The organism is Nocardiopsis sp. CC223A (assembly GCF_030766825.1).
GTDB lineage: Bacteria > Actinomycetota > Actinomycetes > Streptosporangiales > Streptosporangiaceae > Nocardiopsis.
This window is the reverse complement of record NZ_JASFDV010000009.1, coordinates 1-114,696: the sequence shown is the minus strand read 5'-3', so window position 1 is coordinate 114,696 and position 114,696 is coordinate 1. Positions and strand designations below refer to the sequence as shown.

Below are 114,696 nucleotides of genomic sequence, written 5' to 3'. Positions count from 1 at the left end.
CGGCTCCTTCCCGGCGATTCCCTCCCGGCGATCCTGCCGGCCCATCAGGGAGAGGTGTACATCACCGTGGTGCGCACCTTCACGCGCGGCCCCGAGGGCGGGGACGGTGCGGACCGCAGCGTCGAGGTGCGGCTCATGGGCGAACCGGGCCGCCAGGCCCTGGGCCGCCAGGCCCTGGGCCGGCTGGACTGACCGGCCCTCCCCTCCCCGGGGAGGGGAGGGGAAGGGAGGGAGAGAGGGATCAGACCGTCCAGCGGTTGGTGATCGGCAGCCGACGGTCCCGGCCCAGGTTGCGGGCGCTGATCTTGGTGCCCGGCGCCGACTGGCGGCGCTTGTACTCGGCCCGGTCCACCAACCGGATCACCCGCCGCACCAGCTCCGGGTCGTACCCGGCGAAGATCAACTCCGCCTCGCCCTTGTCGGTGCCGATGTAGGCGTCCAGCACCGAGTCCAGCAGCGCGTAGTCGGGCAGCGAGTCGGTGTCGAGCTGGTCCGGGCGCAGCTCCGCGCTGGGCGGCTTCTCGATCGAGTTCTCCGGGATCGGCGGGACCGCGCCCTCCCGGACCGCCTCGGCGTTGCGCCACCGGGACAGCTCCCACACCAGTGTCTTCCAGCAGTCCTTGATGGGCGCGAACCCGCCCACCGAGTCGCCGTACAGGGTCGAGTACCCGGTGGCCGCCTCGCTCTTGTTGCCGGTGGCCAGCACCAGGTGGCCCTCCTGGTTGGACAGCGCCATCACCACGGTGCCGCGCACCCGCGCCTGGAGGTTCTCCGCCGACAACCCGTCCAGCGCCGCACCCGCCTTGGCGGTGGCGGCCTCGAATGCCTCCACCACCGGGGCGATCGCGATCGTGCGGGCCGCGAAGCCCTGGCGGCGGGCCAGCTCCTCGGCGTCGGTGATCGAATGGCCGCTGGAGTACTCGCTGGGCAGCAGCACCCCGTGCACGCGGTCGGCGCCGACGGCGTCCACCGCGATGGTGGCGGTGAGCGCGGAGTCGATACCGCCGGAGATCGCCACCAGGACGGAGGCGAAACCGTTCTTGGTGACGTAGTCGCGCAGACCCGTGACCAGGGCGCGGTAGACCTCGCCCACGTCGGAGAGGGGGTCGGGGCGCGGGGTGACCACGTTCTCGTCCGGGGTGTACGGCTCCACGGGGGCGGTCGACACGGTGCGGCGGACGATGGTCAGGCCGTCCACGACCTCGTCGGTGTGCGGGACGGCGTCGGTGCGGGGGCCCGTTCCGGGGTTCCTTCCGGCGTCGTCACCCGCGGGCAGGTCCAGGTCGGCCACCAGCAGCGCTTCGGTGAACTGGGGGGCGCGGGCCACCAGCTCGCCCTCGGCGTCCACCACCAGCGAGTCGCCCTCGAAGACCAGCTCGTCCTGGCCGCCCACCATGTTCACGTACGCCAGCGCCGCACCGACCTCCCGGGCGCGCCGCTGACACAGCTCCAGGCGTACGTCGTCCTTGTGCCGCTCGTACGGGGACCCGTTGAGCGACAGCAGCAGGCCCACCCCGGCCGCGCGGGCCGCCGTGACCGGGCCGCCCTCCTGCCACAGGTCCTCGCACACCGCGATGCCCACGTCCACACCGCGCACCCGCACCACCGGGAAGGTGTCGCCCGGCACGAAGTTGCGGAACTCGTCGAACACCCCGTAGTTCGGCAGGTGGTGCTTGGCGGAGGTGACCACCACCGCCCCCTCGTGCAGGACCGCCACCGCGTTCTGCGGGGCCCCCGCGGGCTGGCCGTACCGGGCCCCCGGCCCCTCCCGGCGCGACAGGAAGCCCACCACCGCCGGCAGGTCCCCCAGCCCCTGCGCCGCCAGCTCCGCGGCCAGGCGGTGCAGGGCCTTGATCGAGGCCGACACGAAGGAGTTGCGCAGGGCCAGGTCCTCCACCGGGTAACCGGTGACCACCATCTCCGGCAGGGCGAGCAGATGCGCCCCCCGGTCCCGGGCCTGCCGCGCGGAGTCCACGACGATCCTCAGATTGCCCTCCAGGTCACCGACCGTCGGGTTGACCTGGGCGAGTGCGATTCTCAGCTGTGCCACGACACGAGCCTAGCCGGAGGGTTCCCGGTCGCGCCCGAGCGGGTAGGCCCCGGGACACACCGCCACCGGCCATAATGCGAGGAAGAAGCGGGACAAGGGGACGAACCGGGCCGCCTACGCGGTGGGCGCGGAAATATCCCGGAAATATGCACACGGCAGACTGGGCCCGGGACACCCGACCAGGGCCGACCGTCATCGAGGAAGGTTGATCGTGAATCGACAGCAGGAATTCGTGCTCCGCACGTTGGAGGAGCGCGACATCCGGTTCGTACGGCTGTGGTTCACCGACGTGCTCGGGTACCTCAAGTCGGTCGCGGTGGCCCCCGCCGAACTCGAAGCGGCCTTCTCCGAGGGCATCGGGTTCGACGGCTCCGCCATCGAGGGCTTCGCCCGCGTGTACGAGGCCGACATGCTGGCCCAGCCCGACCCGGCCACGTTCCAGGTGCTGCCCTGGCGCAACGAACCGCACGGCACCGCGCGCATGTACTGCGACATCCTCATGCCCGACGGCTCGCCGTCCTCCGCCGACCCCCGGCACGTCCTCAAGCGCCAGCTCGGCAAGGCCTCCGACCTCGGGTTCACGTTCTACACGCACCCCGAGATCGAGTTCTACCTGCTCAAGAAGATGCCCGAGCTGGGCGAGCTGCCCGTGCCCAACGACTCCGGCGGCTACTTCGACCACACCCCGCACAACAGCGCGCACGACTTCCGGCGCAACGCCATCAACATGCTCGAAGCCATGGGCATCTCGGTGGAGTTCAGCCACCACGAGGGCGGGCCCGGCCAGCAGGAGATCGACCTGCGGTACGCGGACGCGCTGACCACCGCCGACAACATCATGACCTTCCGGCTCGTGATGAAGGAGGTGGCGATGGAGCAGGACGTGTACGCGACGTTCATGCCCAAGCCCTTCACCCAGTACCCGGGGTCGGGCATGCACACCCACCTGTCGCTGTTCGAGGGCGACCGCAACGCCTTCTACGAGCCCGGCGCCGAATACCAGCTGTCCAAGGTCGGGCGCGGGTTCATCGCAGGCCTGCTCCGGCACGCCGATGAGATCACCGCGGTCACCAACCAGTGGGTGAACTCCTACAAGCGGCTGTGGGACGACCCCGCCGCCTCGGCGGGGATGGGCGGCGAGGCGCCCGCGTACATCTGCTGGGGCCACAACAACCGGTCGGCGCTGGTGCGGGTGCCCATGTACAAGCCGGGCAAGTCCAACTCCAGCCGGATCGAGATCCGGTCCATGGACACGGCCTGCAACCCGTACCTGGCGTACGCGGTGATCCTGGCCGCGGGCCTGAAGGGCATCGAGGAGGGGTACGAGCTGCCCCCGGGCGCCGAGGACGACGTGTGGGCGCTCACCGACTCGGAGCGCCGTGCGCTGGGGATCCGGCCGCTGCCGCAGAGCCTGGACGAGGCGCTGCGCCTGATGGAGAACAGCGAGCTGGTCGCCGAGACGCTCGGGGAGCACGTGTTCGACTTCTTCCTGAGGAACAAGAAGGCGGAGTGGCACGACTACCGCCGCCAGGTGACGCCGTACGAGTTGCAGCGCTACCTGCCCACCCTGTAGGGCTTGCTTGTAGGGCTTGTAGGGCTTGTAGGGCTTGTAGGGCTTGCAGGGGCTGTGGAGCGGGGCGGGTGCCGAGGACGCTCCTTCCACAGCCCTCTGGGGCGGAGGTGGCGGTTCCTCCTCCCTTCACCCCCCTGGGGCGGGGAGGGCGGGCACGGCTGGGGTCACCCCGTCTGTGGTCGGGCTTTCAAGCGAGCGTGGAGCGCTCCTCTGTTCGCAGGCGGACCATTGCCTCCCTTTCCGGGCGGTGCGGGTGTGCACGCTCCGCGCGCACCCGGCTCCGGCAGTCACACCCCCACCACCCGGGACGTGCGCCCAACGATGCCCTCCACAAGCTGCCGGGCGCCGACTGCGGCCGGGGCCGGGCCCACGCGTAGCGCCCCGTCCGTTTCCAAGCGGCTGAGCTTTTGGAAACCTTCACCTCTGTCGCGAAGACCCCCTGGGGCCGGGCACCCCACTGGCGTGACAGGGCCGGGGTCGGGGTTTGCGAGCGGGTGGACAACCCCCCGGGGTGGAGGGCGGCGGTTCTCCCTCCGGGATGGGGCCGAGCACCCCGGGCGGGGGGACAACCCCCTGTAAGGGTTGGTGGTCGGGGGCTCCGGGTGGGGTCACCTGTGGTGGCGGGTGAGGAGGGCGGTGAGGGCGGCGCCGAGGAGGAAGACCAGGGCGAACGGGCCCAGGGTGATGAGCATCAGGCCCAGGCCGATGTTGGCACCGATGGCGGGGGCGGTCGCGATGGCCCACCACAGGCCCCCGAACAGGGCCACCGGCAGCAGGAGGAAGGACGTCAGTCCCCAGGCGAAGGCCGCCCGGCCCGCCCGCAGCTCGCGGATCACCAGCGCCCCGCCGGTCAGGGCGAGCAGCAGGCCGACGACCCCGATGACGGGCACGGACCACTCCGGCAGCGGAGGCGGTGTGATCGCGTAGTCGGCCTCGGACGGTGTGATCCCCCGGTTCCGCGCCTCCTCCGGGGACGTCCGGGCCGCCCACCACACGGCCAGCGCCGTGCCGACCAGTAGGAGGGCGGTGTACAGCGCGAACAGCGGGCGCGTCGGGGTCGTGTTCATGCCTTCGATCATCCCGCCGTCCGTCGGCCGGGCACATGAGTACCCGCACTCGTCCGCAGCAGGGACAGGGTGGGGAGCGGCAGCGCCCCGGTGGCGCCGATCGCGAACCGGGTGTCCGTCACCGCCGCGGGCCCGCCCACAGCGCGGTCAGGGCGGCGGCCACCGGCACGACCCCGGCCGTGTCCGGTCCGGGGACCGGGGGCGGCCTCCCCATCCCTCGCGCTGACACGTCGGAGCGGGCCGAGGGCGTGCCCGGGAACGCGGAGTCCGACGCTGGCACAGGGGTCTTGCGCCGACGGGGCGGACGGCCTTATCTTTCATGTGTAAGAACTTTCTTACATGTATAGGGAAGACATGACACAGCGCGAACCCACCGGTGACGAGCTCGTCGAACTGTTCGCCGCGCTCGCCAACCCGGTGCGCCTGCGGATCATCGCGACGCTCCGGGGCGGCCGCGACTACGTCAGCAACCTCGCGCGCGTCATCGGCGTCAGCCGCCCGCTGCTCCACATGCACCTACAGCGCCTCGAAGCGGCCGGGGTGGTCGTCGGCAGCCTGGAGCTGTCCGACGACGGCAAGGCCATGAAGTACTTCGAGCTCGCCGACCTGGACCTGCACCTCACCCCGGAACTGATCGCCACCGCGGCCGCGAGCCTCACCGGCAAGGAGAACAAGTAATGGACTGGCCCGTCGTGATCCTCATCCTCGGCCTGCTCACGATCGCCACCTTCGTCGGTATCGCGATCGAGGCCAGCCGGCAGGAATCCCGCAAGATCACCGTCGGCGCCGCCCGCGCCGACGAACTCCGGCGTTTGGTGGCCCGCTACGAGGAGCTGGCCGCCACCACCCTCGACGCCCAGCAGCGCACCGCCGCCGACGTCGCCGAGCTGCGCGCCCGCGCCGCCTCGATCGAGCAGATCCTCCGAACGGTGGAATGATGATGTCCGACCTGATGAGAGCAGTCGTACAGGGCACCTACGGCGAGGCCCGCGACGTCCTCGCGTTCGACCAGATCCCCGTGCCCGAACCCCGCGAGGGCGAGGTGCGCGTCCGGGTCCACGCCGCGGCGTTGAACGCCGCCGACGTGTACATCATGCGCGGCGAGCCCATCGCGGGCCGCCTCGCCTTCGGCCTCTCCCGGCCGCGGCAGCGGGTCCGGGGACGGGACCTCGCGGGCGTGGTCGACGCCGTCGGCCCGGGGGTCCGCGACCTCGGACCCGGCGACCGGGTGACCGCCGAGGCCGACGGCGCCCTGGCCGAGTACGCCTGTCTGAAGGAGTCCCTGCCGGTGCGCGTGCCCGACACCGTGTCGCTGCACGACGCCGCCGCCGTCCCGTTGGCCGGGGTGACCGCCCTCCAGGCGGTGCGCATCGGCGGAGTGGAGTCCGGTGACCGCGTGCTCGTCAACGGCGCGGCGGGCGGCGTGGGCTCCTTCGCCGTCCAGCTGGCCGTGGCCGCCGGAGCCGAGGTCACCGGGGTGTGCAGCGCCCGCAACGGCGGGTTCGTACGATCGCTCGGCGCCCGCGCCCTCGACTACGCGGCCGAGGACTTCACCCGCACCGGATCCTACGACGTCGTCATCGACCTGGTCGGGAACCGGACCCTGCGCGAGCTGCGCGGCGCGCTCACCCCCGACGGCACGCTGGTGCTGGCCTCGGGCAACGGAACGCCGGTGATGGGCCCGCTGTGGCGCAACGCCGCCGCGTCCCTGGCCTCGCCGTTCACCCGGCAGCGGCTGCGCTCGTTCCTGGCCCGGGCGAACCGGGAGGATCTCGGGGAACTGCTGGACCGCGTGGGCAAGGGCGACCTGCACGCCCGGGTCGAGCGCACCCACCCGTTCGAGGAGGCCGTCGACGCGCTCGCCCACGTCGCCGGGGGCCACGCCCGCGGCAAGGTCGTGGTCACCCTGCGGGAGGAGTGAGACCCAGTTCCCGGGCCCGCACCCCGGCCGCGTGGCGGTTGCCCACACCCAGCTTGCCCATGAGGTTGGACATGTGCACGCTCACCGTCTTGGCCGAGATGAACAGCTTCTCCCCGATCTCTGTGTTGGTGAGCCCCGCGGCCGCGTGCCTCAGCACCTCGGCCTCGCGGGGCGTCAGCCCCGCCGGAAGGCGCGGCTCCCCGGCCACCGGGCGCAGCGGTTCCACGTACCGCTCGCGCAGCGGGGCGTCGGTGTCCAGCAACCCCACACCCTCTTCCAGCTCACCGAACAGCGCCCGGGCCCGGGCGCCCTCCCCCGCCTCGGCGGCGGCCCGGCAGGTCTCCTCCAGCAGCAGGAACTCCTCGGAGTGGAGTCCCCTGCCGCGCACCATCCCCAATGCCCGTTCCCAGTGCTCCAGGGCCTCGGCGGGTTCGGCCGCCAGGCGCGCCCGCGCTTGGGAGCGCCGCAATTCCCCGTACGGAGTGGTCCACCACGACGACGGACGCAGGAACACCCCGGCCTGCCCGGCCAGCTCTCCCGCCTCCTCCACTCGCCCGGCCCGCCGCAGCGCGCGCACCAGTCCGGCCACCGGCCCCAGCCCGTTCAGCGACGACTGTGTCGGCTGTCCTCCTCGCTCCCGCGCGATCATCCGGTGCGCCGTCTCCAGCGCCGCCACCAGGTCCCCCTCCGCGGTCAGCACCCGCAGTCCCAGCTGGTCCACCGCCGCGTACAGGTGCGCGTCGGTGCCCCGGACCGCCGCGGCCGACCGTTCCCAGTGCTCCCGTGCCCCCGCGATGTCCCGCTGGGCCAACCGGATCTCGGCGAGCACGAACCGACGGGTCCCCTCGTCGAGGCGGCCCCCGGAGAACCCGACCAGCACCTCCTCGGCCTCGCGCATCCTCCCGAGGTCCAGGAGGGCTCCCGCCCTCTCCGTCTCGGGGACGGGCCCGCGGGTCCGGAGGACCCCCAGTTCCGCGCACCGGTCCAGGAGGTCCCGCTCCGCCTGTAGGCACTCGTGCCACTCCAACCGGTACAGGTGGTGGACCGCGATGTTGTTCCGGGCACGTAGTTCGGCGTCGACCATCCCCAGTTCCCGCGCCAGTCCCATCCCCTCGGTGAGCAGGGGAAGCGAGCCGTCCTCGCGCCCCACTTCCAGGGCGCTGCCCAGGGTGATGAGGGCCTCGGCCTCGCTGCGCCGGTCCCCCGCCGCTCGTGCCCGGTCCAGGACCTCCCGGGCGGCCCGCCCGGCCTCCACGTCCCGGCCCACGAGGTAGAGCAGCGCTGCCCTTGCGCCGCTGACCGCGATGTGGTCCGGATGCCCCTGCGGCAGCAGCGCGGACGCCTCGTCCAGTGCCTCCAGGCCCTCGTTCCGGCGGTGCAGCGCCTTGAGCGCCTGGGAGCGCAGCAGCAGGAAGCCGGCGCGGGCGACGGGGTCCGCCTCCGCCGCCGCGCCCTCCTCCGTGTAGCGCAGCGCCTCGTGGGAGGAGCCGCCGGTCTGCACGGCCGCCCGGGCCGCGTCCAGCAGCAGTCGGCCGCGAGTGACGCCCGGCGGGGCGGCCACGGACTCCGGGTCGGGCAGCAGTTCCCACAGCTCCAGCAGTCGCTTCACCGCGACCAGGTGCTCGGGGTGGGCGAACGCGTCCGCAGCGTGCCCGGCGGCCGCCCACAGGGCGGCGAAGGCGCGGGGGTGGTCGTGGACCGCGTCGGCGTGGTGGGCCAGGAGCAGCACCCGCTCAGGTTCGGCCAGGCCCGGCACCCCCGCCTCCAGAGCGGTCACGTACCGGCGGTGGCCGCGCACCCGCTGCCCCGGGAGCAGGTCCCCGCGCACCGCCTCGGCCAGCAGCGCGTGCCCGAACCCGTAGTCCTCCCCCGCCACGCGCAGCACCCGGGCGTCGACGGCGCGGCGGAGCACTCCGTCCAGGTCGTCCTCGGAGAGGTCGGCGGCCACCGCCTCCAGCAGCGCGTGGTGCACGCGGACCCCCGACAGCGCGGCCAGGCCCAGCACCGCGCGGTCGGTGTCGGGTAGGCGGTCGACGGCGCGCAGCAGCAGGTCGCGGGATGTGCCGGGGAGCCCGTCTTCGGGAGCGGACACCAGGGCCTCCACGAACAGGGGGTTGCCGCCGCTGCGCTCGCAGAGCAGGTCCAGGGTGCGGGGGTCGGGGCGGGCGCCACCGCGCAGGGCGGCCGCCTGGGCGGCGACCTCCTCGCGGTCGAAGGGCTCCAGGTCCAGCCGGGTGGCGCGGACCGGGCGCTCCAGGTCGGGCAGGAGGCGGCGCAGGGGATGGGTGCGGTGCAGGTCGTCGGTGCGGACGGTTGCCAGCAGGTGGACCGGGGCAGGGCCGAGGTTGCGCACCAGGAAGAGGAGGAGGTCGCGGGTGGAGGCGTCGGCCCAGTGCAGGTCCTCGATCACCAGGGACAGGCCGCCGGCGTCGGCGGCGGTGTCCTCCAGGTAGGACAGGACGGCCTCGAACAGCCGGGTGCGGTCCTCGTCGGGTGCGGCGGCGCCGAGTTCGGGGAGCAGCCGGGCGAGCGCCCCGGCCCGGGCCGGTGAGGGCGGGATCTCGCGGACCAGATGGCGCAGGGCGGCGGTGAAGGGGGCGAAGGCGACGGTGCCGCCGCTGGTCTCCAGGCAGGCGCCGACCGCCGTGCGGGGCAGGGGCGTGCGCCGCAGGTACTCGTCCAGCAGGCGGGTCTTGCCGACCCCGGCGTCCCCGAGGACCAAGGTGGTCCGCGCGTCCCCGCGGGCGGCGAGGTCCGTTTCGGCCAGCAGGTGTGCCAGGTCGGGTCCGCGTCCGATGAAGGCCGTGGGGGTGGGGGTCATGGCGCCAGTATGCCCGGGGGGTGGGACGACTCGACCTTTACGCCATAGATTACAAATCAGACATAAGGTTCAGGCGAGACCCAGCTCCCGGGCCTTCACCGCCGCCGCGTTGCGGTTGGTCACCCCGAGCTTGCCCATGAGGTTGGACATGTGCACGCTCGCCGTCTTGGCCGAGATGAACAGCTTCTCCCCGATCTCCCGGTTGGTCATCCCCCGGGCCACCAACCGCAGCACCTCCGCCTCCCGCTTCGTCAGCCCCGCCGGGGTCTCCCCCGTCGCCAGGGAGCGCGGCCGGGGCAGGCCGTGCGCGCGGCGGACGCGGTCGGCCAGTTCGGCGAACAGGGTCAGGCCGCTCTCCCGCGCGGCCGCCTCCACCTCGGCCAGACGGTCGGCGGCCAGGTCCGCCGATCCCGCCCGGGCCGCGGCGCGGGCGGCGGCCAGCAGCAGGTACATGCGGTGGAAGCGGTGCTCCCGCAGCTGCGGCAGCAGTCCCTCCAAAGTCCGCGAGGCTTCGGCCGCGTCCCCCGAGGCCTGGGCCCCGGCCTGGTCACGGACCAGACGGTCGACCGGGTGCCGCATGTCCTCGGGCAGCGCGGCGACGGCGGCGCGCAGCTCCGCGGTCAGGTCGGCCGTCTGCTCCCGCCACCCCGGTTCGTCGCGCATCATGTCCACCACCTCGACCACGTAGGCGAGGTTGCCCATGTACAGGTTGTCCAGATGGGGGTTCTCCGGGTCACCGCCGTCCAGGAACCCCCGGGCGATGTCGGCCGCCACGTCGAACCGTCCTTCGACGGCCGCGCGCATCATCTCCGTGAAGCGGACGGGTGTGTACTCCGACGGGGCGCTGCTCTGCTCGGGCAGCAGGCGGCGGAACTCCTCCATCGCGCGCTCCACTCCCGCGGTGTCCTGCCGGTAGAAGGCGAGCTGCTGGATCATCGTCCACGTCCGGGCCCGGACCAGCCGGTCGCCCGCGGCCGGGTCCAGCAGTCGCTCGCCCTCCTCCACCCGCAGTTGGTAGAAGCGACCCAGCCCCATGCTCAGGCGGAACGCCGGGCCCTGGGTGCGCACCAGTCCCAGTTCCTCGGTGCGGGCCAGCCCGCGCCGAGCGGTGTCGTAGGATTCCGCGATCCGCCCCGCCGCCGAGAGGACCCCGGAAAGGTTGATCCACCCCCGCAGCTCGGCCTGTACGTACCCGGTCCCGCGGGCCGCGGCGATGCCCTCATCGATCAGCCGCAGCGCCTCGTCGGGATCCTCCTGAGCGGTCAGGCTGCCCAGGGTGACGAGCGCGTCGGCCTCGCTGCCCCGGTCACCGGTCTCGCGGGCCGTGCGCAGCGCCTTCTCCGCGGAGTGCCGGGCCCGGGTGGGGTGGCCGCGCACCATGAACGTGGACGCCAGCAGCGCACTGGCCGCCGCCCCGTGGGGGTCGCCCCGGTCCATCACCACGAACGCGTCGGCCAGGTCCTCCAGCCCGCCGTCGCTGCCCAGTTCCTTGTAGGCGTAGGCGCGGGCGTAGCGCAGGCCCGCGATGAGCGCGCCGTTCGGCGGGGGTTGCCGGATGCCCGGGTCGTGGTAGCCGGTGACCCCCAACTCCTCCAGGCCCTCGGTGGCGTAGTCCACCGCGCGGCGCAGCGACCCGGCCAGCAGGCACACGGTGGCCGCCAGGCGCAGCACCTCGGCGCGGGGCTCGCCCACCCGCTCGGCGGCGTCGGGGACCAGGTCCCACAGTTCCAGCACGCGTTCGAGCAGGGCCAGCCGCTCGGGGTGGGCGGCCGCCTCGGCGGCGTGCCCGGCGGCGGCCCAGGCGGTGGACAGGGCCAGCGGCTGGTCGCCACCGGCGTACGCGTGGTGGGCCAGTTGCAGGGCGGTCTCGGCCTCCGTCAGCCCGGGCACCCCGCGCTGGAGGGCCTCGGCGTAGCGCCGGTGCACGCGGATGCGCTCCCCGGGCAGCAGGTCGGTGTAGACGGCCTCGGCGAGCAGGGCGTGCCGGAACACGTACCCGTCGGCGGTGGCGCGCAGCACCCGCGCGTCCACGGCCGAACGCAGGGCGGTGTCCAGGGCCTCCTCGCCGATCCCGGCCCGGCGGGCCACCGCCGACAGCAGGGTGTGGTCGATGCGGTCCCCGGAGGCGGCGATCAGCCCGACCGCCCGGCGGGCGTCGTCGGGCAGCCGGTCGACGGCGGCCGACAGCAGTTCGCGGGGGCCGTCGGGCAGCGGGCCGTCCGGCCCGTCCAGGAGCGCCTCCACGAACAGGGGGTTGCCGCCGCTGCGCTCGTGCAGCAGGTCGAGGTCGACGGGCGGGCGGCCGCCCAGGGCGGCGGCCTGGGCGGCGACCTCGTCGCGGCTGAACGGTTCGACGTCCAGGCGCGAGACCCGGGGCAGCCGTTCGATCTGGGGCAGCAGACGGCGCAGCGGGTGGGTGCGGTGCAGGTCGTCGGTGCGCACGGTGGCCACCAGGTGGACCGGGGCCTCCCCCAGGTTGCGCAGCAGGAACACCAGCAGGTCGCGGGTGGAGGCGTCGGCCCAGTGCAGGTCCTCCACGACCGCGAGGAGCCCGCCCGGGCGGGCGCGCTCCTCCAGGCGGGTCAGCACCGACTCGAACAGCCGCGCCCGGCCGGTGTCGTCGGCGCCCTGGACCGGGCCGGCCCCGGGGACCGGCACGGTGCCGCCGTCCCGGGGGTCGCGGGACAGGTCCCGCAGCAGGGCGGTGAAGGGCGCGAAGGGGATGCCGTCACCGCCGAGTTCGAGGCAGCCGCCGACGGCGGTGCGGCCCAGCGGTGTGCGGTCCCGGTACTCGTCGATGAGCCGGGTCTTGCCGATCCCGGCGTCGCCGCAGACCAGCACGGCCCGGGCGCCATCGGCCCGGACGCGGTGCGCGTCCTCGACCAGGGCGGTGAGCTGGCGGTCGCGGCCGATGAACACGGGGCGGGGGGAGTCATCCTGCATCCCGTCACAGTACGGCCTCCCGCAGCGGTACGGACGCACCGCACCCGGGGCCGGGGCCGGGGGCCTGGCGCCCGGGACGGTGTGCGGCCGCCTGTCGTCGGCGAGGGCGTGCCGGGGCGCCGTCCCGGCACGCGGCCGCGCCCCGTCCCCGGGGAAGGGCCGGATCTCAGGACGTGTCCGGCCCGGCCGGCGGATCAGCCCTGGCCGTCGCTCCCGGTCTCGGGCGCGGAGGTGCGGGGTTCGGCCGCGGTGCGGTGGGCCCCCGCCTCGCGCGGCATCCACACCAGCACCACGACCACCCCGGCGAGGCCGCAGCACAGCGACACCAGCGCCGCCGTGTGCAGCCCCGCCAGGAACGCCTCCTTGGCCGGGGCCAGCAGCACCCGCCCCGTCTCGCCCAGGCTGCGGGCCACCGCCAGGGTGGCCTCGATCGACTCGCCCGCCGCGTGCAGTCCCGGACCGCTCAGGTGCGCGGCGGCGCCCTCCTCGGTGGCGGCCACCTCCTCCAGGGTCGGGGTGATGCCCGCCCGGTAGCGGAAGGAGATCACCGCGCCCAGTACCGCGACGCCCATCGCGGTGGCCACCTGGCGGACGGTGTTCTGCATCGCCGAGGCCGCCCCCGCCTTGCCCGGCGGCACCGACGAGACGATCGCGTCGGTGGACGGGGTGAGGACCACCGCCATCGCGCTGGCCTGGGTGAAGAAGAAGATCAGGATGAGCCAGACCGGGGTGTCGGTGTCCAGCAGGGTGAAGAACGCCAGGCTGGCGCAGACGATGAGGATGCCGGTGGCGGCGACCGCGCGCGGCCCGAAGCGGTGGACCAGGTTCGGGCTGAGCGGGGCCAGGACCATCTGCCCGACGGCCGCCGGGAGCACCAGCAGCCCGGCGACGAACGGGGTGAACTCCCGCACGCTCTGCCAGTAGAAGCTCATGAAGAAGATGAGCCCGGACATGCTGAAGAACATCAGCATGATGGTGGCCATGGCGACGCTGAACCGCGGGTTCTTGAAGAACCGCACGTCCAGCGACGGGTTCGCGGTGCGCGACTCGTGGAACAGGAACAGCGCGACGACCGCCAGGCCGCCCAGCAGCGCGCCCCACACGTCGGGGTCGGCCAGGGAGGAGCGCTCGCCCGCGGTGATGATCCCGTAGATGAGCAGCACCAGGCCCGGGATGGACAGCAGCACCCCGAGCACGTCCAGGCGGCCGGGGGCCTCGTCCTTGGACTCCGGGACGAGGAAGTACATCAGCGCCAGGCCCAGCAGCACGAACGGCACGTTGACGAGGAAGATCGACCCCCACCAGAAGTTCTCCAGCAGCAGGCCGCCCGCCGACGGCCCGATCGCCATGGCCAGGCCCACCGACCCCGACCACAGGCCGATGGCGCGGCCGCGCTCCTCCGGCGGGAAGATGTTCGTGATGACCGACAGGGTCTGCGGCATCACCATGGCCGCGCCGAACCCCATCACGGCGCGGGCGGCGATGAGCTGTTCGGGGCTCTGGGAGTAGGCGGACAGCGCCGAGGCGGCGCCGAACACCACCAGGCCCGCGGTGATCATCCGCCGCCGCCCCCACCGGTCGCCCAGGACGCCGAAGGTGAACAGCAGGCCGGCGAAGACCAGGGTGTAGGAGTTGATCGCCCAGGCCAGCTCGGACTGGCTGGCGCCGACCCCGTGCTCGGGGTCGGAGAGGGTGCGCAGTGCGACGTTGAGGATGGTGTTGTCCGCGACGAGCACCAGCAGGCAGATGATGAGGACCGCCAGCCCGCCCCATCGCCGTCGATAAGCCGTCCCAGCGTCCACGCGAGCACCTTCATTCTCCACGAGCCGGTCCGCGCCCCGGGGCCGATACCCCGCCTGACCGGAATCGTCATGGTAGCGGCCGGAGTGGAGGGTTTCGCGACGGACTCCCGATGATCGGACGTGCCGACCGGGTCGCCGACCGTGACGCACGCCCGTCCGAGAGGTGGGGGTACGGGGGAAGTTCCCGGGTCCGGTTCCGGTTGTATCCCGAGGGGAGCGGACGCGCACGGCCGTGCGATGATGCACACACGGCACGCGGGCCGGACCCCTCCCACCGCCGACGGCGGACGGCCCGAGCCCGTTCGCCCCCGGCCCCCGGGGCCGCACATCCGTCGCGTTCGCGCGGCGCACATCTATTTCGTCCACACGTCCGGGGACACCCACGCGGTGCTTCGAGACAACGGAGGAAGACACCATGAGCACCACTGACAAGACCCCTTCCGCCCTCTACGGCGGGGTCACCAACCGGCGCGTCACCATCCGCGACCTGGCCGCCGCCAAGCGGCGCGGCGAGGCATGGCCGATGCTGACCGCCTATGACGCGCTCACCGCGCGGGTGTTCGACGAGGCGGGCATCCCCGTCCTCCTCGTCGGCGACTCGGCGGCCAACGTCGTGTACGGCTACGACACCACCGTCCCGATCTCCGTGGACGAGCTGGTGCCCCTGACCGCCGCGGTGTCCCGCTCCACCAAGCGGGCGCTGGTGGTGGCCGACCTGCCGTTCGGCTCCTACCAGGCCTCCCCCGAGCAGGCCCTGGCGACCGCCTCCCGGTTCATGAAGGAGGGCGGCGCCCAGGCCGTGAAGCTGGAGGGCGGCCACTCCGTCGCCCGGCAGGTGGAACTGCTGGTGTCGGCGGGCATCCCGGTGATGGCGCACCTGGGCCTGACCCCCCAGTCGGTGAACACGCTGGGCGGGTACCGGGTGCAGGGCCGCGGCGAGGCCGCCGCCGGGCTGCTCAAGGACGCCAAGGAGCTGGAGCGGGCGGGCGCGTTCGCGGTCGTGCTGGAGTGCGTGCCCAGCGACCTGGCCGCGCAGGTGACCGAGCAGCTGGACATCCCGACCATCGGCATCGGGGCGGGCAAGGCCACCGACGCCCAGGTGCTGGTGTGGCAGGACATGGCCGGGCTGAGCCCGCGGGTGGCCAAGTTCGTCAAGACCTACGCCAACCTGCACGAGACGCTGCGCGACGCGGCGTCGTCGTTCGCCGACGAGGTGGTCAACGGGGTCTTCCCCGACGCCGAGCACTCGTACGCGAGCTGATCCCTCCGGGGTCGCCTCCTCCACAGGACGCCGGCCGGGGCACCCGCTCCGGTCGGCGTCCGCCGTTCCGGGGCGGTCCGCCGCGCGTGCGCAGCGGATACGGGAACACGGCGGGGCCGCCCGGACGGGCGGCGGCCGAAGCGCACAGGACACCGTCGGCGGGTGGCGGAGGCTCAGGAGACGGATGCCGACCGGGGCACCCGCTCCGGTCGGCGTCCGCCGTTCCGGGGCGGTCCGCCGCGCGTGCGCGGCGGGTGCGGGAGCGCGCAGGACACCGGTGGCGGGTGGCAGGGGCTCGGGAGGCGGACCCCGTTCCGGGCGCGCGGTTCGGGGCGGGAGGGTGTTGGATTCATGTGAGGCGGGCCACGAACCGAACTGTACTCGGGAGTAGAGTCGCCTCATATCCCAGCACCTACGCGGGCCGGGGCACCCGGCCCTTGGGAGGACGCATGCGCATCTCGATGCCGCTCCAGTACTCGGGCGAGCCCAAGGCCGCGGTCGACCAGGTGGTCGAGCTCGAAAAGGCCGGACTGGACACCGTCTGGGTCGCCGAGGCGTACGGCTTCGACGCCGCCACCCTCATGGGCTACATCGCCGCCCGCACCGAGACCGTGAACATCGGCTCGGCGATCCTGCCCCTGTACACCCGGACCCCCACGCTCATCGCGATGACCGCCGCCGGGCTCGACGACCTGTCCGGCGGCCGGGCGATCCTCGGCCTGGGCGCCAGCGGACCGCAGGTCATCGAGGGCTTCCACGGCGTCCCCTACGTCAAGCCGCTGGCCCGCACCCGCGACACCATCGAGATCTGTCGCAAGGTGTGGAAGCGCGAGGAGCGCCTCACCCACGACGGCCCGGTGTTCCAGCTGCCGCTGCCCGCCGAGCGGGGCACCGGCCTGGGCAAGCCGCTCAAGATCATCAACCACCCCGTGCGCTCCGAGATCCCGATCTACGTGGCGTCCCTGGGCATCAAGAACGTGGAGATGACCGCCGAGATCGCCGACGGCTGGCTCCCCCACCTGTTCATTCCCGAGAAGGCCGACACCGTGTGGGGCGGGGCGCTGGCCGCCGGCCGGGAGAAGCGCGACCCGTCGCTGGGCGGGCTGGAGATCGCCGCGGGCGGTCTGCTCGCCATCGGCGAGGGCGAGGACACCAAGAAGCTGCTCGACTTCGTGCGGCCGATGATCGCCCTGTACGTCGGCGGCATGGGCGCCAAGGGCAAGAACTTCTACAACACCGTCGCCCGCCGCTACGGCTACGAGGAGGCGGCCGAGAAGATCCAGGACCTGTACCTGGACGGGAAGAAGGACGAGGCGGCCGCCGCCGTCCCGGAGGAGTTCGTGGAACTCACCAACATGGTCGGCCCCGAGTCGTACGTGCGCGAACGCGTGGAGGCGTTCCGCGCCGCCGGGGTCACCAGCCTCAACGTCATCCCGGTGGGCGACGACCCCGCCGCCCTCATCGAGAAGGTCAAGGGCTGGGTGTCGTAGCCCCGCCGGGCACGGTGCGGGGCCGGGGGGCGTTCCCCGGCCCCGCCGCCGGGTTCACAGGCCGGTGATCCGGATGCCCGCGTGGGTCTTGTAGCGGCGGTTGACCGCGATGAGGTTCGCGGTGAGCGCCTCCACCTGGTGGGCGTTGCGCAGCCGCCCGCCGAACACCCCGCGCACACCCGGGATGCGCTCGGCCAGGGCCCGCACCGTGTCGGTGGCGGCCCGGTCCTCGCCCAGCACCAGCACGTCCAGGTCCACGGTCTCCACCGCGGGGTCCAGCAGGATCACCGCCGACACATGGTGGAACGCGGCGACCACCGTGCTGTCCGGCAGTACGGCGGCGGCCTGCTCCGCGGCGCTGCCCTCGGGCACGTCCAGCGCGAACGGGCCGCGCTTGTCGAAGCCGAGCGGGTTGACGCAGTCCACCACGAGCTTGCCCGCCAGCGGACCGGCCAGGGACTCCAGCAGCTCCTTGTGCCCGTCCCAGGGGACGGCCACGATGACGATGTCGCCCTCGGCCGCGGCGGCGGCGTTGTCCAGGCCGCGGACGTCGATCGCGGTGGACTCGGCACCGACCAGTTCGCCGGCGGCCTTGGCGGCGCGCTCGGCGCTGCGCGACCCCAGGTACACGGTGTGCCCGGCCAGGGCGAACCGGCGGGCCAGCCCGCGCCCCTGGTCGCCCGTCCCGCCCAGCACGGAGATGGTGCGCCCGGTGATGTCGGTGGTCTCAGGTGTGCTCACTTCGGTCATGGGCCGATCCTGCCAGAACCGGGTTCGGAATCCGGTGTGCGCCCCCTCACCACCGGTCCTCCTCGTCCTCGGTCTCCCATTCGCTGTTGCGCTCGGCCGCGATGGTCAGCGCCCGCGCCGCCGTCGCCTCGTCCGGGTAGGGCCCCAGCCGCTCGCGGTTGGGGCAGCCCGCCCCGTGCTCGACGGTGCTGTGCTTGAGGCAGTACCACCAGCCGTCATCCTGTACATCGGCCACCGCGTCCGCCTTTCCTCGTTCCTGGTCGGTCACCTACCCGGGGCGGGGTGTTCCTCACACCCGCACGGCCGCGGCGGGTCGGTGCCACGAACTACAATCCGTGTCCATGACTACTCCGCTGGTTCCCGGGCGCATATCGCCACAACGTTCGGTCCCCTCCCACATCGTCCGCCCCGAGTACGTCGGACGGAAGCACCCCGTGGAAGGCGTCCTGGGCGACGTGCAGACCCCGGAGACCATCGAGCGGATGCGCGTGGCGGGGCGGATCGCCGCGCAGGCGCTGGAGGAGGTCGGCAAGCACATCGTGCCGGGGGTGACCACCGACGAGCTCGACCGGATCGGCCACGAGTTCCTGCTGGACCACGGCGCCTACCCGAGCACGCTGGGGTACAAGGGCTACCCCAAGTCGCTGTGCTCCTCGCTCAACGAGGTCATCTGCCACGGCATCCCCGATGACACGGTGATCTCCGACGGCGACATCGTCAACATCGACATCACCGCCTACAAGGACGGCGTGCACGGCGACACCAACGCCACCTTCCTGGCCGGGGACGTGTCCGAGGAGAACCGCCTGCTGGTGGAGCGCACCCGCGAGGCCACCATGCGCGCCATCAAGGCGTGCCGCCCGGGGCGGCGGATCAACGTGATCGGCCGGGTCATCGAGTCGTACGCCAAGCGGTTCGGCTACGGGGTCGTCCGCGACTTCACCGGGCACGGCGTCGGCCCGGAGTTCCACTCCGGCCTGGTGGTGCCGCACTACGACGACCCGCGCGCGGACACCGTGATGGTGCCCGGGATGACGTTCACGATCGAGCCGATGATCACCCTGGGCGGGGTCGACTACGACATGTGGGACGACGGCTGGACGGCCGTGACGGCCGACCGCAAGTGGACCGCCCAGTTCGAGCACACCCTGGTCATCACCGACACCGGCGCGGAGATCCTCACCCTCCCGTAGAGGGGTCCCCGCCCTCCCGTAGAGGTTCGGACGCTCCCGGAGCCGCCGCGGCCCGGGGGCGTCGTGCGCCGCCGCGGACCCCGGGCGGGCCCCCTGGTCGGCCTCCGTCCCGCCGGGTGTCGGACCGCCCCGGAACGGCCGCGTGTCCGCCTTCGCCCCCACCGTTCGGAGCCCGCATGGCACGGTTCGTCCACCTGGCGGCCGCCCGGAGCGCGGTGCGCTCCGGGTTGCGCGCGGCGCCCGGGCACGGCGGGGAGCGCGGGGTGTACTGCTTCCCGGTGCTGCCCTCCTACACCCTCACCCACCAGTGGCTCCGTGAACTCACCCGGTGGAAGGACACCCGCGTCACGGTCGCCGTGCACCTGCTGCTGCCCGACGACGAACCCGTCCTCGCGGGCCACTACGGCGGCCCCGGGCGGCGGACGACCGCCGCCGGGGCGGTGGGGATCGTCTCCGCGCTGGAGCACCCGCGCGGCTGGGAGGTGTTCGTGCCCCGGGCGGTCACCTCCCGCGAGGTGCGCAGCGTGCGCGCCGTGCGCCCGGGGGTCGGCTGGCGCTACCTGCCCGACGCCCACGGGCGGCCGCCGTGCACCTGCGCGGGCTGCCGGGTGCGCGGCGCGTACGGGTCGCGGCGGCTGCTCGAACGCAGGCCCCACCCGATGGACGGACCCTGGCCGCCGACCCCGACGCGGAGGTGCGCGAGGCCGCCCGCGACGTCCGGGATATCAGGGAGAACCGGTAGATCAGGCCTGTTCCGGCCACATCTGGCGCGGTCAGTGCGGTGGAAGCTAGTGTCGGGCGGGTGAGGATCCTGATCTCCGCGGACATGGAGGGCGCCACCGGCGTCACCTGGCCCGCCGACTGCGAGCCCGGCACCGAGCAGTGGCAGCGCTGCCGCGCGATGTTCACGAGCGACGTCAACGCCGCCGTGGCGGGGCTGTTCGACGGCGGCGCCACCGAGGTCCTGGTCAACGAGGCCCACTCCACCATGCGCAACCTCCTGCTGGAGGAGCTGGACGAGCGCGCCACCATGATCACCGGCCGCCACAAAGAGCTGTCCATGGTGGAGGGCCTCCAGCACGGCGACTGCGACGGCGCCGTGTTCCTGGGCTACCACTGCGGGGCGGGCGAGGAGGGCGTGCTCGCCCACACCTACCTGCCCAACGCCGTCACCGGGGTGTGGCTGGACGGGGAGCCGGCGAGCGAGGGGCGGCTCAACGCCGCCGTGGTCGCCGAGTACGGCACCCCGGTCATCCTGGTCACCGGCGACGACCGCGCCTGCGAGGACGCCGAGACCTACGCGCCGTTCGCCCGCACCGTGGCGGTCAAGGAGTACGTGAGCCGGTACGCGGCCCGCTGCCGCCCGCCCGCGCGCACCGCCGAGGACATCCGGCTGGCCGCGTCGAAGGCGACCCTGCTCGCCGGACGCCTGGACCCCGCGGAGCCCTCGGTCCGGGCCGTGGAGGTCGAGGTGGACGCCGCCCACCTGGCGCAGGCCGCTGCCCTCGTCCCCGGGGTCACCCGGACCGGGGCGCGCCGCGTCCGCTACACCTCGCCGGACGCCTACGAGATGATCCGCTGCTTCAAGACCGTCACCACGATGATCTCCCAGGCGATGGAGAAGGACTACGGCTGACCGGCCGCCGCGCCGTCCCCGCCCCGTACGCCCTCCCGCACCGCAGAACCGCAGAAAGGCCGCGCCGTGGCCCCCACCTCCTCCGCCACCGACACCGCCCGGGCCGGTGAGGACGCCGTCGCCCTCACCCGGGAGCTGATCCGCCGGGACTCCACCAACCGGGGCGGGGGCGAGGGGGACGAGCGGGCCGCCGCCGAGTACGCGGCCGAGGCCCTGACCGACGCCGGGCTCACCCCGGTGTTGCTGGAGTCGAGGCCGCGCCGGGCCAACGTGGTGGCCCGGGTGCCCGGCACCGACCCGAACGCGCCCGCCCTGCTGGTCCACGGCCACCTGGACGTGGTGCCCGCCGACGCCGCCGACTGGACGGTGCCCCCGTTCTCGGGGGAGATCGCCGACTGCCCCGTCACCGGGCTGCCCGCCCTGTGGGGGCGCGGCGCCGTGGACATGAAGAACACCGTCGGCATGGTCGCCGCCGTCGTCCGGGAATGGGCCCGCGCCGGGGTGCGGCCGCGCCGCGACATCGTGCTGGCGTTCGTCGCCGACGAGGAGGACAGCGCCGAGCACGGCGCCGAGTTCCTGGTCCGCGAGCACGCGGGCCTGTTCGAGGGCTGCACCGAGGCGATCGGCGAGGGCGGCGGCGAGACCGTGTACGCCCGCGGCGCCGACGGGCGGACCGTGCGGCTGTACCCGGTGGGGGCCGCCGAGCGGGGCAGTGCCTGGCTGACGCTGCGCGCCGAGGGCACCGCCGGGCACGGGTCGCGTCCGCCCCGGGACAACGCCGTCGCCGCCCTGGCCGAGGCGGTCGTGCGGATCGCCGGGCACCGCTGGCCGCTGCACCCGACCCCGGTGGCGCGGGCCGCCCTGGACGGGATCGCCGCCGCTCTCGGGGTGGCGCGCACCCCCGGGGACGCCGACACGGACGAGGCGGTGGAGGCGCTGCTGGCCCGGCTGGGCACGGCCGCCCCGCTGGTCTCCCCCGCCCTGCGCAACAGCGCCGCGCCCACGATGCTCTCCGCCGGGTACAAGGTCAACGTGGTCCCGGGCGAGGCCACCGCCGGGGTGGACGGCCGGGTGCTGCCGGGGGCCGGGGCGGACTTCGAGCGCACGATGGACGCGCTCACCGGGGACCGGGTGGCGTGGGAGTACGCGCACTCCTCACCGCCGGTGTCCGCTCCGGTGGACTCGCCCGTGTTCGCCGCGCTGCGCGCCGCCCTGCTGGAGCAGGACCCCGGGGCGCACGTGGTACCGGTGTGCCTGTCCGGCGGGACCGACGCCAAGGTGTTCGCGCGCCTGGGGGTCGACTGCTACGGGTTCTCGCCGACCTGGCAGCCGGAGGGGTTGGACTACGCGGGGCTGCTGCACGGGGTGGACGAGCGGGTGCCGTTGGAGGGGCTGCGGTTCGGGGTGCGGACCCTGGACCGCTTCCTGCGGGCCTGAGCGGCCGAGCGTTGTGGGTGGGCGCTCGCCGCGGTGGCGGGCGCCGCGATACCGAGGTCCGTAAGGGGGACGCGTGACGGAACCGATGACGGTGGCCGACCAGGGCGTGGCGGCGGGGGTCCGGCCGCCGCGGCTGCGCAGGGGCGACCGGGTGCGGCTGGTGGCGCCGTGCAGCCCGGTCCCGGAGCCGATGCTGGAGTCGGCCGCCGAGGAGTTGCGCCGCTGGGGGCTGGCCGTGGAGTTCGGGGAGCACGTACGCGACCGGCACCCGGTGCTGCCGTACCTGGCGGGCGAGGACGCCGACCGGGCCGCCGACCTCCAGGAGGCGTGGTGCGACCCGGACGTGGCCGCGGTGTTCTGTGTGCGGGGCGGGGACGGGGCGCACCGGACCCTGGACCTGCTCGACTTCGCGGCGCTGCGGGCGGCCGCTCCCAAGGCGCTCATCGGGTTCAGTGACGTCACGGCGCTGCACGAGGCGTTCGCGGTGGAGTTGGGCGTGGCGACGGTGCACGGGCCGGTGATCGGCACCAAGTACTTCGTGGGCGACCCGGTGGCGCAGGAGGAGCTGCGTGTGACCCTGTTCGAGCCGGAGCGGCGCACGGTGCTGACCTCGTCGGGCGCGCACGCGCTGGTGCCCGGGCGCGCCGAGGGGGTGGTGTTCGGCGGGAACCTGAGCCTGCTCAACGACGGCCTGGGGACGCCGCACAGCCGGGCGTCGGCCGCCGGGGGGATCCTCATGCTGGAGGACGTCGGCGAGGACGTGGCACGGGTCGACCGGATGCTCACCCACCTGCTGCGCACCGGGTGGACGGACGGCCTGGCCGGGGTGGTGCTGGGCACGTGGACCGACTGCCCGCCGGACCCGGGGGTGATCGCCGACCTGATGCGCGACCGCCTCACCCCGCTGGGGATCCCGGTGCTGTGGGGCCTGGAGACGGGGCACTGCGTCGCCCAGCTGACGGTGCCGCTGGGCGTCCCGGCCCTGTTGGACGCCGAGAACGGCACCCTGGAGCTGGCCGTCCCCGGCCTGGCCTGACCGGGCCGGGCCGGGCCGGGCCGGGCCGGGCCGGAGCGTGGTGTCGGCCGGGTTCCGCAGGCGGAGGGAGCGGTGATGGGCACGCGTGCACCGGTGACCGGTATGTCGGGCAACGGCGGGTCGGCGGCGCTGGAGGACCTGGGCGGGCGGGGCCACCGGGGACCCGCCCTGCGCGCCGAGGCCGTCGTCACGGCCTTTGCAGGACCTCGGGGCCGCGCGTCGCGGGACATGCGGACCTCGGGCCGCACCAGGCCGAGGAGGAACACTCGGAGGGACCGCCCGCTCTCCCGCGTCCTCCGGACCAGAACGTCCCGCCTTCTTCCGTGACGCCTTCGATCCGCAACGTGACCATGCACGTGCTTTACGTGCACACCCGACTCGTGTTCCGGATTCCGGGATCGGATACCTATACCGGTGGGACCCGGGGCGGGCGTCTAGACTCGACGGCATGGTGAGAGAGCCGCTGACCGAAACCCAGATCGAACGCGGGCGCCTGCTCGGCGGGCTGCTGCGCGGTGCCCGCGCCGACCGCACCATGGTGGACGTGGCCCGGCAGGCCGGGATCTCCGTGGAGACACTGCGCAAGATCGAGGGCGGGCGCATCCCCACCCCGGCCTTCTTCACCGTCGCCGCCATCGCCGCCGCCCTCGACCTTTCCCTGGACGACCTGCTGCGCCGTGTGGACGACGCCGTTGCGACCTCCGTGAGCGCCTGACCGAAAGACCGAAAGCCCCCTCCCCCTGTCGCCGACGCCCGCCGCCGTGGTCCAATCCGGTAGCCGCCGTCCGCGACCGAAGGAGGAGACCGGTGGAGAGACCGTCCGAAAGCGTGCGCCCCGTGTGGTGGTTGGAACCCGTGAACGCACTGCTCGCCCCGTTCGCGGGGCGGTTCGGGGACGGGGGGTCCTTCGACGCCGCGCTGCGGGCGGCATCCTCCCGCAGCGGCCTGCCCTGGCTCCCCGACGAACCCTTCCTCGCGGACATGAGGTTCCTCCACGAGGCCTGGCAGGCGGTGCCCGACCTCACCCCGGTCGGCCGGTTCGCGCTACAGAGCGAGATCCGGCGGCGGCTGGAGACTCGCCTGCGCATGCTCCACCTGCTCGACGCCCGCCCGGAGGTCGCCGCCGAGCCCGTCGACCGGCCGGTGTTCATCACCGGCCTGCCCCGGACGGGCACCACGTTCGGGCACGGGCTCCTCGCCCGGCACACCCGGGCCCGGGCACCCATGCTGTGGGAGCTGCTGAGCCCGGTGCCCGACACGGGCCGGCCCGGTGAGCGCACGGTGGGCAGGCGCGAGCGCCTGGCCTCGGCGCGGGCACAGATCCGGGGCATGCACGCGATGGCCCCGGGGTTCGGGACCATCCACCCCATGCACCCGCTGGAACCGGAGGAGTGCGTCTTCCTCCTGCCGCACGGCCTGAACAACCACGTCCGCGCCCACGTCCCCGACTACCGCGCGTGGCTGGAGCAGCGTGACGCCACCCCCGACTACGTCTACCTCAAGCAGCAGCTCCAGGCGTTGCAGTGGGGGCGGCCCGCACGGCGCTGGGTGCTCAAGTCCCCGCTGCACCTGCCCAACCTGGACGTCCTGCTGTCGGTCTTCCCCGACGCGGTGGTCGTACTGACCGACCGCGACCCCGCCCGGGCCATGCCGTCCTGGGCGAGCCTGACCGAGGCGGGGATGCGCCTGCACTGCCACGGGGTGGACCCGCACCGGATCGGCCGCGAATGGCTGGACATCTGGGCGGGGGCCGCCGAGCACGCCCGCCGGGTGCGCAGCGGGCACGCCCCCGGACACTTCATCGACCTGCCCTACGACGAGCTGACGTCCGACCCGCTCGGGGCGGCCGAACGCGTCTGGCGGATCCTCGGCGAGGAGTTCGACGCGGCCAGCCGGGACCGCACGCTCGCGTACACGCAGCGGGACCGGCGCAAGAACCCCGGCGGCCACCGGTACGGGCTCGACCGCTACGGCCTCACCGCCCAGGAGGTGCGCGCGGCGTTCGGTCCGGACCCGACCGGATCGGCGGCCGCCCGCGCGGACGGGGCCGGGGTCTGAGGCGTCCCGGCGCAGCGGCCGGCCGTCGTCCACGACACAGCGGGCCGGAGCGGGGCGGACCGCGGGCGTGGGGGTGGCGTTGGCGTGGGTGGTGTGGGGCATCGAGGGCCTTCTGGTGGCCGGGGGTGGATCTCGCGATCCACACCGATACCGAAGGCCCTCTTCGCTTGTGTCGGCCGGGGTGGGTGCTATCAACCTCCATGGCCGGTACGGCTAGGTTGGGACCACACGCCCGTACCGGGCGTGTTCCCGACCCCTCCGGCCGCGCGGGTGGTAGGCACGAGGGGGCCGCGTCGACGAGGACCAGCAGGGGGAAGACATGAGCGAACAGGCGTTGCGGGTGGACGAGGCCGAACTCCGCGGCCTTCTGGACGGCCGGTGGGCCCACGTGCGCGAACGCGCCCGTGACGTTCTCCAGGGAGAGCGGTACGCCCCCGTGTACGGCCTGTCCGTCGAGGAGCACCGCGAGCGCACCCTGAAGCAGTTGCTCGCGCTGGCCGAGACCGACCTGCCCGCGTACGGCTTCCCCGCCTCGGTGGGCGGCGCGGACGACATCGGCGCCTCCGTGGTGGCCTTCGAGATGCTCGTCGCCGACATGTCGCTCATGGTGAAGATGGGCGTGCAGTGGGGCCTGTTCGGCGGGGCGATCCGCGCCCTGGGCACCGAGCGGCACCACACCGAGTACCTGCCCCGGGTCATGTCGGTGGAGCTGCCCGGCTGCTTCGCGATGACCGAGACCGGCCACGGCTCGGACGTGCAGAACCTGCGCACCACGGCCACCTACGACCCGGTCGCCGAAGAGTTCGTGATCGACACCCCCGACGAGTCGGCGCGCAAGGACTACATCGGCAACGCCGCCCGGGACGGTCGCATGGCGGTCGTGTTCGCCCAGCTGCGCGCCGACGGCGGTGAGCACGGGGTGCACGCCCTGCTCGTGCCGATCCGCGACGAGGACGGGAACCCGATGCCCGGGGTGCGGATCCAGGACTGCGGCCCCAAGGCCGGGCTCAACGGGGTGGACAACGGCCGGCTGTGGTTCGACGGCGTGCGGGTGCCCCGGACCAACCTGCTCAACCGGTACGGCACCGTGGCGCCCGACGGCACCTACTCCAGTCCCATCCAGAACCCCGACCGGCGGTTCTTCACCATGCTCGGCACCCTGATCCGCGGCCGCATCAGCGTGGCCGGGGGCGCGGGCAGCGCCGCCAAGGCCGCACTGACCATCGCGCTGCGCTACGCCGACACCCGGCGCCAGTTCACCCGGCCCGGCGGCGACGGCGCACCCGAGCAGGAGGTGCGCATCCTCGACTACCTGGCGCACCAGCGCAAGCTGCTGCCGGCGCTGGCCCGCACCTACGCCCTGCACTTCGCGCAGGAGGAGCTGGTGACACGGCTGCACGAGCTGTCGCGGGCGCCGCGCCGCGACGAGCACGCCCAACGGGAACTGGAGTCCCGGGCGGCCGGGCTGAAGGCCGTCTCCACCTGGCACGCGACCGCCGCCATCCAGACCTGCCGGGAGGCGTGCGGCGGCGCCGGGTACCTGGCGGAGAACCGCATCCCGCAGCTCAAGGCCGACTCCGACATCTTCACGACCTTCGAGGGCGACAACACGGTCCTGCTGCAACAGCTCACCAAGGGTCTGCTGACCAACTTCAAGGACTCGTTCGGCGACCTGGACACGATGGGGCTGGCCCGGTTCATGGCGGGCAAGGTGTTCGAGACGGTGATCGAGCGGACCGCGGCGATCCCGCTGATCGACCGGCTCATCGCGGCCTCCCCCGGGCACGACGACGCCGACCTGTACAACCGCGGCTGGCACCTGGAGCTGTTCGAGGACCGGGAGAAGCACATCATCGAGGGGCTGGCCGGGCGGCTGCGCCGCGCCAAGAAGGACGGCAGTGACGCGTTCGAGGTGTTCAACCGGGCCCAGGACCACGTGCTGGCCGCCGGACGGGCGCACATGGACCGGGTGGTGCTGGAGGCGTTCGTGGCCGGGATCGACCGGTGCGGCGACAAGTCCACGGCCAAGCTGCTCAACCGGGTGTGCGACCTGTACGTGATGTCGGTGATCGAGGAGGACCGCGCCTGGTTCCTGGAGCACGAGCGGCTGTCGACGGCGCGGACCAAGGCGGTGACGCGGGCGGTGGACGACCTGTGCCGGGGGCTGCGGCCGTACGCGGTGCAGCTGGTCGACGCGTTCGGACTGCGCGACGAGTGGCTGGCGGCGCCGATCGCGCTGGGCGCCGAGCACGCGCGGCAGGGCGACGCGGCCCCGGCCCGCGGGTGAGCGGGGGGTGCGGCGCCGGGCACCCGCCGCACCCGTCGGATAGAGTAGTCAAAGTTGATTAGTTTTCCTGTGCTGAACGGGGAGGGTACGGCATGTCGGCCATCCGGTTGCTGGTCCTGGGGGCGGTCCGCCTGCACGGCCGGGCGCACGGCTACCAGGTGCGCAACGACCTGGAGTTCTGGGGTGCCCACGAGTGGTCCAACGCCAAGCCCGGCTCGATCTACCACGCCCTGAAGCAGCTGGCCAAGCAGGGCCTGTTGCGCGCGCACGACACGGCGCCCTCCACCGTGGGCGGGCCGCCCCGCACCGAGTACGAGCTCACCCCGGAGGGCGTCGAGGAGTACTTCTCGCTGCTGCGGCGGGCGCTGTCCTCGCACGACGAGCGGCGGGACATGCTCTCGGCCGGGCTGGGGTTCATGGTGGACCTGCCCCGCCACGAGGTGGTCGAGCTGCTGAGCGTTCGCGAGGAGGGGCTGAAGAACTGGCAGGACTCGGTCAGCACCCACTACGTCCCCGCCGAGTACGCCGACACCATGGGGCACATCGGCGAGATCATGGACATGTGGCTGGCCGTGGGCCGCGCCGAGACGGAGTGGACGCGGCGGCTGATGGAGCGCATCGAGGCGGGCGCGCACTCGTTCGCGGGCGAGGGCGGGAACCCCTTCAAGGGCGTGTTCGCCGAGGACAACCCGGAGCTCATGGCGGCCTGGCGCATCGGCGAGTCCCCGGCCTGACCCGGCGGCGCGGGACCCGGCGCGGGGCCGGGGCGCGGGCGGCCCCGGTGGTCCTCGGGTTCCAGTGGTGGTCGCGACACCCTGGCATTCAGGGAGGTTGCGACCACCATGTCGTTCACCGGGCAGGAACCGGCCCGACTGCGGGAACGCTTCCCGGAACCGGTGACCGAGACCGGCAACGTCACCGAGGCCGCCCGAGAGCTCGACATCAACCGCGACACCGCTCTCCACGAGCACCACGCACACCGACCGCCCCGACACCCCTCAGCGACCCCGACGGCACGCATCCGGGCCACCGACTCCCCGGCGCCGCACCCACATGAGTAGTCAAGTTTGATCAATGGCACGAGCCTAGCCCACCCCCTCCCACTAATCAAGTTTGACCAATGGCGGGAGATGCCCCTCCGGACTTCCATCCGCGCCTGTGACGCACCTAACATGAAGACAATTCACGTTAGGCAGGTGATCCGTGCGCACACCCCCCGCGCCCCCGCCCTCCGAACGCCCCGCCTCCGCCCCCGGAGCACCGGCCCCCGGTACCGCCTCAGACCCGATCCCCGAGGCCCTCGCCGAGCCCACCGCCCCTGTCGGCGCCCTGTGGGTGACCGGCATCAGCCTGGCCAACCTCGGCATGTGGATGGCGTTCTTCGGCCCCCTCCAGGTCCTCCTCCCCGAGCAGGTCGGAGTGATCGTCCCGGAGAGCAAGGAGACCGCCCTGGCCTGGGTCACCGGCGTCGGCGCCCTCATGGCCACGCTCGGCACCCCTCTGGCCGGAGCACTGTCCGACCGCACCGTCGGGCCCCTGGGCCGCCGCCGCCCGTGGGTGCTGCTCGGCGCCGTCCTGGGCGGGATCGGCCTGATCGTCCTGGGCCGCCAGGACACCGTCACGGGAGTACTCGTCGGCTGGTCGCTCGTCCAAGTGGCCCTGTCCCTGCTCAACGCCACCCTGCTCGCCGCCATCCCGGACCGCGTCCCGGTCCGCCAGCGCGGCGCGGTCTCCGGCTGGGTCGGCATCCCCCAGTCCGCGGGTGTGGTGGTCGCCGTGGTGCTGGTGACCGTGGTCGTCACCCGCATCTCCCCGGGCTACACGCTCATCGGCGTGCTCCTCATCGCCTGCGCCCTGCCCTTCGCCCTGCTGTCGCCGGATCCCCCGCTGCCGCGCGGGGCCCGTCCGCCCTGGCGTGAACTCGGCCGCGGTCTCTGGGTGTCGCCGCGCCGCCACCCGGACTTCGCGTGGGCCTGGCTCACCCGGTTCCTCATGCAGACCGGCAACGCCATGTTCACCCTCTACCTGCTGTACTTCCTGCGCGACGGCATCGGCTACGAGGAACTCTTCCCCGGTTCCTCCGCCGCCGACGGCCTGCTCCTGCTGATCCTGGTCTACACGGCCGCGGTGGTGGCGACCACCGTGGTCGCGGGCATGCTCTCCGACCGCTGGGGACGGCGTCGCGGCCCGGTGTGCGTGTCGGGGGTGGTGTGCGCGCTCCCGGCGTTCCTGGTGGCGCTGTTCCCGACCTGGCCGGTGACGATCGCGTCCGCGGTGGTGCTGGGCGTCGGGTTCGGCATCTACCTGTCGGTGGACAACGCCCTGGTCACCGAGGTCCTCCCGGCCGCGGAGGGCCGTGCCAAAGACCTGGGGATCGTGAACATCGCCAGCGCCGGGCCGCAGGTCATCGCCCCGGCGCTGGCCGGTCCGATCGTGGTGTACCTGGGCGGCTACCCGGTCCTGTACACGGTCTGCGGCCTGCTGACCCTGCTGGGCGCCGTCCTGGTGTGGCGCATCAAGGGGGTGGCCTGAGCCCACATCCTCGTCCCTCGAACCCCGCACCCACACGCCCGGCCCCACGCCGCCCCGACCCGCGCCCCTCGGACCCCACACGCCCGATCCCACACCACCACGCACTCTCAGACCCCGCACCCGCACCACCCCGACCCCACACCCCTCAGCACCCACACGCCCGGCCCCACGCCTCCCCGGCCCCACGCCCCTCGGACCCCACACGCCCGATCCCACACCACCACGCACTCTCAGACCCCGTCCCCGCAGCACTCCGGCCCCACGCCCCTCGGACTCCACACGCCCGATCCCGCACCCCCGCGCACTCTCAGACCCCGTCCCCGCAGCACTCCGGCCCCACGCCCCTCGGACTCCACACGCCCGGCCCCGCACCACCACGCAGCACCCGCACACCCGATCCCGCACCACCCCGACCCGTACCGTTTCGACCCCCGTTCCCTCCCGCCCCCGGCCCCGGACCGTCCGGTCGCCGGAAGGGCACCCGCGTACGAAAGGCGGATCCGTATGTCGTCACCGTTCCTGTGGGGTGTGGCCTCGGCCGCGTTCCAGGTGGAGGGCGCCCCGGCCGAGGACGGCCGCGCCCCGTCGATCTGGGACACCTTCGCCGCCCGGCCGGGCGCCGTCCGCGACGGCCACAGCCCGGCCGTGGCCTGCGACCACTACCACCGCTGGCCGCAGGACGTGGACCTGCTCGACCGGCTGGGCGTGAACGCCTACCGCTTCTCGATCGCCTGGCCGCGGGTGGTGCCGCAGGGCACCGGACCGGTGAACAAGGCGGGCCTGGACTTCTACGAGCGGCTGGTCGACGCCCTGCTGGAGCGGGGCATCACCCCGTTCCCGACCCTGTTCCACTGGGACCTGCCCCAGGCCCTACAGGACGCGGGCGGCTGGTCGGCCCGGGACACCGCGCGGGCGTTCGCCGACTACGCGGCGGTGGTCGCCGACCGGTTGGGCGACCGCGTCCCGAGGTGGATCACCCTGAACGAGCCGGTGGTCCACATGGCCTACGGGCACGCGTTCGGCAACCACGCCCCGGGCCTCACCCTGGAGGTCCCCGAACTCCTGACGGTGGCGCACCACTTGCTGCTCGCCCACGGCCTGGCCGCGGCGGAGCTGCGCTCACGCGGGCTGGAGGCGCTGCTCACCAACAACCTGACCCCGGTGCGCGCCCCGCAGGACCCGACCGGGGCCGACCTGGCGGCGGGGGCGGCCTACGACGCCCTGCACAACCGGCTGTTCGCCGACCCGGTGCTGCTGGGCTCCTACCCGGACCTGTCGGCGTTCGGCGCCGCGGAGGTGCCGGGGGTGCACGAAGGGGACCTGGCGGTCATCGCGGGCAGCGCGGACGGCATCGGCGTCAACTACTACAACCCGAGCCTGGTCCTGGCGCCGGACGAGGGTGCGGGGCTGCCGTTCGCACTGGGCGAGATCACGGGGGTGCCCACGACGGCGTTCGGGTGGCCGGTGGTCCCCGAGGGGCTGACCGACACCCTGGTGGGGCTGTCGGAGCGGTACGGCGAGGCGCTGCCGCCGCTGTACGTCACCGAGAACGGCTGCTCGCGCGAGGACACGGTGGCCGACGGCCGGGTGGCCGACCCCGAGCGCATCGCCTACCTGGAGTCGCACATCGCCGCCGTGGACGCGGCCCGAGCACGGGGGACGGACGTGCGCGGCTACTTCGTGTGGACGCTCACCGACAACTTCGAGTGGGCGGAGGGCTACCACCAGCGGTTCGGCCTGGTGCACGTGGACCACGACACCCAGGTCCGCACGCCCAAGGACTCCTTCGCCCGCTACCGCGACATCATCGCCGCCCGCACCGGGGCACCGGGCTCCGCCGCCTGACCGCACCGGCCGCGCCCGGAAGAACACCCGTGCCGGGCGGCCCCGGGGCAGCCCGGCACCGCGGGCCCCGCCCGGGGCGCCGCCGGTGTGCCATCGGGACCGCCGGCACGGATCCCGGCGCCGCCCACCGGGCACCGAAGATCGGGCATCGGACACCGGCACGCGACACCGTCGGCCTACTCGATGACGGCGTCCAGCGGGCCGCTGTCGAACCGCTCGGGGGCCTGCTCGCCGCGTTTGCGGGCGGGCTCCCACCACCACCAGTGCGACTCGGGCACCCAGTCGGGCACCTCCTCGTCGGCGGCGGACACCGCGGTCTCGGCCACCGCCTCCAGGGCGTCGTCGATGCGCACCACGGCCTCCAGGTCCTCCTGGCGCAGGAACTCGCGCCAGGGCACGAACTCCTCGGCGAGGATCTGGAGCATGGACCGGCGCCAGCAGGCGGGCCGGTAGCCCTCGTAGCGGCCGTTCTCCGCCGCGGTCTGGCTGCGCACCACGTACAGGCCGAGCCGGTCGGGGTTGTTGCCGCTGACCAGCAGCTCGGCGAGGGTGGACGTGAACTCGCGGCCCGCGGGCGACTGCCGTGCGGCGCGGTCGGTCGCCCGGTAGAGGTCGAACAGGGCGGCGAAGGCCTCGTCCATGAGCGCGTCCCGGTCCCTGCGGCGCGCGGCGCTCTCAGCGAAGGCGTCCAGCGCACTCCTGGCCAGGGTGGGGATGTCCCTGCCCGCGTCCGCGCTCACCTGTCCACCGCCTTTTCCTGTTGTGAACCTGTTTTCTCGGGGATCGTGTTCTCCCGGGGCCGGGCCGCCGGGGGTCGGCACGTTGGGTGACGACCGGGCTTCCGATGATAATCACCGCTTTCGGGGCACCGCCATCGCGGGCGGCCCGGATACGCGGCCTCATCCGGCCAGGACCGTGTCGAGCATCCCGGCCCACTGGCGCACGATGCGCCTGCGACGTGCGGTGTCGTCGGTGAGGAGGTTGGCCAGCCCCAGTCCGCGGGCCAGGTCGAGGGTGGCCTGGACGGCCTCGCGCACCCCGGGACGGGACTCGTCCGCCCCCAGCAGCTCCACCGCCGCCCGGTGCAACTCGCGCCCCACCTGCTCCTCCATCGGGACGACGCTCTCGCGCAGGGCGGGGTCGCTGGCGGCGGCCGCCCACAGTTGCAGGGCGGCCCGGAAGTCGTCCCCGGTGAAGGCGTCCACGGCCACCTCCACCACGGCCTCGGTGCGCCCGGGCCCCTCGGGGACCTCGGCGAGACGGCGGCGCAGCTCCGCGCCCCGGGCGTCGAGCATGTGCCGCATGACCGCGAGGAACAGGTCCTCGCGGGTCGGGAAGTGGTGCTGTGCCGCCCCCCGGGACACCCCGGCCGCCTCGGCGACCGCTCCGACGGTGGCTCCGGCCACCCCGTGCCCGGCCAGACGGCCCACGGCCGCCTCCAGCAGCCGGGCACGGGTGGCCCGGCTGCGTTCCTGTCTGGGTTCGCGCTCCGCTGCGGTCCCCACCCGTCGCCCCCTCGCTCACCGCTGTGCGGACGCCCGGGCTCCGTGCGCCCGCCCCCGCATCAGTACGGACTCGGCCTGATCAGTACGACTTGGGCAGGCCCAGGGACTGCTGTGCCACGTAGTTGAGGACCATCTCCCGGCTGACCGGGGCGATCCGCGCCAGGCGTGCGCTGGCGATCGCCGATCCCAGCCCGTACTCGCTGGCCAGGCCGTTGCCGCCGAGGGTCTGCACGGCCTGGTCGATGGCCCGCACGCACGCCTCCGCCGCGGCGTACTTGGCCATGTTGGCCGCCTCGCCCGCCCCCGCGTCGTCGCCGGAATCGTAACGGAACGCGGCGTGCTGGGTCATCAGCCGGGCCTGTTCCAGCTCGATCTTGACCTGGGCGAGGGGGTGGGCCAGGCCCTGGTGGGCTCCGATGGGGGTGTCCCGCCACACGGTGCGTTCCTTGGCGTAGGCGACGGCCTTGTCGAGGGCGTGCCGGGCGCTGCCGACGGCCAGGGAGGCGGCCATGATGCGTTCGGGGTTGAGCCCGGCGAACAGTTGCAGGAGCCCGGCATCGGGGTCGCCGACCAGGGCGTCGGCGGGCAGCCGGACGTCGTCGAGGAACAGCTGGTACTGGTGGTCGGGGCTGACCAGGTCCATCTCGATGCGGTGCTTCTCGAACCCGGGGGTGTCGGTGGGCACGACGAACAGGGCGGCGGAGAGCCTGCCGGTGGCCTCGTCCTGGACACGGCCCACCACGAGGACCGCGTCGGCGACGTCCACCCCGGAGATGAAGGTCTTGCGCCCGTTGAGGACCCATTGGTCGCCCTCGCGGCGGCCGGTGGTCGTGATCCGGTGGGAGTTGGACCCGGCGTCGGGTTCGGTGATGGCGAAGGCCATGATGGTCTCGCCGGCGGCGATCCCGGGCAGCCAGCGCTCGCGTTGTCCGGGGGTGCCGAAGCGGGACAGGACGGTGCCGCAGATGGCCGGGGAGACGACCATCATGAGGGTCGGGCACCCGGCGGCGCTGAGCTCCTCCAGGACGGCGGCCAGGTCGCCGATGCCGCCGCCTCCGCCGCCGTACTCCTCGGGGAGGTTGACGCCGAGGTAGCCGAGTTCGCCCGCCGCCTTCCACAGTTCGGTGAGGTAGGCGTCCTCCTTGGCCTTGGCCCGGTAGTACGCGGACCCGTAGTCGGCGGCGAACGCGGAGACCACCGCGCGCAGTTCGACGCGTTCGGGGGGTTCGTTGAAGGTCATGGCCCCGGTCATCTGCTGTCCTGTCCTTCGTAGTCGAGTACGGCGAGGGGTGTTCCGGCGGTGACCCGTCTCCCGGCGGCGACCGGGATCTCCCGGACGGCGCCGGCGGCGGGCGCGGTGATGCGGTGCTCCATCTTCATGGCCTCCATCCGCAGCAGGGTCTGCCCGGCGCGGACCTTCTCCCCCACGGCGACGTCGACGGAGGTGACGGTGCCCGGCATGGGCGCGGGCAGCGCCCCGGGGTCCACCGCGGCCTCGGGTGCGGGGAGGGGGTCGACGGGCGTGAGGGCGACGGACCCGTGCGGGGTGTCGACGTGGATCCGGCCGCCCGCGGTGCGGACCTCGAACGTCCGGACCAGCCCGTCCACCTCCAGCACGGCCCGCCCCGCGGTGCCCGGTCGCCCGGACACGGCCGTCTCCGGGTCGGCCGGTCGCCCGGGAACGGGCGCGCCGCGGAGCGCCCCGTCCGCCTCAGCGACGACCCGTCCCACGGCCACCGAACGGACGCGCACGCCGGGCCGTTCGGGGACGGGGACGCCGCGGACGGCGCGGTGGGCCGCAGTGACCTCGCGCCCGTCATCGGTGGTGTAGCGGCGCAGTTGCGCCCCGGAGGGCAGGTTGCGCCAGTGCGCGGGGATTCCGGCGGGCAGGGGTCCGCTGCCGCGGGAGGCCTCGGCGCGGACCAGTGCGGCGGCGAGGGCGGCGAGTTCCTCGGTGTCGGGGGCGGCCAGCGGGGTGGCCAGCGCGGTGAGGCGGTCCCCGGTGAGGAGACCGGTGTGCAGTTCCCAGGGGCGTTCGGCGGCCTGGGCGAACACCGGGTGGCGCAGGGCTCGCACGAGCAGGTCGCGGTTGGTGGCCACACCGTGGACGCGGGCCCCGGCCAGGGCGGCGGCCAGGCGGCGCAGGGCGTCGCGGCGGTCGCGGCCGTGGGCGACGACCTTGGCGAGCATGGGGTCGAAGTCGGTGCCGACGGTGTCTCCGGCCGCCACCCCGGAGTCGAGGCGCACCCCGGGCCCGGCGGGCCGGTCGAAGCGCGCGGTGGCGGCGGGGACGTCGAACGCGGTGAGCACGCCGGTGCGCGGCCGCCACCCCTGCCGCGGGTCCTCGGCGTAGAGGCGGGCCTCCACGGCGTGGCCGACGGGCGGGGGCGGCCCGTCGGCGGGCAGCGGTTCGCCCTCGGCGATCCGGATCTGCCATTCGACCAGGTCCAGGCCGGTGACGCATTCGGTGACGGGGTGCTCGACCTGGAGCCGGGTGTTCATCTCCAGGAACACGGGCGTGCCGAACGCACGGCCGCCCCCTTCCGCGGGCGGACGGACCGGGACGAGGAACTCCGCGGTCCCGGCGCCGGCGTAGCCGATGGCGCGGGCCAGGACGCGGGCGGCCTCGTGCAGGTCGCGGCGCACGTCCTCGGGCAGTCCGGGGGCGGGGGCCTCCTCGATCACCTTCTGGTGGCGACGCTGCACCGAGCAGTCGCGTTCGCCGACGGCCCACACGGTGCCGTGGGCGTCGGCGAGGATCTGCACCTCGATGTGGCGGCCGCGCTCCACGTACGGCTCGCAGAACACCGCCGGGTCGCCGAACGCGGCGGCGGCCTCGGCGCGGGCGGCGGCCGCCGCGGCGGGCAGGTCGGCGAGGTCGCGGACCACGCGCATGCCCCGGCCGCCGCCTCCCGCGGACGCCTTGACCAGGACGGGCAGGTCCTCGGTGCGCACGTCGGCGGGGTCCAGTGCGGCCGCGACGGGGACCCCGGCGGCACGGGCGGTCTCCTTGGCGCGGGTCTTGGAGCCCATGCCCTCGATGGCGTCGGCGCCGGGTCCCACCCAGGTGAGCCCGGCGGCGGTGACGGCGCGGGCCAGGGCCGGGTTCTCGGACAGGAAGCCGTAGCCGGGGTGGACGGCGTCGGCCCCGGCGGTGCGGGCCGCGGCCACGATCGCGTCGGGGTCGAGATAGGCGTCCACGGGCCCGCCCCCGGCGGGGACCGGTAGGGGGACGGCGGTGTCGGCCTCGGCGACGTGGGCGGCGGTCTCCTCGCCGGGGGCGTGCACGGCGACGGTGCCGATGCCCAGGGTGCGGCAGGTGCGCATGATACGGCGCGCGATCTCGCCGCGGTTGGCGACCAGCAGCGTCTCGACGGGGCGGGGGTGTTCGGGTGGGGTGGTGGTCACGGGTGCCCTCACATTCGGAAGACGCCGAAGCGGTCGGTGCCGCGCACCGGGGCGTTGTGGGCGAAGGACAGGCACAGTCCCAGGACGGTGCGGGTGTCGCGGGGGTCGATGACGCCGTCGTCGTAGACCCTCCCGGACAGGAACAGGGGCAGGGACTCGGCCTCGATCTGCCCCTCGACCATCTGCCGGACCAGGGCGTCCTGCTCCTCGTCGTAGGGCTGCCCCTTGCGGGCCGCGGCCTGGCGGGCGACGATCGACAGCACCTCGGCGAGCTGGCGGGGGCCCATGACGGCGGAGCGGGCGCTGGGCCAGGCGAACAGGAACCTGGGGTCGTAGGCGCGGCCGCACATGCCGTAGTGCCCGGCCCCGTAGGAGGCGCCGACCAGCACCGAGAAGTGGGGGACGGTGCTGTTGGAGACGGCGTTGATCATCATCGAGCCGTGTTTGACGATGCCGCCCTGCTCGTACTCGCGGCCGACCATGTAGCCGGTGGTGTTGTGCAGGAACACCAACGGGGTGTGGGCGCGGTTGGCGAGCTGGATGAACTGGGTGGCCTTGTGGGCCTCGGCGCTGAACAGCACCCCGTTGGCGTTGGCGAGGACGCCGACGGGGTACCCGTGCAGGTCGGCCCAGCCGGTGACGAGTCCGGCGCCGTAGGCGGGCTTGAACTCGTCGAACTCCGAGCCGTCGACGATGCGGGCGATGATCTCCCGGGGGTCGACGGGGACCTTCAGGTCGGGCGGCATGACGCCGACGAGGTCCTCGGCCGGGTACAGCGGTTCGCGGGCGTCCGCCGCGGGGGCGGGCCCGGCCTTGCGGTGGCCCAGCCGGGCGACGATGCGGCGGCCGATGCGCAGTGCGTCGTGCTCGTCCTGGGCGAGGTGGTCGGCCAGGCCGGACACCTCGGCGTGCATGCGGGCGCCGCCCAGCGACTCGTCGTCGCTCTCCTCGCCGGTGGCGGCCCTGACCAGGGGCGGGCCGCCGAGGAACACCTTGGCGCGGTCGCGGACCATGACGACGTGGTCGCTCATGCCGGGGATGTAGGCGCCGCCCGCGGTGGAGTTGCCGAACACCAGGGCGACGGTGGGGACGCCGTCGGCGGACAGCCGGGTGAGGTCGCGGAAGGTGCGCCCGCCGGGGATGAAGATCTCCTTCTGGGAGGGCAGGTCGGCGCCGCCGGACTCCACCAGGCTGATCATCGGCATCCGGTTCTGCGCGGCGATCTCCCCGGCCCGGTGGGACTTCCGCAGGGTCCAGGGGTTGCTGGCGCCGCCGCGGACGGTGGGGTCGTTGGCCACGATGACGCACTCGACCCCCGAGACCACGCCGACGCCGGTGACGAGGCTCGCGCCGACGGTGTACTCGCTGCCCCAGCCCGCCAGCGGTGACAGTTCGAGGAAGGGCGCACCCTCGTCGAGGAGGAGCTCGATGCGCTCCCGGGCGGTGAGCTTGCCGCGGGAGCGGTGGCGTTCGACGTACTTGTCGCCGCCCCCGGCCAGTGCCTTGGCGTGTTCGGCGTCGATCTCGGCGAGCTTGCCGAGCATGGCCGCGCGGGCCTCGGCGAACTCGGCGGATCCGGTGTCGATCCGGCTGCTGAGCACGGTCACGGGCGGGCCTCCCCGGGGGTGCTCGGGCGGTCGGACCCGACCGTTCCACCGCCCTGTGCGTTCCGGAGGTCGGGCTCGGCCGGTGGGGCCTTCTCGGGGCGGACGGTCACGGGCGGGCCGGGGGCGGGCGCGGGGGCGGCCAGGAGGGACACCGGGAGCGGCAGGCGGCGGGCGCGCAGCCACTCGCCCAGGCCCTTGGCCTGCGGGTCGAGGCCTTCGCGGCGGGCGGTGCCGGGGGCGAGCACGCCCTCGATCCAGAAGTTGGCGGCGCGCAGGTGCGGCAGCAGGTGGCGGGTGACCTTGAGGTCGGCGGTCTCGGGGAGCAGCTCGCGCAGCAGGTCGACGGTGAGCCGGTGGGCGAGCCAGCGCCAGCCCCCGTCGTCGCGGGCCCAGACGCCGAGGTTGGCGTCGGCGCCCTTGTCGCCGCTGCGGGCGCCCAGGACCAGTCCCAGCGGGACCTCGCGCACGGGTCCCTCGGGCAGCGGCGGCGGCAGCGGGGGCTCGGGGACCTCTTCCAGCGGCCGGGTGGTCTCCGGGGGGACGATGACCAGGCGGTCGCCGTCGGGCAGGATCGCGGTGTGCTCGACCTCCGCGGCGGGCACGAACGCGTGGCTCGCGATCACCCCGTCGGGGCGGGCGTCGCGCGGCGGGGCGGTGAGGTGGAACCCGGCGTAGCCCGACAGCGCCAGTTCCACGGCGGCGGCCCCGAAGGACCGGCCGACGACCGCGGGGTCGTGGTCGCGGGCGGTGACGCGCAGCCGGGCGGTGGCCGCGTCCTGGGTGTCGCCGTGGGGGTCGGCGGCGGGGACGAACTCGAAGCGCAGTTCCTCGGGGCGGCGCCGGGCCAGGGCGGCACGGAGCTGGCGCTCGGCCAGGGCGGCCTTGTCCCGGGCGTCCAGGCCGGTGATGAGCAGGTCGACCTCGTTGCGGAAGCCGGTGAGGCCGGTGAGTCCCACCTTGAGGTCGGGCGGCGGGGCCTCCCCGCGGACCCCGTACAGGCGCACCCGGTCGGGGCCCTGCTGTTCGAGGCGGACCGTGTCCAGGCGGGTGGTGACGTCGGGGCCGGGGTAGCGGGCTCCGGCGATCTCGTACACCAGCTGGGCGGTGACGGTGCCGGTGGTGACGGCGCCGCCGGTGCCGGGGTGCTTGGTGATGACCGCGGAGCCGTCGGCGTGGATCTCGGCGACCGGGAAGCCGGGCCGGTCCAGGTCGTACCCCTCGCGCAGCAGGTCGTCGGCGAAGGCGTAGTTGCCGCCGGTGGCCTGGGCGCCGCATTCGATCACGTGCCCGGCGGCGGTGGCCCCGGCCAGGGCGTCGAGGTCCTCGCGCGTCCAGCCGAAGTGCGAGATGGCGGGGCCGACGGTGAGGGAGGCGTCGGTGACCCGGCCGGTGACGACGATGTCGGCCCCGGCGTCCAGGCAGGCGGCGATGCCGAACGCGCCCAGGTAGGCGTTGGCGGTGAGGGGCCCGTCCAGGCCCAGTTCCTCGGCGCGGTGCAGCAGGTCGTCGCCGGTGACGTAGGCGATGCGGGGGTCGAAGCCGAGGGATTCGGCGAGTTCGGTGAGCCGGTCGGCCAGGCCCTGGGGGTTGAGGCCGCCGGCGTTGGTGACGACCTTGACGCGGCGCTCCAGGATGAGGGCGAGGCTGTCGTGCATCTGCCGCAGGAAGGTCCTGGCGTAGCCGCGCGCGGGGTCGGCGAGCTGGTCCCGACCGAGGATGGCCATGGTGAGTTCGGCCAGGTAGTCACCGGTGAGGACGTCGACCGGTCCTTCGGTGAGCATCTCGTGGACGGCACTGAGGCGGTCTCCGTAGAAACCGGAGGCGTTGCCGACCCACAGCGAGGGCGTAGCGGTCATGGTGATGAGAGTGACACCGGACACATGAAAAAACAAGCACTCGTGATTGTTTTTCTGCGGATCGCGCCCTTCATCACGATATGGCCGGAACCGGCCACGGAGCGTGGGTTACCACTCTCGGGAAACCGGGGAACGAGCGGATATTTTGTCCGGGTGAGCACCTCCGAGAACACCACTCCCGCCGACGAGGCCCCCGACGACGCCCCCGCGGCGGACGCCCCCGAAGAGAGCGCCCCGGCCGCCGAGGCGGCACGGCCCGCCGACGCCTTCCTGGACGCCGGACGCACGGTGAGCGTGCCGGGCGTCCTGTCGGCCGAGACCTTCGCCCTGGCCTCCCTATTGCTGCTCGCCCCGGCGGTGACCGGCCAGCGCCTGTTCGAGCTCTTCGGCCGGTTCGCGTTCACCGACGTCACCCTGGAGACCGAGGGCCACCTCGCCTCCGTCAACGCCGACCTGCTGGCCTACGGCGGGCTCGGCGTGCTGACCGTGCTGACGGCGTCGCTGTCGCTGGTCCTGGGCCGGGACACGACCCGCCCCTGGGCCCGCTGGCTGTCCTCGGCGACGGTGCTGACCGGGGGCGTGTTCGTGGTCCTGGCCATCGTCACCTACGTCATCGCGGCGGGCCGGATCTGACGGGTTCCCCGAGTCGGGGACTGCTAGGATGCGCAAATCCTGACAAGTAAGGCATAAGCCACATAACGGCAGCCTTCTCCTGTGCTCCGGAGTCCCCCCTTGGCATCCCCCTCCCCGGTGCGCCGTCCCCGGCTCCTCATCGGTGCCTGCGTCGCCGCCGCCCTCGCCGTCATGGCCGCCACCGCCGTCGTCGGCACCGCCCTGACCCGCGGCCCCGCCACCGACTACACCGGTGTCGCCTGGGCGCCCACCGACGGACCGGCCCTGCTGTCCTCCCCGGTGGTCTCGCCCGAGCCGCTGACCTTCGGGTACGTGCTCCCCGAGCCGATCGAGGAGAACGACCCGGCCGTGACCGCCACCGGCGAGGAGGCCGTACCCGTCGGCATCGAACGGGTCGGCGTCGAACTCGCGATCCGGGAGATCAACGCCACGGGCGGGGTCCTCGGGCACCGCCTGCCCGACCCGGTGGCCGGTCGGGAGCCACCGGTCTCGGTGCCCGCCGGACCGGTCGCCGCCGAGGTCGTCGCGCAGGGCGTCCACGTGCTCGTGGGGGGTGGCACCCCGGTCGGCGCCCGGGCGATGCGCCCCGACGTGACCGGGGCGGGCGTCCTCATGTGCTCGGGCGCCGACACCCGCGCGGACGCCGCCGACGACCTGTACTTCAGCGCCTCCCACACCTGGGAGCAGGCGGCCCGCGCCCTGGCCCGCGCCGCCGTCGCCGACGGACACCGTTCGGCCGCCGTCATCGTCGACGAGGGGGACTTCGGCGCCGACATGGCCGCCGCCGTCGAGGACGAACTGCACGCCGCCGGGGTGGAGACGACCACGGAACGGGTTCGGATGGACGTCGAGGGCGGCACCCTCGCGGACCCGCTGCGCGGGCTGTCCGACATCGGCCCCTTCGACACCGACGCGGTGATCCTGGCCGAGGACCTGCCGGGGGTCCACGCCGGCGAGAACGGCCACCTGGACACCCCGGCCGAACGCCTCTACGTCACCGGTCCGGCCATGCCCGGCGAGCGCACCTCGACGTACGCCCATCCGGGGACGGCCGCGTTCCGCGACGCCCTGATCGCGTTCGAGCCCGCGGCGGAGCGGAACGGGGCCGACCCGGCCGCCGCCGCGAGCGCCTTCGACTGCGTCACCGCGACCGCGCTGGCCGCCCAGTCCGCGGGCTCGGTCGAGCCCGCGGACATCGCCGCCCATCTGCCGCGGGTGACCTCCGGCGACCACGCCTGCGGCGGGTACGCGCACTGCCTGGACCTGCTGCTGGAGGGCGAGGACATCGCCTACGTCGGCCCCCGCGGACCGCTGCGCTGGGACGGACCCGGCGCCCCGAGCGTTGTGCCCGTGGGCCTGAGCGGCCCGAACACCACCGGCCCGGGGCCCGTCGTCGGCCTGTCGGACTGACCGCGGCGGCGCCCGCCGCTGCCGGTATCCCCTCACACGCGGAGAACCATGACCACCCCTCCCCCACCCCTGCCCGGAACCCCCGCGCCGTCCGCCCCGCAGGCGCCGGACCGGCGCCCGCTGATCATCGGCGCGGTCGCCCTGACCGTCGTCCTCATGGGCGCCGCCGCGGGTGCGGCCCACTGGCTGCGCACCCCGTCGGTCGGCGACCCCCTGGCGGTCTCCCCCGAGCCCCTGGCCTTCGGCCTGTTCTCCCCCGAGGGCAGCACCGACCCCAAGCAGGAGGCGATCGCCCGCGCCCTGGAGGAGATCAACGCCGTCGGCGGCGTGCTCGGCCACGAGGTGGCCGCCCCGACCGCGTCGGACGACGCCGGGACCCTGCTGGACACGGACCCGGACGTCGTACTGGGCTCCCACGCGATGGGCAGCGAACAGCTGCTCCCGGAGGTGCTCGACGCGGGCACCCTCTACTGCGGCAACGCCGAGCCCTACACCGCGACGCCGGGGTTCGGGGAGGGCCGGTACTTCTCCACGATCCCGGGCCAGGACCAGGTGGTGCGGGCACTGACCCAGGTGATCGCCGAGGACGGCCGCGAGAAGATCGCGGTGGCCTACACCCCGGGCAGCGAGGTGTGGCTGGACACCATCACCGCCGAGGCACGGACCCACGGCATCGAGGTCGTCGGAGTGGACATCCTGCGGGCCCTGGTGGACCCGTCGTCGTTCCAGGGCGCCGGGACCGACGCGGCGAAGCTGCTGGAGGAGGGGGTGGACGCCGTCATCCCCCTGGAACTCACCGCCGAGACCGTCACCGACGCCCTGATGCACCAGGGGCTCCCGGCCGAAGGCGTCTACGTCCCCGGTCTCCCGCTCGTCGCGAATCCGACCGTTCCACTGGACTCTCTCGGCCCGGCCGGGGCGACCGTGGTCCGCCACCACACGGGCGGTGAGCGCTTCCCCGAGATCGACTGGGGTTCCTCCGAGAGCGGGGACATGTCCTACAGCGCACAGTTCGGCGGGGTGACGGCCGCGCTCTACGACTGCGTGAACCTCGTCGCCCTGGCCGCCGAGGCCGCGGGCTCGGTCGAGCCCGCCGAGATCGCCGCCCACCTGCCCGCGGTGAGCGCGGGCGGCCGGGAGTGCACCGGGTACGCGGACTGCCTGGCCCGGGTCCGCGACGGCCAGGACATCGCCTACGTCGGTCCGCGCGGCCCGCTCACCTGGGACGACGGCAACCGCCTGGTGGAGGTGCCGTTCGAGGTCGTGCGCCTGCACGGCGAGGGCGAGCCGGTGGACACCGAGGTCCGCACGTTCTCCCTGGGCTCCTGACCGTCGCGGCGGCCCGCGGCGCAGGGGAGGCCGCCCTCACCGGTGGACCCGTTCCGGTCATGGCGGTCTGGCGCAGCGGAGTCGACTGCCCGGGCCTCGACGCCGCGTACGGCCCCGGCGACCTGCTGGGCGCCTGGCCGCCGTGAGGAGCGGGTGGCGGCCGCGGCGCTCGCCAACGCTCAGCATGCAATGCCCGTGGGGCGGCCACCGGATCCCCGGCGGCCGCCCCACGGCGTGTTCCGTGCGATGACGGATCAGGCGATGCGGTCGATGACGATCGGCCCCGGCTCGAAGACGCCGTCCGGGTCGATGTCGAAGGCGCCCTCCAGGGCGACGGCGCCGCGCTCGAAGCGCTCCGGTTCATCCGCGTGCAGGGTGAACAGCGGTTCGCCCGCGGAGACCGTCTCGCCCGGCTTGGCGTGCAGGGTCACGCCCGCGCCGAACGACACCGCGTCCTCCTTGCGGGCGCGGCCCGCGCCCAGCCGCCAGGCCGCCAGGCCCACCTGGTAGGCGTCCAGGCGGGTGACCACCCCCGAGGCCGGGGCCAGCACCGTGCGGCGCTCGGCCGCCTGCGGCAGCGGGGCGTCCGGGTCGCCGCCCTGGGCGCGGATGAGACGCTTCCAGGACTCCAGGGCGCTGCCGTCCTTGAGGGCCTCCGCCGGGTCCTTGACCCCGTTCTCGCCCGGGGTGAGGCCCGCGGCGGCGAGCATTTCCCGGGCCAGGGCCACGGTCAGCTCCACCACGTCGGCCGGACCGCCGCCGGAGAGCACCTCCACGGACTCGGCGACCTCCAGGGCGTTGCCCACCTGACGCCCCAGCGGCACGGACATGTCCGTGATGAGCGCGACCGTGCGCACCCCGTGGTCGGTGCCGATGTCCACCATGGTGCGGGCCAGTTCGCGGGCCGAGTCGACGTCCTTCATGAACGCCCCCGAGCCCGCCTTGACGTCCAGCACCAGGGCACCGGTGCCCTCGGCGAGCTTCTTGCTCATGATCGACGCGGAGATCAGCGGGATCGACTCCACGGTCCCGGTGACGTCGCGCAGCGCGTACAGCTTGCGGTCGGCCGGAGCCAGCCCCTCGCCGGCCGCGCAGATGACGCCGCCGGTCTCGGCGAGCACGGACCGCATCTCGTCGGTGCTCAGCGACGCCCGCCACCCGAGGACGGACTCCAGCTTGTCCAGGGTGCCGCCGGTGTGGCCCAGGCCCCGGCCGGACAGCTGGGGCACCGCCGCGCCGCAGGCGGCGACGGTGGGGGTGAGCGGCAGGGTGATCTTGTCGCCCACCCCGCCGGTGGAGTGCTTGTCGGTGGTGGGCCGGTCCAGGTCGGAGAAGTCCAGCCGGACGCCGGAGGCCAGCATCGCCTCGGTCCACCGGGACACCTCGGCGCGGTTCATGCCGCGCAGGAAGATCGCCATGGCCAGCGCCGACATCTGCTCCTCGGCGACCGCGCCGCGGGTGTAGGCGTCGATCACCCAGTCGATCTGCTCCGGAGTGAGCTCTCCCCCGTCGCGTTTGGCGCGGATGATCTCGATGACGTCCATGTCATTCCTTCCGGGAGAAAACGGGTCTCCCCGGCCGCCGCCGTGCGGGCGGCGACCGGGGAGAGGGATGGTGCTTGTTCTCTTGGGTCTCAGGCCAGGTTGTGCGGGCCGAACGCCTGCGGCAGGACCCGGTCCATGGTGAGGACCCCCTCGGGGGTGTCCACCAGCAGGTCCGGGCCGCCGTGCTCGTACAGCAGTTGGCGGCAGCGCCCGCAGGGCATGAGGGTCTCCCCCTGCCCGTCCACGCAGGCGAACGCGACCAGGCGGCCGCCGCCGGTGGCGTGCAGCGCGCTGACCAGGCCGCACTCGGCGCACAGCGCCAGCCCGTAGGAGGCGTTCTCCACGTTGCAGCCGCTGACGGTGCGGCCGTCGTCGACCAGCGCCGCCGCGCCCACCGGGTACTGCGAGTACGGCGCGTAGGCGTGGGCCATGGCCTCCCGGGCGGCGGCGCGCAGTGCCTCCCAGTCGATGCCCTCGGCGGCGCTCACGACCGGCTCGCCCGCCACTGCTTGCCGATGCCTGCCGGTGGCCGCAGCCGTTGCGAGGCCAGCGACAGCACCAGCAGCGTCGCGATGTGCGGGCTGTAGGTGGCCAGCTCGCGGGGCAGCGAGTCGGTGGTGAAGTACCAGACCAGCAGCAGCACGGCCGCGATCACACCGGCGATCGCCAGGCCCTTGCGGTCCTGGCGGACCTGCCAGAGGGCGGCCAGCAGCAGGATCACGGCCAGCAGGAGCAGCAGGGCGTGGATCGCCGCGCCGCCGCCGCGGATCTGGAGCGCGTCGGTGTACCCGAACAGCCCGGCGCCCATGGCCAGGCCGCCCGGCCGCCAGTTGCCGAAGATCATCGCGGCCAGACCGATGTAGCCGCGGCCACCGGTCTGCCCCTCCTGGTAGATCTGCGAGGCGACGACGGACAGGAACACCCCGCCCATGCCGGCCAGGCCGCCGGAGATGATGACCGCGATGTACTTGAAGGTGTACACCGGCACGCCCAGGGACTCGGCGGCGTCGGGGTTCTCGCCGACCGACCGCAGCCGCAGGCCGAACGCCGTCTTCCACAGCACCAGGTAGGTCACCGGGATCATCAGGATCGCGATGATGGTGAGCGCCGACATGCGGGTCGTGACGCCGATGACCAGCGACGCCAGGTCGGCGACGACGGGGATGCCGCCGCCCGCCACCGGGCCCAGCGCGTCGGCCACCCCGGGGATGCTCCACACCGGGAACGACGGCGTGGTGGGCGACTGCGAGGCGCCCGCGCCGGGCACGTCGGCGTACACCAGGATCGACAGGTAGCGCATCGCGCCGAGCATGAGGATGTTGATCGCCACACCGGAGACGATGTGGTCCACCGCGAAGGTGACCGTGGCGACGGCGTGCAGCAGGCCGCCCGCCATGCCGGCGAGCACCCCGGCGGCCAGGCCGATCCACGGGTTGTCGGTGGACCAGGCGAAGTACGCGCCGAACCAGGTCCCGAGGATCATCATGCCCTCAAGGCCGATGTTGATGATGCCGGAGCGCTCGGCCCACAGGCCGCCCAGGGCCGCCAGGGCGATGGGCACCGCGAAGGTGATGGTGGTGCGGACGGTGCCCGCGTCGGTGAGCATGTCCTGGCCGGTGATGACCCGCAGGCCCGCCAGGGCCACCACGACCGCACCGAACAGGCTGAGCAGCCGCCACACCGACCGGCCGCCGGAGCGGACCGGGGGCTTGGCCACCGGCTCCATCACGTTGAGTTCCTGGCTCACTTCGCCTCCCCGCCGCGGTCGTTCCCGGGGGTGTCGTCCCCGGTGGCGTCACCGCTGTCGGACGCCGTGCCGGCCGGCACGGTCGCCTCGGCGGGCTCGGCGACGGTGGTGCCGAGCTCCTTGCCGATCTGCTGCTGCTGGTAGCGACGGCCCCAGCGGTGGACGACCTCGTAGACCACGACGACCGTGAGGACGATGGTGGCCTGGGCGATGACGGCGATCTCCTGCGGGATGCCGTCGAAGGGCAGGATGCCCGCCGCCTGGTTGAGGAAGGCCCAGAAGACGGCGGCGAAGGCGATGCCCACCGGGTGGTTGCGGCCCAGCAGCGCGATGGCGATGCCGATGAACCCGATGCCGGTCGGGAAGTCCAGCGCGTAGAAGTGGGAGCTGCCGAGCAGCTGCGGCATGCCCACCAGTCCCGCGACCATGCCCGAGAAGAGCATGGACAGGAACACCATCTTCTTGACGTTGACACCGCTGGCCTCGGCGGCGCTCTGCGACTGGCCGGTGGCCCGCAGCTCGAAGCCGAAGCGGGTGCGGTTGAGCATCACCGCGTAGCCGATGCCCACGGCGATCGCCAGGAACACCAGGCCGAAGATCTCCCGCTCCGAGCCGAGGAACAGGGCCGGGATGCCGGGCACCCAGGAACCCTCCGGCAGCGGCGGCGTGCCGATGTTGTTGGTGCTGATCTCCACCGCGAGGCGGTCGGTGTTCAGCAGGTAGGCGGTGATGCCGGTGGCGATCGCGTTGAGCATGATCGTCGAGATGACCTCGGACACGCCGCGCGTGACCTTGAGGTACCCGGCGATACCGGCCCAGGCCCCGCCCACCGCGACGGCGACGAGGATGATGACGATCTGGCTCAGCACCGGCGGCAGCACCAGCCAGCCGCCGACGGCGGCGGCCATCAGGGCGGCGAGCCGGTACTGGCCGTCGACGCCGATGTTGAACAGCTTCATCTTGAAGCCGATCGCCACGGCGACGGCGGCCAGGTAGTAGGTGGTGCCGTCGTTGATGATCTGCACGAGGCTGTTGGGACGGCTGCCGTACTCGATCATCCGGGCGAAGGTGGCGCCCGGGGCGATCCCGCTGAAGAACAGCACGAGCGCGGTGACGGCGATCGCGATGATCCCGGCGGCGAACACCGCGGCGAAGGACAGCGCGAGCATCGCCGACAGCCGACGGTGCAGCAGGAAGGCGGCGGCCGATCCGACGAGCGCGCCCAGGGCGGCGGCCACCGGCTCGATCAGGGACAGGTCCAGGAACCAGGCCAGCAGCAGGCCGGAGACCACCGACAGCACCAGGGCGGTCGGGACCACCAGGGTGTTGTGCAGGGCGGTGCCCTCCTCCTTGGTGCCGGCGGCGCCGGCCCGTCGCACGTGGGGCATCCGGCGGTCGACCAGGATGACGGCGGCGAACGCCAGGACGACGCCGATGATCAGCGCCGCCCACCACAGCAGCACTGTGTCGAGGGCGACGGTCACGATCGTGCCCAGCAGGGCGATGAGGACCCCCGGGACCAGGGCCGGTGGCATCCCTCCACGGGTGGGCGAGTCACTCATTCCCGCCCCCGTTCCGGTCGGCGGTGTCGTCACCGCTGTCACCTTCTGTGCTGTCGGTGCCGCCGTCACCGTCGAGTCCGGCGCCGGTCATGGCGGAGCCGAGCTGCTCGGGGGTGACGGTGGCGGGATCGGCCTGGGCGACCAGGCGGCCGCGCAGGATGACGTGCAGTGTGTCGGACATGCCGATGAGCTCGTCGAGGTCGGCGGAGATCAGCAGCACCGCGAGCCCCGCCGCGCGCGCCTCGCGCAGCTGCTCCCAGATCGCGGACTGGGCGCCGACGTCCACACCGCGGGTGGGGTGGGCGGCGACGAGGAAGCGGGGGCTCCCGCTCATCTCCCGGCCGATGATGAACTTCTGCTGGTTGCCGCCGGACAGGGCGTCGGCGATGACGTCGATGTTGGGCGTGCGCACGTCGTACTCGGCGACGATGCGCTCGGCGTCGGTGCGCGCCCCGGTCTTGTCGATCCAGGGGCCGCGCACGCTCGGCGGCTTGGTCTGGTGGCCCAGGATGCGGTTCTCCCACAGGGAGGACTCCAGCAGCACGCCGTGGCGGTGCCGGTCCTCGGGGATGTAGCCGACCCCGGCCTCCCGGATCTTCAGGGTGTGCCAGCCGGTGACGTCGTCGGCGCCCAGCCGGATGGCGCCGGAGGCGATCGGGCGCATGCCCATGACGGCCTCGATGAGCTCGGACTGGCCGTTGCCCTCGACGCCGGCGATGCCGACGATCTCGCCCTTGTGGATGTCGAGGGTGACGCCGTCGACGACGGCGCGGCCTTCGGCGGAGCGGACGGTGACCCCGTCCAGGGACAGGACGACCTCGTCGGTGACGGTGGACTCGCGCAGCTCGGGGACGGGCAGCTCACCGCCCACCATGAGCGTGGCCAGCTCCCGCGCGGTGGTGGTGCGCGGGTCGGCCGTGGCCACGGTGGTACCGCGCCGGATCACGGTGATCTCGTCTGCGACGGAGAGCACCTCGTCCAGCTTGTGCGAGATGAAGATGACCGTCAGGCCCTCGCTCTTGAGCTCGCGCAGGTTGTCGAAGAGCTCGTCGACCTCCTGCGGGACCAGGACGGCGGTGGGCTCGTCCAGGATGATGGTGCGCGCGCCGCGGTAGAGGACCTTGAGGATCTCCACGCGCTGGCGGTCGCCGACGCCCAGGTCCTCCATCAGGCGGTCCGGGTCCGCCCCCAGCCCGTACTGCCCGGACAGGCGGAGAATCTCGGCGCGGGCCTTGGAGCCGATGCCGTGCAGGCGCTCGGCGCCCAGCACCACGTTCTCCAGGACGGTGAGGTTGTCGGCGAGCATGAAGTGCTGGTGCACCATGCCGATGCCGTTGCGGATGGCGTCGGAGGGCGAGTTGAACCTCACCTGGACGCCGTTGACGTGGATGGTGCCCTCGTCGGGACGGTGCATCCCGTACAGGGTCTTCATCAGCGTGGACTTGCCCGCACCGTTCTCGCCGACGATGGCGTGCACGGTGCCGGGGGCCACGGAGATGTCGATGTCGTGGTTGGCCACGACCCCGGGAAAACGCTTGGTGATCCCGCGCAGCTCAACGGCGGGGGGCGCCTGGCCCCCATCGCCCGATGGCGTGCTGCTCATCTGTCTCCTTGAGGAATGCGGAGCGGCGCGGGGCCGGTCGCCACCGCCGGACGCCCTCGTCCGCGTAACGACGGCCGGGACGGCGGCCGGAGCGGGGTGCCCCCGTCCGGCGGCCGTCCCAGGCCGTGAGTCACCACGGGTCCTACCCGCGGTTCAGGTGCGCGATCGCGCGTTTACGGCTCGGTCGGGACCTCGATCTCGCCGTCGATGATCTGCTGCTTGATCTCGTCGAGCTCACCCTGGATCGGGCTGATGAGCTCCTCGTTGGAGGTGGTGTAGTCGACACCGCCGCCCGCGAGGTCGAAGCGCTCGATACCGGCGGCGACGTCACCGTCGACGGCGGACTGGATCAGCTCGAACACGGCCACGTCGACCTGCTTGATGGCGGAGGTCAGCACGAACGGCTTCTGGTCGTCCTCGGCGTTCTCGTACTGGTCGCTGTCGACGCCGATGAACAGGAAGTCGTTGGCGACGGCCGCCTCCAGGACGCCGTTGCCCGAGGCGCCGGCGGCGTGGTAGATCACGTCGGCGCCGCGGTCGTACTGGGCCTGGGCCAGCTCGCGGCCGCGGGCCGGGTCGCTGAAGCCGCTGAAGTCCGGCGGCTGGCTGAGGTAGTCGACCTCGACCGTGACGTCCTCGTTCACGTGTGCGACACCGGCCGCGTAGCCCGCCTCGAACTTGTGGATCAGCGGGGTCTCGACGCCGCCGATGAAGCCGACGTGGTCCTCCTCGGTGGTCAGAGCCGCGGCGGCACCGGCCAGGAAGGAGGCCTGCTCCTCGGCGAAGACCAGGCTGGTGACGTTGTCGACGTCCGGGATCTCGGAGTCCACGATCGCGAAGTTGACGTCCGGGTGCTCCGGAGCGACCTCGCGGACGGCGCCGTCGTAGGCGAACCCGACCGCGATGATGACGTCGTAGCCCTCCTCGGCCATGGTGGACAGACGCTCCACCTTGGCGGAGTCGGCCTCGCCGTCGGCGGGCTCGAACTCCTGGGCGTCCACGCCCAGCTCGTTCATCGCCTGCTCCAGGCCGCGGTAGGCCGAGTCGTTGAACGAGCGGTCGCCGCGACCGCCGACGTCGTAGGCGAGGCCGACACGGATCTCGGAGGCCTCCTCGCCGCCACCGGTCTCCTCGCCCGAACCCTCCTGGGCCGCGTTGTCACACGCGGTGAGGGCGAGCACACCGGCCGCCGCGATGGCGGCGAACCTGACAGTGTTGCTGCGCTTCACTTCTTAACTCCCCTTCGCCCTCTCAGCGGCCCGCTTTCAACCGGGGGCCGGGCTGAGTTCTGCGGTCGGACGATATCCGGTAGTGGAAAGTACACCCAACCGGCGCACAGACTTGTTATGAAGGCGAGAGCTGAATGACACGGGTCCTTACTCGGAAGTTACCGATCACACACCGAACACGGACGTCCCATGCTTTGCCCGGGGGTATTATCCGGTCCGCTCGGGGCCCCCACAAGCCACTACTACGCAAGGCCCCCCACCCGGCACACCGGGTCACAACACCACGTGAAACGGTGCCGGTCTAGACCGGCCTGGACTCCGGCGGGTGGTCCCGCCGGAGCCCGGACCGCGCCCCGGGGCCCGGCGTTGGGAGCGGCGGACCGGACCGGGGCGCGACCTCACCCGTCAGGAGGTGAGGAAGTCGAGCACGGCCTGCTTGAAGAGCCGTGAGGAGACCGCGTTGACGTGGTCCCGCCCGGGCACCTCCACGTGGGCCCCGTCGACCGCCGCCGCCAGCTCGGCGGCGCCCGTCGCGATCTCGTCCTTGGCCCCCGTGACCAGCAGTGTCGGCACCGCGACGGGGGGCTCGGCGGAGAACGGCCGGGCGGCCTGGCCGCGGGCGCAGGCGGCCAGTGCGGCCGGGTCGTTGCCCGGCAGCGCGGCGACCGTGCGGAACACCTGGTCGAAGGGGGTCGTGCCCTCTCCGAGGGCGGACAGGTCGGTGCCGTCGAACGCGTTGACCGGGCCGAATCCCCCCAGGACCAGGCGGCGCACCCGCTCGGGCCGGGTGAGCGCCAATTCCCAGGCCAGCCGCGAGCCCATGGAATACCCGACGGCGTCGACCCGCTCCACGCCGAGTTCGTCGAGCAGGGCGACGAGGTCGGAGGTGAAACGTTCGGGCAGATAGGCGGTGTCGTCGGCGGGTTTCCCACTGGCACCGTGGCCGCGCAGGTCCGGTCCGATCACGCGCAGCCCGGCGGCACCCAGCAGCTGCGGCCACCCGGCGGCCTGCCAATTCATGCCGAAGTCCGTCCCGAAACCGTGGAGCAGAAGCACGGGGGCGGCCTCCGCCGGGGACTGCGGATGCAAATCCGCATAGCGCATTGTCACGTCGCCGACGAGATTCGCAGACATGAATCCTCAATCCTTGTGCGGCCGGAGGTATTGGCAGAAGACGGAACGGGACATTTTCAGAGGTTCCGATAAATGCAGGGCGAGGAAATCCGCCCCGTTCGTGGATTCCTCCGAACGGGCCCCGTGGGTGAGCCCGGTCAGTCCGACGGCGGCTTGAGCCGGACGCGGCGGGCGGGGCGGGCCTCCTCGGTGGGGACCCTGCCCACGATGCCCGCCTGCTGCTCCTGGGCCTGGACCGCGAAGGTGACCAGCGGGTCGCCCACGGGCACGACCTGGTCCTCCTGTGCGTGCAGCTCGACGATCCGCCCGGCCTTGGGCGAGGGGATGACCACGGCCGACTTGGTGGTCTCCACCTCCACGAGCGGGGCGTTGCGCTCGACGACGTCGCCGACGGACACCTGCCACTCCAGGACGGTGGCCTCGACGAGGCCCTCCCCGAGGTCGGGGAGGGTGAAGGTGACGTTCTCTTCAGCCATGGTGGTTCTAGTACTCCAGGGTTCTCTGCACCGCGAACAGGATGCGGTCGATCGTCGGCAGGTACTGCGGCTCCAGGGGACCCGCGGGATAGGGGACGTCGAAACCGGTGACGCGCTGCACGGGGGCGGCCAGGTCCCGGAAGCACTGCTCCGTGACCAGGGTCGCCACCTCGGCGCCGAGCCCGGCGGTGAGCGGGGCCTCGTGGACGACCACGGCGCGCTTGGTGCGCGCGACCGAGGCGGCCAGCCCCGCTGCGTCGATGGGCTTGAGCCAGCGCAGGTCCAGGACCTCCAGCTCGACGCCGTCCTCGGCGGCCAGCTCGGCCACCTGGACGCACCTGTGGACCATGGCGCCCCAGGCGATGAGGGTGGCGTGGCGGCCGGGTCGGACGATGCGGCTGGTGCCGATGGGGTCGGTGGGCTCGCTGAGCCGGACCGGGCGGCGGTCCCAGTAGCGGGCCTTGGGCTCCATGTAGACGACCGGGTCGTCGGAGCGCACGGACTGCAACAGGAGGCCGTAGGCGTCGGCCGGGTCGGAGGGCGCCGCGACCTTCAGCCCGGGGGTGTGGGCGAAGAGCGCCTCCAGGCTCTCCCCGTGGTGCTCGGGGGCCTGGATCCCGCCGAAGGAGGGCAGGCGCAGGGTGATCGGCATGGGTGCGGCGCCGCGGGTGCGGTAGTTCATGCGCGCCACCTGGTTGACGATCTGGTCGATGGCCGGATAGGCGAACCCGTCGAACTGGAGCTCGGGCACGGGGCGCCAGCCGTTCATGGCCAGGCCCACCGCCATGCCCATGATCGCCGATTCGGCCAGCGGGGTGTCGAAGACGCGCTGGTCGCCGAACTCCTTCTGGAGGCCGTCGGTGACCCGGAAGACGCCGCCCAGGGCGCCCACGTCCTCGCCGAACACCAGGACGTTCGGGTCCTCGGCCAGGAGGACGCGCAGGGCCCGGTTGATGGCCTGCTGCATGGACAGCTCTTCGAGCACGGGGGTCTCGGCGGCGGCGTCGGTGCGGTCGATGAGTTCCGTCACGGCTGGACCTCTTCCTCCCAGATGCGGCGCTGCCGGGTCAGCTCCTGGGTGGTCTCCCGGAAGACGTGCGTGAACAGTTCCGAGCCGTCGGGCTCGGGAGCGGCGGAGACGCCGTCGCGGATCTCCTCGGCGCGCTGCCTCGCCCGGGCGTCGATCGCGTCGAGCTCTTCATCGGTGGCGTGGCCGGCCCCGATGAGGGCGGCGCGCAGCAGCGCGACCGGGTCGCGGTGCGCCCGCCAGCGGTCGGCCTCGGTCTCGTCGCGGTAGCGGCCGGTGTCGTCGGAGGTGGAGTGGGGCTCCACCCGGTAGGTGAGGGCCTCGATGAGGGTGGGGCCCCCGCCGCGGCGGGCGCGGGCGGCGGCCTCGGTGACGGCGTCGTACACCGCGGCGGCGTCGTTGCCGTCCACCGTCACCCCGGCCATGCCGTAGCCCTGGGCGCGGGCGGCGACGGAGCCGCCGGCGACCTGGCGCTCGTTGGGCACCGACAGGGCCCAGCGGTTGTTCTGGCAGAAGAAGACGACGGGGGCGCCGTAGACCCCGGCGAAGTTCATGGCCTCGTGGACGTCGCCCTCGGAGCTGGCGCCGTCGCCGAAGTAGGCCAGGGCGACGCCCTCGCCGCCGCGCATGCGCTCGCCGACCGCCCAGCCGACGGCGTGCGGGACGGGACCGCCGACGACGGCGTTGATGGCGCCGAAGCGGGATTCCATGACGTCGTAGAGGCCGCCGTGCCACAGGGCCCGGTGGGTGGCCATGTAGCCGACCATCTCGACCCCGTAGGCGAGCGCGGAGGCCATCTCGCGGTAGGTGGGGAAGACGAAGTCGCGCCCCGGGTCCAGCGCGGCCGCGCTGGCGACCTGGGCCGCCTCCTGGCCGCGGACGGACACGTAGGCGGGGAAGACGCCCTGGCGCTGGAGGGCGACGGCCTCGGTGTCGAGGTCGCGTGCGGTCCGCATGTGCGTGTACAGCGCGCGGGTGAGGTCGGGGGGCAGGTGGTCCACGGCGATGGAGTCCCGGCCCGGCGGCTCGTGGGTCGACATGTGCAGCGGCTCCCAACGTGGTCCGCCGCAAGCGCCGGACTCCGGGGTGGTCTGTTGACTGATGAGCCGATTGTCCGGATCATTCGACACTCACGCTAGATAATCTCGAAAACTTGATACAAACGGGAACTAAAAAGCACATATGGTTCGCCATCGTCTAACAAGTGACCCACGCCACCGGCGAAAACGACAGGTGCACCTATACACCACGAATCTGCGCCCATCATCACAGAACGATCGCAGTTGGCCACGACAGGTGCCCCGTTCGACAGTGGAGCGCATACGTTCGGATGCACCCCGGCAGTCCGACCAGGAAAAGGCGGCGCGGCACGACAGAGACGACCGAAAGCGGCCATCACGTGAGAACGTCGGCCACCGCCGCGGAACCCGCGCGCGGGCACCCTCGTTCCGCCGGGAAACCCCCGCACCGATCGCCGCGTCAACCCTGGGTACAGTCGGTTACCCCCGACGCCCCCGTGCGCCGAGGAACGCGAGAACAGGATTCCGCATGGTGAGACCGCCCGCACGCATCCCCTGGTGATCGGGCGCACACGCAGACGGACATCGTCTCGATTCCTGAGATCCCGATGGAAGCAAACAATGTTTACCTGGTAGTCCGTTAGCCCCGGTCGACGACGATGGGAAGGGGCTTGCACTGGAACGAGAAGACACGAGGAGCACCCACATGGCCATGGGCGAGCAGCGCAGGAACGGCCGGCGGCCGGATGCGACCGACCAGACGATCCTCAGCGCGCTCGCCAAGGACGCGCGGACCGGGATCACCGAGATCGCCGCACTGGCCAACGTCTCCCGGGCCACGGCCTACAACCGGATCAAGCGGCTGACCGACGAGGGCGTCATCCGCGGCTACTCCGTGGTGACCGACCACTCCAAGATGGGTCTGGGCGTCACCGCGCTCGTGCTCATCTCCGGAAGCCAGCCGGACTGGCGAGCCAACCGGGAGATCCTCTCCTCATACCCCGAGATCGAATACTGCTGGTACGTGGTCGGCTCGGCGGACATCGTCCTCCTGGTCCGCGTCGCCAACACCAACCAGCTGCGGGACCTGATCCTGACCCGCCTGCAATCGCTCCCCGGTGTGACGTCCACCCAGACGCTCACCGTCATCGACGAGGTCGTGCACCGACCCGTCGTGGAGCCCGGCGACATCGAGTGAAACGGACCCTTATCCCCCCGAACCCCCCACTATCCCTGTACCGCCAGGGCGACCGAGGCCATCAGTTCGGCGAGCAGCGCCGAACCCTGCGCGCGGGTGGCCGCGACCTCGCCCTCCACGTCCATCACGATCTCGGCGTACGCCTTCAGCTTGGGCTCGGTGCCCGAAGGCCGTAGCGTCACACGCCCCCAGGCCCCGCCCTCCAGCCGGAAGCGCAGGGCGTCGGTCGGCGGCAGGCCCGCGTGCCCGGCGGCGAAGTCGTCGATCCCCGTGACCTTCAGGGGACCGAACGCGGTGGGCGGTTCGGCGCGCAGCCGCCGCATCGCGGTGTCGATGAGCGACAGGTCCGACACCCGCACCGAGAGCTGGTCGCTCAGGTGCAGCCCGTACCTACGGGCCTGATCGTCGAGCAGGTCGAGCAGCGTGAGCCCCCGCGCCCTGGCCGCGGCGGCCAGGGCGGCCGCCACCAGCGCCGCGCCGATGCCGTCCTTGTCCGCGACCGGTCGGCCGTCGTCTCCCCCCAGGCAGTAGCCCAGGGCCTCCTCGTAGGCGAAGACCCGCCGGGAGCCGGGAGCACCGGCCCGGGCCAGCCACTTGAACCCGGTGAGGGTCTCCTCGTAGTGCACCCCGCGCTCGCGCGCGATCTTGCCGAGCAGGCTGGAGGAGACGATGGAGGTGGCCACCACCCGGTCGTCCCCGGTGGTGTGGTCGAGCACGTACTCGGCGAGCAGGCCGCCCGCCTCGTTCCCGGTGAGCGGGCCGTGTCCGGGCAGCGCCAGGGCCAGCCGGTCGGCGTCGGGGTCGTTGGCGATCACCAGGTCGGCGCCGACCTCCGCGGCCGCTGCCAGCGCCAGGTCCAGCGCCCCCGGCTCCTCCGGGTTGGGGAAGGCCACCGTCGGGAAGTCGGGATCGGGGTCGAACTGGGCGGCCACCCTCTCGGGGGCGGAGAACCCGGCCCGTTCCAGCGCCTCCACCAGGATCGCGCCGCCCACCCCGTGCATCGCGGTGTAGACCACCGACAGCTCCCTGGGGCCGGCCGGGACCAGCGCGGTGACCGCCCGCAGGTAGCGGTCGACGGCCTCCCGGCCCAGGACCGTCCACTCCGTGCCCAGCGGCAGGGCGGAGAGCGGGCCGACCGCGTCGATGGCCGCGGAGATCTCGGTGTCGGTCGGGGCCACGATCTGCGCCCCGGCGGCGTCGCGGTCCCCGCCCACGTACACCTTGTAGCCGTTGTCCTGGGGCGGGTTGTGGCTGGCGGTGACCATGATCCCGGCGTCGGCGCCCAGGTCCCGGACGGCGAAGGCCAGCACCGGGGTGGGCAGCGGGCCCGGCAGCAGGGAGACCCGGTGCCCGGCCCCGGTGAGGACGGCGGCGCTGTCGCGGGCGAAGTCCGCCGACCGGTGCCGGGCGTCGTAGCCGATGACCACGTGCCCGGCCCCGCCGCGGCCGTGCAGCCAGGCGGCGATCCCGGCGGCGGCGCGCATGACCACGACCCGGTTCATCCGGTTGGGCCCGGCGCCCAGCGCGCCGCGCAGTCCGGCGGTGCCGAACTCCAGCCGCCCGGCGAAGCGGTCGGCCAGGTCCGCGGCGGCCTCGGCGTCCCCGGCGGCCACCCGCTCCAGCAGGGCGGACAGCTCCTCACGGGTGCCGGGGTCGGGGTCGGCCTCCAGCCAGGCGCGGGCACGGGCGACGGTGTCGGTGGTCATTGGCGGGTCCTTCTCCTCCGGGAGGGGCTGCTCGGAATCAGATACGGGCGACGATGTCGGCGAGCAGGCGGCCCACGGCGTCGGCGGCGTCGCGGCCGGCGGCCAGCACCTCCTCGTGGTCGAGGTTGGCGCCCTCCAGCCCGGCGGCGATGTTGGTCACCAGGGACATGCCCAGCACCCGGGCCCCGGCCTCGCGGGCGGCGATGGCCTCCAGCACGGTGGACATGCCGACCAGGTCGGCGCCCATGGCGCGGAGCATGCGGATCTCGGCGGGAGTCTCGAAGTGCGGGCCCGGCATGGCCGCGTACACGCCCTCGGGCAGGCTCGGGTCCACCTCGCGGGCCAGTGTGCGCAGCTCGGCGGAGTAGGTCTCGGTGAGGTCGACGAAGGTCGCCCCGGTGAGCGGCGAACGGGCGGTCATGTTGAGGTGGTCGGCGATGAGCACCGGAGAGCCCACCGAGTAGGTGGCGTTGATGCCGCCCGCGGCGTTGGTGAGGACGATGGTCTTGGCCCCGGCGGCGACGGCGGTGCGCACGTTGTGCACGACGGCGTCGGTGCCGTGCCCCTCGTACAGGTGGGTGCGGCCCAGGAAGGCCAGGACGTTGCGGTCGCCGTCGGCGATGCCGCGCACGGTGCCGCTGTGCCCCGCCACGGCGGGCGGCAGGAAGCCGGGCAGCTCGGCGGTGGGCAGCTCGTCCTTGCCCTCGCCCAGCAGGTCGGCGGCGGGCGCCCAGCCAGAGCCCATGACCAGGGCGATGTCGTAGGCGTCCACCCCGGTGCGCGAGCGCAGGGCGTCGGCGGCCTGCTCGGCGACGGCCTTGGGTCCGGTGGTCACAGCGGGTTCTCCGTTCGTTCGGGCCGCGGGCGCGGCGCGGGGTGCGCCCCGGTGTGCAGGGGGCGCGACATCACGTGTTGCGGGCCCGCGTCACCGGGGACGATGTGCCCGGTCGCGGTGTACCCGGCGGCTTCGTAGGCCCGCCGGGCGGTGTGGTTGCCCTCGTTGACGCACAGCACCACCCGGTCGGCGTGCGGTGCGGCCTCGGTGATCAACCGGTCCAGCAGGGGCGCGGCACAGGAGGCCCGGCCCAGCCCCCGACCCTGCCATTGTGGCGTGACGTAGTAGGCGCGCAGCAGTACGGCGCGCTGGGGGTTCTCGACCATGCCGGGTGTCCGGATCGCCCGGTCCAGCACCCCGAACCCGGCCGCGGCCTCCCGCGCCCGGGCCGCATCGGTCACCGCGCCGACCACGACGGCGAACGGCACCCGGTCGGGATCGGCGTCGGCGGCGGGCAGGGTGGCCACCGGCAGTCCGGTGAACCGGGCCTGCCCGGGGGCCAGCCGGTGGCGCAGCACGGCCGCGCGCAGCAGTGCGGTCTCCTCCGTGTCCCGGTCCAGCCGTACCAGGCGCGGCTGCACGCCGCTCCGGGTCCGCACCGTCTCCGTCGCGTCCTCGACCGCATCGCCCATCGCGGGCTCCTTTCCCCTCAGGGGCGGACATGATCCGCCCCACCTCACACTGGCGTTCGATCCGGGTCCGGCGCAAGCCGGACCCGGCCGCCTGTGGACGAGACGCCCGCGGACGGCCGGGAGGGGCCGCGCGAGGGCACCCGCGGGGCTCCGCAGGTCCGGGGTGAACGCCTTCGGGGAACGGCCGCCGACCGGAGGCCGGCCGTCGAGGGCGGTGCCGGGTGACGGGTGGGAGGGGTGGGGGTCCAAAGGAGTACGGCCTCACACGCCGACGGGGTGCCAGACGGTCTTGGTCTCCAGGAAGGGCGTCATCCGGGAGGTGCCGGGGTCGGGGTCGAGCCAGGCCTCCTCGCCGGCGTCGGCACCCGGCCCGGGGCGTACCACCCGGGTGAGGGTCTGCGCGGCGGCCTCCTCGAAGGCGACCGCGTCCCGGCCGGCCCCGGTCAGGTCCAGGGCGTTGACGTCGGCGTGCGAGGCCAGGTGCGGACCCAGCTCCGGCACCCGCCCGGTGAGCAGGCCGACCACCCCGCCGGGCAGGTCGGAGGTGGCCAGCACCTCGGCCAGGTCCACGGCGGCCAGCGGCGCGGTCTCCGAGGCCACGACCACGGCGGTGTTGCCGGTCGCGATGACCGGGGCGAGGACCGAGGTGAGGCCGAGCAGCGGCGCGTTCTGCGGGGCGAACACCACGACCACACCGGTCGGCTCGGGGGCCGAGTGGTTGTAGTACGGGCCCGAGACGGGGTTGGCCCCGCCCACGACCTGGGCGACCTTGTCGGTCCACCCGGCGTAGTACACCCACCGGTCGATGGCGGCGGAGACGACCTCCTCCGCGCGGGCCCTGCTCAGCCCCTGCGCGGCGACGGCCCGGGCGGCGAACTGGTCCCGCCGCCCCTCCAGCACCTCGGCGACCCGGTAGAGGATCTGGCCCCGGTTGTAGGCGGTGCGCCCGGACCACCCGCCGAACGCCTTGCGCGCGGCGGCGACCGCCTCGCGGGCGTCCTTGCGCGAGGCCAGCGCGGCGTTGGCCAGGTGCGTTCCGTCGTTCGAGGTCACGGGGTAACTCCTGCCCGACTCCGAGCGCGGGAAGGCTCCGCCCAGGTAGAGCTTGTAGATCTTGCGGACCGCCAGGCGGGCGGGCACGGCGGGCGCCTGGGCCGCCCCGGCCGCGCCGCCCTTACCGGCCTTCTTGCCGCCGCGTCGTTCAGCCAACGTAGGCCTCCAATCCGTGCCGTCCGCCCTCGCGGCCGTAGCCCGACTCCTTGTAGCCGCCGAAGGGGCTGGTCGGGTCGAACTTGTTGAACGTGTTGGACCACACGACGCCGGCGCGCAGCCGCTCGGCGGTCCACAGCATGCGCGAGCCCTTCTCGGTCCACACGCCGGCCGACAGCCCGTAGGGGGTGTTGTTGGCCTTGACCACGGCCTCGTCGGGGGTGCGGAAGGTCAGCACCGACAGGACCGGGCCGAAGATCTCCTCCCGGGCCACCCGGTGGGCCTGGGACACGCCGGTGAAGATGGTCGGCGCGAACCAGTAGCCGCTCTCGGGGATGTCGCAGGCGGGCGACCAGCGCTGGGCGCCCTCGGCCTCGCCGGCCTCGGTCAGCTCGCGGATGCGCTCCAGCTGGGCCGCGGAGTTGATGGCGCCGATGTCGGTGTTCTTGTCCAGCGGGTCGCCCAACCGCAGCCTGGCGACGCGCTCCTTGAGGCGGGTCAGCACCTCGTCCGCGACGGACTCCTGCACCAGCAGCCGGGACCCGGCGCAGCACACGTGGCCCTGGTTGAAGAAGATGCCCGAGACGATGCCCTCGACGGCCTGGTCGATGGCGGCGTCCTCGTAGACGATGTTGGCGCCCTTGCCGCCCAGTTCCAGGGTGAGGCGCTTGTCGGTGCCCGCCACGGAGCGGGCGATCTGCCGTCCGACCTCGGTGGACCCGGTGAAGGCGACCTTGTCCACGCCGGGGTGCTCGACCAGGGCGCGGCCGGTGTCGCCCGCGCCGGTGAGGATGTTGACCACGCCCGGGGGCAGGTCGGCCTCCTGGCAGATCTCGGCGAAGACCAGGGCGGTCAGCGGGGTGGTCTCGGCGGGCTTGAGGACGACGGTGTTGCCGGTGGCCAGTGCCGGGGCGATCTTCCACGCCAGCATGAGCAGCGGGAAGTTCCACGGGATGACCTGGGCCGCCACGCCCAGGGGCTTCGGGTCGGGGCCCAGCCCGGCGTGGGCGAGCTTGTCGGCCCAGCCCGCGTAGTAGAAGAAGTGGGCGGCGACCAGCGGCAGGTCGACGTCGCGGGTCTCCTTGATGGGCTTGCCGTTGTCCAGGGATTCCAGCACCGCCAGCTCGCGGGAGCGCTCCTGGACGATGCGGGCGATCCGGAACAGGTACTTGCCCCGTTCGGCGCCGGACATGCGGCCCCACACGGTCTCCTGGGCGCGGCGGGCGGCGGCGACCGCCCGTTCCACGTCCTCGGGACCGGCGACGGCGACCTGCGCGAGCTTGGTCTCGTCGGCGGGGTTGAGGCTGGTCAGGTTCTCGCCGCTCGCGGCGGGGGCGAACTCCCCGTCGATGAACAGCCCGTAGGACTCGCGCAGGGTGACGACGGAGCGGGACTCCGGTGCGGGCGCGTACTCGAAGATCACGGCTAGTCCAGCGTGTAGTAGTCGGGGCCCGGGTAGGTGCCGGTGGTCAGCCTGGTCCGCTGCATGAGCAGGTCGTTGAGCAGGCTGGAGGCACCGATCCGGAACAGGTCCGGGGTGAGCCAGGCGGGTCCGGCGGTCTCGTTGACCAGGACCAGGTTGCGGATGGCGTCCTTGGTGGTGCGGATGCCGCCCGCCGGTTTGACGCCCACGTAGCGGCCGGTCTCGGCGCGGTGGTCGCGCACCGCCTCCAGCATGACGAGGACGACGGGCAGGGTGGCCGCCGGCGAGACCTTGCCGGTGGACGTCTTGATGAAGTCGGCGCCCGCGCGCATCGCCAGGTGCGAGGCGCGGCGCACGTTGTCGTAGGTGACCAGTTCCCCGGTCTCCAGGATGACCTTGAGGTGGGCGCCGCCGCAGGTCTCCTTGACGGCCCCGATCTCCTCGTACACCTTCAGGTAGTCGCCGGACAGGAACGCGCCGCGGTCGATGACCATGTCGATCTCGGTCGCGCCGTCGGCCACCGCGCGGGCGGTGTCGGCGAGCTTGACCTCCAGGGGCGCGCGCCCGGCCGGGAAGGCGGTGGCGACGGAGGCGACGCCGATGCCGGTGCCGCGCAGCGCCTCGACCGCGGTGGACACCATGTCGGGGTAGACGCAGACGGCGCCCACGTGCGGCACGGTGCGGTCGGCGGGGTCGGGCAGCGCGGCCTTGGCGCACAGCGAGCGCACCTTGCCGGGCGTGTCCGCCCCCTCCAGGGTGGTCAGGTCGACCATGGAGATGGCCAGGTCGATCGCCTGGGCCTTGGCGGTGGTCTTGATGGACCTGGTGGACAGGTCCTGGGCGCGGGCGCGGGCGCCGACCTCGTCGACGCCCGGGAGTCCGTGCAGGAACGCCCGGAGCGCGCGGTCGGTCATCGCCTCGGGCGCGGATGCGGTGTGGGACACGGGCACCTACAGCTCGGTCGAACGATGGGACGGGCTCCTCCGCCGGGGTCGGCGGGGGCGGCGCGGGAGGGATCGGCGATCCCTCTCCGGGCCGTCAGGTGGTCACCATAACCCCGGGGGGACGGACCGCCGGTACCCCTCGGCGGCGCACCGCCCAAGGTTGGAGGAGAGTCCAACCGAAGCTTGACCGGGCCATGGTCTTTTCCTCCAATTCCTTGCCGGGAACCCCCGGGAACGGTGCTTCCCGGCATGTCCTCGGTCACAGAAGGGTCGATCGCGGTCTAGACCGGACTGTCCCTCTGCGCCACCGCCGACACCCCGCACGAGGCACACATGAGGCACACATGTGCGTACCCTTTCCCCATGGCGGAGTTCCGGATCAGCAGTGAGGACGAGCAGGTCGACCTGCGCAGATTGGCGACGGCCCTGGCGGAGTCGCAGGGGTGGGCGCGCGAGGACGTCGGCATCTGGGACAACCGGCGCGGGGAGGTCATCGTCACCGTCGATGACGCTCTGCTGCGCCGCCCCGAGCCGGACCTGCGCACCCGCCCCCTGCACACCCCGCGCGACGTGCACCGGGCCTGCGAGCTGATCCACACCCAGGACCCGACGCTGCGCGGTGTGGACTTCGCGTCGCTGCGCACGGAGGCGGCCCGGCTGTTCTCCGCCGGGTGGACCACCGAGGACGTGCTGCACGCGCTGGGCCACCGGCCCGACGGCGAACCGTGGCCGAGCGGCCCCGAGCACCGGGGCACCGACTGGCTGATGACCCGGCTGCGCGCCTGGCGCACCCCGGACGGGGACATCCGCCCCTCCCTCTCCCAGGAGGGCGCCCAGCTGCGGGTGATCGGCAGGGCCGGGCTGCCGGTGGACCTCGGCCTGCCCGAGGACGCCGAATCCGCCCTGGGGCCGGTGGCCAGCCCGGCGGTGGCCCGGTCGGCGGCCGACGACGCCCGCCGGCTCATCCGGCAGAACGCGCGCACCACCTCCGACACGCTGGCCCACCGGGACCGGACCTCGTCCACCATCCGCCGCCCCGGGCAGTGAGGTCATGTCCCGTGGAGTGGTGTGAGGACGACGGTTGTTCGATACGGAAACGAATCGCCGACCGGCGCGTCGCCACCTCTGTGGCTCTGGAGTCGAACGAAGTCACACCACCCGGTGGGACACCATCAGCGGTGATCCGGGATCAGCCCCGGTCGCGCAGGGAGCCGACGAGGCGGACGGTCCCGTCGGCCGCCTCGCCCAGGAGGAACTCGGCGGGGCCGCGGTCGAAGGCCAACCGCCAGAAGGTGGCGAAGAGCAGCGCCCCGAGGATGAACCGCTCGGTCAGCCACGGGGTGTGGAAGTCGTACCCAGCGACCGCGACGAGCATCGCTATCACCACCAGGTGGCCCGTGTAGACGGTCAGCGGCATGCGCCCCACCGAGGCCAGCGGGTACATCACCGGGCGCGCCCGCTCGCACAGCCACATGCACAGGACCAGCACCACCAGGCCCTGGCCCACCGCCTCCAGGATCTCGAAGGTGGTACCGGTGTGCGGGGTGTTGACGGCCAGCCACCACCACGAGTCGGTGGGCACCTGGCCGGAGATCGACTCGGCCTCCTGGTCGACCGCGTAGCGCAGTTCCTCCAGCGCGGCCGGGTCGGTGATCGTCGACAGCGGTGCTCCGGCCAGCTCGGGGGCGCGCAGCTCCATCAGCCGTTCCATGCCGCCCAGCGGCCCCAGGGTCAGCCATGAGCCCAGGTAGCCGCACACCGCGGCGGCGGCGCCGCCGGCGAGCAGGCCCAGGCGCACGGTGTGCGCGGTGAGGTCCAGGCGGCCCACCGCCATCCCCGCGGTCACGAAGGCCATGAAGGTGATCGCCGGGTAGTAGCCGGTGAGGAAGAACTCGGTGAACGAGGTGACCGCCCCGGTGCGCGGTTGGACCGGGAACAGGGTGTCGCGCAGCAGGAACGACAGCGGCGGGCCCACGACGGCCAGTACGCCGGCGACCGTCCACAGCATCCACGAGCGCAGCCTGACCAGGGGCAGGGCGAGCAGGAAGAACCCGCCGTAGTAGGTGAGGATGATGGCGACCGGCACGGCCATCAGGTCCAGGATCAGGCCGAGCAGGGCGATGAGCACCGCGCGGGTGACGATCCGCACCACCGCCCGGAACAGCGGCTCCCCGGCGAGCGGCCGGGTGCGGCCGGTCATCATCGCCAGCGAGACCCCGGCCAGGAAGGCGAAGAGCGCCGACGAGTTGCCGCGCACGATGCCGTGCAGGTCCCAGGCGTAGTCCTCCGGCGAGAGCAGACCCATGGAGTCGACACCGAGGTGGACGATGAACATCCCGAAGACCGCGAGGGCGCGGGCGGCGTCGATGCCGTCGATCCGGGTCTTGGCGGGGGCCGGACCGGAGGCCGGCGCGGCGATGTCGTCTGGTCGCTTCTGTGCCACGCGGGCCAGGCTATGCCCCCGTGGGTAGGGCCACAATCAAGACCGTGGGCCCCGAGATGGCCGGGTCCGGCCATCTTCCGCCGCGAAGGTCCCCTATCGGGGTAAAGGAACCCGGTCGGCCCGAATCCGGCGGTCCGGGTCCCCGGGCCGGTGCCCGGGGACCCGGTCGCTCAGTCGACCAGCGTGCTGAAGTGGTCCAGCGCCTCGGGGTCGGCCAGGGAGTCGCGGCTGGCGACCTTGTCCGGGTTCTGGCCCATGAGGATGCGCTTGACCGGCACTTCCAGGATCTTGCCGGAGAGCGTGCGCGGTACCGCCGGGACGACCCGCACCCGGTCGGGCACATGGCGGGGCGAGCAGTCGGTGCGGATGCGCCGGGCGATCTCCTTGACGAGGGCGTCGTCGAGTTCGGCGCCCTCGCGCAGGACGACGAACAGCTCGATGCGCGAGGAGCCGTCGCTGTGGGGCACGTCCACGACCAGGGCGTCGGTGACGTCCTCCAGGGTCAGGACGGCCCGGTAGATCTCGCTGGTGCCCATGCGGACGCCGCCGCGGTTGATGGTGGAGTCCGAGCGGCCGTAGATGATCGCGGTGCCGCGGTCGGTGATCTCGATCCAGTCCCCGTGCCGCCAGATGCCCGGGTACATGGAGAAGTAGCTGTCGTGCAGGCGCCGGCCGTCCTCGTCCCCCCAGAAGAAGACCGGCATGGACGGGGCCGGGCGGGTGACGACGAGTTCGCCGACCTCGCCGATCAGCTCCTTGCCGTCGGGGTCCCAGGAGGCGACGGCCATGCCCAGGGCGCGGGACTGGATCTCGCCCTCGTACACCGGCAGGGTGGGGGTGCCGCCGACCAGGCAGCTGCACACGTCGGTGCCGCCGCTGGTGGAGAACAGCCACAGGTCGTCGCCGAATTCCTCGTAGACCCAGGCGAACGCCTCGGGGCTGAGGGGGGAACCGGTGGAGCCGATGGCCTTGAGGCGGGACAGGTCGCGGCCGCGGCGGGGGTGGACGCCGTCCTTCATGCAGGAGGAGAGGAAACCGGCGCTGGTGCCGAACACGGTGATCTGTGCCTCGTCGGCCAGGTCCCACAGCGTTCCGAGGTCCGGAGCCGCGGGCGACCCGTCGTACAGGACGATGGACGCCGGGGTCAGCAGCACGCTGACCAGGAAGTTCCACATCATCCAGCCGGTGGTGGTGAACCACAGGACGCGGTCGTGCTCCTGCGCGTTCAGGTGCAGGTGGAGGTTCTTGAGCTGCTCCAGGAGGATGCCGCCGTGCCCCTGGACGATGGCCTTGGGCAGGCCGGTGGTGCCCGAGGAGTAGAGCACCCACAGCGGGTGGTCGAAGGCGACGGGGGTGAACTCCGGCTCGGAACCCGCCCCGGAGGCATCCAGCGCCGACCAGGCCAGGGTGCCCTCGGGCGGCTCGGCGCCCGGGCGGAGGTAGTCGAGCAGGACGGTGTGCTCGACGGTGGGCAGGGCCGTGCGCAGCTCCTCGACGACGGGGCCGCGGTCGAAGTCCTTGCCGCCGTAGCGGTAGCCGTCGACGGCCAGCAGGACCTTGGGCTCGATCTGGGCGAAGCGGTCGATGACGCTGCGCACGCCGAAGTCGGGCGAGCAGGAGGACCAGATCGCGCCGAGGGAGGCGACGGCGTAGAACGCGGCGACGGTCTCGGGCAGGTTGGGCAGGTAGGCGACGACCCGATCGCCGGGGCCCACGCCCAGCTCGCGCAGTCCGGCGGCGATCGCGGCGGTGCGGGCGCGCAGCTCGCCCCAGGTCCACTCGGCCAGGGGGCGCAGCTCGGTGGCGTGGCGGATCGCGACCCGGTCGGGGTCGCGCCCCTCGAACACGTGCCGGGCGTAGTTGAGGGTGGCACCGGGGAACCAGCGGGCGCCGGGCATGGCGTCCTCGGCCAGGACGCCCTCGGCGGGGGTGTCGAAACGGACGCCGTAGTACGCGCGGATCGCGTCCCAGAAACCGTCGACGTCGGTGACCGACCAGCGCCACAGGGCGTCGTAGTCGAAGTCACCGTCGGTGCCGAAGGCCTCGACGCCCTTGTGCTCCTCGGCCCACCGGGCGAACGCGACGATGTTGGACGACGCCACCGTCTCCTCGTCGGGTCGCCAGAGCACACGGGGCACGCTGCTCTCCGTCATTGGCCCGCCTTCCATTCGCGTGGCTGTGTGTTGCTGTGAGGTCCATCTAACAGCACACCATGGCGGAGGTTACCCCCCGGCCTCCCCGGAGGTGCGGCCGGAAGACGGCGGGAAGTCCGCAGGTCACACCGTGTTCACGGAACCTGTGGGAGGTCCACTGCCGGGCGTTCCCGCAGGGTGGGGCGCCACCATTGACAGCTCCCGTCCCAGTGGTGCGGCCGGCCGATAGAACCGGTCATGGGTTCTTTCGGTCGGCCGCGGAGCGGGCCCCGCGGCCCCGGCTCAGCGACCGCGCAGCGCGCGGACCGCCGCCACCGGGGACGCGGCCACCGGGGAGCCCGTGGCGGCCAGCCGCTCGGGCGCCATCAGGCCGGTGGACACCAGGATCGCGTGCGCGCCGGCCGCACGGGCGGCGCGGGCGTCGTCGTCGATGTCGCCGATGAGCACGACCCGGGACGGGTCGATGTCCTGGCCCGACAGGTGGTGCACCAGGTGCTCGGCCTTGGAGTCGATCTCGGTGTCGTACCTGCGGCCGTCGACCCGGGTGAAGTGCGGGGCCAGGCCGCGTTCGGCGACGAGCGGGACCACGTGGTCGTGCGAGGCCATCGACAGCAGCGACTGGGTGCGCCCGGCCCCCGCCCAGTCGAGCAGCACGTCGGGGACGCCCTGCGCCAGCTCGCACGCGGGCAGGTGGCGCAGGTAGTCCTCGTCGTAGAGCTTCTCCAGGCGCTCCCACTCGCCCTCGGCGAGGGGCCGACCCAGCAGTTCCTCGTAGAGGGGGACCAGCGGGCGCCGGAAGACGCCCCGCCAGTGGTCCAGCTCCACCGGGTCGACGCCGTAGGCGGCGCAGACGGCGTTGACCGCGGAGAGGTTGGCGTGGTTGTCGTCCAGGAGGGTGCCGTTCCAGTCCCAGACGATGTGGGTGATGTCGTTCGGATCGAAAGTCAGCTCTGTCATCACCTGCACTTTACGCGGCCTTGACCGGTCGGCACCGGGCACCTCAGGCGGGCGCCCCGGGGCCGACGGCCCCGCCGCCGGCGGCGCGTTCGGCCCGCAGGCGGCGGCTGCGCCGCACCAGCAGCGCGCCCACCGCGGCCAGCACCGGGACCACCAACAGGATGAGGACCGGCAGCAGGATGGCCGCGAGGGAGGTGAGGAAGCTGACGACGTCCTCCAGGAAGGAGACGAAGGGGGCGGCGCAGCCCGCGGTGACCGAGTTCGCGGCCAGCCGGCCCAGGGACTTGAGCAGGTGGAACACCAGGGCGATGACCACTCCGGCGACGACCGGCCCCCAGGAGACGCCGTCCCCGGCCGTCGCGCCGGAGGCGGTGCCGGTGATCTCGGAGAGCTCCACCGCGGAGGCCCCCGCGCCGAAGACGATGCCGCCGGAGGAGGGGCGCACGACGGTCTGGATCATGTCGTTGACGCTGTCCACCGCCGGGAACTTGTCGGCGAGGAACTCGACCGCCAGCAGCACGGTCAGCACGACGAGGGTGACCGGGTGCTCCAGCCAGGTCCAGGAGTCGCCCAGGACCAGCAGGTCGGTGAAGCGGGCGATCAGGCCCACCAGCAGCAGGGGGATGTAGGCGTTGAGCCCGGCAGCGGTGGACAGGCCGATGCCGGTGAGTGCAGTGAGCAAGAGGGGCCCTTCCGGATCCGGGGCGCGGGGCCGGTCCGGGCCGGCGGCCGGCCGCCGGCCCGCGCCGGTTCACCGTGGTTGATGCCGGGCGGGGCCCTGCGGTTGCGGTCGGACGCGGTTCACTGGCGGTAGTTCTCGACCTCCGACACCGGCCGGACCTGCGCATCGTCGGGGTCCTGCCCGAACTCCTCGCGGGCCCGCCGCCTGCGGAGCAGGTCCCAGCACTGGTCGAGGGCCTGCTCGACCTCCTTCATCCGGCCGCGCTCCTCGTCGGACAGGCCGCCGGGCGTGGCGCGCAGGGCGTGCTCCTCGTCCATCAGGCCCCTGATGGTGGACAGGATGTCGTTGTCGGCGCTTCGATCCATGGGCCCATGGTGGTGCGCCCCCGGGGCGAGGGCAAGCCCCCCGCCCCGGGCTTGCCCAGATCAGGACCGACGTTTACGGGCGGCGACCGGATGCGCCGCGGAGCGCGGCACACCCTACGTCCCCGTTCGTCTGGGAAACTCCTTCCAAGGCACCCGGCGGCGGAATGCTCCGCCACGCCGAGCGGTTCAATACCTCAAGGGGGTATTGTTCATGGCAACTGAGCAGGAACGACACGGAAGCGGGACCATGGCTGCGACCCACGGTTACAGCAATGACAAGCAGAGCCACATCAACCGACTCCGCCGCATCGAGGGGCAGATCCGCGGCCTACAGCGCATGGTCGAGGACGACCAGTACTGCATCGACATCCTCACCCAGACCTCCGCCGTGAACAGCGCCCTGCGCTCCTTCGCGCTGGCCATGCTGGACGAGCACCTCAAGCACTGTGTGGCCCACGCCGTCGCCAACGGCGGCGAGGAGGCCGACGCCAAGGTCAAGGAGGCGTCGGAGGCCATCGCCCGGCTGGTCCGCTCCTGACCTCCCCGCCCCCGTGTCGTTCGGGGCGGCGGCCGTGGCGGCCGCCGCCCCTCGCCGTCTCAGCCCTCGCCGTAGCGGGCCCTGAGGTTCTCCAGCAGCCGGGCGCCCTCACGCCCGGCCGACTCCGCGTCGAGGTAGCCCACGGCCTCGTTGGCCACGAAGGACGACGGCCGCCCGTCGTCGGCGAAGCCCATCCGGGACACGTCCCCGCCGATGAGGGCGCGGATGCCCCAGTTGGCCAGGATCCGCGCCCGCGCGTTGGGCGAGGGCACCGCCATCAGGTGGTAGCCGCGGGTGGCGCCCAGCGCCGGGAGCCCCGTCAGCTCCAGGTCCAGCACCCGGGCCAGCGCGTCCCTGCCGCTCAGGTCCACCACCAGGCCCAGGTCCCGGTGCCGGAACTCCCGCAGCGGCCGCCCCAGGATCGAGGCCACCACGTTGTCCGCCGCGGTCACCGCCTGCCTGGTCGCGTACTGGGCCGTGGGCGGGCAGTAGGGCGTATCCCCGGACAGGTTGGGCACCGCCGCGGCGTCGCCCAGGGCGAACACCTCCGGAACGCCCGGTACCCGCAGGTCGGCCTCCACCTCCAGGCGGCCGTGCCGGGTGGGTCTGCCCAGGGTCTCCACCAGCGGGCTGGGGGTCACCCCCGCGGTCCAGATGAGGGTGCGGCAGGGCAGTGCCCGCCCGTCGGTGAGCACCACCTTGTCGGCGGTGACCTCGCGCACCGACACCTTGAGCTTGACCTCGATGCCCAGGTGGCGGAGCAGGTCCAGGGCCTTGCGGCCGAGCCGGTCGCCGAGTTCGGGCAGCACCTTGGGCGCGATGTCCACCAGGTGCCAGCGGATCACCGAGCGCAGCTCCGGGTAGCGCTTGGCGGCCTCCTCGCACAGGCGCATCAGGGACGCGGCGGTCTCCACCCCCGTGTAGCCGCCGCCGACCACGATGAACCGGCAGCGCTCCTCCCGCTCGATCGGGTCCGCGGTGTCGTTGGCCAGTTCCAGCTGGGCGAGCACGTGGTCGCGCAGCAGGACGGCTTCGGCCAGGGTCTTGGCCCCGTAGGCGTGCTCGGTCAGGCCGGGGATGTCGAAGGCCCGGGTGAGGCCGCCGGGGGCCAGCACCAGGCGGTCGTAGCGGACGGGGATCAGCTCGCCGGTGGGGCGGCACACCACGACGACGCGGTCGTCGGTGTCGACCCCGACGGCGTGGCCGGGGACGAGGCGGGTCTCCCGGGTCAGCCGGTGCACCGACATCGCCACCGACTGCGGTGTCAGCAGCCCGGAGGCCACCTGCGGCAGCAGCGGGCTGTAGAGCATGTAGTCGTGGGGGGCGATCAGGGCGATGTCCGCCGCCCCCGGCGGGATACGGCGTTCCAGACGACGCAGGGCGTGGATACCGCCGAACCCCGCGCCGACCACCACGATCCGAGGCCGAGCCATGTGTTGCTCCTTTTCTCCGTGTCGGTCGCCGTCACCGGCGGCCCTACCCGATACGACGGCCGCGTGCAGGGCCGTGCCCGGATGCCCCTGAAACCCCGGAGCCGGGCCGTTCCCACCTCTCGGCGACCTTCTGTCGGCCTTCGCCCCGAACGGGCGAAAGGGGGGCGGACCCGTGGCGGTCCGCCCCCGGTGGGTGCGGGTCAGCCCCCGTTGAGCTCGGCGGCGATGCGCTCGCCGATCCCGGAGTCGATGTCGCGCCAGTACTTCAGGGCCCGGCTGCGCACGTCGTCGTCGGTCACCTGGGACATGTGCCCGGAGACGTTGGACACCAGGCGCTCACGGGCGGCGTCGTCCATGACGTCGCGGATGAGCGCGCGCGGCTGCACGAAGTCGTCGTCCTCGCTGTGGCGGCCGTAGGCCTCGCGCACCAGCTCGGCGGCCTCGACCCGCCACGACGCCTGTTCCTCGCCCTCCTGGCGGACCGCGTCGGGGCCGCCGTAGGAGTTGGGGTGGTAGACGGCGCCGGTGTCGGGCTCGAAGAACCGCATCCGCCCGTCCTTGGCGTAGGAGCGCACCGGCGACTCGGGCCGGTTCGGCGGCAGCTCGTTGTAGTTGACGCCGATCCGGTAGCGGTGCGTGTCCGGGTAGGAGAACAGCCGCCCCAGCAGCATCTTGTCCGGCGAGGGCCCGATGCCCGGGACCAGGTTGGAGGGCTCGAACGCCGCCTGCTCGATGTGGATGAAGTGGTTGGACGGGTTCTCGTTCAGCGTCATCCGACCGACCTCGATCAGCGGGTAGTCGCCGTGCGGCCACACCTTGGTCAGGTCGAACGGGTTGAACCGGTAGGTCGCCGCGTCCTCCAGGGGCATGATCTGCACCTTGAGCGTCCACGACGGGTACTCGCCGCGTTCGATGGCCTCGAACAGGTCGCGGCGGTGCGCGTCGCCGTCCGCCCCGGCCAGCCGGTCGGCCTCGTCCTGGGTGAGGAAGTCGTTGCCCTGATCGGTGAGGAAGTGGTACTTGACCCAGACCCGCTTCCCCTCGGCGTTGATCCACTGGTAGGTGTGCGACGAGAAGCCGTCCATGTGGCGCCAGTTCTTGGGGACGCCCCGGTCGCCCATGAGCCAGGTCACCTGGTGGGCGCTCTCCGGGGACAGCGACCAGAAGTCCCACTGCATGGTGTTGTTCCGCAGCCCGGTCTGCGGATGGCGCTTCTGGGAGCGGATGAAGTCCTGGAACTTCTGCGGGTCGCGGATGAAGAAGACCGGCGTGTTGTTGCCGACCATGTCGTAGTTGCCCTGGCGGGTGTAGAACTTCAGGGCGAAACCGCGCGGGTCGCGCCAGGTGTCGGGGCTGCCCATCTCGCCCGCGACGGTGGAGAACCTCGCCAGCATCCGGGTCTCGCGGCCGGGCTGGAACAGGTCCGCGCTCGTGAACCCGCTGACGTCGTTGGTGACGCGGAACGTGCCGTAGGCCCCGCTGCCCTTGGCGTGCACCACCCTCTCGGGGACGCGCTCCCGGTTGAAGTGCGCCATCTTCTCGATCAGGTACGCGTCGTGCAGCACGATCGGGCCGTCGCGCCCGACGGTCAGCGAGTGCTCGTCGCTGCCGACCGGGATGCCCGCGTTGGTGGTGGTCGCGTTCGGAGATCCGTCGACCATGAAAGGTCTCCCCCTCGTTGATCTCGCGTGCCCCGGGGAGTCCGTACCCCCGGGGAGCCTCAGGCGGCGGCCTACCCGGGGAAGGGTCAAGCTACGGTCAACGGCCGCAGTCGATGGCGGCGGATTCGGCGGTACCGCCCGCGGTGCCGCCCACCGGGGAGTCGGGGGCCGTCAGCGCGGCGGCGCCCATGCCCAGCAGCAGGTCGGCCATGTGCGCGCGGGACAGTTCCCCGCGGCTGTGCGGGGTGGAGTTGAGCAGGCCGAAGACGGCGTGGACCGCCGCCCGCAGCACGGGGGCCGGGGTGTGCGGGCGCATCTGGGAGAGCACGCCGACCCATTCCTCGACGTAGCCGCGCTGGAGGCGGCGGACACGGCGCCGGTCCTCCTCGGTGAGGTGGTGCAGCTCCCGGTCGTGCACGGTGATCAGCGCCGGCTCGTCCAGTGCGAACGCGATGTGCCCGCGCAGCAGTGCGGTCAGCGCCTCCCCGGGGTCGGGGGCGGCGGCGACCAGTTCCCGCCCGCGGCGGGCCAGGCGTTCGCTGACGTCGATGAGGATCGCGCCGAGCAGCGCCTGTTTGCCGGAGAAGTGGCGGTACAGGGCGGGTCCGGTGGTGCCGACGGCCCGGCCGATGTCGTCGATGACCACGCTCCGGTAGCCGCGTTGGGCGAACAGTTCCGCCGCAGCGCCCAGCAGCGCCGTACGGCGGTCGCCCGTCGGTCTGGACCCCATGCCCGCTCCGTTCCCCGCCCCGTCCGGCGGTTCGTCGCACCGAACCGTGGACACCCATGTTAATGGTCACTAACATCACTGATGTTAGTGATCGTTAACACCCCTCCACGAGAGGACAGCATGAGCAGGGCATCCGTACTCGGCTCGGCGGTCGACACCGCCGGTTCCGCGTTCGCCGCCAACGACGCGGCGAACCGCGCCCTCGCCTCGGAGCTGCGCGAGCGGATCGCCACCGCGGCGCTGGGCGGCCCCGAGAAGTCCCGTGCCCGCCACGTCGAACGCGGCAAACTGCTGCCGCGCGACCGCGTCGACCACCTCCTGGACCCGGGCTCCCCGTTCCTGGAGATCGCGCCCCTGGCCGCGTACGGGCTGTACGGGGCCGACGGGCAGGACGCCCCCGGCGCCGGGATGATCGCCGGGGTGGGCCGGGTGGCCGGGCGCCCCACGGTGGTGGTCGCCAACGACGCCACCGTCAAGGGCGGCAGCTACTACCCGATGACCGTCAAGAAGCATTTGCGCGCACAGGAGGTCGCCCTCCAGAACCGGCTGCCGTGCGTGTACCTGGCCGACTCCGGCGGCGCGTTCCTGCCCATGCAGGACGAGGTGTTCCCCGACCGCGAGCACTTCGGGCGGATCTTCTACAACCAGGCCACCATGTCGCGGCTGGGCGTCCCCCAGATCGCGGCGGTGCTCGGCTCCTGCACCGCCGGGGGCGCCTACGTCCCCGCGATGAGCGACGAGGCCGTCATCGTCCGCGAGCAGGGCACCATCTTCCTGGGCGGCCCGCCACTGGTGAAGGCCGCCACCGGCGAGGTCGTCACCGCCGAGGAACTGGGCGGCGGCGACCTGCACTCCCGGGTGTCGGGGGTGACCGACCACCTGGCCGACGACGACGCGCACGCGCTGTCCATCGTGCGGCGCATCGCCGACACGTTCGGCCCGCGGGGCGCGCCCGCCTGGGAGACCCGCGAGCCGCGCCCGCCCGTGCTGGACCCGCAGGAGCTGTACGGGGTGGTGCCCGCCGACACCCGCACCCCCTACGACGTGCGCGAGGTCATCGGCCGCGTCGTCGACGGCAGCGAGTTCACCGAGTTCAAGGCCGAGTACGGGACCACCCTGGTCACCGGGTTCGCGCACGTCCACGGGCACCCGGTGGGGATCATCGCCAACAACGGCATCCTGTTCGCCGAGTCCGCGCTCAAGGGCGCCCACTTCATCGAGCTGTGCGACCGGCGGAGCATCCCGCTGGTGTTCCTACAGAACATCTCCGGGTTCATGGTGGGCCGCGACTACGAGGCCGGGGGCATCGCCAAGCACGGCGCCAAGATGGTCACCGCGGTGGCCTGCGCCCGTGTCCCCAAGTTCACCGTCGTCATCGGCGGCTCGTTCGGGGCGGGCAACTACTCCATGTGCGGCCGGGCGTACTCGCCCCGGTTCCTGTGGATGTGGCCCAACGCCCGCATCTCCGTCATGGGCGGCGAGCAGGCCGCGTCCGTGCTGTCGACCGTGCGCCGCGACCAGATGGGCGCGCGCGGCGAGGAGTGGTCCGCCGAGGCCGAGGAGGAGTTCAAGGCCCCCATCCGGGACCGGTACGAGGAGCAGGGCAGCCCCTACTACTCCACCGCCCGGCTGTGGGACGACGGCGTCATCGACCCCGCCGACACCCGCGACGTGCTCGCCATGGCCCTGTCCGCCGCCCGCCACGCCCCGCTGGAGCCCGTGGGCTACGGCGTCTTCCGGATGTGAGGAACCCTTGACCACGACCGTACTCGTCGCCAACCGGGGCGAGATCGCCCTGCGGGTGATGCGCACCCTGCGCCGGATGGGCCTGGGCGCGGTGGCGGTGCACACCGACGCCGACGCCGGGTCCCCGCACGTGGGGGCCGCCGACCTGGCCGTGCGCGTGCCCTCCTACCTGGACGCCGACGCCATCGTCGCCGCCGCCCTGGAGACCGGGGCGACCCTGGTCCACCCCGGCTACGGCTTCCTGTCGGAGAACGCCGCGTTCGCCCGCGCCTGCGCGGACGCCGACCTGACGTTCATCGGCCCGCCGCCCGCCGCCATCGACGCGATGGGCGACAAGATCCGCGCCAAGGAGACGGTGGCCGCCGCCGGGGTGCCGGTGCTGGGCGGCTTCACCGAGGAGCCCGGGGCTCCGCTGTCCGATGACGCTCTGCTGGAGCGGGCCGCCGCCACCGGCTACCCGCTGCTCATCAAGCCCTCCGCCGGGGGCGGCGGCAAGGGCATGCGCGCCGTCCACTCCCCCGCGCAGCTGCCCGCCGCCGCCGCGGCCGCCCGCCGCGAGGCCCTGGCCGCGTTCGGCGACTCCACCCTGCTGGTGGAGCGCCTGGTGCAGCGGCCCCGGCACATCGAGGTGCAGGTCCTGGCGGACTCCCACGGCACCGTGCTCCACCTGGGCGAGCGCGAGTGCAGCCTGCAACGCCGCCACCAGAAGGTGGTGGAGGAGGCGCCCTCCCCCCTGCTCACCGACAAGCAGCGGGCCGCCATGGGAGAGGCCGCGGTGGCCGCCGCCCGCTCCTGCGGGTACGTGGGCGCGGGCACCGTCGAGTTCATCGCCGAGGCCGGTGGCGACGGCGAGCTGTCGTTCTCGTTCCTGGAGATGAACACCCGGCTCCAGGTGGAGCACCCGGTCACCGAGGAGGTCGTCGCGGTCCGCGGCGAACGCGGCCTGGACCTGGTCGAGCTCCAGGTGCGGGTGGCGCTGGGCGCGCCGCTGCCCTTCGGCCAGGACGACGTGTCCTGGGTCGGGCACGCGGTGGAGGCCCGGATCTACGCCGAGGACGCCGACCGCGGCTTCCTGCCCAGCGGCGGCCCGGTGCTGGCCCTGGCCGAGCCCGCCGGCGAGGGGGTGCGGGTGGACTCGGGCATCGTCGCCGGGAGCGAGGTGACCTCGTCGTTCGACCCCATGCTCGCCAAGGTGATCGTGTGGGGTCCGGACCGGGACGCGGCGCTGCGCCGCGCCGACGACGCCCTGGGCGGGTACCTGCTGCTGGGGTGCGTCACCAACACCGCGTTCCTGCGCCGCCTGCTGCGCCACCCGCGGGTGGCCGCGGGCGACCTGAGCACCGATCTCATCGAGTCCGCCCCGCCCGAGTCCGCCCCCGAGGGCGTGCCCGACGCGGTGTACGCGGCCGTCGCCCTGGACCACATGCTCGATCTGGAGCCGCCGGCGCCCACCGCCGACCGGTTCGCCGTCCCCGACGGGTGGCGGATCGGTGGTGCCGTGTGGACGCCGTGGCGGCTGCGCGCCCCCGGCGGGGAGGCCGTGCTCGTCCGGGTGCGCCGCGCCGGGTCCGGGTTCTCGGTGGCCGTGGGCGAAGCCGGGGCGGTGGACGCCCGCGCCCGCCGCGACGGCGACCGGCTCACCGTGTCCTACGCCGGCCGCACCCGCACCTACCTGCGGGCCGACGACCCCGCCACCGCGCACCGATGGCTGGGCGCCGACGGCTCCGCCTGGACCCTGCACGAGGAGCCCGTCGACGCCGCACTGCGCAGCGACGAGACCGCGGCCGACGGCACCGTGCGCAGCCCGATGCCCGGCACGGTACTCGCCGTGCCGGTCGCCGTCGGCGACACGGTCACCGCGGGTCAGGCGCTGGCCGTCGTCGAGGCCATGAAGATGGAGCACTCCGTCACCTCACCCGTCGACGGCACCGTGGCCACCGTCGCGGTCCGGCCCGGCGCGTCCGTCCCGATGGACGCCGTCCTGGTCGTCGTCGAACCCGCCGGGTCCCCGGACACCCCCGGGCACCCGTCCGCCCCCGCCACCAGCGAGGAGAACCAGTGAACCGCCACCAGCTGTCGACCGAGCACGCCGACCTGCGGGCCTCCGTGGAGGAGTTCGCCCGGACCGAGGTCGCCCCGGTCATCGCCGAACACTACGAGAACGGGACCTTCCCCTACGAGGTCATCGCCAAGATGGGGCGGATGGGCCTGTTCGGCCTGCCGTTCCCCGAGGAGCACGGGGGCATGGGCGGCGACTACTTCGCGCTGTGCCTGGCCCTGGAGGAGCTGGCCCGGGTGGACTCCTCGGTGGCCATCACCCTGGAGGCCGGGGTATCGCTGGGCGCGATGCCGCTGTACCGGTTCGGCACCGAGGAGCAGAAGAAGGCCTACCTGCCGCGGCTGACCTCCGGTGAGGCACTGGGCGCGTTCGGTCTGACCGAGCCCGACGGCGGGTCCGACGCGGGTGCCACCCGCACCACGGCCCGCCTGGAGGACGGGCAGTGGGTGATCAACGGGACCAAGTCGTTCATCACCAACTCCGGGACCGACATCACCGCGCTGGTCACCGTCACCGCCGTCACCGGGCGGCGGGAGGACGGGCGGCCGGAGATCTCGTCCATCCTGGTGCCCGCGGGGACGCCCGGGTTCTCGGTGGGGCAGAAGTACTCCAAGGTCGGGTGGAACGCCTCCGACACCAACGAGCTGGTGTTCGAGGACTGCCGGGTGCCCGAGGCCAACCTGGTGGGCGAGCGCGGCCGGGGGTACGCCCAGTTCCTGCGCATCCTCGACGAGGGGCGCATCGCCATCGCCGCACTGTCGGTGGGCCTGGCCCAGGGCTGTGTGGACGAGAGCGTGCGCTACGCCCACGAGCGCAGTGCGTTCGGGAACACCATCGGCCACTACCAGGCGATCCAGTTCAAGATCGCCGAGATGGAGGCCCGCGCGCACACCGCCCGGCTGGCCTACTACGACGCCGCCTCGCGCATGCTGGCGGGCGAGCCGTTCAAGAAGGAGGCGGCGATCGCCAAGCTGGTGGCCTCCAACGCGGCCATGGACAACGCCCGCGACGCCACGCAGGTGTTCGGCGGGTACGGGTTCATGAACGACTACGCGGTGGGCCGCTTCTACCGGGACGCCAAGATCCTGGAGATCGGCGAGGGCACCAGCGAGGTCCAGAAGATGCTCATCGCCCGCGAGCTGGGCCTTCCCGCCTGATCGAGGGCAAGGAGAGACCCCCGGGAACGGTGTTCTCGGGGGTCTGTTCCGGCCATGTCCCGTTGGGTCGTCCGGGGGTGGGGAAGCGGTCATCGACGGCCCGGCGGACACGTTCCCGGGAGCCGTCCAGAAGATGCCCATCGCCCGCGAGCCGGGCCTCCCGGCCTGACACGGGTGCCGAGGGGCCCGGGCGCGGGACGGCCACGCCCGGGCCGCTCAGGCGAACAGCTCCGCGACGTCGTCCATGGCGATGACGAGGACGCCGACGACCACACCCGTCGCCGCGGCCAGGAACACGCCGGCCGGCTCCGGCGCCGACGGGGACGCGGAGGCGAACGCGCCGATCAGGGCGGCCGTGCCGAGCAGGGCGTTGCGCACCGCGTGGCGCGGCGCGTACACGGCGCCGGTCCGCCCGAAGCAGTGGCAGCGCGCCGACGAACCGCTGCGGAGGGAGGCCAGGATCACCGCCGTGAACACGCACAGCAGGGCGAACGCCCCGGTGAAGGCGAACGGCCCCGCGCCGGGGACCCCCAGCGCGTACCCGGCGAAGGCCGCGACCACCCCGGCCTCGGCGGCGGCGACCGCCCGCGCCGCGGGTACCCGCAGGCGGGGCGGCACCGGCCGCAGCGGTTCCAACGACGCGGCGAAACCCGCGAGGTCGCGGGCCTTGCCGAACGCCGAGACGGCGAAGACCGTCACGAGCAGGGCCGCGGCCGCGGCCCCCAGGTAGTCCACCGGCATCGTCCTCACCCCTCCATGCGGCGCAGCACGGTCCCGACGACCCGGCCGACCGGCACCGGGCCGAACCCCCGCGAGTCGACGCTGCCTTCGGGGTTGTCGCCCAAGACCACCAGGCACCCCTCCGGTACGGTCCCCCGGTGGCCGGGCACCCCCTCGGGCAGCGGGTCCCCGGCCACCGCGACCACCCGTTTGACCAGGTAGTTGCGGCGGCGCCGGTTGCGTTCGTCCCGGAGCACCGGCGTCTGCGGGTCGACCAGGACCACGATCCGCCCCGGTGCGATCACCGTGCCCCGCCTCCTGCGCTCGGCGAGCATCCGGTCCCCCTGGCGCAGCGTCGGCAGCATGCTCTCGCCGGAGACCTCCAGCACGAAGACCCGGTACCGGATCCACAGCAGGGCGCCCAGGGCCGCGGCCGCGCCGCCCAGGACGAGCGCGCCCGCCGACGCCGCCACGGTCAGCACGGCGCCTCCTCTTCCTCCCGGTAGCCCTGCGCCTGCATCGAGAACAGCCGGGCGTACACCCCGTTCTCGGCCATCAGCTCCCCGTGCGTCCCGGACTCGGTGATCCGGCCGCCGTCGAGCACCACGATCCGGTCCGCGTCGCGCAGCGCGCCGAGCCGGTGGGAGACCAGCAGGCTCGTGCGGCCCCGGCGGTGCTCCCGGAGGCGGGTGTGCAGTTCGTACTCCGCCTCCGCGTCCAGGCCGGCGCTGGGCTCGTCCAGGATCAGCAGGTCGCGGTCGGGCCGCAGCAGGGCGCGGGCGATGGCCACGCGCTGCTGTTGGCCGCCGGACAGGTCGACGCCCTGCGCGTTCTCCTCGCCCTGGAAGAAGATCCGGGTGATGAGCGTGTCGTAGCCGCGCGGCAGGGCCGCGACCGCGTCGTGGACGCCCGCCCGGCGGGCCGCCGACTCGATGGCCGGGCGGTCCTCGAAACGGGACAGGTCGCCCAGTCCGATGTTCTCGGCGGCGGTCATGTCGTAGGTCATGTAGTCCTGGAACACGGCTCCGACCCGCTCGCGCAGGACCGCGGGGTCCACTTCGCGCAGGTCGGTGCCGTCCCAGGTGATGGATCCGCGGTCGGGGTCGTAGAACCGGCACAGCAGCTTGACGAGGGTGCTCTTGCCCGACCCGTTGAGCCCGACCAGGCCCAGGGCCGTCCCGGCGGGGACGTCCAGGTCGACCCCGCGCAGCACCCAGGGGTGGTCGGGGGTGTAGCGGAACCACACGTCGCGCAGCTCGATCCGGCCGGTCAGCGGCCCGACCCGCCCCGACGCGGCGGGCAGGTCCGGCCGGATCGCGAGGACCTCGCGGTAGTGGGTGAACAGCAGCAGGCGCTGGTGGGCCTGGGCGAGCAGGGAGATCATCCCGGCCATGCCCTGCTGCACGGCGCCGACGGCGGAGATGTACAGCGCCACGTCGCCCACGGTCCCCATGCCCCGCCCGGCCTGGAGGATCACCCACACGAGCCCCCCGCCGGAGATGAGGGCCGCGAGGAGTCCGGCGGCGACCTGGACGAACATGTCGCGCCGGTCCATCCGCCGGTTCTCGGCGTTGGCGGTGCGGCGCTCGACGAGCATGCGCTCGCGGAGCATGTCGCCCAGGCCGAAGAGGCGGATCTCCTTGGCCGCCTCCGCACTCGACATCAGGTCGCGGTAGAAGAGCTCCCGGCGCTCGACCGGGCCGAGGCGCCAGATCATGGCGGCGCGCCGGCGCGACAGCTCCAGCTGTCCCCACAGCGCGGGCAGCGTTCCGAGCAGCACGACCGCGGCCAGCAGCGGGTGGATCGCCAGCAGCGAGCCGACGAAGCCGAGGATCGTCACGAGTCCGCCCACCAGGCCCAGGACGGCCTGGAGCACCTGGGCCGGGGTCTGTCCCCCGTTGTCGGCGGCCAGCCGCAACCGGTCGAGGAAGGCCGGGTCCTCGAACCGGCTCAGGCCCGGGAGCCGGTTGACGGCGCGGAACAGGCGGTCGTCCGCGTGCAGGCCGACCCTGCGCCCCAGTTCGTCCTCCGCGTACACCTGGAACGCCGTGGTCGCCGCGGTCACGAGCCCCAGGGCGGCGAGCGCGGCCGCCAGCGAGAGCACGGTCGCCAGGGCGGCTCCGACGGCCAGGTCGTTGAGCACCGTGCGCATGAGCCAGGCGGTGGCGACGGGGGTGGCGCCCGCGGTGACGGCCAGGGCCACCAGGGCGATCGCCCACCCGGGGCCCGCCCGCCACACGAGCCGCAGCGCGGGGACCAGTCCGGTGACGACCTCGTGCCATCCGTTGGAACGGGACTTCTCCGTGGTGTCCATGGTTCAGCCGGTCACCGATCCGAGTGCGGCGCCGCCGGTCCGGGGTGCGAACACACTGGTCGCCGTCACGACCCCGTGGGTCACCGTGACGAAGGAGGGGGTGCCCTCGACCTCGAAGAGGCGGGGCAGCGCACCGCCCCAGGGTTCGACCACCACCGGTACGACCGGTTCCAGGAGTCCGACCATCTCCGCCTCCAGGCCGCCCTCCTCGATGACCACGGCCAGGACGCGCGCCTGCGGATTCCGGTCGACGTGCTCCAGGACCAGGGGGAGGCGCTCGCGGCAGGGCGAGCAGTCCGGGGAGAGGACCGCGACCAGGAGCGGTTCGGCGTCCTCCTCGAACACCAGATCCGCACCGAGGGTGGAACGGGCCCGGACGGCGCCGATCCGGGTGCCGACGGACACCGCGGAGGCGGCGACGTCGCCGTCGGCCGACACCCGGTCGCCCAGGAGCTCGGTGTGCTGACGCAGCCTGCGGACGACACCGATCGACAGCAGCAGATTGAGCATTCCCAGCGCACCGACCAGGGCCACTGCAATGGCCATGAAGAACACGAGGCACCTCTCGTTCGGATTCGAATTCCGCGGGGGCGGGGTCGCGACCCCGCCCCCGTCCGACTCATATGAGACGGTCTGCTAGCAGGTGCCGCAGTCAAGCTCGCGGACCTGGGTCTCGCTGGAGCAGGTGCGCTTCTGGTACTGGACCTTGTTGGTCCAGAAGAGGCCGCAGCGGTTGCAGTGCGAGTCCCGCCACGGACCGCACGCAGCGGCCTCGGCGCGCACCTGCGGAACAACGGACTGGAGCATGCGGTCGCTGATCGACGTGATCTTGGTGAGCATGGTGAGGTCCTTTCTCGGTAAGTGCCTGTTCGGCGTTGAACAGCCAACCAGCGACCGGTACACAGGCGGTTCACTCGCGATTCATCGCGCCGGAAAACCGCGTCGCACCCCCGCGAGCAGCACGAACGCGAAAGGAACCGGGTACCGATCGGCCGGGACCGGCCAATCACGGTTAGGTATCTTCACACTGTGTTACCGTGTGCTCGCCACCGGACAATGCCTGGCGCGGGATCGAATAGATCCACGGCATAAGATAAAACGGCACTCCGGTCAAACCTTGATTCATCGCAGTGGCCAGGTTAAGGACGATCAGAGAAGCCATGGATTTCAGACTGCTCGGACCACTCGAAATCGCCGATGATTCCGGGCGGGCGATGCCCGTCAACCGGAAAAAGCACCGGCAACTGCTGGCCGCCCTCCTCATCCGGGCCAACACCGCCGTCCCCCGCGATCAGCTGATCACCGCCCTGTGGGGGGAACGCCCCCCGTCCTCCGCCAGGGGCAACCTCAAGACCTACATCTCCCAGCTCCGCCGCAGGATCGACCGGATCGAGACGGGCGGCGACGGCTACCTCATCCGGGTCCAGGAGCACGAATCGGACTCCCTCTCCTTCAAGGCACTGCTGCGCCGGGGCCTGCGCGCCTGCGGGAACGGGCGGCCCGCCGAGGCCGCACGGCTCCTGGAGGAGGCGCTCGGCCTGTGGCGCGGCGACGTCCTCCAGGACGCGCCGCTGGACGGGGGCATGGCGCTCACCTCCACCCTCCTGGACGAGCAGCGGCTCACCTGCTTCGAACACCTCATGGACATCCACCTCTCCCAGGGACGGCACACGGAGGTCCTCACCCGCCTGCGCCCGGTGATCGGCGCGCATCCGATGCACGAGCGGCTGTGGGGCCTACAGATGACGGCCCTGTACCGGGACGGCCGCTGCGCCGAGGCGCTCGCCGCCTACCGGGCCGTGCGCGAGCACCTGGTCGACGAACTGGGCGTGGACCCGGGCCCGGAACTCCAGCGGCTGCACGGGCGCATCCTGGCCCGCGACCCGGACCTGTCCCGCGTCCGGGACACCCTTCCCACCGGGGCCGGCCGGCCCGCGCGCCCGAGGGCCGACGCCCCGGCGCTCTGACCCGGGCCCCCGCCGCACGGGCGCCGCCCGCCCGCCCGAGCGCGGGCGGCGCCCGTGGCCGGGACCGGCCTCCGTCCTCCCTGCTGCGGCCGCCAGGGGTGACAAGTCTCCACAATCAGCACAGAATGGACTCTGTACGGCCAGTGAGGGTCCCCTGCGTTCCGGACCCGGCAGACCCGGTCCGCCCGCACAGCGGCCCCGCCACGGGTCCACGGCCGCCCGTATCCCCGGCCGGAGGAGTCACCGGATGGAAGGCGCCCTGCCCGTCCTCGCCCTGGTCGTCGTCGTGATGACGGCCGGCGCGGTCGCGGTCTCCGCGCACTTTCGCAAGGAACGTGTCGTCGAACTCCGCAGTTGGGCGCGCGCACAGGGATGGAACTACGCGGAACACCACCCCGCACCGTTGGGCGACGCCGCCCTCCCCCGCCCCCTGGGCGGACGCTCCCCGCGCTTTCGCCACGTCCTGGACGGACGGCACGGCGGGCACCAGGTCACCTTCTTCGAGCACACCCCCCGCCCGACCGCCCGCGGCTCGGACGAGGCCCCGCACACCTACCGGGTGGTGGCCGTGCGCACCCCCGGCACCGACACCGACCTGGAGATCCGCCGCCGCGACGACGCGGCGGCCGACGCCACGACCGACTTCGCACGGGCCTTCCAGGTGTCGGGCGGCGACGGATTCGCCCGCGCCGCCCTGGACCGGGAGACAACGCAGTGGCTGCTCTCCGACCCCCGCTCGCGCTCCTTCCCCGTCCGCTTCACCGGGGAGCACGTGCTCACCTGGGCCGTCATGCGGCTGGACCCGGACCGGGCGCTCACCGCCGCCGACTACCTCATCGATCTCATCGACCGCGTCCCCGCGCAGGCCTGGGGGACGCACACCACCGGCTCCTGACCCGGTCGGACACCGCTCGTGACACCGGAGGAGCGCTAGAATCCGGCTTGCCCCAACGCAGCAAGGAGTGACATCCGTCTTGAGCGACCCCAACTCGACGGCGCGCATCTCGCGCGCGGACCTGTTCCGCGACGACGAGGCCCCCGACCCGAACTCGACGGCCCGGATCTCCCGCGCCGACCTCTTCCGCGACGACGAGGCCCCCGACCCGAACTCGACGGCCCGGATCTCGCGTGCGGACCTGTTCCGCGACGACGAGGCCGCCCAGGCACCCGACCCGAACTCGACCGCGCGGATCTCCCGCGCGGACCTGTTCCGCGACGACGCCTGACGTCACCCGCAACGCACGAGCGCCCGCCCGGTGGACCGGGCGGGCGCTCTTCACTCGGCGCGGGTCAGCGGCGCTCGCGAACGGCCGCGACGATCTCGGCGACCGCCTCGTCCACCGGCACCCCGTTGTTCTGGGAGCCGTCGCGGTAGCGGAAGGAGACCGCGCCCTTGCTGATGTCCTCGTCGCCCGCCAGCAGCATGAAGGGCACCTTCTGCTTCTGGGCGTTGCGGATCTTCTTCTGCATGCGGTCGTCCCCGGCGTCGACCTCCACGCGGATGCCCTGGGCGCGCAGCCGGGCGGCGATCTCCTCCAGGTACGGCACGTGCTCGTCGGCGATCGGGATGCCGACCGCCTGCACCGGGGCCAGCCAGGCCGGGAAGGCGCCCGCGTAGTGCTCCAGCAGGACGGCGAAGAACCGCTCGATGGAGCCGAACAGGGCGCGGTGGATCATCACCGGGCGCTGACGGGAGCCGTCGGCGGCGGTGTACTCCAGGTCGAACCGCTCGGGCAGGTTGAAGTCCACCTGAATGGTCGACATCTGCCAGGTGCGGCCGATGGCGTCCTTGGCCTGGACGGAGATCTTGGGACCGTAGAAGGCGGCGCCGCCCGGGTCCATGACCAGTTCCAGCCCCTGCTTCTGGGCGGCCTGGCGCAGGGTCTCGGTGGCCTCCGCCCAGACCTCGTCGGAGCCGATGGACTTCTCCGGGTCCTTGGTGGACAGCTCCAGGTAGAAGTCGTTGAGCCCGTAGTCGCGCAGCAGGTCCAGCACGAAGGTCAGCAGCGAGTCGAGCTCGTCCGCCATCTGCTCCTTGGTGCAGTAGATGTGCGCGTCGTCCTGGGTGAAGCCGCGGGCCCGGGTGAGGCCGTGCACCACGCCGGACTTCTCGTACCGGTACACGGTGCCGAACTCGAACAGGCGCAGCGGCAGCTCCCGGTAGGAGCGCCCGCGCGCGTCGAAGATCAGGTTGTGCATCGGGCAGTTCATCGGCTTGAGGTAGTAGTCCTGGCCGCCGTCGAGCTGCATGGGGGGGTACATTCCGTCCGCGTACCAGTCCAGGTGCCCCGACTTCTCGAACAGGGCGCCCTTGGTGGCGTGCGGGGTGTAGACGAACTGGTAGCCGCTCTCCTCGTGGCGCCGGCGGGAGTAGTCCTCCATGACCCGGCGGATGATGCCGCCGCGGGGGTGGAAGACCGCCAGGCCCGAGCCGATCTCGTCCGGGATGGAGAACAGGTCCAGCTCGGCGCCGAGCTTGCGGTGGTCGCGCTTCTCGGCCTCCTCCAGGAAGGTCAGGTACGCCTTGAGGGCGTCCTTGCTCTCCCAGGCGGTGCCGTAGATGCGCTGTAGCTGCGGGTTGGTCTCCTTGCCGCGCCAGTAGGCGGCGGCGGTGCGCATCAGCTTGAACGCCGGGACGACCCGGGTGGTGGGCAGGTGCGGGCCCCGGCACAGGTCCTTCCAGCACTGCTCGCCGCTGCGCGGGTCGATGTTGTCGTAGATGGTCAGCTCGCCGGCGCCGACCTCGGCGGAGGCGCCCTCGGCGGCCTCGGCGGCACCGCCCTTGAGGCCGATCAGCTCCAGCTTGTAGGGCTCGGTGGCCAGCTCGGCTCGGGCGTCCTCGTCCGTGACGACCCGGCGGTCGAAGCGCTGCCCCTGCTTGATGATCTGCTGCATCTTCTTCTCGATGCTCTTGAGATCGGCGGGGGTGAAGGGCTCGGCGACGTCGAAGTCGTAGTAGAAGCCGTTCTCGACGGGCGGGCCGATGCCCAGCTTGGCCTCGGGGAACAGCTCCTGGACGGCCTGGGCGAGGATGTGCGCGGTGGAGTGGCGCAGGATCGCCCGCCCCTCCTCGGAGTCGACGGTGATCGGCTCGACGGCGTCGCCCTCGTGCAGCTCGCGGAACAGGTCCCGCGGCTCGCCGTTGACCAGTGCGGCGATGACGGTCCGGCCGTCCGCCTCCAGCGCCTGCCCCGCCGTAGTGGTGGCCGCCACCACACGCGGTGTTCCGGCGATGGTGATGTGCAGCTCGGGCGCGGCGGACACGGTGACTCCTCATAAGACGCGAACAGGTGGTGACGCCGGGCGCCGCGTCCGTTGCGGGCGGCGCCGCGTCTGCGAACGATGCTATCGGCTCCGGGCGGCGACCGCCCCGCACGGAGCACAGGCCGGGAACGGCGTTCCACCTCTTGGTATACGACGTATGCGCAGATGGGTCCGGAGGCCTCTCCGAGCGAATGGGAAGTGTCGGGAACCGACGCGCGGACACGATCGTTCCTCTGGGAGATCGCATGATTCGGACTCGGATGCCACCGCATCCGAGGGTCCGTAACGGGAGGCCCGAGCCGGGACGGTCGTGCAGGCCACCTCGGCGAGGTACCCGCGCACAAGACGAATCTGTCATGAATTGTCAGGTTTTCAGCGCGCCGTCCACAGGTTCGCCGAGGACCATTGATCCCCTTCCCTGGATCGGTGACAATCAGCAGACATCCGACCACCGCCCCCAGTCGACCCGAATGCACCCACTCGCTTCGACCGAATACCGTGAGCGCATGTCACCGAGCCCACCGAACGGACCATCGACCCCGGAGACATCCCCCAGCACGTCCCGCAGCAACCGCCGCGCCCGCGTGTGGCGGCGCACCAGGGCGCGGCTCCGCCTCTTCCGCAGGCGCATGCACACCCACCCGGTGCTCCACCTGCCCTGGCGCATCCTCGTGGGCACGGCGGGCACCGTGATCATCCTCGCCGGCCTGGTGATGATGGTGGCCCCCGGACCCGGCGTCGCGGCGGTCATCCTCGGCCTGGTGGTCCTCAGCACCGAGTTCTCGTGGGCGCGGCGACTGGTGCGCCCGGCCCGGATCTGGTTCCGCCGGGCGGAGCGGTTGGGTCTGCGGATGCGCGCCGAGGCGATGAGGCGCTACCGCGCCCGCCGGGAGCTGCGGCGCAAAAGGCCCACCGGATGACCGCGCCCGGCCGCTGAGCCGAAGGGCCCGCGGGAACCGGAAGGTTCATGTCCCGGCCAAGACCCGGTCCGCCATCCCTGACGGTTCGCTCGGCGGGCCCGGCCCGCGACCCCGACCACAGCCGGTCACCCGGAACCCGACACGCGGGCCCGGATGGTGTCCCGCCGGGCGGTGTGACTTTTCCGGCCCTGTTCCCACGGATGTGCGTCAGCGGCGCCGGGCGGATCGGTGCGCCGCCGCCTCCGGCGGCTTTTCCATCCCGGTCAGCGGGCCGCCGGTACGCGGTGGCCGACCCGAGTCGGCCAACCATCGCGATGACCTGTAAGAACACACCCGAGCGAAAGTCGCGCCACTCCCGGGGACGTGGCCCAGACCCGACCCCGTCATGACGCGGGAACACCCACCACCGACGGCTCCGCCGCCCACGACCCCGACCACAGGGGGTCACCTCGGGGGGTTCGGGGGGTCTCCCCCCGGCAGGAACAACGAAACGACCCTGCTCGCGCGTCCGACGCGCGAGCAGGGTCGTCCCAGAGTGAAGTGGGCGATACAGGACTCGAACCTGTGACCTCATCGGTGTGAACGATGCGCTCTAACCAACTGAGCTAATCGCCCGAGAACCGCGGTGACCCGCCGTTTCGGTGTCCGCCCTGTCGTTCGGACAAGGAAAACTCTAGCGCATCCCGGAGGGTGTTCGCTCCACTTTGAATCCGGCCCTCCGGTACCCCATGTGACCGAGGTCACATTACGCTACCGTCGGGTTCATGGCAGAGTCACCCGTCGGGCGTGCATCCCCACAGTCAGAAGGAGTTCCCGGCCCGGTGGGCACCCGACACGGCCCCTCATAGCGCAGCCTCCGTGACGCGGGCCACCCGACATTGGGAAATCTTTGGTTTCTCCTGGTCATTACAGTGACGAAGGATCGCGGAGCCGCCGAGCGGCGTGCCGTGCCCGCTGGGCGGGCGGCGAGACCTCCGATCCGATCGAAGAAAGTCCCCGTACTCGCGTCATAGTCCACGAGCGACCCCGTTGGAGCGAGTGAGACGGCACCGACCCGCACCGCCGCAGGCGAGGGCCGGATGAGAAAAGGTTTGGCGAACATGAACAGTAGCGACACCACTGCCACCGCCGAGCTGGGCCTTCGGCTCGTGGTTCCCGAGCGCACCGCGGTTCCCCTGGTCGCACGGCTCGACTACAGCGCGGAAGACCCGTACGCGATCCGTGTGGCCTTCCACACCGGCGAGGAGGACCCCGTCGAGTGGATCTTCGCCCGTGAGCTCCTGACCGTCGGCATCGTCCGCCCGGTCGGCGAGGGCGACGTCCGCGTGTGGCCCTCCAAGGACGAGCACGGCGAGCGCAACGTCTGCATCTCGCTCTCCTCCCCCTTCGGCCAGGCCGAGTTCGACACCCAGGTGTCGCCGCTGGCCGAGTTCCTCCACCGGACCTACGAGATCGTCCCGGCCGGGCAGGAGGCCCAGTTCGTGGACCTCGACGAGGAGATCCAGCAGCACCTGGCCTCCTGAGTCCTGGCGGCCCGCGGGCCGCGGGGTCCCATGGCACCGCACAGTCCAACGGGAAGGGGACGGCGCCGGGCGCCGTCCCCTTCCCGTGTGCGCGGCGGGACCGTCACGGGTCCAGGTCGTCCGCGGAGCGCTCGGCGAACACCTTCATCGCCTCCAGGGTGACCGGACCGGGGACCTGCGACACCTCCAGGTCGTCGATGTTGAGGATCGGCTGCACGTCGCGGCCGGTGGAGGTCAGGAACGCCTCACTGATCTCCGGCAGGCGCTCCATCGGCACGTCCTCCTCCTCGCCCCGGTACCACTCCAGGACGAGCTCGCGGGTGATGCCCGCCAGCGGGCCCGCGGACAGCGGCGGGGTGACCAGGCGGCCGTCCAGCACCACGAAGATGTTGCTGCCGGTGCCCTCGCACAGGTTCCCCGCGATGTTGCGGAAGATCGCCTCGCTCGCCCCCCTGGCCTTGGCGTAGGCCAGGGCTCGCACGTTGTCGGCGTAGGAGGTGGTCTTGAGCCCCGCCAAGGCGCCGAACTCGTTGCGCGGCCAGGGCGCCACGGCGACGTTCGTGTGCGGGGGGATCGGCGGGAAGGGACCCAGCGCCACGATCATGGTCTGCTCACCGGGGGACCGGTCCGAGCCCAGCGGGCCGGCGCCGTCCGTCACGGTGATGCGCACCCGGGCGTCGGGGAGTTCGGGGTTGGCGGCCACCGCCTGCTCCACACCCGCGGCGATCAGCTCCAGGTCGGGCGTCTCCATGCCCAGCCCCTCCGCGGAGCGCGCCAGGCGGCGCAGGTGGCGGGTGAGCGCGAACGGGCGGCCCTGCCGCGCCCGGACGGTCTCGAAGACACCGTCGCCCACGGTGATGCCGTGGTCGGCCACCGGGATCCGCGCCTCGGCCGCGTCGACGACGGTGCCCTGGCCGTAACCGGCCCCGGCGATCCACACCCTCATTGTCCCAACCCCCACGCTTCTCGGGTGCCCGGCTCGACCCGGGCCGCGGCACGATCCTCCCACCTCAGGGGCGGCGGCGCCGCCCGGGCGCGTACCGGCAGCCCGGCGGGCTTGGCAAGGGTCGTGACCGGCACCGGCCGTGGTCCGGTTCTCCAGGTCCGCTCATCATCCCATCGTGACTGGTCAGGCGCATCCCGCAAAAAGGCGGCCCGGTCCCCTGACACGCGGAGGGCCGAAAAGATAAGTTACGAATGGCTATCATCTGGGCAACGCTTATGCGGGACCCGGCGGTGCCCGGTCGTGCTCTCCCCCTCTGACGGCCGCCCCGCAGCGCACGGGCCCCGCAGGTCCCCTGACCGCTCCGAACCCGACAGAGCAAAGAGAGACATGACCCCACCGAGCACCGCCCGCGGAGAACTCAGCTGGCTGCTGGACGACCTCCTCACCCGGGCCTCCGGAACGCAGCACGCCATCGTTCTGTCCACCGACGGACTCCTCATGGCGACCTCCAGCAGCCTGGACCGACCGGCCGCCGAACACCTGTCGGCGATCGCCTCGGGTCTGCACAGCCTCGCCGGAGGGGCCAGCAAGCAGTTCTCCGCGGGGAACATCCGCCAGAGCATCATCGAGATGGACCGTGCCTTCCTCTTCGTCGCCGCAGCGGGTGAGGGGGCGTGCATGGCCCTGATGTCGGACTCCGACAGCGACGTGGGCCTGATCGCCTACGAGATGAACAAGGTGATCGAGAGGGTCGGCCAATACCTCTCCGCACCGCCCCGACCCGACATGCCCTCCACTCCGGCACACGTCGAGAAGTGACCTCCGCCGCCGCGGCGGGGCGCCCGCCGGCCCTGCCCCGGCAGGGGGGCCGGGCGCGCCCCGGACCGCCGATTTCGCGCTCGGCCCGGAATCCGCTAGAGTTCTTAACGCAGCGAGCGGGGCGGACCGGCACGACCGGGAGGCCCGCGGAACTCGCCGCGCGGACGTGGCTCAGCTGGTAGAGCATCACCTTGCCAAGGTGAGGGTCGCGGGTTCGAATCCCGTCGTCCGCTCCAACGATTCGACTCCGCCGCCGCGAGGCGGCGGGGTGGGATCGGCTCCGGGGCCCGACTCCCGGAGCACACGCGGACGTGGCTCAGCTGGTAGAGCATCACCTTGCCAAGGTGAGGGTCGCGGGTTCGAATCCCGTCGTCCGCTCGGAGAGGCCCGCATGGGTGTCCACAAGGCGATTCCCCCATGTCGTTCCCTGGCGGAGTGGCCGAGTGGTTGAGGCAAGGGACTGCAAATCCCTGCACACGGGTTCGATTCCCGTCTCCGCCTCCATGCTCCTCATTTCCCATGAGGGCGGTTAGCTCAGTTGGTTAGAGCGCTACCTTGACACGGTAGAGGTCACAGGTTCGAATCCTGTATCGCCCACGGTCGAAGGACGGCCCGGTCCGCGCGGTGACGCGCGGACCGGGCCGTCCTTCGTTGTCATCCGGCGGGCGTCCCGAAGCGTCCCCTCCGAAGCGCTCCGACGCACGCCCTCCGCCGGATCCGCCCTCAGGCCGGGTCGGCCCGGAGTACCCGGAAGTCGGTCCCCTCCACCCGGTCCGAACAGCACGTCTTCGCGTGACTTCGTTCCGCCCCGGGGCGGGGCGGCGGTCAGGGGCGGTCGGCCTGGGATTCGGCGACGGACTTCTGTGCGGGAGTGGCCCCCGGCTCCGGCTGGGCCGCCCGCGGCAGCAGGGGTACCAGGGCCAGGGCGACCAGGAAGGCCCCCGCGTTGTACCGGAGGGTGGTCGCGGCGGCGTCGGAGAAGGCCTGCTCGCGGTCGGCTACCGCGGGTTCGCCGACGAGCCGGAAGAAGAGCACGCCGACCACGGCCACGCCCACGGCCGTGCCCAACTGCATGACGGCGTTGGCCACACCCGAGCCCGCCCCGGCGCTGTCCTCGGTGACGTCGGCCAGGACCACGCCGGCGAGGATGGGGACGCACATGCCCATGCCCAGACCGGTGACGAGCACCGGGAGGGCGACCTGCCACCAGGTCGCCTCGGGGCCGATCGCGGACAGGACCCCGATCAGGGCGAGGGCGCCGGCGAGCATGACCGCCAGGCCGATACCGATGACCCGGCGTCCGTGGGTGGTGGCGTAGCGCTGGGCGACCCCGGACATCAGGGTGATGCCGATGGGCCAGCTGACCACGGCCACCGCGGTGAGCATGGGCGACCAGCCCTGGCCGAGCTGGAGGTCGTAGGTCAGGACGAGGAACAGCGAGGCCAGGCCCGAGAAGAGCACGAACATGACGACGGCCCCGGCCGTGAACGAGCGGTGGGCGAAGAGCGACGGCGGCACGAGGGCGGAGCCGGTGGTGCGGTCCCGGTGCCGCTGGTGCGCGGCGAACAGGAACAGGAGCGGGACGGAGGCGACGAGCAGGACGATCGTCCAGGTGTCCCAGCCGCGTTCACGTCCCTGGATGAGCGGGAACATGAGTGCGAACATCGCCAGGCCGATGAGGACGATGCCGACCGGGTCGGGGCGCAGCGGGTCGGTCGCCTTGCTCTCCGGCATGAGCCACAGGGCGAGGATGATCGCGAGCACGCCGAGCGGGACGTTGACGTAGAAGATGGTCCGCCACCCCAGGCCGAAGAGGTCCGCCTCGGTGAGGACCGCCCCCAGGAGCGGGCCGCTGACGTTGGCCAGGCTGAGCGTGATGCCGTAGAAGACGAAGGCCTTGGCCCGGTCGGCGTGGTCGAAGAGCACGACGATGATCGACATCACCTGGGGCACCATCAGGGCGGCGGTGCCGCCCTGGACGAGGCGTCCGGCGATCAGCACCTCGGCGTTGGGCGCCGCGCCGCACATCACCGAGGCCAGGGTGAACCCGGCCATGCCGATGACGAACATCCGCTTGCGGCCGAGGATGTCGCCCAGCCGACCGCCGGTGATGAGAGCGAGGGCGAAGGTCAGGGAGTAGCCCGCCAGGACCCACTGCGCCGCCGCGTACTCGGCACCGAGGCTGCTCTGCATCCGGGGTAGGACGATGTTGACGATCGTCGCGTCCGCGAGGTCCATGAACAGTGCGAGGAGGACCACGCCCAGGACGATCCACTTCTTGCGGCTGCGGTCCCGGGGCGGTGCGTGGACTTCCGTCATGGTGGTCTCCGGTGCGGGAAGATAGGATCAAAAAAGAACGCATAAAGAGACTCACCAAGAAAGTGTCTCTCTATTTCAGAGAAACTAGAGGGGGATGAGCGCAGTGTCAACGCCCCAGGACGACATCCGGGACCTCTATGAGGAACTCCGGATGGGAGCGTCGCTGGCCGTCCGGTTCCACTCGGCCCTCGCCGCGCACGCCGGCATCAACATCACCGACGTCACCTGTCTCGGAGCCCTGGACAAGAACGGCCCGATGACCCCCGGCGAGCTGGCCGAGCACACGGGGCTGTCCCGCGGCGGGGCCATCACCGCGGTCGTCGACCGCCTGGAGCGTGCGGGGTTCGTCCGGCGCCGTCGCGATGAGCGCGACCGCCGGAAGGTCATCGTCGAGCTCATCCGCGACGGTGCGTACTCGCGGCTGACCGAGACCTTCGACTCGCTGGGCCGCGCGTACACCGACGTCATCGGGGATCACACCAAGGAGGAGCGGGACCTGCTCCTGGAGTTCAACCGACGGGTCAACACCAGGCTCCAGGAGCGGATCAGCGAACTCCAGGAGCGCGCATGACCAGGACACGCCCCTCGGTGCCGTAGCCCAGGACGTCCTGGGCGTACTGGTCGTCGCCGAAGGTCACCATGACCCGGTCGGCACCGGGCTCGGAGGAGACGGGGAGCACCTGGGGGTGCGGTCCTCCGGAGACGTAGGGGGCGTCGAGCTCCCCCGGTCTCCGCAGTTCACGGTCGTAGACCTTGTACACCCGCACGGCGTCGCCGGTGGCCGGCGCCCACCATCCGTCGGCGTGCCGCAGCACGCACCCCTCGGTGCGCCGGGCGGCCGTGTCCACCGCCGCCACCGTCATGGGGTCGAAGAGGTCCGCCCCCGCTTCGGACACGGCGAGCACGGGGCGGAACTCCAGTTCGGGCGACAGGCGGACGACGTCGGCGTACAACGCGTGCCGGCGCTCGTCGATCCCGGCCGGCGAGGGCTCCCAGGCGCTCAGCGTGGAGGGAGCGGTCGGCCTGGTGTCGGGAATGACGTGCGCACCCGGAGAGGGGAGGTCGCCCAGCCCTCGCTTCGACCGATGCGGGGCAGCGCCGAAGCGAGCGGCCCCGACGTCAGGGACAGCAGCATCACGGCGGCCAGGGCGGGCGACGGGCCGAGGACCCCGGCGAGCGGGCCGCCCCGCCGGCCCGTGCCGCGTTGTCGGCCGCGCTGCGCGCGGAGTCGGGGGTGTCCTGCCGTGTTCGCACCGCGATGCCGGGAAGCCTGGTACCGGACGCGGTCCTGCGCGATTCGAACGGATTCGTCAAGCCGCGGAACCTGTTCGGCGCCGACGAGGACTGGGACCGGGCCCTCGACTACCACTGACCCCGGGTGCGGACCATGACATTCGTCATCGCCTCGGTGTGCGAATCGCAGGAGAAACCCGTGATGGCCGACTCTGCCGTGAGGACCGGCCCCTCGTTAAGTTCGAGACATGAACCGCGACGACCGCCCCCACCCCGTGCCGCCCGTCCCGGCGACCGGCGCACCGATGACCGAAGCACCGCCGACCGCCTCCCCCGGCACCGCCCTTCCGGCGGCGCCGCCCGCCGCGCCGGAGCCGCACCGGCGCGGGCCGCGGTCGGCCCCGCCGGGCGTGGAGTACCACCGCGTCCTGGCCGGGGAGAAGCGCCGCATCGGCCGGGGGGTCCTCGCGCTCGCGCTGCTGATGGGCGGAATGTTCCTGTTCAGCACCGTTCTCTCCTTTCTCGCCGTCCTCATCGACGCCCTGACCGGCAGGATCGACCCGATGTCGGGCGGCATCGAGTTCACCCCGCTGCTCAACGCCGCGAACCTGCTGGGGCTCGCCCTGCTCATCCCGTGGAGCATGCTCGTCCAGCGGTGGCTCTACGGGGTGAGGGCCGCCACGCTGCACTCCGTCCTGTCGTGCTTCCGCCTGGAGCTGTTCGGCCGGACCCTGCTGATCGTCGGCCCCGTCTGGGTCGTCTACATGGCCGTCCTGTCCGCCCTCTCGCCCTACCCGGAGGCGGCGTGGTCGTTCACCGACCTGATCGTCATGTTCGTCACCGTGCTCCTGCTGGCACCGCTACAGTCGGCCGGTGAGGAGTACGGCTTCCGCGGGCTCGCCTTCCGGATCGCCGCGAGCTGGGGCCGCGGGCCGCGCACGGCGCTGCTCCTCGGCGTCGTCGTTTCGAGCCTGCTGTTCGCGACGGCCCACTTCGCCGCCGACCCGTGGCTCAACCTCTACTACCTCACGTTCGGTGCGACGCTGGCCCTCATCACCTGGCGCACCGGCGGGCTGGAGGTCGCGATCGTCGTCCACGCGGTGAACAACACGCTCGCGTTCCTGATCACCCTCATCACGCGCACCGACCTCGCCGCAGGCTTCGACCGGTCGGCCGGCGTCGGATCGGCGATCATGCTCGTGCCCTGCGCGATGCTCGTCGCCGCCACGGTGGTGGTGTGGCTGCGCACCCGGCGGACGGGGCCGGCGCGGACCCCCCTGTCCGTGCCGGAACCGGTGGAACAGTACCGCTGAACGGCCGTTCCGAGGGGGGCGGCGTCCGGTCGGACGCCGCCCTCTCGTGCTCACCGGCCGGGGTCCCCCGGGCCGCCTGCGACCGCCCGCGCGGCACGGCCCGACGCTCCTTCGGCTCGGTGCGGTGCCCGTCGGCCGCGGCCTCGTGGGGCGGGGTCACGGCGGCGACGGCGAAGGCGTCGATGCCCCGGAGGAGTGCGAGCGCCCGGCGGCGGGTGCGGCGGCGTCCGGCCATCACCTCGGACGCCCGGCGGGGCGCGCACCGGTCAGGGGACGCGGTGGCCCGCGGCGCGGAACAGCTCGTACCACTCCGGGCGGGTCAGGGGCAGGTCCGAGCCCTGGGCCGCCCCGGTCACCCGGTCGGGGGTGGTGGTGCCCAGCACGACCTGCATGCGGGCGGGGTGGCGGGTGATCCAGGCGGTGGCGACGGCGATCGGCGGCACCCCGTACTTCCCGGCGAGCCGGTCGATGACGGCGTTCAGCTCCGGGTACTCGGGTGAGCCGAGGAAGACCCCGTTGAAGAACCCGGCCTGGAACGGCGACCACGCCTGGACGGTGATGTCGTGCAGCCGGGCGTGGTCCAGGACGCCGCCGCCGTCCAGGGTGGCCGACTGCGGTTCCCCGAGCATGTTGGCGGCCACCCCCTGGGCGATGATCGGGGCGTGGGTGATCGACAGCTGGAGCTGGTTCACCACGATGGGCTGGCGCACGTACCGGCGCAGCAGGTCGATCTGGCGGGGTGTGTGGTTGGAGACCCCGAAGGCGCGGACCTTCCCGGCGGCCTCCAGCTCGTCGAACGCCCGGGCGACCTCCTCGGGCTCGACCAGGGCGTCGGGCCGGTGCAGCAGCAGGATGTCGATGCGGTCGGTGTCCAGGGCGCGCAGCGAACCCTCGGCGGATTCGACGATGTGCTCGTGGGAGTAGTCGAAGTACGGCCCCTCCGGGACGATGCCGACCTTGGTCTGGACGGTGACGGCGTCGCGTTCGGCCGGGGTGAGGCGCATCGCCTCGGCGAAGCGGCGCTCGCACTCGTGCAGGGTGCGGCCGTAGATGTCGGCGTGGTCGACGAAGTCGATGCCCGCGTCCCGGGCGGTGTGCACGAGGGTGCGGATCTCGTCGTCGCTCTTGTCCGCGATGCGCATGAGGCCGAGCACGACGTTGGGGGCGGTGATGTCCGTCCCGGGCAGGGTGAGGGTCTTCACGGGTTTCCTTTCGATCCGGCGGTCACGACGTTAGGAGCCCGGACCGGGAGAAGTCCAACAGGGGGCCGCCGCCGTACGCGGGCCCGGTCCGCACGCCCTCCGCCCGACCCGGTCGCGAGTCCGACATCCGCGTGACGCACGCCACTCCGCAAGATATGGACTTGAAGTTCATTTCGAGGTTATATGGACTGACCGTTCATATTAATGGGCCAAGGGGATGAAGGACATGAGCACCACGGGTACCGACCGCGCCGCCCTCGTCACCGGCGGCTCGGGCGGCATCGGCCGCGCCGTCGCCGAGCGGCTCGCCGCCGACGGGATCGCCGTCGCCGTCCACTACGCCGGGAACAGGGAGCGGGCCGACGCCGTCGTCGCGGCGATCACCGAGGCGGGCGGACGCGCCATCGCCGTCACCGGCGACGTCGCCGACGAACACGCCGTGGCCACCGCGTTCGACGAGACCGAGGCGGCCTTCGGCGGCGTCGACGTCGTCGTCAACACCGCCGGGATCATGGTCCTGGGCCCGATCGCCGACTTCGACCTGGACGCCCTGGACCGGATGCACCGCACCAACATCCGCGGCACCTTCGTGGTCTCCCAGCAGGCGGCCCGGCGGGTGCGCGCGGGCGGGGCGATCATCAACGTCTCCACCAGCGTCTCGCGCCTGCGGTTCCCCGGCTACGGCCCCTACGTCGCGAGCAAGCGCGCCGTGGAGGGCATCACCCTGATCCTCGCCCGCGAGCTGCGCGGCCGGGACATCACCGTCAACACCGTCGCCCCCGGCCCCACCGCCACCCCGCTGTTCCTGGAGGGCAAGTCGGAGGCGGAGATCGACGCGCTCGCCAAGGCCGCGCCGCTGGAGCGGCTGGGGCGGCCCGAGGACATCGCCGAGTCGGTGGCCTTCCTCGCCGGACCGGCCCGCTGGGTCAACGGCCAGACCCTCTACACCAACGGCGGACTGGCCTGAGGCCGCCCGCGCACCAGAGAGAAGACCGGACGTGAGGAGCGTCATCGTCGCCGGGGCCTCCAGCGGTCTCGGGGCCCTCACCGCCCGCGCACCCGCCGGCCCCGGGCACACCGTGTACGCGGGCATGCGCGAGACCACGGGACGCAACGCGCCCCGGGTGCGGGAGGCCGCCGAGTACGCGAAGGAGCACGGGGCAGACCTGCTCACCGTCCGTTCCTGAGAGGGGAGAGCCCGTGCCCACCGACCTGCCCGCACCGATCCGCGCCTTCGTGGGGGCGACCAACGCCGGGGACGCGGAGGCCTTCGCCGCCGCGTTCACCGAGGGCGCCCACCTGAACGACCGGGGCCGGGAGTTCCACGGCCGCGACGGGGTGCGCTCCTGGGACCGCACCGACCACATCGGGAAGCGGTCGCACTTCGAGGTCGTCTCCGCCGGTCCCGGGCCCGATCCCGACAGCCACGTCGTGGTGCTCACCGTGACCGGGGACGGCTGCAACGGCACCGGGCCGATGACCTCCCGCCCGCGCGGCGGCCGCATCGCGAGCCTGCGCATCAGCCCGGCATAGAGTCGTGCGGTGCCGCCCCGCCCCGGTCTCCCGGGGCGGGGCGGCCGCCGGCGAACGAGGAGGAAGTGTGACGAACGAGCCGACCGCCGAGGTCACCCGGCGCGGCACCCGCGGCCGGGGCCGCCGCCCCGCGGACGAGGTCCGCGCGGACGTGCTGCGCACCGTCGGGGAACTCCTGATGGCGGAGGGCCTGGGCGGCCTGACCTTCGAGCGGGTGGCCCGGCTGGCGGGGGCCAGCAAGACCACCCTGCACAAGTGGTGGCCCTCCAAGGGGGCACTGGCTCTGGACGGCTACTTCCACGCCGTCGAACCGGCGCTGGACTTCCCCGACACCGGGGACGTGCGCGCCGACCTCCTCGCGCAGCTGCGGTCCTTCGTCCACATCATGACGCGCACCCCCGGGGGCCGCGTCCTGACCCAGCTGATCGGCGAGGCGCAGACCGACGCCGAGCTGTCCGCCGCCTATCGCAGGCTCTACTCCGCCCAGCGCCGCGCCTTGGCCGCCGAGCGGCTGCGCCGGGCACAGGAGGTCGGCCAGATCCGCGAGGACGTGGACGTGCGGGTGCTCATCGACCAGCTGTGGGGGGCGGTCTACCACCGGCTGCTCATCCCCGACGAGCCGGTCACCGAGGAGTTCGCGACCGCCCTGGTCGCGAACCTGATGGACGGCGTCGGCCCGCGGTGACGGGACCGGGGTGCGGACCGCACGACCGGTTCGGACATACTGGCCCCATGCCCGAACACACGCCCCGCCTGGAGATCGAGTACTGCACGCGCTGCCGCTGGCTGCCGCGCGCGACGTGGATGGCCCAGGAACTGCTCACCACGTTCGAGGCGGAACTGGGGGAGGTCGCGCTGGTCCCGGGGACCGGCGGGGTGTTCGAGGTGCGGGTCGACGGCGAGGCGGTGTGGTCGCGCAGCAGCGACGCCGCCTTCACCGACGCCGCCGACATCAAGCGGCTGGTCCGCGACCGGATCGCCCCCGGCCGGCGGCTGGGCCATTCCGAGCGCGGCGACTGACACGGCGCCCCGCGTCCTGCCGGAACGGGCGCCCGGCGTCTACCGTGGGCCCATGAGCGAATCCGAGATCGACACCTCCGTCCCGCCCAGCGGCCCCGGCTGCCAGGAGTGCCTGGACGCCGACGGCTGGTGGTTCCACCTGCGCCGCTGCGCGGCCTGCGGGCACGTGGGCTGCTGCGACAGCTCCCCGGCCCGGCACGCCACCCGCCACTTCGAGGAGACCGGGCACCCGTTCATCCAGAGCTACGAGCCCGGCGAGGTGTGGTTCTACGACTTCCGCAGCCGGGAGACCGGCAACGGCCCGGAGCTGGCGGCGCCCACCTCGCACCCCGCGGACCAGCCGTCCCCGGGGCCGGAGGGCCGGGTGCCCGCCGACTGGACGAGGCGGCTCCACCGCTGACTCAGTCGCCGCCCGGGAGTTCCCGCGCCCGCAGACGCACGGCCACCAGGCGCACCGCGGCCGCGATGACCCCGGCGTTGAAGAGCATCTGGGCGATGAGCAGTGCGCGCGCCCACTGGCCCTGGGCGTGGATGTCGCCGTAGCCGATGGTGGCCAGTGTGGAGAGGGCGAAGTAGAGGGCGTCGGTCCTGGTCTCCAACCCGGTGAACTCGCCGGGGCGGGTCAGCGCCACCCCGTGGTCGGCCAGGGCGAAGAGCGCGATCCCGCAGGCGGCGAGCAGGATCGGCGGGCGCAGGGGCAGGGCGGCCGGGTCCTCGCGCGCCTGGAGCCGGGCCGCCCGGACCACCAACAGGGCGATCAGGCACAGCCCGACGCTCAGCGCGGCCCAGCGCAGCCACAGCTGCCAGGCCGGTCCGGTGCCCTCCAGGGGGACGAGGTAGTACAGCACACCGATCAGGACCACCTCGCCCGCGAGGGCCGCGTGCTCCCATCGGCGCCGGGGCGGGATCCGTCCGCTCACAAAGGCCATGACCCACAGTCATAGCACGGACACGACGGGCTTCGCCGTTGGTCAGCGCGGGGCCGCGCGGCGCTCCAGGACCTCCAGCACCCGCCGGTACCAGCGCAGGTTCTCCTCCTCCAGGGCGATGCCGCGGAGCAGGGTGAGGTAGGGGCCGATCCGCTCGGACCGGGCCAGGTGCTCCTCCTCGGTGCGCCCCTCCGACAGGCGCTCGCGCAGACGCAGGTAGTGGCCCAGGCGGGCGCTGGACCAGGCGGTGCGCTCGGTGACGGCGGTGCGCACCGCGTCGGCGTCGCCCGCGTCCACCGCCTGCACCTGGACCATGAGCTCGTCGCGTACGGCGAGGTGCCGCGGCGGGCGGGCGGTGAAGGCCCGCAGCTCCTCGCGCCCGCGTTCGGTGAGGGCGAAGACGCGTTTGTCGGGTCTGCGCTCCTGGCGGACCACGGTCGCCTCGATGAGGTCCTCGCCCTGCATCCGCTCCAGCTCACGGTAGATCTGCTGGGGGGTGGCCATCCAGAAGTTGCCCACCGAGGAGTCGAAGATCTTCGTCAGGTCGTACCCGGAGGCCGGCCCCTCCAGCAGGGCGGCCATGACGGCGTTGCGCAGTGCCATCCGGTCACTGTAGCGCCGACTCCGCCGATGGTCGCATCGTTGATCAATCACTTCGTTCAGCACTGCATCCGTGTACAGGACGCCCCCGGCCTGTTAGCCTCCTGCACACCTAATCAATTTTTTGAATAAGGAGTGTGCGCTGTGGGGACCTTCCGAGAGGCCGTCGAGGCCCGGGACTCCGACGCCGTCGCCGACCTGCTCGCCGACGACGTCGTCTTCACCAGCCCCGTCGCGTTCAAGCCGTACCACGGCAAGGCCGTCACCGCCGCCGTCCTGCGCGCGGTGCTGCGGGTGTTCGAGGACTTCCGCTACGTCGGCGAGTACACCTCCGCCGACGGCCGCGAGCACGTGCTGCGGTTCCGGGCCACGGTGTCGGGCCGGGAGGTGGAGGGCTGCGACCTGCTCCACTACGCCGACGACGGCCGGATCGACGCCTTCACCGTGATGGTCCGCCCGCTGTCGGGCCTACAGGCGCTGGCCGACGCCATGAACGCGCAGTTCGACCGCATCCGCGCGGAGGCCGCGGCCGCCGGGTGAGGGCGAGGGGGCATCGCTCCCGGCGGGTGCGGCGCCTACCCTCGAAGACGTGACGAACGCACTCGCGACGCCCGATCCCGCGACCGCGGCCGACCGGATCCGCAAGGTCCTGGGCGACGGCCCCGTCCTGGCCCTGACCGGGGCCGGCATCTCCACCGACTCGGGCATCCCCGACTACCGCGGGCCCGGCTCGCCGCCCCGCACCCCCATGACGTACCAGCAGTTCGTCGGCGACCCGGCCTTCCGCCGCCACTACTGGGCGCGCAACCACGTCGGCTGGCGGCACGTGCACCGCACCCGGCCCAACGACGGCCATCGCGCGCTGGCCCGGCTGGAGGCCGCCGGGGTCGTCTCGGCGGTCATCACCCAGAACGTGGACACCCTGCACGAGGCGGCGGGCAGCCGCTCCGTGATCGACCTGCACGGCCGCTACGACCGGGTGGTGTGCCTGGGGTGCGCCGCCGTGGTCCCCCGCGACCGGCTGGCCGAACGGCTGACCGCGCTCAACCCCGGCTTCACCGGCGGGGTGGACGACGTCGAGATCGCCCCCGACGCCGACGCGGCGCTGTCGGCCACCGAGGACTTCCGGGTGGCCGACTGCGCCGACTGCGGCGGCATGCTCAAGCCCGACATCGTGTACTTCGGCGAGAACGTGCCGCCCGCGCGGGTCCGCCGCGGCTACCGGCTGGTGGAGGAGGCCGCCGCGCTCCTGGTCGTCGGCTCGTCGCTGACCGTCCTGTCGGGGCGGCGGTTCGTCAAGGCCGCCGCCGACCGCCACCTGCCGATCGTCATCGTCAACCGGGGCGCCACCCGCGGCGACGCGCTGGCCGACCTCACCGTGGACGCGGGCTGCTCGGAGGTGCTCACCGCCCTGGCCGACTCCTACACCCGCTGAGGGCGCGCACGGCGGCGGGCCGGATCCCGGCCGACGCCGCGGACCGGTGCCGCCGGGGGTACCGGCCCTCGGGGACCCCGTGCAGGCGCGGCACCGGCGGCCCGCCCCCTGCTCCGCGACGTGCAGGCGGACGCCGTCGACCCCGGCTTCCCCGTGCCGCACGTTCGCCGCCCGCCCCCTGCGTCGCTCGGGGTAGCGGTCGCGCCACTGTGCGCCCCCGGGCGGGTCGGCCCCCGGGGGCGGGGAGCGAACGTTCTCGGACGCATCGGCGAAAAAGAGGAAAGGGGGTCCCGGCGGCGGTAATCCCCTCCGCACCGCGAGGGACTACTTCCCCGAGAGTCCGATGACGGCTAAGGAGACCGATGAGGACCGACAGGGCCGATGCCCCGCCCACCGACCGGTTGGCGGACCTCTATGACCGCTATCACGCCAGGATCCTGGCGTTCTGTCTCCTGCGTGCGGACGAGACCGTGGCCGAGGAGGTGGCGAGCGAGACGTTCGTGATCGCCTGGCGCAAGCTGTCCGCCATCCCGGACCCTCCGCTGCCCTGGCTGTTGGGCGTGGCCCGCAACCTGCTGCGCAAGCAGTACGGCGCACGGATGCGCCGGGAGACCCTGCTGAGACGGCTGGCCGAGCTGGCCGACCGGCGCGACGAGCAGGACTGGGACGTCGCCGAGCGGTTCGTGCTGCGCGAGAGCGCCGTCCGGGCCCTGAGCGAACTGTCCGAGAAGCACGTGGAGGCGCTGACCCTCGTCGCCTGGCACGGGCTCTCCCCCGCCGAGGCGGGCCGGGTGGTCGGCTGCTCGGCCGGGACCTTCTCGGTCCGCCTGCACCGCGCCCGCCGCGCCCTGATCAAGGAACTGGAGGTCCTGGAGGGCTCCGCGGCCCGCCGGGGGTACGGGAACCGCTCCCCCGGCCCACGGCCGCCCGGCCCCCGCACCCCCGACCACCCGATCGCCCGCACCGTGCACCAGGAGGCACGATGATCCAGGAAGACGTCCTCGGCACCGTGTCCGCGCTGGAGCCCGCGGCCCTGCGCGAGCGCGCCGAAGAACTCAGTCGGACGAACCGGGAGCGGGTCCTGGAACGGGCCAGGGCGGCGGGTGGACGGCGCGCGTTCCTGCGTGCCGCCGCAGAACGCCGCTGGCGGCTCCCGGTGACGGTGGGCGCGGTGGCCACCGCCGCCGCGGTCGCCGCCGTGCTCTTCGTGCACTCCCCCGGGCAGTCCGTGGTCCCCGGCGAACCGGGCGGCGCCGATGTTCAGAACAACGGTGTGGAGGCCCCCGCCTACGCGGACGCGCGGGAGCTGTTCGCGGCGGCCGCCGAGTCCGCCGCGGCCGAGGAGCCGGAGCCGGGTGACTTCTGGTACCTGCGCACCCGCAACCACCGCCCCGCCTACTCGATGGCCGTCGGGGGGGAGGGCCAGGGCTACTCGGCCTACCAGGTCTTCACCGAGGAACGGTGGACGGAGCTGGGCGGCGAGTTCCGGATTCTGAACAACCTCAACATCCACACCGAGACCTCCTTCCCCAGTGAGGCGGACCAGAGGGCCTGGGAGGAGGAGGGGTCGCCCGAGCTGGACCACACCACCCCGGCGAGCACCGCCTACCGGGGGGAGACGATCGGACAGCTCGGCCTGGGCGTCTCCGGCCTCATGGAACTGCCCGGCGACGCCGGACAGCTGGAGACCCTGATCCGCGAAGGCCTACAGAGGACCCCGGGGCAGGGCGGCGACGCGGCCAAGGTCCCGGATTCGGAATTCGACGCGTTCCTGAGCGGGGCCTTCTCGGACGTGGTGACCGGTCCCCTGCGGAGCGACACCCGGGGGGCGTTCTTCACCCTGGCCGCGGAACTGGAGGGGCTCCGGCTGATCGGGCCGGACGAGGACCCGCTCGGAAGGGCGGGCTACAAGGTCGAGGTCCCCTACCAGCTCGCCCCGCAGAACAAGGAAATGGCGACCTACTGGATCATCGACCCCGAGACCGGCACCCTGCTGAGCGAGCACCGCGGCGATGAGGAGGTCTGGGTGGCCTACGAGGAGGCCGGGTTCGTCCAGGAGATCGGCGAACCGGTGGTGCCCGTCGACTACCAGGACCTGTACGGGGAGTGAGCGCTCCGGTCCGCCCCCGCTTCCCCAGGGGGCGGACCGGAGCATCACCGCGGGCGCGGTGCGAAGGCCGCCGGAAGGCGGTCCGGGCCGCCCGCCCACGGTGAGGGCCTGCGATCCGGTCCGGGCGGGACCGCCCGCAGGTCCGGCAGGTTCTCCAGCGCGGCCTCCACCGCGGTCGCGGCGATGGTCGCCGCGACCCGGGGCGCGGGGTGCGGGCAGCCCCGTTCCCCGTGGCCGAAGAAGATCCGGGGCCGTTCCCGTGCGGTCCGCGGCGCGTCGCAGCCCGCGGCCGCCAGCCCCAGCACGAGCAGGTCCCCGCGGCGGATCCGGCGGCCGCCCAGATCGCAGTCCTGCACCGCCCAGCGGCCGACGGTGTTGCGGGCGGGGGTGTCCCGCCACAGCGTGTCTTCGAGGAACTCGGGGACGGTGGTCCGCCCCGCGGCCAGCGCCGCCGCCGGGCCGTCACCGGCCAGGGCCAGGCGCAGGGCGTTCGCGATCCAGTCGGCGGTGGTGCCCTGGCCGTGGACCAGCATCAGCAGCAGGTCCAGGGCGATCTCCTCCGGGTCCGCCCGTGTCCGGTGGGCGGCGAGCCGGGACGGCGGGTCGGCGCGCGGCAGGCGGCGGCGGTCCAGGACCAGTTCCGTGAGGCGGGCGTGCAGGCGGCGGCGGGCCGGGACGGCCCCGGGGCCGGTGCCCGCCGCGGCGAACAGGTCCGCGGCCGGGGGCGGGTCGTTCGCCAGGCCGCACAGGCGGGTGAACACCCGGGCCGGGACGTGCCGGGCGTAGTCGGCGACCAGGTCCGCGCCGCCCGCCTCGGCGAGGACGTCGATGCGCTCCCGGGCGGCCCGCAGCGCCAGGTCGCGCAGGTCGATCGCCTCGACGGCGGCCAGGGCCTCGCCGATCGCGTCGGCCCGACCGCCGCCCTCGCCGAACAGCACCGTGACCGTCATGTGCTCCAGCACCGGGTGATCGGGACCGACCCGGTCCCAGAGGTTCCAGCGGCGGTGGTCCCGGGAGAACCACTCGGGCCGGCCCATCACCTGCCGCAGTTCGCGCACTCCGGAGACGAACCAGGCGGGGACGCCCCCCTCCAACAGGACCGGGGCGACCGGGCCGAGCGCGCGCAGCCGGGCGTACAGGCCCGGGACGTCCCGGCGGGCCCCGGGCCCGTACAGGCGGGGCGCGGCGGCGTGGTCGGGCGAGGGCGGCGGCGGTCCGCTGCTCGCCGGGACCGCAGCCGGGACCCGGGGGTCGGCCGCCTCCCGCCGCCGGAACGGGTCGCCCGCGCTCACGAGGCGATCACCGCCCCCGCGGCCACCGGGCCGGACGCCGTGACCAGGGTCCACGGGACCAGGACGCCGACCCCGAGCCCGCCCTGCGGCGAGGTCCCGAAGTCGACGCCGAAGCGGTGGCGGGCCGCGATGAGGCCGACCACGGCCAGCCCGGTGCGTTCCCCGTCCAGGGTCTCCAGTCCCCCGGGGGAGTCGATGCGGGCCCGGGCGGCCTCCCGTTCGCGGCGGCGCATCCCGGGTCCGCCGTCCTCCACGCACAGGAGGACCCCCTCCTGTGCCTCCTCGACCCGGACGAGCACCTCGGCGTCGGGTCCGGAGAAGGCGGCGGCGTTGTCGAACAGCTCGGTCAGGACGCGGGCCAGCGGCTCGGCGGCCTGGCCGAGGACCTCCACCCCCTCGGCGCCGCGGGCGCGCACCCGCCGGTGGGCGCCGATACGCCGGGTCGCCCGGCGCAGGACGTCGGGCAGGGGGACGGTCCCGGTGTCGCGGCGGCCGAGGCCGCCGCCCGCGAGGGTGACCAGGGTGTCGGCGATCCTGACGGTGCGGGCCAGGACCCGGCCCGCCTCCACCAGGTCCTCGCGGACCTCGGGCCGGTCGCCGTGGGTCTCGCGCAGGGTGCGCAGGTGCTCGGCGGCGGTCTCCAACCCGGCGCGCAGGCGGGCGCCGCAGGCGGCGGTGGCGGCCAGCACGGTGTCGGTACGGCGGGCGGCCGTCAGCAGCTCGTCCCGGACGTGGTCGCCGAGCCGGGTCAGGGCGTCGTCGATGGGCCGGTGTCCGCTGGGGGCGGGCGGCGGGTCGGCGGTCTCGGCGGCGGCGTGGCGATCGGCGCGGATGCGGGTGGTCAGCAGCGGCAGCCAGGTGCGGTCCAGGTCGGTGATCCGTCGTTCGCAGCGGGCGATGAGGGCTCGGGCGTGCTCGGCCCGGCGGGCGGCCAGGTCGAGTTCGCCCCCGACGGCGCGCAGCAGCCGGTCCAGTGCGGCGTGCCGGATCGGGGGGTGCGCGGCCAGGATCTCACCGGCGGTGCGCCCGGCGCGCACACCCTCGGCCAGGGTGGGCAGCAGGTGGTCGGCCAGCAGCACGGCCTCGTGTTCGAGGGTGTCGCCCGCGGTCTGGGCGCGGATGCGCCCGTCCCGGACCACGCGGACGGCGGCGGCGCGGTGGGCGGCCACGGCGACGGCCGCGCACAGGGCGGCTCCGAGCACTCCGACGACCGCGGCGACCAGGGGGCGGTCGCTTTCGCCGACCACGACCACCGACCACGACCAGGCGGGGACGACGGGGACGGCGGTGGCCAGGAGGGCGATCAGGGCCTGGTGGGCGGGGTGGGGAGAGGTCCGGATCCGGTCGCGGGAGTCGGTCGACATGGGGTCCTCGGGTCGAACGGAACGGGGTCGCGCCGCGCGTTCGACGGGCCACGGCGCTCGCCGGGGAACGCGCGGTCGGACGATTTTCACGGTAGACCACATTCGGGCTCGGCGCGGGCCTTACGGAAAAGGGATCTTCGCCGAGAGCGCGGTAATCGCCCAGGTCAGCACGTGTTCAAATCGTCCAGTTCGCCATTTGTCAGGACAGTTCATTCATCGATCGGCGCGTTTCTCCGGCGGCCTGTCGGCGCCTCGGGCTTTTTCACGGGAGGAACAGGGCGAGCGAGCAGACGACCGCGGCGGCCAGCGCGGTGTTGCCGATCGCCGAGGCACGGCGGGCGGGCGCCCCGGTGTCCGGCCCGCGGGCGGGCAGGCCCGGCAGGCGCAGGACGACGGCCGCGACCGCCGCCGCCGTCAGCGCGGTCAGCAGGTACCACAGCGCGACCGGGAGGGCCGTCCAGGTGACGGCGACCAGGCAGAGCGGGACGAGGAAGCCCAGTGAGGCCGTGCGGGACAGCGCGTCCCAGCGGTCGGCGAGGTGCCTCCTCCCCGCGCCCGGACGGGCGGCCAGGGCGAGGGACACGGCGGCGACCGCCCACCAGAGGCAGAGGAAGGCGCTGACGGCGACGGTGGTCAGGTCGGTGTTCACGACCACTCCTGTCCGGTGAGCAGCTCGACGGCCCGCCCTTCCACGCCGGTGGTGGTGTTGGAGAGCACGACGACCGCCCGGTCGGCCTCCCGGTCCAGGGCCAGCATGGAGGTGAACCCCCCGGTGCCCCCGTTGTGCCAGGTCACCTCGGTGCCGTCGACGTCGGTGGTGACCCACGCGTAGCCGATGCGGTCCTCGCCGCTGGGCCAACGCGGTTCCAGGGCCGCCGTGCCGGGGGCGGTGCCGTCCAGCAGGGCGCGGGCGAACCGTTCCATGTCGGCCGGGGTGGAGCGGACGCCGCCGGCGGGGGCGTAGGCCATGGCGAGCCAGGGCGCGGCGGTGCGGCCCTTCGCGGTGTGCCCGGGGGTGGCGTCGGCGGGCAGGTCGGCCCCGGTGCGGGGGAGGTGGGTGTCGTCCATGCCGAGCGGGTCCAGCAGGCGCTCGTGCAGCAGGTCCGGGTAGTGGGTCCCGGCCGCCTCGGCCAGGGCCAGGCCCAGCAGGGCGAAGCCCAGGTTGGAGTAGTGGGACTCGCCGCGGTCGGCGAGTCCGGCGGCGCGGGCCTGGTCCAGCAGGGTGGCCTCGTCGTAGCGGTAGGGGTCGCGGCCCAGGAAGTTGAAAACGACGATGTTCGCGGCGATGTCCCGCACCCGGGGGGAGAGCCGGGGCAGTCCGGAGCGGTGGGAGGCCAGTTCGGCCAGGGTGACGTCGGCGGCCGGGGCGTCGCCGAGGTCGAGCAGGTCGCCCAGCGGCGTCTCCTCGGTGACCTCGCCGCGCTCGATCGCGTCGGCCAGGAGCAGGGCGGTCATGGTCTTGCTGATGGAGCCGATCTCGAAGTCGGTGTCGGCGCCGCCGCCGAAGTGGGCGGTGGTGGTGTCACCGCCGTCGACCTCGACGACGCCGAGCAGGTCGCGGGGGCCGTCGGCGTACAGGTCGCGAGCGCGGTCGAGCAGGTCCGGGTCACCGGTCTCGGCGGCGGAGAGCGTCGGGACGCGCGGCGCGACCGCGACGCCCAGGGCGATGACCAGGAGCGCGGCCAGGCAGGCCGCCACGATGGTGCGGGTGCGCACGGGTCACCTCTCTCGGTTCAGACGGCCCCGCCCGCGGCGGTGAGGATCACCAGGAGCGGGACGAGGCGTTCGGGGGGAACGGCGTAGCGTCCGCGGCGGACGGTGACGAGCCATCCGGCGGCGGCCAACAGGTTCACGTGGTGGTAGATCTGGCCGGTCGTGCCGAAGTCGGAGAGTTCGGCCAGGGCGGCGACGGTGTCGGTGCCCTGCCAGACCGCTTGGAGCAGTTGGAGGCGGACCGGGTGCCCCAGGGCGTCCAGGGCGCTGGCGCGGCGGGACCAGTCCTCCGCGGCCAGGCGTTCGGCGGGCAGGCCCTGCTGCCACTCGACGGCCTCGGGGCCGGAGCCGACGACTCCGGCGAAGACCACGCCTCCGGTTCCGGTGACGTGCCGTTTCAGGGCGGCCAGGGCGAAGAACGGGTCGTTGTCGGCGTCGGCCTCCGGCGCGCGCTCGGCCGTGCCGCGCGTCTCCAGCGCGGTGATCCTGGCCTCCAGGGCGGCCAGTCTCTGTTCGGTCGTCTTCTCTGCCACACCCGCACGGTACCAGGAAATCCGTAATTACGTAATTCCGTAGCAAGGAGGAGATCGGCCCGGCTTTGCCCGATGCGGGGGAACCTCTGGCGTTCCGCTGACCCCGACCGGCAGATCATGAAGGAGCGGAGCGCGGACCCGCGCTTTCCATGCACGTCCCAAGGGCCGGGCCCCGGACCTTCGCGCCCGGTCGGTGAGGAGACGAGATGCGTGCAGAGTCACCCAACGGATGGCAGTTCTTCGCTGCGACCCTGATGATCGTGATCGGGTCGGTCAACATCATCCAGGGGCTGGTCGCCCTGGTCACGCCGGAGTTCTACGTGGTCGGCGACACGGAGATGTTCGTCATGGGCTACGGCCCCTGGGGCATCCTGCTCGGTCTGTGGGGCGTGGTCCTGGTGGCCTCGGGTCTGTCCCTGCTGTCCGGCAGCACCTGGGCACGGGTGTTCGGCATCGTGTTGGCCGCTCTCAACGCGCTGGCCCAGCTGGCGTTCGTCGTGGCCATGCCGGTGTGGTCGATGGTGGCCATCGCCATCGACATCCTGGTGATCTACGGGCTGACCGCCGGGTGGCCGAGCAGGGCCGAACGTGAGGGCGCCGCGACGTCGGCCGGGATGAGCACCGCAGAACAGGAGGCCTACCGGAGCGGCTACCAGGCCGCACACGAGGCGCCCCGGCAGGCGCGGGCCCCGGAGCAGACCGCCGGGCAGACCACCGAGCACGGTCAGACCACCGAGCACGGTCGGACCACCGGCTGAGCAAGGGTGTCACGGCACACGGAGCAGGAGGGGCGTCCCGAGCGGGGGCGCCCCTCCCACCGTTCCCGCCCGGACCGCGGCGCCGGGGTCAGTCCCGGTAGAGGGCGTCCAGCTCCGCCGCGTACCTGTCCCGGACGACGCGCCGCCGGAGCTTGAGGGAGGGGGTGAGCTCGCCGGTGTCCGGGCCCCACTCGCCCGCCAGCACACGGTGGCGCTTGACCTGCTCGGCCCGGCTCAGCCGGGCGTTGGCCGCGGCGACCGCGCGCTCCAGCTCCGCGTTCACCTCCGGATGGGCGACCAGGGCGTCCCGGTCCCCGCCGGTGTCGATGCCGCGGGCCGCCGCCCACACCGGGAGGACCTCCCGGTCGGGCACCACCAGGGCCACCAGGTAGGGCCGGTCGTCCCCGTGCGCGTAGACCTGGCCGACCAGCGGGTGCTCCTTGAGGGTGTTCTCCACCAGGGCGGGCGAGACGTTCTTGCCCCCGCTGGTCACGATGATCTCCTTCTTGCGGTCGGTGATCCACAGGTGGCCGTCCTCGTCCAGGCGGCCGATGTCGCCGGTGGCGAACCAGCCGTCGGCGTCGGTGGCCGGGCGTACCGAACCCCCGGCGTCCACGTACCCGTCGAACACCGTCTCGCCCCGCAGCAGAACCTCGCCGTCGTCGGCGACCCGGACCTCCACCGTGGCGAGCGGGCGCCCCACCGACCCCGGCCGGAACCCGGCCGTCGGGGTGTTGACGGTGGCCACGCCCAGCGACTCGGTCAGGCCCCAGGCGTCCATGACCTGCACGCCCAGACCCGCCCAGAAGCGCACGACCTCCTGCGGCATCGGGGCGGAGGCGCTGGAGGCCCACACCACGCGGTCCAGACCGACCTTCTCCAGAATCGGGGTCAGGGCGAGTTCGCGGACCGCCGCGAACCGCCCGGCGAGGTCCGGCGGGACCGGCTCACCGCGTTCCAGGTGGGCGGCGTGCTCGGTGGCCACCGCCATGGCCCCCTCGATCCCCGCACGCTGCTCCTCGGGCAGCCCCGCGATGCCCGCCCGCAGCACCGACGCCAACTTCTCCGACACCCGGGGCACCCCGAAGAACTGGGGCGGGCGTACGTGCCGCAGCACCTCGACCAGGCGGGCCGGGTCGTCGCACAGCCATACGTGGGAGGCGCGCAGCAGCGGCAGGTACAGCCCCAGGTCGCGCTCGGCGATGTGGGCCAGCGGCAGGTAGCAGATGTGGGCGGCGTGCTCGGGCAGGTCGATGAGGGAGTCCAGGGCCGCCAGGTTGGCGAGCATCCGCCGGTGGGTGATCGCCACGCCCTTGGGGTCGCCGGTGGTCCCGGAGGTGTAGACGACGGTGAGCAGGTCGTCGGGCTTGAGGTCGTGGCGTCGCCCGAACGCGTCGCCCGCCGGGGTCGCGGCCAGGGCGGCGTAGTCGAGGTGGCCGCGGCCGGGGTCGGCCCCGGAGACCACGACGAGGGACTCCAGCGCCGTGCCCGGGTCGGCGGCCAGGGGCTCCCAGGCGGCCGCGACGGCGGCGTCCTCCACGACCGCGAGGCGGGCCCCGCTGTGCCCGGCGATGTAGGCGACCTGCTCGGGGGCGGCGGTGCCGTAGACGGTGGTGGGGATCGCGCCGATGTGCACCAGGGCGAGGTCGGAGAGCCAGTGCTCGGGCCGGTTGCCCATCATCAGCAGGGCGCGGTCGCCCGGGGCCACGCCGAGCGAGGCGTAGCCCTGGGCGAGGCGGGCGACGGCCGTGTTCACCTCGGCCCAGGTGAGGGTGGCCCAGTCCGCGCCGGAGCGCCAGGACAGGGCGGGCAGGTCGGGGTGGACGGCGGCGTTGTGTTCGAGGAGGTGCGCGAGGGTGTGGTCCGGGGAGACGGTTGGAGGCACGAAGGGCTCCTGACGGTCGTCACTACGCTCACATGTGATCTAGAACACACGCGAGCGTAACACCGGGCCCCCTTCCCGGACAGACCCCGAGCGGCGCTCAGCCCCTGCGGGGACGCGGGTGCAGGTGCGAGGTGACCGCCAACCGGTTGTAGAGGTTGATCATCGAGATGGCGACCTCCAGGGCGGCCAGCCGCTTGTCGTCGAAGTGCTCGGCGGCCTCCGCGTAGACCTCGTCCGAGACCCCGTGGTCACCCAGGCGGGTCATCTCGTCGGTGAGGGCCAGCGCCGCACGCTCGGCCGGCGTGAAGATCTCCCCCGCCTCGTACCAGGCCGACACCAGGAAGAGGCGCTGCTGCGACTCGCCCTCCTTCAGGGCCCGGCGGGTGTGCAGGTCGACGCAGAACGAGCAGCCGTTGAGGACGGAGGAACGCAGCTTCACCAATTCGAGCAGGGTGATGTCGAGGTGCTCGGCGACGAGGCCGTCGACCTCGTCGAGTTTGGAATAGATCTCGGGAACCTGCTTGGACCACACGATGCGGTTCTGGGACACGGGGCTCCTCCTCGCTCGGAGCGGGCCGGTGCGGCCCGCACTACCGGCAACGTACGCGATGACACCACTCTTCCCGGGATCAGGGCACCCTTTTCGGCATGGCGGCCCGCACGGCGGACGGGCCGCGGGCGACGACCGGCACCGGCCATCGGCAGACCCTTTTCAGATGAATTTCCGCCATGCTGGAGAAGACTTTTATGCTCGCATTCTTTTGGGTTCATCCGAAAAGGCGTGCTACGTTTCCCTGGATCCATTGGGAACCATCCCGGGAGACCCCGCCGTGACCACGGAACCCCCGCCCGCAGCCGGGCAGACCGACTCCCCCGCACCGCTGGGGCGGACCGTACGGAACCTGGGGGGCAAGGCGTTCCCCCTGTACTGCTCGATGCTCGCCGGCACGGCCGGGAACATGGTCACGGTCGGAGTGATCGGCAACGTCGCCACCGCCGACCTGGCCGCCTACGCGTTGCTCATCACGGTGTTCAATCCGCTGCTCATGGTGGTACAGGGCGCGCTGCGCGGGTCGATGCCGTTCATCGCCGAGAACGAGGACGACCCGGCCGCGCTGGTGCCCGTGGTGCGCGACTCCACCTGGCTCGCCCTGCTCATGGGCGGGGCGGGCGGGGCCGTCCTGATCCTGGCCCCGCTGTGGGCGCGTGCGATCGGGGTGGCCGAACCCACCGTGGCGGCGCTGGGCGTGCTGCCCGCGGTGCTGGCCGGACTGGCCCTGGTGACCTCCGCGCTCAAGTCCTCGGTGACGGTCCTGCTCATCGGGCTGGGGCGGAACCGGTCCGTGATGCTGCTGAGCCTGGTCAACACCGGTGTGGCGGTGACCGTCACACCGCCGCTCGTGCTGGGTGCGGGGCCGGTCCCCGGGCTGGGACTGACCGGGGCGGCGCTGGCACTGTTCGCGGACGGCTGCATCATGGCGGCGCTGTTCCTGTACGTCTCGCGCCGCCGGACCGTGCTGCGCGGACACCGGGCGGGCCTGGGCGCGCCCGTGTGGGCGGGCATCGTGCGGATCGCCCGGGTCGGGCTGCCGACCGGGGCCACGCTGCTCATCAAGTTCGGGGCGCTGAGCCTGCTGGGCCTGGTGGTGGCCCGGGTGGGCACGGAGCAGGCGGCCGCGCACCAGGTGCTGGTGGTCATCGCCAACCTGCTGTTCCTCCCGGCGATCGCGGTGGGCCAGTCCGGCATCCCGCTCACGGCCCGGGCCGCGAAGCGGGGGTCGGTGGCGGGGGTGCGCCGCCCCCTCGCAGCCGGGTACCTGGTGGCGGTGCCCGCGGTGACGGTGAGCCTGGTGCTGCTGTGGGTGCTCGCCGAGCCCGCGGTCGGGGCGTTCACCCCCGACCCGGTGGTGCGGGAGGCGGTCATCGCGCTGCTACCGGTGCTGGCGGCGGCGGTGCTCGCCGACGCCGTGCAGTCGCTGCCGGGGATGGGGCTGCTGGGGCTCAAACAGGCGCGGTACTCGATGTACACGTTCGCGGTCTGTTACGGGCTGCTGTGCCTGGCGGCGGTGCCCGCCGCCGCCCTGGGCGGGCTCACCGGGATCTGGATCGCCTACGCGGCGGCCAACACCGGGCTCATCATCGGCCAGGGTGCGGCCTTTCGGCGGCGGTCCGCCCTCCTTTAGGGAAGGCCGGCCCGGCGGGCGGTCCGGTCCCGGTCCGCCGGTGGTGTCCGGCCTCGTGGGTTCCGGGTCGCCGGAACGGAGCCGTGGCCCCCGCACCGGTGGGGAGCGGGCCCCGGCGCGACGCGGCCCCGCCTCGGAG

The 114,696-nt window shown here is 73.0% G+C and carries 105 protein-coding genes and 5 tRNA genes; 53 read left to right on the top strand and 57 right to left on the bottom strand.

Annotated elements, in window-relative coordinates:
• Positions 1-54 precede the first annotated feature (54 nt).
• Positions 55-192, top strand: coding sequence for a hypothetical protein (locus QJS33_RS05900; protein WP_306366826.1), 138 nt, complete (start codon positions 55-57; stop codon positions 190-192).
• A 49-nt stretch (positions 193-241) separates the two neighbouring features.
• Here the strand turns inward: QJS33_RS05900 and QJS33_RS05895 are convergent, their stop codons facing one another.
• Complete coding sequence (locus QJS33_RS05895; RefSeq protein WP_306366825.1) at positions 242-2,050, bottom strand: NAD+ synthase; 1,809 nt, start codon at positions 2,048-2,050, stop codon at positions 242-244.
• Positions 2,051-2,261: 211 nt separating this feature from the next.
• Between QJS33_RS05895 and QJS33_RS05890 the strand changes: the two genes are divergently transcribed.
• Positions 2,262-3,623 carry a glutamine synthetase family protein gene (locus QJS33_RS05890; protein ID WP_306366824.1) on the top strand — a complete coding sequence of 454 codons (1,362 nt, stop codon included), beginning with the start codon at positions 2,262-2,264 and terminating at the stop codon, positions 3,621-3,623.
• Positions 3,624-4,231: 608 nt separating this feature from the next.
• Here the strand turns inward: QJS33_RS05890 and QJS33_RS05885 are convergent.
• Positions 4,232-4,690 carry a hypothetical protein gene (locus QJS33_RS05885; RefSeq protein WP_306366823.1) on the bottom strand — a complete coding sequence of 153 codons (459 nt, stop codon included), beginning with the start codon at positions 4,688-4,690 and terminating at the stop codon, positions 4,232-4,234.
• A gap of 354 nt (positions 4,691-5,044) precedes the next feature.
• Here QJS33_RS05885 and QJS33_RS05880 point away from each other — a divergent pair, with 354 nt between their 5' ends.
• Genes QJS33_RS05880 through QJS33_RS05870 form a run of 3 tightly spaced genes read left to right on the top strand, consistent with a single transcriptional unit; the run spans position 5,045 to position 6,611 of the window.
• Positions 5,045-5,368: a winged helix-turn-helix domain-containing protein gene (locus QJS33_RS05880; RefSeq protein WP_306366822.1), complete on the top strand. Its 324-nt coding sequence runs from the start codon at positions 5,045-5,047 to the stop codon at positions 5,366-5,368.
• Positions 5,368-5,628 (top strand): hypothetical protein, encoded by a 261-nt coding sequence (locus QJS33_RS05875; protein ID WP_306366821.1) that lies wholly within the window; start codon positions 5,368-5,370, stop codon positions 5,626-5,628. The genes QJS33_RS05880 and QJS33_RS05875 overlap by 1 nt, the downstream gene beginning before the upstream one ends.
• Positions 5,629-5,642: 14 nt before the next feature.
• On the top strand, positions 5,643-6,611 hold the full coding sequence (locus tag QJS33_RS05870; RefSeq protein WP_306366820.1) for an NAD(P)-dependent alcohol dehydrogenase: 969 nt from the start codon (positions 5,643-5,645) through the stop codon (positions 6,609-6,611).
• Here the strand turns inward: QJS33_RS05870 and QJS33_RS05865 are convergent.
• The 3 genes from QJS33_RS05865 to QJS33_RS05855 form a co-directional block, all read right to left on the bottom strand.
• The gene (locus QJS33_RS05865) at positions 6,592-9,432 is read right to left on the bottom strand and encodes a helix-turn-helix transcriptional regulator (RefSeq protein ID WP_306366819.1); all 2,841 of its coding nucleotides are present in this window, start codon (positions 9,430-9,432) and stop codon (positions 6,592-6,594) included. The genes QJS33_RS05870 and QJS33_RS05865 overlap by 20 nt on opposite strands.
• A gap of 69 nt (positions 9,433-9,501) precedes the next feature.
• Positions 9,502-12,375, bottom strand: a complete 2,874-nt coding sequence (locus tag QJS33_RS05860; RefSeq protein ID WP_306366817.1) for a helix-turn-helix transcriptional regulator — start codon at positions 12,373-12,375, stop codon at positions 9,502-9,504.
• 194 nt (positions 12,376-12,569) lie between these two features.
• The gene (locus QJS33_RS05855; RefSeq protein ID WP_306366815.1) at positions 12,570-14,177 is read right to left on the bottom strand and encodes an MFS transporter; all 1,608 of its coding nucleotides are present in this window, start codon (positions 14,175-14,177) and stop codon (positions 12,570-12,572) included.
• Positions 14,178-14,592: 415 nt separating this feature from the next.
• Between QJS33_RS05855 and panB the strand changes: the two genes are divergently transcribed.
• A complete protein-coding gene (gene panB, locus QJS33_RS05850) occupies positions 14,593-15,438 on the top strand; it encodes a 3-methyl-2-oxobutanoate hydroxymethyltransferase (protein WP_306366814.1) in 846 nt (281 codons plus the stop codon).
• 449 nt (positions 15,439-15,887) lie between these two features.
• Positions 15,888-16,928, top strand: coding sequence for an LLM class F420-dependent oxidoreductase (locus QJS33_RS05845; protein ID WP_306366813.1), 1,041 nt, complete (start codon positions 15,888-15,890; stop codon positions 16,926-16,928).
• A gap of 54 nt (positions 16,929-16,982) precedes the next feature.
• Here QJS33_RS05845 and npdG read toward each other — a convergent pair whose 3' ends face one another.
• Both npdG and QJS33_RS05835 read right to left on the bottom strand, forming a co-directional pair.
• Positions 16,983-17,678, bottom strand: coding sequence for an NADPH-dependent F420 reductase (gene npdG / locus QJS33_RS05840; protein WP_306366812.1), 696 nt, complete (start codon positions 17,676-17,678; stop codon positions 16,983-16,985).
• A gap of 46 nt (positions 17,679-17,724) precedes the next feature.
• The gene (locus tag QJS33_RS05835) at positions 17,725-17,913 is read right to left on the bottom strand and encodes a hypothetical protein (protein ID WP_306366811.1); all 189 of its coding nucleotides are present in this window, start codon (positions 17,911-17,913) and stop codon (positions 17,725-17,727) included.
• Between the two features lie 106 nt (positions 17,914-18,019).
• Between QJS33_RS05835 and map the strand changes: the two genes are divergently transcribed.
• From map to QJS33_RS05775, 12 genes are all read left to right on the top strand, one after another.
• Positions 18,020-18,871, top strand: a complete 852-nt coding sequence (gene map / locus QJS33_RS05830) for a type I methionyl aminopeptidase (protein WP_306366810.1) — start codon at positions 18,020-18,022, stop codon at positions 18,869-18,871.
• Positions 18,872-19,047: 176 nt separating this feature from the next.
• A complete protein-coding gene (locus tag QJS33_RS05825; RefSeq protein WP_306366809.1) occupies positions 19,048-19,677 on the top strand; it encodes a hypothetical protein in 630 nt (209 codons plus the stop codon).
• Positions 19,674-20,507, top strand: coding sequence for a M55 family metallopeptidase (locus QJS33_RS05820; RefSeq protein WP_306366808.1), 834 nt, complete (start codon positions 19,674-19,676; stop codon positions 20,505-20,507). The genes QJS33_RS05825 and QJS33_RS05820 overlap by 4 nt, the downstream gene beginning before the upstream one ends.
• 66 nt (positions 20,508-20,573) lie before the next feature.
• Positions 20,574-21,944: a M20/M25/M40 family metallo-hydrolase gene (locus QJS33_RS05815; protein WP_306366807.1), complete on the top strand. Its 1,371-nt coding sequence runs from the start codon at positions 20,574-20,576 to the stop codon at positions 21,942-21,944.
• Positions 21,945-22,029: 85 nt separating this feature from the next.
• Positions 22,030-22,980, top strand: a complete 951-nt coding sequence (locus QJS33_RS05810; protein WP_306366834.1) for an LD-carboxypeptidase — start codon at positions 22,030-22,032, stop codon at positions 22,978-22,980.
• Between the two features lie 448 nt (positions 22,981-23,428).
• Positions 23,429-23,695 (top strand): helix-turn-helix domain-containing protein, encoded by a 267-nt coding sequence (locus QJS33_RS05805; RefSeq protein WP_306366806.1) that lies wholly within the window; start codon positions 23,429-23,431, stop codon positions 23,693-23,695.
• 92 nt (positions 23,696-23,787) lie between these two features.
• Positions 23,788-25,038, top strand: coding sequence for a sulfotransferase (locus tag QJS33_RS05800; protein WP_306366805.1), 1,251 nt, complete (start codon positions 23,788-23,790; stop codon positions 25,036-25,038).
• Between the two features lie 319 nt (positions 25,039-25,357).
• Complete coding sequence (locus QJS33_RS05795) at positions 25,358-27,325, top strand: acyl-CoA dehydrogenase (RefSeq protein ID WP_306366804.1); 1,968 nt, start codon at positions 25,358-25,360, stop codon at positions 27,323-27,325.
• A 92-nt stretch (positions 27,326-27,417) separates the two neighbouring features.
• Complete coding sequence (locus tag QJS33_RS05790; RefSeq protein ID WP_306366803.1) at positions 27,418-28,059, top strand: PadR family transcriptional regulator; 642 nt, start codon at positions 27,418-27,420, stop codon at positions 28,057-28,059.
• Between the two features lie 108 nt (positions 28,060-28,167).
• Positions 28,168-28,386 carry a hypothetical protein gene (locus QJS33_RS05785; protein ID WP_306366802.1) on the top strand — a complete coding sequence of 73 codons (219 nt, stop codon included), beginning with the start codon at positions 28,168-28,170 and terminating at the stop codon, positions 28,384-28,386.
• Between the two features lie 142 nt (positions 28,387-28,528).
• Positions 28,529-29,857 carry an MFS transporter gene (locus QJS33_RS05780; RefSeq protein ID WP_372339596.1) on the top strand — a complete coding sequence of 443 codons (1,329 nt, stop codon included), beginning with the start codon at positions 28,529-28,531 and terminating at the stop codon, positions 29,855-29,857.
• 504 nt (positions 29,858-30,361) lie between these two features.
• Entirely contained in the window at positions 30,362-31,702 is a 1,341-nt protein-coding gene (locus tag QJS33_RS05775) for a GH1 family beta-glucosidase (RefSeq protein ID WP_306366801.1), read from the top strand.
• A gap of 176 nt (positions 31,703-31,878) precedes the next feature.
• On the opposite strand, the gene QJS33_RS05770 is transcribed toward QJS33_RS05775, so the two are convergent.
• From QJS33_RS05770 to QJS33_RS05745, 6 genes are all read right to left on the bottom strand, one after another.
• Positions 31,879-32,442, bottom strand: coding sequence for a hypothetical protein (locus QJS33_RS05770; RefSeq protein WP_306366800.1), 564 nt, complete (start codon positions 32,440-32,442; stop codon positions 31,879-31,881).
• Between the two features lie 159 nt (positions 32,443-32,601).
• Positions 32,602-33,207, bottom strand: coding sequence for a TetR/AcrR family transcriptional regulator (locus QJS33_RS05765; RefSeq protein ID WP_306366799.1), 606 nt, complete (start codon positions 33,205-33,207; stop codon positions 32,602-32,604).
• Positions 33,208-33,286: 79 nt separating this feature from the next.
• Positions 33,287-34,459: an acyl-CoA dehydrogenase family protein gene (locus QJS33_RS05760; RefSeq protein ID WP_306366798.1), complete on the bottom strand. Its 1,173-nt coding sequence runs from the start codon at positions 34,457-34,459 to the stop codon at positions 33,287-33,289.
• Positions 34,456-36,615, bottom strand: coding sequence for a biotin carboxylase N-terminal domain-containing protein (locus tag QJS33_RS05755; protein WP_372339595.1), 2,160 nt, complete (start codon positions 36,613-36,615; stop codon positions 34,456-34,458). Before QJS33_RS05755 ends, QJS33_RS05760 begins: the two co-directional genes overlap by 4 nt.
• Before the next feature lie 8 nt (positions 36,616-36,623).
• Positions 36,624-38,222, bottom strand: a complete 1,599-nt coding sequence (locus QJS33_RS05750; protein ID WP_306366797.1) for an acyl-CoA carboxylase subunit beta — start codon at positions 38,220-38,222, stop codon at positions 36,624-36,626.
• Positions 38,219-40,102 (bottom strand): acyclic terpene utilization AtuA family protein, encoded by a 1,884-nt coding sequence (locus QJS33_RS05745; protein ID WP_306366796.1) that lies wholly within the window; start codon positions 40,100-40,102, stop codon positions 38,219-38,221. The genes QJS33_RS05750 and QJS33_RS05745 overlap by 4 nt, the downstream gene beginning before the upstream one ends.
• Before the next feature lie 129 nt (positions 40,103-40,231).
• On the opposite strand from QJS33_RS05745, the gene QJS33_RS05740 reads away from it, so the two are divergent.
• The 3 genes from QJS33_RS05740 to QJS33_RS05730 all read left to right on the top strand — a co-directional run bounded on the left by QJS33_RS05740 (position 40,232) and on the right by QJS33_RS05730 (position 43,450).
• Positions 40,232-40,711: a hypothetical protein gene (locus tag QJS33_RS05740; RefSeq protein ID WP_306366795.1), complete on the top strand. Its 480-nt coding sequence runs from the start codon at positions 40,232-40,234 to the stop codon at positions 40,709-40,711.
• Between the two features lie 99 nt (positions 40,712-40,810).
• On the top strand, positions 40,811-42,121 hold the full coding sequence (locus QJS33_RS05735; protein ID WP_306366794.1) for an ABC transporter substrate-binding protein: 1,311 nt from the start codon (positions 40,811-40,813) through the stop codon (positions 42,119-42,121).
• A gap of 48 nt (positions 42,122-42,169) precedes the next feature.
• The gene (locus QJS33_RS05730) at positions 42,170-43,450 is read left to right on the top strand and encodes an ABC transporter substrate-binding protein (protein ID WP_306366793.1); all 1,281 of its coding nucleotides are present in this window, start codon (positions 42,170-42,172) and stop codon (positions 43,448-43,450) included.
• Between the two features lie 254 nt (positions 43,451-43,704).
• On the opposite strand, the gene QJS33_RS05725 is transcribed toward QJS33_RS05730, so the two are convergent.
• The 10 genes from QJS33_RS05725 to QJS33_RS05680 form a co-directional block, all read right to left on the bottom strand.
• Entirely contained in the window at positions 43,705-44,994 is a 1,290-nt protein-coding gene (locus tag QJS33_RS05725; protein WP_306366792.1) for a thymidine phosphorylase, read from the bottom strand.
• Positions 44,995-45,083: 89 nt separating this feature from the next.
• The gene (locus QJS33_RS05720) at positions 45,084-45,500 is read right to left on the bottom strand and encodes a cytidine deaminase (RefSeq protein WP_306366791.1); all 417 of its coding nucleotides are present in this window, start codon (positions 45,498-45,500) and stop codon (positions 45,084-45,086) included.
• Positions 45,479-46,741, bottom strand: a complete 1,263-nt coding sequence (locus QJS33_RS05715; protein ID WP_306366790.1) for an ABC transporter permease — start codon at positions 46,739-46,741, stop codon at positions 45,479-45,481. The genes QJS33_RS05720 and QJS33_RS05715 overlap by 22 nt, the downstream gene beginning before the upstream one ends.
• A complete protein-coding gene (locus QJS33_RS05710; RefSeq protein ID WP_372339594.1) occupies positions 46,738-48,276 on the bottom strand; it encodes an ABC transporter permease in 1,539 nt (512 codons plus the stop codon). The genes QJS33_RS05715 and QJS33_RS05710 overlap by 4 nt, the downstream gene beginning before the upstream one ends.
• Before the next feature lie 19 nt (positions 48,277-48,295).
• Positions 48,296-49,906, bottom strand: a complete 1,611-nt coding sequence (locus QJS33_RS05705) for an ABC transporter ATP-binding protein (protein ID WP_306366788.1) — start codon at positions 49,904-49,906, stop codon at positions 48,296-48,298.
• 173 nt (positions 49,907-50,079) lie between these two features.
• Positions 50,080-51,135 (bottom strand): BMP family protein, encoded by a 1,056-nt coding sequence (locus QJS33_RS05700; protein WP_306366787.1) that lies wholly within the window; start codon positions 51,133-51,135, stop codon positions 50,080-50,082.
• A 405-nt stretch (positions 51,136-51,540) separates the two neighbouring features.
• Positions 51,541-52,269: an alpha/beta fold hydrolase gene (locus QJS33_RS05695; RefSeq protein ID WP_306366786.1), complete on the bottom strand. Its 729-nt coding sequence runs from the start codon at positions 52,267-52,269 to the stop codon at positions 51,541-51,543.
• A 137-nt stretch (positions 52,270-52,406) separates the two neighbouring features.
• Positions 52,407-52,745, bottom strand: a complete 339-nt coding sequence (locus tag QJS33_RS05690) for a biotin/lipoyl-containing protein (RefSeq protein ID WP_306366785.1) — start codon at positions 52,743-52,745, stop codon at positions 52,407-52,409.
• 7 nt (positions 52,746-52,752) lie between these two features.
• Positions 52,753-53,775, bottom strand: coding sequence for an alpha-ketoacid dehydrogenase subunit beta (locus QJS33_RS05685; RefSeq protein WP_306366784.1), 1,023 nt, complete (start codon positions 53,773-53,775; stop codon positions 52,753-52,755).
• On the bottom strand, positions 53,772-54,812 hold the full coding sequence (locus QJS33_RS05680) for a thiamine pyrophosphate-dependent dehydrogenase E1 component subunit alpha (protein ID WP_306366783.1): 1,041 nt from the start codon (positions 54,810-54,812) through the stop codon (positions 53,772-53,774). The genes QJS33_RS05685 and QJS33_RS05680 overlap by 4 nt, the downstream gene beginning before the upstream one ends.
• 685 nt (positions 54,813-55,497) lie before the next feature.
• Between QJS33_RS05680 and QJS33_RS05675 the strand changes: the two genes are divergently transcribed.
• The gene (locus tag QJS33_RS05675) at positions 55,498-55,989 is read left to right on the top strand and encodes an Lrp/AsnC family transcriptional regulator (protein ID WP_306366782.1); all 492 of its coding nucleotides are present in this window, start codon (positions 55,498-55,500) and stop codon (positions 55,987-55,989) included.
• A 29-nt stretch (positions 55,990-56,018) separates the two neighbouring features.
• Here the strand turns inward: QJS33_RS05675 and QJS33_RS05670 are convergent, their stop codons facing one another.
• The 6 genes from QJS33_RS05670 to deoC all read right to left on the bottom strand — a co-directional run bounded on the left by QJS33_RS05670 (position 56,019) and on the right by deoC (position 62,744).
• On the bottom strand, positions 56,019-57,695 hold the full coding sequence (locus tag QJS33_RS05670) for a phospho-sugar mutase (protein WP_306366781.1): 1,677 nt from the start codon (positions 57,693-57,695) through the stop codon (positions 56,019-56,021).
• A gap of 37 nt (positions 57,696-57,732) precedes the next feature.
• Entirely contained in the window at positions 57,733-58,530 is a 798-nt protein-coding gene (locus tag QJS33_RS05665; protein WP_306366780.1) for a purine-nucleoside phosphorylase, read from the bottom strand.
• A complete protein-coding gene (locus tag QJS33_RS05660) occupies positions 58,527-59,162 on the bottom strand; it encodes a GNAT family N-acetyltransferase (RefSeq protein ID WP_306366779.1) in 636 nt (211 codons plus the stop codon). The genes QJS33_RS05665 and QJS33_RS05660 overlap by 4 nt, the downstream gene beginning before the upstream one ends.
• 261 nt (positions 59,163-59,423) lie before the next feature.
• Positions 59,424-60,371, bottom strand: a complete 948-nt coding sequence (locus tag QJS33_RS05655; RefSeq protein ID WP_306366778.1) for an aldehyde dehydrogenase — start codon at positions 60,369-60,371, stop codon at positions 59,424-59,426.
• Complete coding sequence (locus tag QJS33_RS05650; RefSeq protein ID WP_306366777.1) at positions 60,364-61,794, bottom strand: aldehyde dehydrogenase family protein; 1,431 nt, start codon at positions 61,792-61,794, stop codon at positions 60,364-60,366. The genes QJS33_RS05655 and QJS33_RS05650 overlap by 8 nt, the downstream gene beginning before the upstream one ends.
• A 2-nt stretch (positions 61,795-61,796) precedes the next feature.
• Positions 61,797-62,744, bottom strand: a complete 948-nt coding sequence (gene deoC / locus QJS33_RS05645; protein ID WP_306366776.1) for a deoxyribose-phosphate aldolase — start codon at positions 62,742-62,744, stop codon at positions 61,797-61,799.
• 357 nt (positions 62,745-63,101) lie between these two features.
• On the opposite strand from deoC, the gene QJS33_RS05640 reads away from it, so the two are divergent.
• Positions 63,102-63,785 (top strand): hypothetical protein, encoded by a 684-nt coding sequence (locus QJS33_RS05640; protein WP_306366775.1) that lies wholly within the window; start codon positions 63,102-63,104, stop codon positions 63,783-63,785.
• Between the two features lie 142 nt (positions 63,786-63,927).
• Here QJS33_RS05640 and QJS33_RS05635 read toward each other — a convergent pair whose 3' ends face one another.
• The 5 genes from QJS33_RS05635 to QJS33_RS05615 all read right to left on the bottom strand — a co-directional run bounded on the left by QJS33_RS05635 (position 63,928) and on the right by QJS33_RS05615 (position 69,338).
• A complete protein-coding gene (locus tag QJS33_RS05635; protein WP_306366774.1) occupies positions 63,928-65,181 on the bottom strand; it encodes a heparan-alpha-glucosaminide N-acetyltransferase domain-containing protein in 1,254 nt (417 codons plus the stop codon).
• Between the two features lie 170 nt (positions 65,182-65,351).
• Positions 65,352-67,334, bottom strand: a complete 1,983-nt coding sequence (locus QJS33_RS05630; RefSeq protein ID WP_306366773.1) for an acetoacetate--CoA ligase — start codon at positions 67,332-67,334, stop codon at positions 65,352-65,354.
• Positions 67,335-67,616: 282 nt separating this feature from the next.
• Positions 67,617-68,291 carry an HAD family hydrolase gene (locus QJS33_RS05625; RefSeq protein WP_306366772.1) on the bottom strand — a complete coding sequence of 225 codons (675 nt, stop codon included), beginning with the start codon at positions 68,289-68,291 and terminating at the stop codon, positions 67,617-67,619.
• Between the two features lie 43 nt (positions 68,292-68,334).
• A complete protein-coding gene (locus QJS33_RS05620; RefSeq protein WP_306366771.1) occupies positions 68,335-68,973 on the bottom strand; it encodes a DUF4126 domain-containing protein in 639 nt (212 codons plus the stop codon).
• A gap of 119 nt (positions 68,974-69,092) precedes the next feature.
• A complete protein-coding gene (locus tag QJS33_RS05615) occupies positions 69,093-69,338 on the bottom strand; it encodes a DUF2630 family protein (protein WP_306366770.1) in 246 nt (81 codons plus the stop codon).
• 247 nt (positions 69,339-69,585) lie between these two features.
• Here QJS33_RS05615 and QJS33_RS05610 point away from each other — a divergent pair, with 247 nt between their 5' ends.
• Positions 69,586-69,876, top strand: a complete 291-nt coding sequence (locus QJS33_RS05610; protein WP_073380305.1) for a metal-sensitive transcriptional regulator — start codon at positions 69,586-69,588, stop codon at positions 69,874-69,876.
• 59 nt (positions 69,877-69,935) lie between these two features.
• On the opposite strand, the gene QJS33_RS05605 is transcribed toward QJS33_RS05610, so the two are convergent.
• The 3 genes from QJS33_RS05605 to QJS33_RS05595 all read right to left on the bottom strand — a co-directional run bounded on the left by QJS33_RS05605 (position 69,936) and on the right by QJS33_RS05595 (position 73,700).
• Complete coding sequence (locus tag QJS33_RS05605; protein WP_306366769.1) at positions 69,936-71,309, bottom strand: NAD(P)/FAD-dependent oxidoreductase; 1,374 nt, start codon at positions 71,307-71,309, stop codon at positions 69,936-69,938.
• A gap of 200 nt (positions 71,310-71,509) precedes the next feature.
• Positions 71,510-72,970, bottom strand: a complete 1,461-nt coding sequence (locus QJS33_RS05600) for a catalase (protein ID WP_306366768.1) — start codon at positions 72,968-72,970, stop codon at positions 71,510-71,512.
• Positions 72,971-73,067: 97 nt separating this feature from the next.
• Entirely contained in the window at positions 73,068-73,700 is a 633-nt protein-coding gene (locus QJS33_RS05595; RefSeq protein ID WP_306366767.1) for a TetR/AcrR family transcriptional regulator, read from the bottom strand.
• Between the two features lie 120 nt (positions 73,701-73,820).
• On the opposite strand from QJS33_RS05595, the gene QJS33_RS05590 reads away from it, so the two are divergent.
• The 3 genes from QJS33_RS05590 to QJS33_RS05580 are packed head-to-tail and all read left to right on the top strand — an operon-like array spanning position 73,821 to position 78,662.
• Complete coding sequence (locus QJS33_RS05590) at positions 73,821-75,446, top strand: carboxyl transferase domain-containing protein (protein ID WP_306366766.1); 1,626 nt, start codon at positions 73,821-73,823, stop codon at positions 75,444-75,446.
• 7 nt (positions 75,447-75,453) lie between these two features.
• Positions 75,454-77,508 carry a biotin carboxylase N-terminal domain-containing protein gene (locus QJS33_RS05585; protein ID WP_372339593.1) on the top strand — a complete coding sequence of 685 codons (2,055 nt, stop codon included), beginning with the start codon at positions 75,454-75,456 and terminating at the stop codon, positions 77,506-77,508.
• Positions 77,505-78,662 carry an acyl-CoA dehydrogenase family protein gene (locus QJS33_RS05580; RefSeq protein WP_220559775.1) on the top strand — a complete coding sequence of 386 codons (1,158 nt, stop codon included), beginning with the start codon at positions 77,505-77,507 and terminating at the stop codon, positions 78,660-78,662. Before QJS33_RS05585 ends, QJS33_RS05580 begins: the two co-directional genes overlap by 4 nt.
• A gap of 216 nt (positions 78,663-78,878) precedes the next feature.
• Here the strand turns inward: QJS33_RS05580 and QJS33_RS05575 are convergent, their stop codons facing one another.
• From QJS33_RS05575 to QJS33_RS05555, 5 genes are all read right to left on the bottom strand, one after another.
• Positions 78,879-79,403, bottom strand: a complete 525-nt coding sequence (locus QJS33_RS05575) for a MauE/DoxX family redox-associated membrane protein (RefSeq protein ID WP_306366765.1) — start codon at positions 79,401-79,403, stop codon at positions 78,879-78,881.
• A gap of 5 nt (positions 79,404-79,408) precedes the next feature.
• Entirely contained in the window at positions 79,409-79,864 is a 456-nt protein-coding gene (locus tag QJS33_RS05570) for a S26 family signal peptidase (RefSeq protein ID WP_306366764.1), read from the bottom strand.
• Complete coding sequence (locus tag QJS33_RS05565) at positions 79,858-81,696, bottom strand: ABC transporter ATP-binding protein (protein WP_306366763.1); 1,839 nt, start codon at positions 81,694-81,696, stop codon at positions 79,858-79,860. The genes QJS33_RS05570 and QJS33_RS05565 overlap by 7 nt, the downstream gene beginning before the upstream one ends.
• A 3-nt stretch (positions 81,697-81,699) precedes the next feature.
• Positions 81,700-82,242 carry a hypothetical protein gene (locus QJS33_RS05560; RefSeq protein WP_306366762.1) on the bottom strand — a complete coding sequence of 181 codons (543 nt, stop codon included), beginning with the start codon at positions 82,240-82,242 and terminating at the stop codon, positions 81,700-81,702.
• Positions 82,243-82,332: 90 nt separating this feature from the next.
• Positions 82,333-82,536 (bottom strand): hypothetical protein, encoded by a 204-nt coding sequence (locus QJS33_RS05555; RefSeq protein ID WP_306366761.1) that lies wholly within the window; start codon positions 82,534-82,536, stop codon positions 82,333-82,335.
• 320 nt (positions 82,537-82,856) lie between these two features.
• On the opposite strand from QJS33_RS05555, the gene QJS33_RS05550 reads away from it, so the two are divergent.
• From QJS33_RS05550 to QJS33_RS05540, 3 genes are all read left to right on the top strand, one after another.
• Positions 82,857-83,663 carry an AfsR/SARP family transcriptional regulator gene (locus QJS33_RS05550; RefSeq protein WP_306366760.1) on the top strand — a complete coding sequence of 269 codons (807 nt, stop codon included), beginning with the start codon at positions 82,857-82,859 and terminating at the stop codon, positions 83,661-83,663.
• A 247-nt stretch (positions 83,664-83,910) separates the two neighbouring features.
• On the top strand, positions 83,911-84,558 hold the full coding sequence (locus QJS33_RS05545) for a hypothetical protein (RefSeq protein ID WP_306366759.1): 648 nt from the start codon (positions 83,911-83,913) through the stop codon (positions 84,556-84,558).
• A gap of 79 nt (positions 84,559-84,637) precedes the next feature.
• The gene (locus QJS33_RS05540) at positions 84,638-84,889 is read left to right on the top strand and encodes a hypothetical protein (RefSeq protein ID WP_306366835.1); all 252 of its coding nucleotides are present in this window, start codon (positions 84,638-84,640) and stop codon (positions 84,887-84,889) included.
• Between the two features lie 64 nt (positions 84,890-84,953).
• Here the strand turns inward: QJS33_RS05540 and thrS are convergent, their stop codons facing one another.
• Positions 84,954-86,927, bottom strand: a complete 1,974-nt coding sequence (gene thrS / locus QJS33_RS05535) for a threonine--tRNA ligase (RefSeq protein WP_306366758.1) — start codon at positions 86,925-86,927, stop codon at positions 84,954-84,956.
• Positions 86,928-87,556: 629 nt separating this feature from the next.
• On the opposite strand from thrS, the gene QJS33_RS05530 reads away from it, so the two are divergent.
• Positions 87,557-87,847, top strand: a complete 291-nt coding sequence (locus QJS33_RS05530; protein ID WP_306366757.1) for a PGPGW domain-containing protein — start codon at positions 87,557-87,559, stop codon at positions 87,845-87,847.
• 541 nt (positions 87,848-88,388) lie between these two features.
• Here the strand turns inward: QJS33_RS05530 and QJS33_RS05525 are convergent.
• Positions 88,389-88,462, bottom strand: a tRNA-Val gene (locus QJS33_RS05525).
• Between the two features lie 485 nt (positions 88,463-88,947).
• Here QJS33_RS05525 and QJS33_RS05520 point away from each other — a divergent pair.
• Positions 88,948-89,370 (top strand): SsgA family sporulation/cell division regulator, encoded by a 423-nt coding sequence (locus QJS33_RS05520; RefSeq protein WP_306366756.1) that lies wholly within the window; start codon positions 88,948-88,950, stop codon positions 89,368-89,370.
• Between the two features lie 103 nt (positions 89,371-89,473).
• On the opposite strand, the gene QJS33_RS05515 is transcribed toward QJS33_RS05520, so the two are convergent.
• Positions 89,474-90,316 (bottom strand): aminotransferase class IV, encoded by an 843-nt coding sequence (locus QJS33_RS05515; RefSeq protein ID WP_306366755.1) that lies wholly within the window; start codon positions 90,314-90,316, stop codon positions 89,474-89,476.
• A 387-nt stretch (positions 90,317-90,703) separates the two neighbouring features.
• Here QJS33_RS05515 and QJS33_RS05510 point away from each other — a divergent pair, with 387 nt between their 5' ends.
• The 5 genes from QJS33_RS05510 (at position 90,704) to QJS33_RS05490 (ending at position 91,732) form a co-directional block, all read left to right on the top strand.
• Positions 90,704-91,135 (top strand): roadblock/LC7 domain-containing protein, encoded by a 432-nt coding sequence (locus QJS33_RS05510; RefSeq protein ID WP_306366754.1) that lies wholly within the window; start codon positions 90,704-90,706, stop codon positions 91,133-91,135.
• Positions 91,136-91,295: 160 nt separating this feature from the next.
• A tRNA-Gly gene (locus QJS33_RS05505) sits at positions 91,296-91,371 on the top strand.
• A gap of 69 nt (positions 91,372-91,440) precedes the next feature.
• Positions 91,441-91,513 (top strand) — tRNA-Gly (locus QJS33_RS05500).
• A 51-nt stretch (positions 91,514-91,564) separates the two neighbouring features.
• Positions 91,565-91,639, top strand: a tRNA-Cys gene (locus QJS33_RS05495).
• A 19-nt stretch (positions 91,640-91,658) separates the two neighbouring features.
• A tRNA-Val gene (locus tag QJS33_RS05490) sits at positions 91,659-91,732 on the top strand.
• 228 nt (positions 91,733-91,960) lie between these two features.
• On the opposite strand, the gene QJS33_RS05485 is transcribed toward QJS33_RS05490, so the two are convergent.
• Complete coding sequence (locus QJS33_RS05485) at positions 91,961-93,454, bottom strand: MFS transporter (protein ID WP_306366753.1); 1,494 nt, start codon at positions 93,452-93,454, stop codon at positions 91,961-91,963.
• Positions 93,455-93,548: 94 nt separating this feature from the next.
• Here QJS33_RS05485 and QJS33_RS05480 point away from each other — a divergent pair, with 94 nt between their 5' ends.
• Complete coding sequence (locus tag QJS33_RS05480; RefSeq protein WP_306366752.1) at positions 93,549-94,025, top strand: MarR family winged helix-turn-helix transcriptional regulator; 477 nt, start codon at positions 93,549-93,551, stop codon at positions 94,023-94,025.
• Here the strand turns inward: QJS33_RS05480 and QJS33_RS05475 are convergent.
• A complete protein-coding gene (locus QJS33_RS05475; protein ID WP_306366751.1) occupies positions 94,000-94,407 on the bottom strand; it encodes a hypothetical protein in 408 nt (135 codons plus the stop codon). The two genes, QJS33_RS05480 and QJS33_RS05475, sit on opposite strands and share 26 nt — an antisense overlap.
• 281 nt (positions 94,408-94,688) lie before the next feature.
• Here QJS33_RS05475 and QJS33_RS05470 point away from each other — a divergent pair, with 281 nt between their 5' ends.
• Both QJS33_RS05470 and QJS33_RS05465 read left to right on the top strand, forming a co-directional pair.
• On the top strand, positions 94,689-94,826 hold the full coding sequence (locus QJS33_RS05470; RefSeq protein ID WP_306366750.1) for a hypothetical protein: 138 nt from the start codon (positions 94,689-94,691) through the stop codon (positions 94,824-94,826).
• Between the two features lie 109 nt (positions 94,827-94,935).
• Complete coding sequence (locus tag QJS33_RS05465; RefSeq protein WP_306366749.1) at positions 94,936-96,000, top strand: CPBP family intramembrane glutamic endopeptidase; 1,065 nt, start codon at positions 94,936-94,938, stop codon at positions 95,998-96,000.
• 266 nt (positions 96,001-96,266) lie between these two features.
• On the opposite strand, the gene QJS33_RS05460 is transcribed toward QJS33_RS05465, so the two are convergent.
• Entirely contained in the window at positions 96,267-97,202 is a 936-nt protein-coding gene (locus QJS33_RS05460; protein WP_306366748.1) for an aldo/keto reductase family oxidoreductase, read from the bottom strand.
• 226 nt (positions 97,203-97,428) lie between these two features.
• Between QJS33_RS05460 and QJS33_RS05455 the strand changes: the two genes are divergently transcribed.
• The 6 genes from QJS33_RS05455 (at position 97,429) to QJS33_RS05430 (ending at position 100,155) form a co-directional block, all read left to right on the top strand.
• Complete coding sequence (locus QJS33_RS05455) at positions 97,429-98,169, top strand: SDR family oxidoreductase (RefSeq protein ID WP_306366747.1); 741 nt, start codon at positions 97,429-97,431, stop codon at positions 98,167-98,169.
• 31 nt (positions 98,170-98,200) lie between these two features.
• Positions 98,201-98,389: a hypothetical protein gene (locus tag QJS33_RS05450; RefSeq protein WP_306366746.1), complete on the top strand. Its 189-nt coding sequence runs from the start codon at positions 98,201-98,203 to the stop codon at positions 98,387-98,389.
• 13 nt (positions 98,390-98,402) lie between these two features.
• Positions 98,403-98,735 carry a nuclear transport factor 2 family protein gene (locus QJS33_RS05445; RefSeq protein ID WP_306366745.1) on the top strand — a complete coding sequence of 111 codons (333 nt, stop codon included), beginning with the start codon at positions 98,403-98,405 and terminating at the stop codon, positions 98,733-98,735.
• A gap of 67 nt (positions 98,736-98,802) precedes the next feature.
• A complete protein-coding gene (locus QJS33_RS05440; protein WP_306366744.1) occupies positions 98,803-99,420 on the top strand; it encodes a TetR/AcrR family transcriptional regulator in 618 nt (205 codons plus the stop codon).
• 47 nt (positions 99,421-99,467) lie between these two features.
• On the top strand, positions 99,468-99,755 hold the full coding sequence (locus QJS33_RS05435; protein ID WP_306366743.1) for a SelT/SelW/SelH family protein: 288 nt from the start codon (positions 99,468-99,470) through the stop codon (positions 99,753-99,755).
• Positions 99,756-99,807: 52 nt separating this feature from the next.
• Entirely contained in the window at positions 99,808-100,155 is a 348-nt protein-coding gene (locus QJS33_RS05430) for a UBP-type zinc finger domain-containing protein (RefSeq protein ID WP_306366742.1), read from the top strand.
• Between the two features lies 1 nt (position 100,156).
• On the opposite strand, the gene QJS33_RS05425 is transcribed toward QJS33_RS05430, so the two are convergent.
• Positions 100,157-100,684, bottom strand: coding sequence for a potassium channel family protein (locus QJS33_RS05425; RefSeq protein WP_306366741.1), 528 nt, complete (start codon positions 100,682-100,684; stop codon positions 100,157-100,159).
• Positions 100,685-100,726: 42 nt separating this feature from the next.
• A complete protein-coding gene (locus tag QJS33_RS05420; protein WP_306366740.1) occupies positions 100,727-101,287 on the bottom strand; it encodes a PadR family transcriptional regulator in 561 nt (186 codons plus the stop codon).
• 141 nt (positions 101,288-101,428) lie between these two features.
• On the opposite strand from QJS33_RS05420, the gene QJS33_RS05415 reads away from it, so the two are divergent.
• The 4 genes from QJS33_RS05415 (at position 101,429) to QJS33_RS05400 (ending at position 104,829) form a co-directional block, all read left to right on the top strand.
• The gene (locus QJS33_RS05415; protein WP_306366739.1) at positions 101,429-101,824 is read left to right on the top strand and encodes a nuclear transport factor 2 family protein; all 396 of its coding nucleotides are present in this window, start codon (positions 101,429-101,431) and stop codon (positions 101,822-101,824) included.
• 49 nt (positions 101,825-101,873) lie between these two features.
• Entirely contained in the window at positions 101,874-102,719 is an 846-nt protein-coding gene (locus QJS33_RS05410; RefSeq protein ID WP_306366738.1) for an NAD-dependent protein deacetylase, read from the top strand.
• 362 nt (positions 102,720-103,081) lie between these two features.
• Entirely contained in the window at positions 103,082-103,705 is a 624-nt protein-coding gene (locus QJS33_RS05405; RefSeq protein ID WP_306366737.1) for an RNA polymerase sigma factor, read from the top strand.
• On the top strand, positions 103,702-104,829 hold the full coding sequence (locus QJS33_RS05400) for a hypothetical protein (RefSeq protein ID WP_306366736.1): 1,128 nt from the start codon (positions 103,702-103,704) through the stop codon (positions 104,827-104,829). Before QJS33_RS05405 ends, QJS33_RS05400 begins: the two co-directional genes overlap by 4 nt.
• Positions 104,830-104,873: 44 nt before the next feature.
• On the opposite strand, the gene QJS33_RS05395 is transcribed toward QJS33_RS05400, so the two are convergent.
• The 5 genes from QJS33_RS05395 to QJS33_RS05375 form a co-directional block, all read right to left on the bottom strand.
• Positions 104,874-106,121: a cytochrome P450 gene (locus tag QJS33_RS05395; RefSeq protein ID WP_306366735.1), complete on the bottom strand. Its 1,248-nt coding sequence runs from the start codon at positions 106,119-106,121 to the stop codon at positions 104,874-104,876.
• Complete coding sequence (locus tag QJS33_RS05390) at positions 106,118-107,485, bottom strand: ATP-binding protein (protein WP_306366734.1); 1,368 nt, start codon at positions 107,483-107,485, stop codon at positions 106,118-106,120. Before QJS33_RS05390 ends, QJS33_RS05395 begins: the two co-directional genes overlap by 4 nt.
• A 262-nt stretch (positions 107,486-107,747) precedes the next feature.
• The gene (locus QJS33_RS05385; RefSeq protein ID WP_306366733.1) at positions 107,748-108,134 is read right to left on the bottom strand and encodes a hypothetical protein; all 387 of its coding nucleotides are present in this window, start codon (positions 108,132-108,134) and stop codon (positions 107,748-107,750) included.
• Positions 108,131-109,201, bottom strand: a complete 1,071-nt coding sequence (locus QJS33_RS05380; protein ID WP_306366732.1) for a serine hydrolase — start codon at positions 109,199-109,201, stop codon at positions 108,131-108,133. The genes QJS33_RS05385 and QJS33_RS05380 overlap by 4 nt, the downstream gene beginning before the upstream one ends.
• A 17-nt stretch (positions 109,202-109,218) precedes the next feature.
• The gene (locus QJS33_RS05375; RefSeq protein ID WP_306366731.1) at positions 109,219-109,731 is read right to left on the bottom strand and encodes a helix-turn-helix transcriptional regulator; all 513 of its coding nucleotides are present in this window, start codon (positions 109,729-109,731) and stop codon (positions 109,219-109,221) included.
• A 206-nt stretch (positions 109,732-109,937) separates the two neighbouring features.
• On the opposite strand from QJS33_RS05375, the gene QJS33_RS05370 reads away from it, so the two are divergent.
• Positions 109,938-110,489, top strand: a complete 552-nt coding sequence (locus QJS33_RS05370; protein WP_306366730.1) for a hypothetical protein — start codon at positions 109,938-109,940, stop codon at positions 110,487-110,489.
• Between the two features lie 88 nt (positions 110,490-110,577).
• Here QJS33_RS05370 and QJS33_RS05365 read toward each other — a convergent pair whose 3' ends face one another.
• Entirely contained in the window at positions 110,578-112,374 is a 1,797-nt protein-coding gene (locus tag QJS33_RS05365) for a long-chain fatty acid--CoA ligase (RefSeq protein WP_306366729.1), read from the bottom strand.
• A 97-nt stretch (positions 112,375-112,471) separates the two neighbouring features.
• Positions 112,472-112,924 (bottom strand): carboxymuconolactone decarboxylase family protein, encoded by a 453-nt coding sequence (locus QJS33_RS05360; RefSeq protein WP_306366728.1) that lies wholly within the window; start codon positions 112,922-112,924, stop codon positions 112,472-112,474.
• A 280-nt stretch (positions 112,925-113,204) separates the two neighbouring features.
• Between QJS33_RS05360 and QJS33_RS05355 the strand changes: the two genes are divergently transcribed.
• The gene (locus QJS33_RS05355; RefSeq protein ID WP_306366727.1) at positions 113,205-114,557 is read left to right on the top strand and encodes an MATE family efflux transporter; all 1,353 of its coding nucleotides are present in this window, start codon (positions 113,205-113,207) and stop codon (positions 114,555-114,557) included.
• The last annotated feature ends 139 nt before the right edge of the window (positions 114,558-114,696 follow it).

Bases quoted from the DNA above. Each gene is read 5' to 3' on its own strand.
- QJS33_RS05760 (WP_306366798.1), bottom strand. From the start codon at position 34,459: ATGACCGGGGCCATGACCTTCAACGAACCCCCCGAACGCGTCGAACTG.
- QJS33_RS05605 (WP_306366769.1), bottom strand. From the start codon at position 71,309: ATGGCTCGGCCTCGGATCGTGGTGGTCGGCGCGGGGTTCGGCGGTATC.
- npdG (WP_306366812.1), bottom strand. From the start codon at position 17,678: ATGACCGAAGTGAGCACACCTGAGACCACCGACATCACCGGGCGCACC.
- QJS33_RS05510 (WP_306366754.1), top strand. From the start codon at position 90,704: ATGACCCCACCGAGCACCGCCCGCGGAGAACTCAGCTGGCTGCTGGAC.
- QJS33_RS05695 (WP_306366786.1), bottom strand. From the start codon at position 52,269: ATGTCTGCGAATCTCGTCGGCGACGTGACAATGCGCTATGCGGATTTG.
- QJS33_RS05430 (WP_306366742.1), top strand. From the start codon at position 99,808: ATGAGCGAATCCGAGATCGACACCTCCGTCCCGCCCAGCGGCCCCGGC.
- QJS33_RS05370 (WP_306366730.1), top strand. From the start codon at position 109,938: ATGCGTGCAGAGTCACCCAACGGATGGCAGTTCTTCGCTGCGACCCTG.
- QJS33_RS05425 (WP_306366741.1), bottom strand. From the start codon at position 100,684: ATGGCCTTTGTGAGCGGACGGATCCCGCCCCGGCGCCGATGGGAGCAC.
- QJS33_RS05790 (WP_306366803.1), top strand. From the start codon at position 27,418: ATGTCGGCCATCCGGTTGCTGGTCCTGGGGGCGGTCCGCCTGCACGGC.
- QJS33_RS05530 (WP_306366757.1), top strand. From the start codon at position 87,557: ATGCACACCCACCCGGTGCTCCACCTGCCCTGGCGCATCCTCGTGGGC.
- QJS33_RS05670 (WP_306366781.1), bottom strand. From the start codon at position 57,695: ATGACCACCGACACCGTCGCCCGTGCCCGCGCCTGGCTGGAGGCCGAC.
- QJS33_RS05515 (WP_306366755.1), bottom strand. From the start codon at position 90,316: ATGAGGGTGTGGATCGCCGGGGCCGGTTACGGCCAGGGCACCGTCGTC.
- QJS33_RS05640 (WP_306366775.1), top strand. From the start codon at position 63,102: ATGGCGGAGTTCCGGATCAGCAGTGAGGACGAGCAGGTCGACCTGCGC.
- QJS33_RS05485 (WP_306366753.1), bottom strand. From the start codon at position 93,454: ATGACGGAAGTCCACGCACCGCCCCGGGACCGCAGCCGCAAGAAGTGG.
- QJS33_RS05480 (WP_306366752.1), top strand. From the start codon at position 93,549: ATGAGCGCAGTGTCAACGCCCCAGGACGACATCCGGGACCTCTATGAG.
- QJS33_RS05710 (WP_372339594.1), bottom strand. From the start codon at position 48,276: ATGCCACCGGCCCTGGTCCCGGGGGTCCTCATCGCCCTGCTGGGCACG.
- QJS33_RS05810 (WP_306366834.1), top strand. From the start codon at position 22,030: ATGACGGTGGCCGACCAGGGCGTGGCGGCGGGGGTCCGGCCGCCGCGG.
- QJS33_RS05675 (WP_306366782.1), top strand. From the start codon at position 55,498: ATGGCCATGGGCGAGCAGCGCAGGAACGGCCGGCGGCCGGATGCGACC.
- QJS33_RS05610 (WP_073380305.1), top strand. From the start codon at position 69,586: ATGGCTGCGACCCACGGTTACAGCAATGACAAGCAGAGCCACATCAAC.
- QJS33_RS05590 (WP_306366766.1), top strand. From the start codon at position 73,821: ATGAGCAGGGCATCCGTACTCGGCTCGGCGGTCGACACCGCCGGTTCC.
- QJS33_RS05875 (WP_306366821.1), top strand. From the start codon at position 5,368: ATGGACTGGCCCGTCGTGATCCTCATCCTCGGCCTGCTCACGATCGCC.
- QJS33_RS05520 (WP_306366756.1), top strand. From the start codon at position 88,948: ATGAACAGTAGCGACACCACTGCCACCGCCGAGCTGGGCCTTCGGCTC.
- QJS33_RS05615 (WP_306366770.1), bottom strand. From the start codon at position 69,338: ATGGATCGAAGCGCCGACAACGACATCCTGTCCACCATCAGGGGCCTG.
- QJS33_RS05455 (WP_306366747.1), top strand. From the start codon at position 97,429: ATGAGCACCACGGGTACCGACCGCGCCGCCCTCGTCACCGGCGGCTCG.
- QJS33_RS05555 (WP_306366761.1), bottom strand. From the start codon at position 82,536: ATGCTCACCAAGATCACGTCGATCAGCGACCGCATGCTCCAGTCCGTT.
- QJS33_RS05805 (WP_306366806.1), top strand. From the start codon at position 23,429: ATGGTGAGAGAGCCGCTGACCGAAACCCAGATCGAACGCGGGCGCCTG.
- QJS33_RS05680 (WP_306366783.1), bottom strand. From the start codon at position 54,812: ATGTCGACCCACGAGCCGCCGGGCCGGGACTCCATCGCCGTGGACCAC.
- QJS33_RS05625 (WP_306366772.1), bottom strand. From the start codon at position 68,291: ATGACAGAGCTGACTTTCGATCCGAACGACATCACCCACATCGTCTGG.
- QJS33_RS05435 (WP_306366743.1), top strand. From the start codon at position 99,468: ATGCCCGAACACACGCCCCGCCTGGAGATCGAGTACTGCACGCGCTGC.
- QJS33_RS05545 (WP_306366759.1), top strand. From the start codon at position 83,911: ATGGAAGGCGCCCTGCCCGTCCTCGCCCTGGTCGTCGTCGTGATGACG.
- QJS33_RS05775 (WP_306366801.1), top strand. From the start codon at position 30,362: ATGTCGTCACCGTTCCTGTGGGGTGTGGCCTCGGCCGCGTTCCAGGTG.
- QJS33_RS05725 (WP_306366792.1), bottom strand. From the start codon at position 44,994: ATGGACGTCATCGAGATCATCCGCGCCAAACGCGACGGGGGAGAGCTC.
- QJS33_RS05565 (WP_306366763.1), bottom strand. From the start codon at position 81,696: ATGGACACCACGGAGAAGTCCCGTTCCAACGGATGGCACGAGGTCGTC.
- QJS33_RS05690 (WP_306366785.1), bottom strand. From the start codon at position 52,745: ATGGCTGAAGAGAACGTCACCTTCACCCTCCCCGACCTCGGGGAGGGC.
- QJS33_RS05550 (WP_306366760.1), top strand. From the start codon at position 82,857: ATGGATTTCAGACTGCTCGGACCACTCGAAATCGCCGATGATTCCGGG.
- QJS33_RS05870 (WP_306366820.1), top strand. From the start codon at position 5,643: ATGAGAGCAGTCGTACAGGGCACCTACGGCGAGGCCCGCGACGTCCTC.
- QJS33_RS05795 (WP_306366804.1), top strand. From the start codon at position 25,358: ATGAGCGAACAGGCGTTGCGGGTGGACGAGGCCGAACTCCGCGGCCTT.
- QJS33_RS05865 (WP_306366819.1), bottom strand. From the start codon at position 9,432: ATGACCCCCACCCCCACGGCCTTCATCGGACGCGGACCCGACCTGGCA.
- map (WP_306366810.1), top strand. From the start codon at position 18,020: ATGACTACTCCGCTGGTTCCCGGGCGCATATCGCCACAACGTTCGGTC.
- QJS33_RS05705 (WP_306366788.1), bottom strand. From the start codon at position 49,906: ATGAGCAGCACGCCATCGGGCGATGGGGGCCAGGCGCCCCCCGCCGTT.
- QJS33_RS05560 (WP_306366762.1), bottom strand. From the start codon at position 82,242: ATGGCCATTGCAGTGGCCCTGGTCGGTGCGCTGGGAATGCTCAATCTG.
- QJS33_RS05885 (WP_306366823.1), bottom strand. From the start codon at position 4,690: ATGAACACGACCCCGACGCGCCCGCTGTTCGCGCTGTACACCGCCCTC.
- QJS33_RS05405 (WP_306366737.1), top strand. From the start codon at position 103,082: ATGAGGACCGACAGGGCCGATGCCCCGCCCACCGACCGGTTGGCGGAC.
- QJS33_RS05860 (WP_306366817.1), bottom strand. From the start codon at position 12,375: ATGCAGGATGACTCCCCCCGCCCCGTGTTCATCGGCCGCGACCGCCAG.
- QJS33_RS05845 (WP_306366813.1), top strand. From the start codon at position 15,888: ATGCGCATCTCGATGCCGCTCCAGTACTCGGGCGAGCCCAAGGCCGCG.
- QJS33_RS05785 (WP_306366802.1), top strand. From the start codon at position 28,168: ATGTCGTTCACCGGGCAGGAACCGGCCCGACTGCGGGAACGCTTCCCG.
- QJS33_RS05420 (WP_306366740.1), bottom strand. From the start codon at position 101,287: ATGGCACTGCGCAACGCCGTCATGGCCGCCCTGCTGGAGGGGCCGGCC.
- QJS33_RS05575 (WP_306366765.1), bottom strand. From the start codon at position 79,403: ATGCCGGTGGACTACCTGGGGGCCGCGGCCGCGGCCCTGCTCGTGACG.
- QJS33_RS05880 (WP_306366822.1), top strand. From the start codon at position 5,045: ATGACACAGCGCGAACCCACCGGTGACGAGCTCGTCGAACTGTTCGCC.
- QJS33_RS05730 (WP_306366793.1), top strand. From the start codon at position 42,170: ATGACCACCCCTCCCCCACCCCTGCCCGGAACCCCCGCGCCGTCCGCC.
- QJS33_RS05630 (WP_306366773.1), bottom strand. From the start codon at position 67,334: ATGACGGAGAGCAGCGTGCCCCGTGTGCTCTGGCGACCCGACGAGGAG.
- QJS33_RS05465 (WP_306366749.1), top strand. From the start codon at position 94,936: ATGAACCGCGACGACCGCCCCCACCCCGTGCCGCCCGTCCCGGCGACC.
- panB (WP_306366814.1), top strand. From the start codon at position 14,593: ATGAGCACCACTGACAAGACCCCTTCCGCCCTCTACGGCGGGGTCACC.
- QJS33_RS05660 (WP_306366779.1), bottom strand. From the start codon at position 59,162: ATGGGCGATGCGGTCGAGGACGCGACGGAGACGGTGCGGACCCGGAGC.
- QJS33_RS05825 (WP_306366809.1), top strand. From the start codon at position 19,048: ATGGCACGGTTCGTCCACCTGGCGGCCGCCCGGAGCGCGGTGCGCTCC.
- QJS33_RS05600 (WP_306366768.1), bottom strand. From the start codon at position 72,970: ATGGTCGACGGATCTCCGAACGCGACCACCACCAACGCGGGCATCCCG.
- QJS33_RS05400 (WP_306366736.1), top strand. From the start codon at position 103,702: ATGATCCAGGAAGACGTCCTCGGCACCGTGTCCGCGCTGGAGCCCGCG.
- QJS33_RS05390 (WP_306366734.1), bottom strand. From the start codon at position 107,485: ATGTCGACCGACTCCCGCGACCGGATCCGGACCTCTCCCCACCCCGCC.
- QJS33_RS05595 (WP_306366767.1), bottom strand. From the start codon at position 73,700: ATGGGGTCCAGACCGACGGGCGACCGCCGTACGGCGCTGCTGGGCGCT.